Below are 112,635 nucleotides of genomic sequence, written 5' to 3' on the forward strand. Positions count from 1 at the left end.
TCTTTACCTTCGCCTTCTTCGGCCTGCCCTATTCGGCACTGCTGGCCGTGCTGGTAGGGATCTCGGTGCTGGTGCCCTATATCGGTGCCGCCGTGGCCACCTTGCCGGTCGCCGCCGTGGCGGGGTTCCATTTCGGCATGAGCGAGCAGTTCCTCTATGTGCTGATCGCCTACGGCGTGATCCAGGCGCTGGACGGCAACGTGCTGGTGCCGATCCTGTTCTCCGAGGCGGTCAACCTGCATCCGGTGTCGATCATCGTGGCCGTGCTGTTCTTCGGTGGTATCTGGGGCTTCTGGGGCATCTTCTTTGCCATTCCGCTGGCGACGCTGCTCAAGGCGCTGGTGTATGCCTGGCCAAGGGGCATCCGGCAATACCACGACTCACAGCAGTCGGTGGAGCTGGAGCAATCCGCCGAGGAGTGATGGGCCAATGTCCGCCCGGCCACCGGCCGGGCGGAGCAAAACGCCCCTTGCGCTGTCTCACTTGCTGGCGTGGAGTTCCCGGGCGGCTTCCAGCACTTCCTGAGCGTGCCCATTGACCTTGACGCCGCGCCACTCGCGGGCGAGCTTGCCTTCGGCATCGATCAGGAAGGTGCTGCGTTCGATGCCGAGATGCTCCTTGCCGTAGAGCTTTTTCAGCTTGATGACGTCGAACAGCTTGCAGACTTCCTCGTCCTTGTCGGAAATCAGCTCGAAGTTGAAGGCCTGCTTGGTCTTGAAATTCTCCTGGGCGCGAATGCCATCCCGGGAAATGCCGAGGATGACCGTGTCGACGGCATCGAAGTCGGCCTTGCGGTCGCGAAAGTCGCCGCCCTCGGTGGTACAGCCGGGCGTGCTGGCCTTGGGGTAGAAGAAGATCACGACCTGACGCCCCTTGAACTGGCTGAGGGAGAGGGTGGTGTCGCCGGTGGCGGTGGCAGTGAAGTCGGGAACGGGCTGTCCGATGGCAAGCGTCATGACGCCTCCTGTGGTCGTTTGAAAGCGTTTCATTACACGCAGGTCGGCGTTCGCTGTCAAAGAGCCCGTCGGCGTGCTGTACAGGCCTGTGCGGCCTGAGTACCATTTACCCTTTGCTCGCGGCCGTGTCGAGCCATGGTCGTGGGTGCGGCAGAGCGCTATTGCGTGCTATTGCGTAGAGGAACGAGAGGATGATCACTGGCAGTATCGTCGCCCTGGCGACGCCGATGAAGGCCAATGGCGACATCGACTGGGAGGCGTTGCGCCGCTTGGTGAACTTCCACCTGGAGAACGGTACCGATGGCATCGTGGCAGCCGGCACCACCGGTGAGCCCACCACCATGTCGTTCGCCGAGCACTTCGACGTGATTCGCGCCGTGGTGGAAGAGGTCGACGGTCGCATTCCGGTGATCGCCGGCACCGGGGCCAACGCCACTTCCGAGGCCGTCGAGCTGGCTCGCTATGCCAGCGAAGTGGGTGCCGATTACTGCCTCTCGGTATGCCCCTACTACAACAAGCCAACCCAGGAAGGGCTCTATCGCCACTTCAAGGCCGTGGCGGAGGGCAGCCGCCTGCCGGTGATTCTCTACAACGTGCCCGGCCGCACCTGTTCCGATCTCTACAACGAGACCGTGATGCGCCTGGCCGAGGTCGACAACATCATCGGCCTCAAGGATGCCACCGGTAACCTGGAGCGCGCCGAGGACCTCATTTCACGGCTCAAGGGCAGCGGTTTCATGCTCTACTCCGGCGACGACAGCACCGCCTGCGAGTTCATGCTGATGGGCGGCAACGGTGACATCTCGGTCACTGCCAACGTGGCGCCCAAGGCCATGCATGAGCTGTGCGTGGCGGCGGTGGCCGGCGATGCCGACCGTGCGCACCAGATCAACACACGACTGATGCCGCTGCATACCAACCTGGGCATCGAGTCCAATCCGATACCGGTCAAATGGGCGCTGCACCGCATGGGGCTGATCGACCAGGGCATTCGTTTGCCGCTCACCTGGCTGTCCGGCAAATACCATGCGACGGTGGACGAGGCCCTGCAACTGGCCGGCGTGATCGACGATTGAGGCGAGTGGGAAGCCCCGCCGCCCTGAGAACCTGACTGCAAGGTGACTGCATGAATTCTGCGCTGAAATGGATGCCGCTGGTGGCCGTGGCCGCCCTGGCCACGGCCGGCTGCGCCCGCGAAGGCTTCTACGACGACCGCAACATCGACTACGTGAGCGCCCAGCGCAGCGCGCCTCTGGTATTGCCCGAAGGGCGTAACGAACAGCGCTATCGCGACGCCATGCCGGTGCCGCAAGCGCAGGGCAGCTTGCGCCCCAGCGACGATCGTTTCCGCGCCCCCAGCCCCACGCGCCTGGCTTCTGGCGGCGCGGTGGAGCGCGATTTCGTCGAGCGGCGTGAAATCGGTACCGACCAGTGGCTGGTGGTGGCGGCCGACCCGGGCATGGTGTGGCCGCAGCTGCAGGACTTCACCCGCGCTCGCGGGCTGCAGGTGCAGGCGAGCGACGATGCGCGCGGCGTACTGGAAACCGCCCAGGGCCGCCTGAGCGTACGTCAAGGGCTGCGCGCCGGTGACAGCGAAGTGCGCTGCGACCTGAACGGCCGTCCGGTGGCCGCCTGTCTGGATGCGCTGGAACAGCACTTCAGTGCCCGTAGCGCTACTGCCAGCGCCGCCTCCCTGGCCGGCCAGCAGATCGCCAGCGAAGACCGCCTGAGACTGGAGCAGCTTTCCAGCGGCGAGTGGGTGGTGCGCATTCCGCTCGACGTCGACCGCGTCTGGGCTGAACTGAACCACCAGTTGCAAGCCGACTTTGCCGTCGAGGGGCGGCGCGAGCTGCTCGAGCAGAACCCGCAGCAGCACGACTTCCTGGTCAACTACATGACCGTCTCGGAGCGTGGTCGTGGCTTCCTGCAGATCGCCTTGAGTCCCGACGTGCGCCAGATGCCCCAGGAGATCCGCCTTGTGCTCGAGGCCGAAGGTCCCGAACGCACCACCCTGCGGGCCGTCAACGAGAGCGAGCGACGCTTCAACGAAGAGGACGCCCGTGAGCTGCTCGAGCGGGTGTCGGGCCTGCTGCGCTGATGCCGAAAGGCAAGGGCGATACGCCGTTGTCGAGCGCTGGCAAGCTCAGCTTTGCCTCGCTCGGCAGCGGCAGCAAGGGCAACGCGACCCTGGTCAGCGACGGCGAGACCTCGGTGCTGGTGGATTGCGGTTTCGGCCTGCGCGAGACCGAGCGCCGGCTGGCACGTCTTGGTGTGCATCCGCGCCAGCTCGATGCGGTGCTGGTCACTCATGAGCACGGCGACCACCTGCGCGGCGTAGGGCCGCTGGCACGCCGCCATGGGGTGCCGGTCTACCTCACGCCGGGTACCTGGCTCTCCGGGCGTCTCGGCGAGGTGCCCCAGCGCCACTGGATCACGCCGCAGGCGCGCTTTGCCGTGAAGAGCCTGGTGATCGACCCGATCACGGTGCCCCACGACGCCCGTGAGCCGGTGCAGTTTCGCTTCGAATCCCGTGGCTGCCATCTGGGTGTATTGACCGATCTGGGCCATCCCAGCGAGCACGTCATCGAGGCATTCCGTGGTTGCGATGCCCTCATTCTCGAGTGCAACCACGATCGCCACATGCTCGAGATCGGCCCTTATCCGCCGCAGCTCAAGCGGCGCGTGGGCGGCAACTGGGGGCATCTGGCCAACATCCAGGCCGCGGCGCTGCTGCAGCATTTGGGGCTCGATCGCCTGCAGCGCATCGTCTGCTCGCATCTGTCCGAACACAACAACCGCCCCGAGCTGGCTCTCGAGGCACTCACGCCGCTGCTCGACGGCGACGCATCACGCCTGACGATTGCCGCCCAGGACAGCGGGCTGCAGTGGCAGGCGATCCGCTGAATTGCCACGCTAAGGTCATTGCCTTCACCTTCTGGAGACCCCCATGGAAAAGCGTCAAGAACTCTACGCCGGCAAGGCCAAATCGGTGTACGCCACCGACGACCCCGATCTGCTCGTCTTGCATTTCCGTGACGACACCAGCGCCTTCGACGGCGAGCGCATGGAGTCGCTGGCACGCAAGGGCATGGTCAACAACCGCTTCAACGCCTTCATCATGGAGAAGCTGGCCGCGGCGGGCATTCCCACCCACTTCAAGAAGCGTCTCTCCGACACCGAGAGCCTGGTCAAGAAGCTCGAGATGATTCCGGTGGAGTGCGTGGTGCGCAACATCGCCGCCGGCGGCCTGGTCAAGCGCCTCGGCGTGGAAGAGGGGCGCGAACTCACGCCGCCCACCTTCGAGCTGTTCCTCAAGAACGACGCGCTGCACGACCCGATGATCAACGAGTCGCTGGCCGAGACCTTCGGCTGGGCCACGCCCGCACAGCTCGCCGAGATGAAGTCGCTGACCTTCAAGGTCAACGAGGTGCTCAAGCAGCTGTTCGCCGACGGCGGCCTGCTGCTGGTGGACTACAAGCTGGAGTTCGGGCTGTTCAAGGGCCAGATCGTGCTGGGCGACGAGTTCTCGCCGGACGGCTGCCGCCTGTGGGACGCCGAGACCCGCAACAAGATGGACAAGGACCGTTTCCGTCAGGGCCTCGGCGGTGTGATCGAGGCCTACGAAGAGGTGGGGCGTCGTATCGGCGTCGAGTTCGACTGAGCCACTGCTGACGAGGGACTCCAGCATCGTGACAGGAAGGCGGCCCAAGGGCCGCCTTCCTGCGTTCGAAAGCCGTGTGTGTGCACTGGCGACGGCTCCTTATCCTTTAGTTGCAATTCAGACTCTCGGGTAAAAGTGCCGATGATGGGGCCAAACTCCATCCCGCCGAGCAAGGCCGATCGGCGAGCGACTCCATAGACTTCTCTCCAGATGGCAACCGATTCCGACACGGCCATCGCGGAGGAGTGAATGAACGCTTTCGAGCCAGCCTTGCGGGAGGGGCAGTCGGGCCAAATTGGCCGCCGGCAGCCGCGCATCGAGGACGATGCCCTGCTGCAGGGGCGTGGTCGCTATGCCGACGACCTGGCGGTGGCGCCAGGCACCCTGCATGCCGCCGTGCTGCGTTCACCCCATGCCCATGCCCGGCTGGTCGGCCTGGACGCCTCGCCGGCGCTGGCCATGCCTGGCGTGCATGCCGTCCTGACCGGCGAGGACGTCAAGCGCTGGGCGCGGCCCTTTCCGGTCGGCGTGCGCCAGCCCATGGAGCACTGGTGTCTGGCCGTCGACAAGGTGCGCTACGTCGGCGAACCGCTCGCCGTGGTGATGGCCGAGAGTCGCTACCTCGCCGAGGACGCCCTCGACGCCATCCGCGTCGACTACCAGACGCTGCCCGTCGCGGTGGATACCGAGGCGGCCATCGCAGCCGACGCCCCGCTGCTCCATGAGGCAGTCGGCAGCAATGTGGTCAGCGAGCGCCACTTTCGCTATGGCGACCCCGAGCAGGCCTTCGCCGAGGCCGAGCATCGCGTCGCGCTCAAGGTGCGCGTGCCGCGCAGCTCCTGTACGCCGATGGAGTGCTACGTGGTGCTCGCCGAGTATGACCCAGCCAGTGCCAGCTATGATGTACTCGCCAACTTCCAGGGCCCCTATGCGCTGCATACGGTGATGGCTCGTGCCCTCAAGGTACCCGGCAACCGCTTTCGGCTGCGTACCCCGCCGGACTCCGGTGGCAGCTTCGGCATCAAGCAGGGGGTCTTTCCCTATGTGGTGATGATGGGGTTGGCCGCCCGCAAGGCCGGCGCTCCGGTGAAATGGGTGGAGGATCGCCTCGAGCACCTTCAGGGGGCTTCCTCGGCTACCAATCGGATGACCGAGATAGAGGCTGCAGTGACCCGCGATGGGCGTGTCACCGCCCTGTACTGGGATCAGGTCGACGACTGCGGCGCTTACCTGCGTGCGCCGGAACCGGCCACTTTCTACCGCATGCACGGCAACCTGACCGGTGCCTATGCGATCCGGCATCTTGTCGTGCGCAACCGCGTCGCGCTGACCAACAAGACGCCCACTGGACTCAACCGCGGCTTCGGCGGGCCTCAAATCTATTTCGCCCTCGAGCGGTTGATGCAGCGCATCGCCGTGGAACTCGACCTCGATCCTCTCGAGGTGATCCGTCGCAACCTGGTGCCGTCCGGCAGCTTTCCCTATCGGGCCGCTGCCGGAGCATTGCTCGACTCTGGTGACTATCCCGCCGCTGTGGAACAGGGCATTCACGAAGGTGGGTTGGAGGAACTGCTGGCGCATCGTGAGACAGCCCGCCGCGAGGGACGGCTCTACGGCATCGGCTACACCGTGGCGGTGGAACCCTCGATCTCCAACATGGGCTATATCACCACCGCCATGACGCCCGAGGAGCGGCGTAAGGCCGGCCCCAAGAACGGGGCGGTGAGCACCGCCACGATCAGCGTCGGTCCGCTAGGCGACGTCAGCGCTCATGTCTCGTCGACGCCGCAAGGGCAAGGGCATCGCACGGTGGTCGCCCAGGTGATCGCCGAGGTGCTCGGGGTGCCGCTTGAGTCGATCAGCGTCAATGTCGAGCTCGATACCGGTAAGGACGCCTGGTCGATCGCCTCGGGCAACTACTCCAGCCGCTTCTCAGGCGCCGTGGCCGGGGCGGTCTACCAGGCGGCGGTGAAGGTGCGCGATCGCCTGGCCGGTATCGCCGCCGCTCAGTGGCAGGTGGAGGCCAGTCGCATCCGCTTCGCCGAGGGGCAGGTGATAGTGAACGACAGTGAGCTGTCGATGCCCTTTGGCCGCCTGGCCGGCGCCACCCACTGGGCGCCGGGCACACTGCCCGAGGACGAGCCGGGCGGGTTGCGCGAGACGGCGTTCTGGTCGCCGCCTCAGCTCGAGGCGCCGGACGATGACGATCGTATCAACAGCTCGCTCTGCTACGGCTTCATCTTCGACTACTGCGGGGTGGAGGTCGACCGCATCACCGGCCAGGTGAGACTCGACCGCTATGTCACCCTGCATGATGCTGGCCGCCTGCTCAATCCCGATCTGGTCGATGGACAGGTGCGTGGGGCCTTCGCCCAGGGGCTCGGTGCGGCACTGATGGAGGAATTTACCTACGGCGACGATGGCAGCTTCCAGTCCGGCACCTTCGCCGACTATCTGGTACCGACCAGCGTCGAGGTGCCTGAACCACTGATCCTGCACAGGGAGACGCCGTCGCCGTTCACCCCGCTGGGTGCCAAGGGGGTGGGTGAGGGCAACAACATGAGCACCCCGGTGTGCATCGCCAATGCCGTGGCCGACGCCTTGGGCATCGCGGACATCGAGTTGCCGCTGACGCCGTCCAAGGTGCGCACGCTGATCGGCATCGAGGAACCTGCGCGGCCCCAGGGAGTGGGCGAGGATCAGACGGCTCCCGCAGCAGGTGGCGGCTCGCGGCTCACCGCCAGCGACTCGGTGACGCTGCCGGGCAGCCCCCAGGCGGTCTTCGACACCCTGCTCGATCCCGAGACCCTGCAGGCGATCATCCCTGGCTGCCATGCCCTGGAGCTTACCGGCGAGAACGCCTACCGAGCCGATGTCACCGTCGGCGTGGGGATGATCCGCGCGCGCTTCGATGCGCAGGTGGCACTCTCCGACCTCGACCCCCCGCACGGTCTGCGGCTTTCCGGGGCCGGCACCAGTGCCATGGGCTCGGCGGAGGGCAGTGCGCAAATTCGGCTGACCGAGGTCGAGGGCGGCCAGACGCGACTCGACTACGACTACGACGCCGCCGTGGGCGGCAAGGTCGCCTCGGTGGGCGGGCGCATGCTGCAAAGCGCCTCGCGGATGATCATCGGCCAGATTTTTGCGCGCCTGGCCCAGCGCATGGGCGGCGCCGCACCACGGCTGTCACTGTGGCAGCGCCTCAAGGGCCTGTTCGCCGGCCGGGGAGGTCGCTCATGAAACCTGCTGCATTCGATTACTGGCGGCCGAGCAGCCGTCGCGAGGCCTGTGAGTTGCTTCACGAACATGGAGATGAGGCGCGACTGATCGCGGGTGGGCAGTCGCTGATGGCGGTGCTCAACATGCGCCTGGCCCAGCCCAAGCACCTGCTCGATATCGCCGGTATAGAGGATCTGCACTACATCGAGCGGCGTGACGATCACCTGGCGGTGGGTGCCGGGGTGACCCAAGCCGAATTGCTGCAGTATCCCGGTCTCGCCGAGGCGGTCCCGTTGCTGGCCCTGGCGATGCCCTGGATTGGCCATTGGCAGACCCGTAACCGCGGCACGGTATGCGGTTCGATCGCGCATGCCGATCCCAGCGCCGAGCTGCCGCTGTGTCTGGCCACCCTGGGAGGGCAGGTGGTACTCGAGAACCGCCGCGGCAAGTCGCGCCGGGTCATGGCGGAGGACTTCTTCCAGGGGGTACTGACTACCGACCGCCGTCAGGACGAGCTGATCACCGAAGTGCGCTTTCCCCTGGCGAGGCCGGGCGCGGAGTACCGATTCCGCGAAGTGGCCATGCGCCACGGTGACTTCGCCATTGTCGCGCTGGCGGCGGTGGTCGACAGCAACCGCGTCACCCTCGGCGTGGGTGGCGTCGCCGACCGCCCAGTGAGTCGCGAACTCGCCCGCCACGCTGACCCGAGCGAGGCCCTTAACGCCCTCGCCTGGTCCTTGGGCGCCGAGGATGATGCCCATGCCACGGCGGCCTATCGCCGCCAGTTGATCCGCGAGCTCGGCCGGGAGTTGATCGCCGGCGGGCCAAGAGACGAGGAGAACGCCCATGCACGCCAGGGCTGACCAGCGCATTCGCGTGACCCTGACCCTCAATGGTCGCGAGCGCAGCGGCTACGCCGAGCCCCGCACCCAGCTGTGTGACTTCCTGCGCCACGAGCTGGGGGCCACCGGCACGCACGTGGGCTGTGAGCATGGCGTGTGCGGTGCCTGCACGGTGCGCGTCGACGGTCGTGCCAGCCGCAGCTGCCTGATGCTCGCGGTACAGGCCGAGGGTCGGCGGCTCGACACCGTCGAGTCGCTGGCAGAAGAGGAGGGCCTTTCCGATCTGCAACAGGCTTTCCGGCGTCATCACGCCCTGCAGTGCGGCTTCTGCACCGCAGGCATTCTGATGTCCTGCGAGGAGTTCCTGGACCGTGTGGCCGACCCCAGCGAGGCCCAGGTGCGCGACATGTTGTCGGGTCATCTGTGCCGTTGCACCGGCTATACCGGCATGGTCCAGGCGGTACTCGACGTGGCCCGGACGCGCCGCGAGGCGACCGTGCCTGACAGTCAACAGGAGAACAACGATGTTTGATCTTGGTCGCAGTTTTCTTGCCTCGGTGGAGCGTCGCCCCCGGGCGATTGCCATTTCCGATGGCGAGCTACGCAAGACCTATGCCGAATGGTTCGCCGATATCCAGAGCGTGGCCAGGAGCCTCGAAGCGATGGGCCTGGCCAAGGGGGACCGTCTGCTGGTGGTGATGCAGAACCGCTGGCAGATGGCGACCCTGCACTGGGCCTGCCAATTCGCCGGGATCGTGGTCACCCCCCTCAACTGGCGATCCACGGCCCGGGATCTGAGTTACTGCATCGAGGATGCCGAGGTCAAGGCGCTCGCCTATGACACTTCGGTGACCGAAGCGGTGAACGGCTGTCCCGAGGCACAGCGGCTACCACGCATCACTGCCGGAGGGGTCGAGGACATCGGTGCCCATGACTTCGACGCCCTGCTCGGTGTGGACGGTGAGCTGGTATTGCGTGCCGACGCCGAGGATGTCTCGTTGATGCTCTACACCTCGGGTACCAGCGGCAAGCCCAAGGGTGTGCCACGCCTGCATCGCGCCGAGCGTGCCGCAGCGCTGGCCCATGTGGCACAGAACCTCTATCGCCACGACGAGTGCACCCTCGGCGTGATGCCGCTCTATCACACCATGGGCGTGCGCTCGCTGCTGTCGATGGCGCTGATCGACGGCCACTTCGTCTGCGTGCCGAAGTTCGATCCCGCGGCGACGCTGGACGCCATTGAGCGTGAGGGCGTCACCAACCTCTACCTGGTGCCGACCCTCTACCACATGCTCATCGAGCACCCCGAGTTCTCACCGCCGCGGGTAGCCGGCGTCGACAAGCTGGGCTTCGCCGGCGCGCCGATGAGTGCGGGGCTGATGGCACGGGTTCAGGAGGCCTTCCAGCCCAGCCTGTTCGTCAACCACTACGGCAGCTCCGAGATCTATACCTTCACCATCGACCAACGGGCCAGTGACAAGCCGGGCTCATCGGGTCGGCCTGCGCTCAACCAACGCATCCGGGTGGTCAGGGTGGGCGCCGAGTCGCCGGACGAGATCCTGGGCGTGGGGGAAGAGGGCGAGATCATCGCCGACATGGCCGGCGACGAGGCCTTCCAGGGCTACTGGCACCGCCCCGATGCCGACCGCAAGGCGCTCAAGGAGGGCTGGTACTTCACCAGCGATACCGGCTACTTCGACGCCGACGGCGACCTGTTCGTCACCGGCCGTGTCGACGACCTGATCATCACCGGTGGCGAGAACGTCAGCCCGGTGGAGATCGAGAATGTGCTCTCGGTGCACCCCCAGGTGGAAGAGGTCGTGGTGGTGGGGCTGGCCGATGAGCAGTGGGGCGAGGTGGTCACCGCCTTCGTCAAGGCCCGACAGGCCCTCGACGAGGGCGCACTCGATCGGCACTGCGTCGATTCTGGCCTGGCCCGCTTCAAGCGCCCGCGGCGCTACGTCTTCGTCGACGAGATTCCCAAGTCCCCCGTGGGCAAGATCCTGCGCCGCGTGCTGCGCGAACAGGGAAGCCCCAGCACACGACCTCACTGACAACCGAACAACCGAACCGATAAAGGAACCATGACATGACCAGTACCGACGTGAACACCATTCTGGCCAGCGACTTCGACGGTTTCAGGGTCCAGGTCGATGCCGAGGCCGAGCGTGCCGACATCATCCTCGACCGTCCGCCGCTCAACGTGATCTCGATGCCCCAACGCGACGAGCTGCGTCGCGTGTTCGAGGCGCTGGACGCCCATGACGGCGTGCGCGTCATCGTGCTGCGTGCCGAGGGCGAACACTTCTCCAGTGGTGGCGACATCAAGGGGTTCCTCGAGGCATCACCCGAACATGTCTCGAAGCTCGCCGACAACGTGGCCGCCCCGGCGCGTTGCTCGAAGCCGGTGATCGCCGTCAACCGTGGCTATACCTTCGGCGTCGGCTTCGAGCTGTCATTGGCCTGCGATTTCCGCATCGCCTCCGAGACGACTCTCTATGCTCTGCCGGAGCAGAAATTGGGGCAAATCCCGGGGTCCGGAGGCTCTGCCCGCCTGCAGAAGATCATCGGCATCGCCCGGACCAAGCACATGGTGATGCGTGCCAAGCGCATCGGCGGTGCACAGGCGCTGGCGTGGGGTATCGCCAGCGAGTGCGTGCCCGATGACCAGCTGGAGAGCGCTACCCAGGCCTTGGTGGACGAACTGCGCGGCTTTTCACCGCTCGCTCAGCGCACCGCCAAGCGCCTGATCAACGACAACGAGGATGCTCCGCTGTCGGTGGCCATCGAAATGGAAGGCCACTGCTACAGCCGGCTGCGAACCTCCAGCGACTTCCGCGAGGGTGTCGAGGCCTTCCATGGCAAACGTCGAGCCGTCTTCACCGGTGAATGACCCGTACCCCAATGACATAACAACAACCCCCGGAGAGATACCATGCAAGCACACGACAATAACGGGGTCAGCCCCACGCCAGCTGCGGTAGTGGACGCCAAGCGTCCGCTGCTCAAAGACCTGACCCGGGTCTTCACGGCCAAGTCGATCAGTGCAGGCACCGTCGCCGCACTGTTCGGTTGCTCGGGGCCGGCGCTGATCGTGATCAGTGCCGCCGAGGCAGGCAATCTGTCCAATGGCCAGACCGTGGCCTGGCTGTTTGCCATCTATTTCCTGGGCGGTCTGATCAGTCTGATCATGGCCTCGCGCTACCGTATGCCGATCACCGGGGCCTACTCGATCCCGGGGGCGGCAATCATGATCGCCGCCCTGTCGACCATTCCCTTCAACGAGGCGGTCGGCGCCTTCATCATGAGCGGCGCTATCGTTCTCCTGCTGGGTGTCAGCGGAGTAGTAGGGCGTATCATGCGTTGGCTACCGATGCCGATCGTCATGGCGATGATCGCCGGCGCCTTGATCCGCTTCGGCATCGGTGCGGTGAACGCGGTGGGGGCCGCACCCTGGATCGCCGGCACGGCAGTGGTGGCCTTCTTCCTCAGCTCACGCTTCATCAAGACGGTGCCGCCGGTACTGGTGGCCGCGTTGGTGGGGCTCATCGTGGCCTTCGCCATGGGGGCCGTTCAGCCCGCCGAGGTGGACATCGCCTTCGTCGCACCGCAGTTCACCGCACCGAGCTTCACCCTGGGGGCCTTCCTGGCCATCTCCGTGCCGCTGGCGGCACTGGTGATCGGGGCCGAGAATGCCCAGGCCACCGGGGTGCTGCTGGCCGAGGAGTACCGCCCCCCGGTCAATGCCATGACCATCATCAGCGGCATCGGTGGCATGCTCGCTGGCCTCCTCGGCGGCCACAACGCCAACATCGCCGGGCCGATGACCGCCATCTGCTCCTCCGAGCAGGCAGGCGACGACAAGAGCACCCGCTATGGTGCCACCCTGGTGAATGGCGTGCTGTTCTGTGCCTTCGGGCTCTTTGCCGGTGCGGCGGTGCCCTTCATCCTGGCGTTGCCCAGCGCCCTGATCGGCAGCGTGGCCGGTCTGGCAATGATCGGCGTGCTGTTGGCAGCCTTCCAGCATGCCTTCTCCCGCCATCGTGGCCACCAGATCGGTGCCTTCGTGGCGCTAGTGGTGGCGATGAGCAACATCAGCCTGCTGGGGATCAGCGCTCCGTTCTGGGCACTGGTCTGCGGTATCGCGGTCTCCCTGCTGCTGGGTGAGAAGACGCTGGATCCCGACACCGAGACAACCAAAGTGGCCGATTGAACGCGGCTGCACCATCGGTGGCCATGAGAGGGTGGAGCGATGCGTGACCTCGATCATCAGGTAATCACCCAGGCGCTGGCCTGGGTCCGCGACGGCCACCCCATCTGGTTGTGCACCGTGCTGTCGACCTATGGCTCGGCGCCCCGTGGACCGGGCGCCATGCTGGTGGCGCGTCGCGACGGTCAGTATGTCGGCTCGCTATCCGGCGGCTGTGTCGAAGAAGCCTTTCTCGAGGAACTCATCGTTGGCGACTTCGACCGAATGGTGACCTTGCGTCGCTACGGTGAAAGTCGTGAGGAGAGCCGGCGTCTCGCCCTGCCCTGTGGCGGCGTGCTCGAAGTATTGATCGAGCACCGTGCCCCCGACGCCGCCTGGCTGGTGCACCTTGAGGTGCTGTACCAGGCCCTGCAGGGGCAGTGCCGCCTGGTACGGTGTGTCGATGTCGAAGCCGGCTCCTTTCAGGCTCGCGAGGATGACGTTGCCGAGGGGCCATGCGTGGTGCGCCGTCCCGCGTCCGTCGACATTCGTATCGGGCCCGTGCTGCGCCTGCTGCTGGCCGGCCTCTCGCCGGTGGCCGAAGCCTGTGCTCGCTTCGCCCAGGCGTTGGGCCACGAAGTGATCGTCTGTGACCCTCGACCGGAGATGTGCGAAGGGTTCAGTGTCGACGGGGTGACGGTGGTGCCGCAGTTACCGTCAGTCTTCATCGCCGCCGGGGGCTGCCATGCGGCAACCGCGGTGGTGGCCTTGACGCATGATCCGCGCATCGATGATCTGGCCATGATCGAGGCAGTGCGTACCGAGGCCTTCTATATCGGCGTGATGGGCTCGCGCCGGACCTCGGATGCCCGCGCCACACGGCTGCTGCGTTCCGGGGGGCTGTCCCAGGCCGATGTCGATCGCATCCAGATGCCGATCGGCCTCGATCTCGGCAGCAAGACCCCAGCCGAGATCGCCCTGGCCGTGGTAGCCGATATCGTACGGGTCTACCACGGGAAAGCCCGCGATGCCCTCTGACACCGTCGCTGCTCTGGTATTGGCAGCCGGTCGGGCGCGCCGCTTCGGCTGCGACAAGCGCCTGGCGCACCTGCCACAGCGTGGGCCGCTGCTGGCCGCCACGCTGGCGACCCTCCGGCCTCATTTCGGCGAGATTCGGGTAGTGGTGGGCATCGAGGATGATCCCGTCCATCTGGGCATTGCCAAGGATATTGGCACCATTGTTGCCGAGACGGCAGAACAGGGTATGGGAGCTAGCCTCGCCGCCGGTATCCGCATGCTTAGGGACGAGACTCAGGCTGCGGCAGTGGCGGTGATGCTGGGAGATATGCCTTGGTTGAGCGAGGCCACCTTTGCTCTATTGTGCTCAAGAGCTAGTGATCGGGCGATCGTGCGGCCCTTCTATCGGGGGCAGGGTGGGCACCCGGTGCTGTTCGGCCGCTGTTTCTGGGGCGCGCTCGAGCAGCTGACCGGCGACGAGGGAGCTCGCAGCGTGGTACGGCGGCATCGGGATGTCTGTATCGAGATCGAGGTTCAGGACCCGGGCGTCGTGCAGGATGTGGACCGGCCATTGGATCTTGCCTGGACAAGACATAATGGCCGCTGAGTGGCTTGCCATGCGACTTTGGTCTGGCTATGGCCGGGGCGCGAGTAAGAGATGGTACGCTGGCTTGTATCAGCATGCCTTACACTTCCACTGACGAGGACGTCATGTCGAGTGCACACCGCATCTTGCATGGCGAGTTTGGTCGCGTTGCCCTGCTGGACATGGATGAGTCGCTGGTGCCCCACGCCCATTCCGAATGCCATGTGCTGCTTAAGGTTTCCGGGGAGGATACCTATTTCTCGGTGCGTGATCGCCGGCTGCCGCTAACCGACAGGACGGCGGTGCTCATCAACGCCTGGGAACCGCACTTCTACGATCACCAGAGCGGTGCCGCCGACACTCTGATCCTGGCCCTCTACATCGAGCCGAGCTGGTTGGCGGCCTTGCAGCGTGGACTGGCGTTGAGCGGTCGCCCCGACTTCTTTTCCAACCCCTGCATCGAACTTACGTCCCGCATGCGGGATCATGCGGACCTGCTGATCGATGCCATGTTCTCTTTCGGCTTTGTGCCTCAGGGCAGGCTGGAAGAGCTGCTTTTCGATTTGCTGATCGGGATCACCGAGAAACATTCCGAATTGCGCCACCTTTCCAGGCTGCGAGTGGGCGTTGCCAGCGACTTCTACGATGCTCGAATTCGTCAGGCGAGCCAGTTCATTCTCGACCATCCCCAGGGGGAACTGGATATGGAAGGCATCGCCCGTCATTGCGGTCTTTCGCGGGCGCATTTCTTTACCCTGTTCAAGAAAAACACCGGCATGACACCGCAGATGTTTGCCAATATCGGCAAAATGCAGTTTGCGTTTCGCTGCCTATCGGAGAATCGCTCTGGCACCTTGGGTAACTTGTCGGAATCCTTGGGTTTCTCTGAGCAGGGGCACTTTACACGCTTCTTTCGCCGCCATATCGGGGCTTCGCCGAGTCAATACCGTAAGGTTGTCGACAATTATCTTTCCTAGAGCAATAGTAGTCGCGGTATTTAAATTACCGTCAAATTTCTAATTCCCGATGTCGATTTCGATCACGTGAATCCCTGACCTTCCAGTCAATGCTGTGCTTTCTACTTGGAAGCGCACATCGACGTCGCGCAAGCGTACGCCGTAGAGTCGCTCCTCGGCGCTCTTGCGGTAGGCGGGGCGAGGGTCCTGGGCCAACACCTGGCGGATGAGCTCGCGCAGCGAGGCGGCATCCGCGCGCGTGGCCAGCGTCGCTTCGGCTGCAGCGCTGAAACGCACCGCCAGCTGCGGAGGCGGGGCGGGGGCGTAGCCGGCTCGGGCATCGGGCAGTGCCTCCGCCCAGGGCAGGTAGGGTTTGATATCGAGCACCGGCGTGCCGCTGATCAGATCGCAGCCCGTCAGTGCTAGACGTACTCTCGCTCGATCGTCGTTTCCACCTATGTCGACCCCACCTATGTCGATCCTACTTAGTTTCACCAGCGACTGTCCCAGACGGTTTGGCCGATGGGTGCTGCGGCTGGCGAAGACGCCGACCTTGGCATTGCCACCGAGCCGCGGCGGTCGCACCAGGGGTGTCCAGCGCGCTGGGCTGTGATGAAAGACGAAGGTCAGCCACAGATGGCTGAAGGCCTCCAGGCCGCGTACGGCAAGCGGGTCGTCATAGGGCGGGACGAGGATCAGGCTGGCGCGTGCCGCCACGGCCAGGCCGGGTTGGCGCGGCACGCCGAACTTGTCGGGAAAGTCGCTTTCGATGTAGCCGATGGGCTGAACCGAATGGCTTTCCATGGGGAGATGTGGGTTGGTCATGAGCGGGATTATGCCTACCATTGGCCATAGCGGCGAGCTTGTGTACTCTGCTTGCCGTGACAGCCATGTGAGACGCGAGTAGATGATGGAAACGACGACCCCGAACGATTCGCCGTCCGCGGCGACCCGCTCGCCGCGGATCCTCTATCGTCAGGCCAAGGCCCGTGATGGGGCCGATCAGGCCGAAGTCTTCCATCATGCCGTGATGCAGGGAGCGGCCACGCACTACAGCGTGGCGGAGCGTGAAGCGTGGGCGGCGACAATGCCGCGAGAGAGCAGCGTATGGGCCGCCCGCCAGGCGCTTTACACCACGCTGGTGGCGACCTGCGACGGGCGCTGCGTGGGATTCCTGGAACTCGACGTGCCCGGCGGCCATATCCATACCCTGTATGTCTGGCCTTCACTGGCGCGGCGTGGCATCGGCTCGACGCTGCTGCTATATGCCGAGCGGATGCTGCTGGAGCACGGCCACGGCCGTGCCACCATCGATGCCAGCCGTATGCTGGCCGAGAGCCTGCTGCGGCGCGGCTGGCGGGACCTCGGCGTCGAGTGGGTGACGAGGGATGGTGTGAGGCTCGAGCGGCGGCGGTTGGAGAAGCCGCTCGCCGCCATCGAAACCTAGGCCTCGCCCGAAAACTGGCTGCGCTCGCCGACTTTTCAGGCGAAGCCTAAGCTGCTCGCAGTTCGACGATACGCATCGACAGGTCGATCGCCTTGACGTCCTTGGTCAGGGCGCCGCTGGAGAGGCAGTCGACGCCGGTAGCGGCGATCTCGCGCAGGGTGGTCTCATCGACGTTGCCTGACGCTTCCAGGGTCGCCCGGCCGGCGTTACGCTTTACCGCCTCGCGCATGTCGTCCAGCGTGAAATTGTCGAGCATGACGATATCGGCTCCGGCCGCCAGCGCCTGGTCGAGCTCATCGAAATTCTCCACCTCCACCTCAACCGGCAGATCGCGGGCGATGCTGCGCGCTTCCTTGACGGCGGCGGCGATACTGCCGCAGGCGGCGATATGGTTTTCCTTGATCAGGAAGGCGTCGTACAGCCCGATACGGTGGTTGTGCCCGCCGCCGCAGGTCACCGCGTACTTCTGTGCCAGGCGCAGACCGGGCAGGGTCTTGCGGGTGTCGAGCAGGCGCACGCCGGTGCCCTCGAGCAGATCGACGTAGCGCCGGGTGCGGGTGGCGGTGGCGGAGAGCGTCTGCAACAGGTTGAGCGCCGCGCGTTCCCCGGTCAGCACCCGGCGGGCGGGCCCTTCGATCTCGAGGAAGCACTGGTCGGCTTCGAGGCGGTCGCCGTCCGCGGCGCTCCAGCGTAGCTGAATGGTGGGATCGAGGCGGCGATAGATCTCCTCGACCCAGGCCACACCGCACAGAATGGCCGGCTCGCGGGTGATGACCCGGGCCTTCGCCCACTGCGACTCGGGGATCAACTGCGCGGTGATGTCGGCGGGGCCCACGTCCTCGGCCAGCAGGTGAGCGGCGGCTTCGCGAATCGCTTCGACTAGGGCGTCCTGGTAATGCATGGCGGGCCTTTTCATGTTCATGGAGCGTCGGGACCGTCATTATAGGGAATCCATGTCCGCGACGTCAGGGGAGCGAGATGAGAATCGAGAAAGGCTGGCTTGAGAGTGTCCGGCGCGTGGCGTCGCCCAATCAGGACGCGCGACCGGAGGGCGAGGTGTCGGCAGTGGTGCTGCACTCGATAAGCCTGCCGCCCGGTGAATTCGGCGGCGAGTACATCGAGCAGCTATTCACCAACACGCTGGATGCCGCTGCCCACCCCTTCTTTCCCAGCATCGCGCAGCTGCGGGTTTCCGCCCACCTGTTGATTCGGCGCGACGGCGAGTGCGTGCAGTTCGTGCCTTTCGATCGGCGTGCCTGGCATGCCGGTCGTTCCTGCTGGATCGAAGAGGGACGGATACGGCGAGCGCTGAACGACTTCACCGTGGGCATCGAGCTGGAGGGTGACGAGGTTCATGCCTATCGTGACAGCCAGTATCGAACGCTTGCCGCGGTCACGCAGGCTCTCAAGCTAAACTACCCTGACATGAACTACGCACGCATCACCAGCCATGCAAGAGTCGCTCCGCTGCGCAAGAGCGATCCCGGCCCGGCTTTCGATTGGGCCTATTTCCGCCAGTGTCTCAAAGCGTTGGGTTGATCGATACGTCGAGGGGCAAAACCGGGCATAGAGTGATCATACGGTAGTTTTATTACATCCAAGACATTTTCGATTGAAACTATCGGCGAGGCACGTAACAGCTTGTGTTGCAATGCAATAGTCAGATTGTGGAAAAAAATTCCATTCCGTTTCGATTGGCAGGAAGGCCACTTTACGGTATGTTCTACGCCATTCGTTGTATGCGCTTCTGTAAAATGACTACAACAGCCGCATCGCGGCATGACATTCCCCTGATCGTCAGTAGTGCGACCCGTCCCGGCGTTCTTCCGCCAGGGGCTATCTGACATCACATTGTCACTCGGAGAGACGTCTATGAGTCTGGAGGCAAGAGAAGATTTCGATCCGGTCGAAACCACGGAATGGCTGGATTCCCTGGAGTCGGTCCTGGATCGTGAGGGCGAGGAACGCGCTCGGTTTCTGCTGACACGCCTGGCCGACCGGCTGCGTCGTGATGGCATGCAGGCACCCTTCTCGATTAAGACGCCGCATCGCAACACCATCCCGGTGCATCGCGAAGCGCCGATGCCGGGCGACCTGTTCATGGAGCGTCGCATTCGCTCACTGATCCGCTACAACGCCATTGCTCAGGTCATCCGCAACAATCGTGCCCACCCGGGCCTGGGCGGCCATATCGCGAGCTTCATGTCGGCCGCCACGCTCTATGACGTCGGCTTCAACCACTTCTTCCGTGCGCCCAACGGCGACTTCGAGGGCGACCTGGTCTACATCCAGGGCCACGTGGCGCCGGGCGTCTATGCCCGCGCCTACCTGGAGGGGCGTCTCACCGAGGCGCAGATGGACAAGTATCGCCAGGAGGTCGATGGCGACGGTCTCTCGTCCTACCCGCACCCGTGGCTGATGCCGGACTTCTGGCAGTTCCCCACCGTTTCCATGGGTCTGGGGCCGATCCAGGCGATCTACCAGGCCCACGTGATGAAGTACCTCGACTCCCGCGAGCTGCGTGACATGCATGATCGCAAGATCTGGTGCTTCATGGGCGACGGCGAGTGCGACGAGCCGGAATCCCTCGGCGCCATTCACCTGGCCAGCCGCGAGAAGCTCGACAACCTGATCTTCGTCATCAACTGCAACCTGCAGCGCCTGGATGGCCCGGTGCGCGGCAACGGCCGCATCATCGATGAGCTCGAGGGTGTCTTCCGCGGCGCCGGCTGGAACGTGCTCAAGGTGGTTTGGGGCCGGCTGTGGGATCCGCTGTTCGAGAAGGACAAGAAGGGTATCCTGCAGAAGCGCATGGACGAGGCGGTCGATGGCGAGTACCAGAACTACAAGGCACTCGGCGGCGCCTATACCCGCGAGCACTTCTTCGGCAAGTACCCGGAAACCGCCGAGATGGTCAAGGATCTCTCGGACGAGGACATCTGGAAGCTCAACCGCGGCGGCCACGATCCGTTCAAGGTCTATGCGGCCTACCACGAGGCAGTGAACAACGCCAACGGCCGTCCCACCGTGATCCTTGCGCACACCGTCAAGGGTTACGGCATGGGCAGCGGCGAGGGCGAAGCCGCCATGGAAGCCCACCAGGTCAAGACCATGGAATACGAGGCGCTGCGGAAATTCCGCGATCGCTTCGGCATTCCGCTCTCCGACGAGCAGCTCAAGGAGGTGCCGTACTACAAGCCGGCGGACGACTCGCCCGAGCTGAAGTACATGCACCTGCAGCGCGAGCGCCTGGGCGGCTACCTGCCGCAGCGGCGCAACGACTTCGAGGCGCTGACGATCCCGTCGCTCGAGGACAAGACCTTCGCCACCCAACTGGTCGGCTCCAAGGGGCGTGAGATCTCCACTACCATGGCCTTCGTGAGGATTCTCAACGGCCTGGTGAAGGACAAGAAGATCGGCCAGCAGGTGGTGCCGATCGTGCCCGACGAGGCGCGCACCTTCGGCATGGAGGGGATGTTCCGCCAGCTCGGCATCTATACCTCCGAAGGCCAGAAGTACGAGCCCGTCGACAAGGGCCAGATCATGTTCTACCGCGAGGACAAGAAGGGTCAGATCCTCGAGGAAGGCATCACCGAGGCTGGGGCGATGTCGGCGTGGATCGCCGCGGCGACCTCCTACAGCAACCACAATCTGCCGCTGCTGCCGTTCTATATCTACTACTCGATGTTCGGCTTCCAGCGCATCGGCGATCTGGCCTGGGCGGCCGGCGACCTGCAGGCGCGCGGCTTCCTGGTCGGCGGCACTGCCGGGCGCACCACGCTCAACGGCGAGGGGCTGCAGCACCAGGACGGCCACAGCCATCTGCAGGCGGCCACCATTCCCAACTGCCGCAGCTACGACCCGACCTACGCCCATGAGGTGGCGGTCATCGTCCAGGACGGCCTGAAGCGCATGTTCGCCGACAAGGAGAACTGCTTCTACTACCTGACGGTGATGAACGAGAACTACGAGCACCCCGAGCTCGAGGAGGTGCCCGCCGACGACATCATCAAGGGCATGTACCTGCTGCGCGAGCACAAGGGCGACAAGGGCCACGTGCAGCTGCTCGGCTCCGGCACCATCCTGCGTGAGGTGGAAGAGGCGGCGCGGATGCTGGCCGAGGAGTGGGGCGTGGGCTCCGACATCTGGAGCGTGACCAGCTTCAACGAGCTGCGCCGCGAGGCCCTGCTGCTCGAGCGCGAGGCGTTCATCAACGCCGCCGACGAGCCGGTCAAGCCCCACGTCACCCGCTGCCTGGAAGGGCGCAATGGGCCGGTCATCGCCTCCACCGATTACATGCGTCTGTTCGCCGACCAGGTACGTGCCTGGGTGCCGACCGACTACCATGTACTGGGGACAGACGGCTACGGCCGCTCCGACACCCGCGAGAAGCTGCGCCATTTCTTCGAGGTCGATCGCTACTTCGTCACCGTGGCATCGCTGAAGGCGCTGGCCGATCGTGGCGAGCTGGATCGCAAGGTCGTCGCCGAGGCGATCAAGAAGTACGGCATCGATCCCAACAAGCCCAATCCGCTGACGAGCTGATCCGGTGGCAAGGCGGGCAGGTGCCCGCCTGTTCCAGGCACGATTTGGAAGGAGCGCGACCTTGAGTAGCGAAATCATCAAAGTTCCAGACATCGGCGGCAGCGAAGACGTCGAGATCATCGAAATCGCCGTATCCGAAGGGGACGTCATCCAGCCCGAGGACACGCTGATCACCCTGGAGTCCGACAAGGCCAGCATGGATGTACCCTCGCCCAAGGGCGGCAAGGTCGTCCGCGTGCTGGTGAAGGAGGGCGACACCGTCTCCGAGGGCGACGACATCGTCGAGCTCGAGGTGGAGGGTGGTGGCAGCAGCGACGCCGGCAGTGAAGAGAAGGCCGAGCCCGCCGAGCCCAAGCGCGAGCAGGCATCCAGTCAGGCCACCCAAGCCGCGGCGGAGAAGCCGGCGGCCAAGAAGGCCAGCGGCGGCGGCAAGCGCACCGTCGAGATCAAGGTGCCCGACCTGGGCGGCTCCGAGAACGTCGAGATCATCGAAGTGGCGGTCGCCGAAGGTGACGAGGTGGCGGAAGAGGACACCCTGATCACCCTCGAGTCGGACAAGGCCTCGATGGACGTGCCGAGCCCCTACGGCGGCAAGCTGGTCAGCCTCACCGTCAAGGAGGGCGATACCGTCTCCGAGGGCGACGTGATCGGCACCATGGAGATTGCCGGCGAGGGCGGCGATGACTCGGGAGAGCACGAGCCCGAGCCCGAAGCCGTCGAGACCACCGCGGAGCCCGCCGAGCAGGCCGAAGCGCCGGCCGAGGAAGAGGCCGTGAGCGGCGAACCCGAGCGCCGCGAGATCCGCGTTCCTGACCTCTCCGGCTCCAGCGACGTGCCGATCATCGAGATCGCCGTGAGCGCCGGCGACGAGGTGAACGAGGAAGATCCGCTGATCACCCTGGAGTCCGACAAGGCCTCCATGGATGTGCCGAGCCCCTACAAGGGCAAACTGATCGAGCTCACCGTCAAAGAGGGCGATACCGTCTCCGAAGGCGATCTGATCGGCTACATCGAGGTGGCCGGCAGCAAGCCAGCCTCCAAGAAGGCCGACAAGCCGACCGAGCAGAAAGCCGCGGCGCCGTCATCGGCCAAGGCCGACAAGCCGGCTTCGACCCCGGCCGGCACGCCGAGCCCGGAAGCGCAGATGGCGGCCCACAAGCCCCGCGACGGCAAGCTGGTCCACGCCGGCCCCGCCGTTCGCATGCTGGCCCGCGAGCTCGGCGTCGACCTGGGCCTGGTCAAGCCGAGCGGACCGAAGGACCGGGTGCTGAAGGAGGACATCCACGCCTACGTCAAGCAGGTCATGGCCGGGCAGGCCCAGGCGCCTGCTGCTGCGCCGGCGGCGACTGGCGGCGCCGGCATTCCGCCGGTACCGGATCAGGACTTCAGTCAGTTCGGCGAAGTGGAAGAGAAGGCGATGGGACGCCTGCTCAAGATGGGCGCCACCAACCTGCACCGCAGCTGGCTCAACGTGCCCCACGTCACCCAGTTCGACGAGGCCGACATCACCGAGCTCGAGACCTTCCGCAAGGCGATGAAGGCCGAAGCCGAGGCCCAGGGTGCCAAGCTCACGCCGCTGCCGTTCCTGATCAAGGCGTGTGCCTTCGCCCTGCGCAAGTTCCCGCAGTTCAACGTCAGCCTGAAGAGCGACGGCGAGACCATCGTGTGGAAGAAGTACGTCCACATCGGTATCGCGGTCGACACACCCGATGGGCTGATGGTGCCGGTGATCCGCGACGCCGACAAGAAGTCGCTGATCGATCTGGCCAAGGAGAGCGTGGAGCTGGCCGGCAAGGCGCAGTCGAAGAAGCTCAAGCGCGAGGAGATGACCGGTGGCTGTTTCACCATCTCCAGCCTGGGCTCCATCGGCGGTACCGCCTTCACGCCGATCGTCAACGCCCCGGAAGTCGCCATTCTCGGCGTCTCCAAGGCGCAGATGAAACCGGTGTGGAACGGCGCCGATTTCGAGCCGCGCCTGATGATGCCGCTGTCGCTCTCCTACGATCACCGCGCCGTGAACGGTGCCGATGCCGCGCGTTTCACCGCCTTCCTGGCGGCGGCGCTGAGCGACATCCGCCGTATGCTGCTGTGAATGTGATCTGAGATGACACCGACGGCGCCCTACGGGGCGCCGTCGGTGTTTGGGCTCCACTTTCGGGTGGGAATACCAAAGTGCAACCCGCCCATAATTGGCTGATAATGCAGCGGCTTTGGTGCTCGGGCGGGGCTTGCCCGATAGCCTGCGGTTGTCTGGTGCCGTCGCCGCGGTTATCGTTCATGACATTCCACTTACTCACAAGAATTTCCACTCTCTCAAGGAGCAGCTAGATGCGTTTGATCCTGTTGGGCGCCCCGGGGGCCGGCAAGGGTACCCAGGCCCAGTTCATCTGCGAACGCTACAAGATTCCGCAGATTTCCACCGGCGATATGCTTCGCGCGGCGGTCAAGGAAGGCAGCGAGCTGGGTCTCAAGGTCAAGGAGATCATGACCAGCGGTGGCTTGGTGTCCGACGATCTGATCATCTCACTGGTCAAGGAGCGCATCGCGCAGCCCGACTGCGAGAACGGTTTCCTGTTCGACGGCTTCCCGCGCACCATCCCTCAGGCCGACGCCATGAAGGAAGCCGGGGTCAAGATCGACCACGTGCTCGAGATCGCCGTGGAAGACGAAGAGATCGTCAAGCGTCTGGCCGGGCGCCGGGTGCACCCGGGGTCGGGTCGGGTCTACCACGTCGAATACAATCCTCCCAAGGAAGAGGGCAAGGACGACGTCACCGGCGAAGCGCTGATCCAGCGCGACGACGACCGCGAGTCCACCGTGCGCAATCGTCTGGCTGTCTACCACGAGCAGACCGCCCCGCTGGTCGACTACTACCAGCAGTGGGCCGAGGAAGCGCCCGAGGCGGCCCCGGCCTACCACCGTGTGGAAGGCGTGGGCAGCGTCGACGAAATCACCCGCAAGGTGGTCGAGGCGCTGGACGCCTGAGTCGACTCGGTGTGAATCGGTATGAAAGGCCCGCCTTGGCGGGCCTTTCGCGTTGTGGCCCATCGTCCCGCATCCGCCGGCAGCGTATAATGTCGCCTTTATGCTTCGAAGCGAAATGTCCCTTATGCCGATTCTGCTGGCCCTCGATGCCTCCTCCAGTGCTTGCTCCGTTGCCCTGTCGATCCAGCGTGGCGCCGACGAGCCGAGGCTGATATCCCGCTTTGCCATGACCCCCCGCGAGCATACCCGTCGGCTGCTGCCGATGGTCGACGAGGTGCTGGCCGAGGCGGGCGTGACGCCTGGCGAGCTGGACGCCGTGGCCTACGGCCGTGGCCCGGGCTCCTTCACCGGCTTGCGTATCGCCGCCGGCGCGGCTCAGGGGCTGGCCTACGGGCTTGAGTGCCCCTTGCTGGGTGTCTCCACCCTCGAAGCGCTGGCGCTGGCGGCGCATCGCCGACACGGCGTGGAGTACGTCGCCACTGCGCTGGATGCGCGCATGAGCGAGATCTATGCCGCTGCCTGGCGCTGTCGGGACGGCAACGTCGAGGCGCTGCTCGGGGAGGCGGTGATTGCACCGCAGCGGTTGCGACTGCCAGCAGTAGCGGGGCCGGACGGCTGGTACGGCATCGGCTCCGGCTGGACGCTGTGGGAGTCGATGCCGGTCGAGGTGCAGGCCGCGGTGAGCCAGCGTGATAGCGACACCGAGCCGGCCGCGGAAGAGATGGTTCTGCTGGCGGCTCGCCAATACACCGCCGGCGAACGTACGGCCCCCCACGAGGCGCAGCCGATCTATCTGCGTGACCAGGTGGCGTGGCAGAAGGGCGGATGAGCGACGTGGATGGTGCGGCGCTCGAGCTGCGGCGTGAGGCGGGCGCGCTGGTACTGGCTGGCGATCCGGCGCGTTACGGCAAGCCCCTGCGCATCGATTTCGCCGAGGGGCGTGCGGCCCACCGGCGTCGCTTCGGCGGCGGCCGCGGTCAGCTGATCGCCCGGGCCTGTGGCCTTGCCGCCGGGATCACTCCCAGCGTGGTCGATGCCACCGCCGGCCTTGGCCGCGATGCCTTCGTGCTGGCCAGTCTCGGCGCCGAGGTGCTGCTCGTGGAGCGTGTGGCCCAGATCCATGCGCTGCTGGAAGACGGCCTGGCGCGTGCCGCCAGTGATACCAACACGGCCGAGATCGTCGCCCGCATGCGCCTGGCCCATGGCGACGCCACCCGCGAACTCGCGGCGCTGGTGGCCGCCAGCGGTGTCGCACCCCAGGTGGTTCACCTCGATCCTATGTTCCCGCATCGCGAGAAGTCGGCGCTGGTGAAGAAGGAGATGCGGCTGTTTCGCGAGCTGGCCGGCGACGACGACGATGCGCCGCGGCTGCTGGAGGCGGCGCTGGATGTCGCCACCCACCGGGTGGTTGTCAAGCGTCCGCGCAAGGCACCGCCCATCGTGGGGCCGGCGCCGCACCACGTCATCGAAGGCAAGACCAGCCGATACGACCTCTACGTCCACCGCTCACTCAAGGGCTGACTCAAGGGCCGACTCGGCATCGATCAGTTATGACTGACCAGCTGTAACCGGTGCCTTAGTGCCGGATCGTACAGCTCGCCGGTTCGCTGTGCAGCGCTGCGCAGGCGCTCGTCGAACCACAGCCGATCCTCCCGCTCCCAGATCCACCCTTCGGCTTCCAGGCTCACGATCAGACTGGCGAACAGGGTGCGGTCAAAGAACTCCGGTGCGTCTCGACCCGACAGCAGTGCCAGTCGCTCGGTCAATTGCTGGCTGCGCTCGGCCAGGGCGTCTCGTCCCAGGGTGCCGGGGGCCTGGGCCAGTAGAATAGTCAGCAGCAAATAGCCGCGCTCCAGCGAGGGCTGCATCAGTCGCGCCAACAGCCGTAGCTGCTCGCCGGCCTCCAGCGAGGCGGGGCGCTGCCAGCCGTCGTCGGTTCGCTCCAGCAAGCCTTCCCGGCACAGCGCTTCCAGCATCACCGGCAGTGCCTCGCTGAGTGTTACCGGGGTGAGAAACAGCTCGCGCGAGAGGATCGGCCAGGGTGGCCCGAGCTGGGCCTCGAGGCTCTCCAGGTCGTGACGCGGAGCGTGGCGAAAGGCGAAGGCGGTCAGGCCGGCCAGGGCGAAGAGGTGCAGCACGTTGTTGCGATACCACACCAGCAGGTTGGCCTGCTCGGTGGTCGCGACCAGGATATCGCCCAGCGCATGCGGCCGACGCTCGATCATGCCCAGCGCCACGACCTGGTCGATCCATTCGTCGGGTTCGCCTCGGGGCAGGCTGGCATGCTGGCCGCCTCGGCAGTGACGCTGCAGCGCCGTCAGCAGCGCGAGCTGGCGCGACATCAGGCTGGCCTCGATGGCGTGGTGGGGCGTGGCCAGCAGCACCAGGGCCACCAGATTGACCGGATTGAGCGCTGCCGCGGCGTTGATGCGCCGGGCCAGCTCGTCACCGAGTCGGGGGACTGCCTGGTTGAGCCAGGGCGGCTTTGCCTCGACGAGATCGTCGCGCCATGCCGGCACGGCCTCATCGAGGAAGGCGCCGAGCGGCAGTGGTTCGCCGACGTTGACCGTGACCTTGCCGAACGGCTGGCGCAGTTGGCCAATGACCCGCAGCAGAGCCCAGGGACTCTCCTTGCGCTTCTTGCCGCCGCGCATCTCGCGCTGGTAGCTGGCGTTCTCGATGATGCGCTCATAGCCGATGTAGACCGGAATGAAGGCGAGTCGAGGTGGTGTGGTTCCTGCTGCACTACGGAGGTATGAGCGCATCGTCATCGACAACATGCCGGGTCTTGCCGGGAGCATACGCCCGCTACGCGAACGACCGCCTTCGATGAAATACTCCAGCGGGTGGCCGCGCTCCAGCAGGCGGTGCAGGTATTCATTGAAGACCGCCGCGTAGAGCGGCTTGTCGCGAAAACTGCGGCGCATGAAGAAGGCGCCGCCACGGCGCAGCAGCGGGCCGATCAGCAGCATGTTGAGGTTGCGTCCGGCAGCGACATGGGGTGGCATCAGGCCGTCGCGATAGAGCACGTAGGAGAGCAGCAGATAGTCGATGTGGCTGCGGTGGCAGGGCACGTAGACCAGCGTATGATCGCCCGCCAGCGCCTTGACCCGGTCGAGACCGCGGACTTCGACACCGTCGTACAGGCGGTTCCACAGGCGCCGCAGCAGGCCGTCCATGAAGCGCAGCACCGGGTAGGTCATGTTCGAGGCGATCTCGCGGCCATAGCGCAGGGCACGCCGCTGCAGGCGTTCGGGCGAGCGCTTCTCGCTTACCGCCAACTCGTCGATCACCTGGCGTACCTCGGGGCTGGATGCCACGCCCTCGATCAGAGTGCGGCGGTGCGAGAGGTCGGGGCCGAGCACCCGCGTGCGCATGCGCCGGAAATGGATGCGCAGCAGTCGCGCGCTCTTGCGATTGGCCACCGCCGGGCCGCGTTCGTCGAGCAGATCGCGCAGGTCGAGGGGAGCGCCAAAGTGCACCTCCACGCTCTTGCCGTTGATCACTACCGACAGCGCCCGGCGCAGCCGGCCGGTGAGCTGCCAACTGTCAGCCGCCAGCAGCCGCCAAAAGCCGAAGCGCTTGCCTGGGGCGCGGCCCCAGAACACGCTCACCGGGACCAGTTGGATCTCGGCGTCGGCATGTTCGGCAAGGTATTCCAGCGCCTGACGAAAAGGGGCCTCGAAGGCGCGACCGCGCCGCCACAGGCGGGGCCTGACGGGCAGCGCCATACTGGCCGGTAGCTCCAGTCCCGGCAGGTGGACCTTGCCCTTGGGCGACGGCAGGCCATGGCGCTGGCACAGTACCTCCAGCAACAGGTCATCGGAGAGTGCCGGATGTGGCAGTACGTAGAGAGTGGGCCGTGACGGGTCGAGTCCCAGGTCGGTCGGGTCGGGCTCGATGAGCCGGGTGTCGACCCAGGCCTTGATGATGCCCTTGAGCGGGGCGCGGAGCAGTGTGAGCAGCGAGTCGGCCAGGGCCATTCCATTGCCTCGATAGTGTAGCAAGGCCCCAGTATAGCCATGCTTGTCTGCCCCGGTCAGGTGCCGCTTTCCCTGGCGCGGCAAACGTGCGTCAATCGAGCCAGACAAGGAGAGGGAGACGGCCATGCACGGCGTATGGCGGGATGGCAATCGGTTCGAGCTGCTGGCGGAGTCGTCGCGCTTCCTGCCGGCGATGTTCACTGCCATCGAGGAAGCGCACCGCTCGATACTGATCGAGCTCTACCTGATGGAGTCGGGGCATCTGGCCACGGCACTGATCGAGGCCCTGTGTCGCGCTGCACAGCGCGGCGTGGCGGTGGCCTTGATGCTCGATGCCTACGGTGCCATGGGGCTTTCGGGAGAGGACCGACGGCGCCTGGAGCAGGCCGGTGTGGCGCTGCGCCTGTTCAATCCGCTGGGCATGCGCTCGCTGACCCGCAACCTGATGCGAGATCACCGCAAGCTCGTCGTCGTCGATGGCAGCGTGGCTTTCACGGGGGGCTTCGGCGCGGTCGATGAGTTCCTCGAGGCCTGGTACGAGGTGGCGGTGCGCATCGAAGGTCCCGTGGTGGCCGACTGGGTGCGGCTGTTCTCGCGACTGTGGGATTCGCCGTTGACCCGAGGAGCCGGAGAGGCGTCCCTGGTGCGCCATCTGACGCTCGAGCTGGCGCCTCGCGAGGATTACCAGGGCATGCGCGGCCGCGTGGTGTGGGGGCAGGGTTACCGCTACCAGGCCATTCGCCACTCGCTCTACGGCCGGGTGTCGTCGGCACAGCGCCGCATCTGGCTGTGCACGCCCTATTTCGTGCCAACCTTCAGCCTGCGCATGCGATTGGCTCGGGCTGCCCGCCGCGGCGTCGACGTGCGGCTCCTGCTGCCCGGACGCGACCACGACCACCCATGGGTGCGCTACGCCGGCCAGCGCTTCTATCGGCGGCTGCTGCGTGCCGGGGTACGCATCTTCGAGTTCCAACCCACCTTCATCCATGCCAAGTTCTCACTGGTCGATCAGTGGTCGAGCCTTGGCTCGTGCAACTTCGATCACTGGAGCCTGCACTGGAACCTGGAGGCCAATCAGGAGGTGGATGACGTGCGCTTCGCCAGCGAAGTGGCGGCCCTGTTCGAGCGTAACTTCGCCGCCAGCCGCGAGATCACCTACCGCGAGTGGTTGCAGCGTCCGCGCTGGCAGCGTTTCAAGGAGTGGCTATTCGGCAGCTTCGATGCATGGCTGACGCGGCTGCGGTGACGGGTACCTGAGTTTGGCCAGGCAACCCTACCGCTTGCCGCCGGGCTTGCCCTTGCCGGGGCCCCGGCCGGCGGGCTTCTTCTTGCGCGGCATGGGCTTGGGCGTCTCCGGTGGCACACGGTAGTGCAGGTAGAGATCCAGTACCAGGTCCGGCAACTGGCCGACCAGCGACTCCAGGCGCGCGCTGTCCGCTGCCATCTCGGCCATGTCGGGCTCGTCATCGAACAGGCCCGACAGCGCCATAAACGGCAACAGTAGGGTGGCGACGCTCTCCTCTTCCTGTTCGAACCAGGCCGCTTCGTCGAGGAATACACCCTCCATGAAGCCGGCGCACCAGTCGCCGACGGGCGTCTCTTCGGGCGGCAGGCCGTCCAGAGTCAGATCGAAAGGCAGCTCGGGAAGCCCACCCTGTTCCAGGGTATCGATGGCATTACCGTGCAGCTTTTCCAGCAGGCCCAGAATCTCGCTGCGCTCCTCGGAATCGGCGAATGCCGGCTCGCCGTGGAACAGTTCGGCCACCCAGGTGGCGGATTCCACCTCGCGAGGCGCCACGGCAAGCGCGACGAGAAAGCCATGGGCGGAGATCAGGTCCAGCGCATCGGGGTCGACGCTTTCGGAATCGAGAAACTCGTCGAGGCGTTCGAGCTCTTCGTCCTCGAGCAGGGGCTGGGGCAGGGGCGTGTCGGACATCGGGCCTCTCGCATGGCATCGTGAAGGCGGTGTGGCCAAGGGGCTGGACACTGCCGTGGCGGAACGTCATTTTAGCACCCATGAGACGATCTGCGCTTCCCGATCATTGCCCCGAGTGGCTGGCCAGCCTTGACGACAAAGCCCTTCACCGAGCCCTGTTGGAGCGGGTGGAGGCTGCCTGGCAGCTGTGCCGTGGCTATCATCCCGAGCTGCCCCGGCCCAAGGTGTGGTTCGATCTGCGCGGCAAGTGCGCTGGACAGGCCCACTATGGCCGTGGCGGGCTGCGCTTCAACCCGGTGCTCTATCGTGAGAACCGTCATGCCTTCCTGCGCGACGTGGTGCCTCACGAAATGGCCCACTGGCTAGTGCGTCATCTGAGCGATGGCCACCGGGCGAGGCCCCATGGGCGCGAATGGCGTACCGTGATGGAGCGGCTGTTCGGGCTCGAGGCGAAGGTGACCCACACCTTCGATACCGGGCGAGCCAGCCCGACGCCCCATCGCTATCACTGTGGCTGTCAGGTCCACTATTTCACTTCGCAGCGTCACTCGCTGGCGCGCAAGGGGCGCCGTTATCGCTGCCTCTCGTGTGCTGAGACCTTGGTCTATCAGCCCTTTGTAGAGCATGGAAAAATTACTACAAACGCATGATTCGTAAAGAAAAAATCCTGATACCAAGGTCTAAGAGTTAGGCCCGCTTCGAGGGTATATGCTGTTGGGCGAATCTGATGCCGGCGCATTCGATAACAAGGCAGCCGGTAACATCCACCGAGAGGGTGCATCTCCTGGAAGAGGCTAGCCAATGACCGATCAGCAGAAAGTCTATCCGGTACGCGACGACATCGCCGCCAACGCCTGGATCGATCGCGAGAAGTATCAGGCCATGTATCAGCAGTCCGTCGACGACCCCGAGGGCTTCTGGGCTGAGCAGGCCAAGCGTATCGACTGGTTCAAGGCGCCGACCAAGATCAAGCATACGACCTTCGACCCGCACAACGTCGACATTCGCTGGTTCGAAGACGGTACCCTGAACGCCAGCGTCAGCTGCCTCGACCGTCATCTGGAGAAGCGCGGCGACCAGACCGCCATCATCTGGGAAGGCGACGACCCCACGGATTCCAAGCACGTCAGCTACCGTGAGCTGCATGCCAAGACCTGTCAGCTGGCCAACGCGCTCAAGGAGCTCGGTGTCGGCAAGGGCGACGTGGTCACCCTCTACATGCCGATGATTCCCGAAGCGGCCGTGGCCATGCTGGCCTGTGCCCGCATCGGTGCGGTGCACTCGGTGGTGTTCGGCGGCTTCTCGCCCGACGCCCTGGCCCAGCGTATCATCGGTGCCGACTCCAAGCTGGTGATCACCGCCGACGAGTCCGTACGCGGCGGCAAGCACGTACCGCTCAAGGACAACGTCGACGCCGCCCTGACCCGCAAGGGCACCGAGGTGTGCGAGAACGTGCTGGTAGTCAAGCGCACCGGCGGCGAGATCGAGTGGAAGGAAGGTCGTGACGTCTGGTACCACGACCTGGTCGACAAGCAGGCCACCGACTGCCCGGCCGAGGAGATGAACGCCGAGGATCCACTGTTCATCCTCTACACTTCCGGCTCTACCGGCGCGCCCAAGGGGCTCAAGCACACCACCGGCGGTTATCTGGTCTACGCCAGCCTGACCCACCAGTACATCTTCGACTATCAGGACGGCGAGGTTTACTGGTGTACCGCCGACGTGGGCTGGGTCACCGGTCACAGCTACATCGTCTACGGTCCGCTGGCCAACGGCGCTACCACGCTGATGTTCGAAGGCGTGCCGAGCTACCCGAGCCACGGTCGCATGGGCGAGGTCGTCGACAAGCACAACGTTGCCATCCTCTACACCGCACCGACCGCCATCCGCGCGCTGATGGCCCACGGCGACGGCGTGATGGACTCCAGCAAGCGCGACAGCCTGCGCCTGCTCGGCTCGGTGGGCGAGCCGATCAACCCCGAGGCGTGGGAGTGGTACCACCGCGTGATCGGCAATTCCAAGTGCCCGATCGTCGATACCTGGTGGCAGACCGAAACCGGCGGCATCATGATCGCGCCGCTGCCGGGCGCCATGGATCTCAAGCCGGGTTCCGCCACGCTGCCGTTCTTCGGCGTGCAGCCGGCCCTGCTCGATAGCGAGGGCAACGAACTCCAGGGCGCCGTGGATGGCAACCTGGTGATCAGCGATTCCTGGCCCGGCCAGGCACGCTCGATCTGGGGCGACCACGACCGCTTCATCCAGACCTACTTCTCCACCTACAAGGGTTACTACTTCACCGGTGACGGCTGCCGCCGCGACGAGGACGGCTATTACTGGATCACCGGCCGCGTCGACGACGTACTCAACGTCTCCGGCCACCGTATGGGAACCGCCGAGATCGAATCCTCGCTGGTGGCCCACGAGGCCGTGGCCGAGGCCGCCGTGGTGGGCTTCCCCCACGACATCAAGGGCCAGGGCATCTACATCTACGTGACCCTGGGCGATGGTGTCGAGCCGACCGACGAGCTCAAGAAGGAGCTGACCCAGTGGGTGCGCAAGGACATCGGGCCGATCGCCTCGCCGGACGTCATCCAGTGGGCGCCGGGCCTGCCCAAGACCCGCTCGGGCAAGATCATGCGCCGCATCCTGCGCAAGATCGCCGCCAACGAGACCGATGGCCTGGGCGATACCAGCACCCTGGCCGATCCGAGCGTCGTCGACGATCTGATCGAGAATCGCGCTATCAAGTGATAGCACGCGCTATCAACTTCCTAGCCGGCCCCTCGGGCCGGCTTTTTCATCTCAGCCGGCGGCGGCGATGGCCTTGACCAGCTCGGCCTTGCTCATGCGGCTGCGGCCGGGCAGGTTGAGCTGCTGGGCGCGTTCGTAGAGCTCGTCACGGGAGAGATTTTGCAACTCGGCCGACTCGGCGCTGCGGCGCTTGCCTTTGCCGCGCTGGCCCGTCGGTCGTTTCTTCGCCTCACTGCGCCTGGCTGTCGGCTTGGCGCGTTTTTCCGTCTTGCTCTTGCCGGCGTCGTTGCGTGCCGCCTGCCCGGGCGGGCGACCTTCGGCCAGGCTCTGCTTGAGCACCTGCATCAGGTCGACCACTTCGCCTCCCTGCTCCGGCTCGAACTCGGGGGCATCTTCCTCGCCCAGCGCGATTACATCCTCGCCACGTGCGAGTTTCTCCTCGGCGCGGGCGACGATACGCTGGCTCTGCAGGTCCTGAAGCTCCTCGCGTTCGAAATCCTTCGCCGTCAGGGCCTCGATGGCCTGCTGCATGGCCTTGGCCCGCTGCTTGTCGGGCCGGATGGCCTTAGGCAGGGCGATATCCTCAGGGGCGCGCACCTCCTCGGCGAAGCGTAGCGTCTCGGCGCGCAGGATTCCTTTCTCTGCGATGATCGCCACCAGGTACTCCTTGCCACGCATGACGAAGGTGGCGATGCCGGCACGCCCGGTGGCCTCCATGCTTGCGGCCAGCAGGCGGTAGGCCTTGGTCACGCCTTTGTCGGGGGTCATGAAGTAGGCGCGCTGGAAATACATCGGGTCGATCTCGTCGAGGCCGACGAAGCGCTTGAGGTCGATCTCCTGGGACTTCTCCGGGGCCAGCGAATCGAGCTCGCGATCTTCCACCACCACGAACTCATTCTTCTCCACCTCGTAGCCGCGGATCAGCTCGTCATAGTCGAGCACGCGCTCCTCCTTCTCACAGAAGTAGCGCCTTGCCAGCGGTGTGCCATGCGCGTCGACCATGCGCAACGACACCGGCTTGGGCCGGTTGGCCGGGTAGAGGTTGACCGGCAGGCTGACCAGGCCGAAGGTGATGGTGCCCGACCACAGCGGTCGCGGGCCGCTGGAGTGGAAGCGTTTCTTCTCCTCGCCCTGGGCCGATTCGTTCTTCTCTTTCGTCTTGCGCTTCTTCTTTGGAGTCTTGTCCTTGGGCTTGGCTTTGGATTTTTGGCTAGGCACGTTTGCGCTCCTTCTTCAGGCTGGCCTCGAGCGCCTGGGAGAGGTCGTCGGAAGCTTCGCGGCGGCGAATCGGCGTGACCTTGACGCTCTTGCCGCGCCGCTTGGCCTCGATCAGCTCCAGTACCCGCTCGCGGTACTCGTCATGGTATTCGTCGGGGGCGAACTCGGCCTCCAGCATGCCAATCAGCTGGCGGGCCATGTCGAGCTCCTTGGCGTCCAGCGGCTTGCCCTTGGGCGGTTCCAGGGCGTCCACCGGCACTACCTGCTCCTCGTGGCGCAGCGACATCAGCATCGGCACGCCGCGATGCAAGCGCAGGGCGCCGACGTAGCTCTTCTTGCGCATGACCCATCGTGCCAACCCCTCCTTGCCGCTGTTTGCCAGCGCCTCTGCGAGGGCGAAATAGAGCGACTCGCTGCCATCCGGGCCCAGGTAGTAGGGGCGGTCGTACCAGCGATGATCGATCACCTGCGGCGGCATGAAGCGGATCACCTCGATGTCGCGGCCCGAATCCGGCTCCAGCGCCTCGAGCTCCTGTTTGTCGAACACCACCAGGCTGCCCTCATCGGTGCGATAAGCGCGGCGTGTCTCGGCGTGGGGGACGATCTCGTCGGTATCGGGGTTGACCATGGCCTGCTTGACCGGCGAGCGGTCCTTCTCGTGCAGCAGGCGGAAGTGCACGCTGCGGTCCTGTACCGCGGAGTAGAGCTTCACCGGCACCTCCACTTCAGCGAAGCGGATCACGCCCTTCCACATCGCCCGTGCCGCCATCACGCCTTTCCTCCTTGGCACTTCTCTTCTTCGTGGCACTTTTCTTCTTCGTGACATTCGGGGCACAGCGTGTCACGAGTGTCGAAGCGTGCCGCGACGCAGGCCGGGCAGATCGGCCGGTCGCAGTAGATGCAGTGGTAGCCTGCCTCGTAGTGGAAGGTGCGCAGGCAGAACTGGCAGGTCTCGGGGCCGCTCTCCATCCACCAGGGCGCTTCGCTCATGTCATTCCCTCCGGTACAAGACCAGTGTTCATTTCACTCCCACGGCCTTGAGCAGCTTGGCATCCAGCGGGCGTGCCGCCTCACTGAAGCCTGCCCAGGGGTCCTCGCGCAGGGCCGAGAGCCGCCGGCGCAGGTTCTGCACGTTGTAGCGGTCGGCGCGCAGTGCGGCGTTGAGTTCGTCCCAGCGAATCGGCACCGCTACCGGGGCATTCTGGCGGGCGCGCACCGTGTAGGAGGCCACCGCCGTGGCGCCGCGGCCGTTGCGCAGGTAGTCGATGAAGATGCGCCCCTCGCGTTTGGCCTTGGACATGTTGGTGGTGAGCCGCTGCGGATCGTCCTTGGCGTGAGCCTCGGCAACCCCCTTGGCGAAGGCCTTGGCCCGGTCCCACTCGGCGCCGGGTTCGATCGGCACCACCAGGTGCAGCCCCTTGCCGCCGGTGGTGCGCAGGAAGGGGGTGAGTCCCAGCGACTCCAGCCGCTCGCGCAGGGTGCCGGCGACCCGCAGGATTTCCTTCCAGGCGATGCCTTCGTCCGGGTCGAGATCGAACACTAGATTGTCGGGCTGTTCGAGGTGGTCGATGCGGCTACCCCAAGGATGGATCTCCAGCGCGCCAGCCTGCACCAGGCCGATCAGATCGGCGGCGGACTCGACATAGACGTACTCGGCGCTGCCTTTCTTCTCCGGCACGTCGATGCGCGGCACGCTGTCGGGAATGGCGCTGCGTGGGTGCTTCTGGAAGAAGCACTCGTCGTTGCGCCCCTGGGGGCAGCGCACCAATGACAGCGGCCGCCTGGCCAGGTGGGGCAGCACCCACTCCTGGATCTGCTCATAGAAACGCGCCAAGTCGAGCTTGGTCAGCCCCTGCTCGGGAAACAGCACCCGGTCGGGGCTGGTCAGGCGCACGCCAAGCAGCGAGGTTTCGTCCTTGCGCTTGCGCGTGGCCGGCTTGTCCGGCTTGGCGTCCTTTGTCGAAGTGCCTTCGGCAGCCATCTCCTTGGTCGGGGTCATGCGAATTTCCTCCGGATTGCGATCCTCACGCAGGCCGCGAAAGGCCGGGTGACGCAGGCGGCCGTCGCGGGTGCGTTCGGTGAACTCCACCTCGATCACCAGCTCGGGGCGCACCCAGTGCACGGCGCGGCTGTCCGGCACGCTGCCGTGAAAGGGGGAGCGTTTCACTTCGAGCTCCTGCAGGGTGGCGCTCAGTCGTTCGAGCAGACGATGGCTGAAACCGGTGCCAACGCGCCCGGCGTATATCAAACCCTGCTTGCCGTAGGCGCCCATCAGCAGCGAGCCGAATCCGCTGCGTGAGCCGCCGGGCTCGGTGTAGCCGCCGACGATGAACTCCTCGTGGCTGACGCACTTCACCTTCAGCCAGTCGCGGCTGCGCTTCTGCTGGTAGCGGCTGTCGGCGCGCTTGCAGATGATGCCCTCTAGCCCCATCTGGCAGGCGCGCTCGTGGAAGGCCTCGCCCTGAGCGTCGAGATGGTCGGAGTAGCGGATGGTGCCGTTTGCCGAGGCCATGTCCGCCGCCTCGAGCAGTGCCGCGAGTGTGCGCTTGCGCTCCAGCAGAGGCACCTTGGCCAGGTCGTATCCCTCCAGGTAGAGCAGGTCGAAGAGCTGGTAGACCAGGGCAGATGTGCGGCCGCTGGAGAGCGCCTCCTGCAGCTCGTCGAAGCGGCTGATGCCATCCTTGCCCATGGCCACCACCTCACCGTCGAGCAGCGCCGAGTCCACCGGCAGCGGTTCGAGCGCCCGGGCGATCCCGGCAAAGCGCTGGGTCCAGTCCTTGCCATTGCGGGTGATCAGGCGCACGTCGCCCTTTTCGATGCGGGCCAGCAGGCGATAGCCGTCGAGCTTGATCTCATGGATCCACTCGCCCTGGGTTGGCACCTCGCGGGCCAGAGTGGCCAACTGCGGCTTCACTTCTCTTGGCAGCCTGGCCTTGCGTGCACCGTCGAGACGGCTTGGATCGGGAAGTTCGGTCGTGTCGGCGCCCCAGGTATCGTCACGCTCCTCGGCGATTTCGCCCATGCTGCGACCGCTGACGATGCTTTCGTCCAGATCTACCGTCAGCGATGCGTCCATGCGCGGCTTGTCGTCGTGGCGCTTGATGAGCAGCCAGTTGCGAGCGTGCTTGTCCTGACGTTTTCCGCTCATGCGGGTCAGGGTCCAACTGCCCTTGAGCCTTTCGCCGTCGAGCTCGATATCGATTCGGTCCGGCTTGGGCTTGCCCTTGAGCTGCCAGGTGCCGCGGTCCCACAGCATCACGGTGCCGCCGCCGTAGGATTTTTCCGGAATCACGCCTTCGAACCCGCCGTACTCCAGCGGGTGATTCTCCACTTCCACGGCCAGACGCTTCTCGCCGGGTTCGAGGCTCGGCCCCTTGGGCAGCGCCCAGCTTCTGAGCACGCCGTTCTGCTCCAGGCGCAGGTCGAAGTGGTCGTGGCTCGCCGCGTGCTTGTGCATCACGTAAAGGTTGCCCGTTGCCGATCCCTTGTCGGTTCCACCGGCAGGCTCGCGGGTGCGCTCGAAATCGCGCTTGCGGCGATACTCCTCGAGTTTCTCCATCGGCTCCATCCTTGGCCGCTGATTGCGGTACACAGCCACACCTTCAGCCTAGCTGCGCTTGTTCCTGGCGCAAATACCAACGCTATCCGTCATCTTGGGTTCCGTTGTGTTTCCTCAGAGTGCCCATGGGTAAAGAATCGTCTTGGCCGTGGAACCTTTGGCGCCGGCTCCTTATCTTGTGAAGGGTAAGGAAGCAGGAAGTCCCGGGATTGGGGTTTCCAAAAAAGTACCGTCATGGAGACAGATGGATGAAGCGGAACATTTTCGTCGTGGCGCTGGAGGAAATTCAGCGCGAGGAGCTGGAAACCTTGCGCCACTCCGACCAGTTCGAAGTGCACAGCTTGCTGTCGGTCAAGACAGCCGTCGAGTCACCCCAATTTTCCTTTGACGAACTGTTGGACCAGGCGCGCCAGAAGCTCGCAGCGTTCGACGGTTCCGTCGATGCCATCGTGGCCCAATGGGATTTTCCCACCAGCGTGATGGTCCCCATTCTGTGCCGGGAGTACGACATACCCTCGCCTTCGGTGGAAAGCGTACTCAAGTGCGAGCACAAATACTGGAGCAGGCTCGAGCAGCAGAAGGTCATTCCCGAAGTCGTACCGGAATTCTGCGCCGTCGACCCCTTCGTCGAGAATCCGCTTTCCCAGGTAACACTCGACTATCCCTTCTGGATCAAGCCGGTCAAGGCGTTCTCCTCGCACCTGGGCTTTAGGATCGAGAACGACGAGCAGTTTCATGCTGCCATCGAGGAGATTCGCCAGGGTATCCGTCAGCTCGGCGACCCGTTCAACGAGGCGCTGCGCCATGCCGAACTGCCATCGCACATACAGGAAATGGACGGCAATTCCTGCATTGCCGAGCAGATCGTTTCCGGGGTGCAAGGCGCACCTGAAGGCACGGTATATCGCGGTGAGTTCAACGTCCACGGCATCATTGCCCAGCCCAACTCGGTCAACAAGGAGATCCCCTACGACCGGCTGGAGTACCCGAGCAATCTGCCCGAGCGCATCCATCGTGAAATGATCGATGTCTCGCGTCGCTTCCTCGAGCACATCGGCTACGACAACGGCTGCTTCAACGCCGAGTTCATGTGGGACGAGGCTCAGGACAAGCTGTGGCTGATCGAGGTGAATACCCGAATCTCACAGTCTCATAGCGAGATATTCATCATGGTCGACGGCATGTCCAACCATGAGGTGGCGGTCGACATCGCTTTCGGCGAGCGTCCTTCGCTGGCCAATCGGCAGGGCGTGGCAGCGGTGGCTGCCAAGTGCTACATCCCCTACGAACATCGCGATGGCATCGTCAAGCGGGTGCCGAGCGAAGCGCAGATCGAGGCGCTCACCCAGCGCTTTCCGGGCACCAAGGTGAGGATCGACGTGGAGCCCGGCACTCGCCTGGGCGAACTGATGCATCAGGACAATTTCTGCTATCGCCTGGGCACTCTTTACGTGGCAGGCGAGGATCATGATCAGATCGAGGAGCGCTACAGAGCCTGTCTGGAGGCCCTCGAGTTCGAGATCGAACCCATCGAATGAACCCGCAAGGAGGAACCATGAGCATCATGGATTCGTTTCCCTACCAGGTTCGCGAGATAGAGAACGTCTTCATACCGATGCGCGACGGGGCTCAGCTGGCAGCCAGGATCTGGCTGCCGGAGGGAGCCGAGGGAACGCCCATGCCGGCGATACTGGAGTATATCCCTTACCGCAAGCGTGACATCACCCGCGCGCGCGACAACGCCAACCACGCCTACATGGCCGGGCATGGCTATGTCTGCGTGCGGGTGGACATGCGTGGCAGCGGCGACTCCGACGGCGTGGTCACGGATGAGTACACCCAGCAGGAGCAGGAGGATGCCGTCGATGCCATCGCCTGGCTCGCCGAGCAGTCCTGGTGCGATGGCAACGTCGGCATGATGGGTATCTCCTGGGGTGGCTTCAACAGCCTGCAGGTAGCCGCCCGGCGGCCACCCGAGCTGAAGGCGATCATCAGCATCTGCTCGAGCGACGATCTCTACGCCGACAACATGCACTACATGGGCGGCTGCCTGCTCGGCGACAACCTCTCCGAAGCCACGGTCATGTTCGCCTTCAACAGCCTGCCGCCGGATCCGCAGATCGTCGGCAACCGCTGGCGCGACATGTGGTTCGACCGCATGGAGAACAGCGGCCTGTGGCTCGAGCCCTGGCTCGAGCATCAGCGCCGCAGTGCCTACTGGACGACCAGTTCGGTGAACGAGCACTATGCGGCGATCCAGTGCCCGGTATATGCCATCGGCGGCTGGGCGGATGGCTTCACCAACACCGTGCTGCGCCTGATGCAACACCTCGAGGTGCCGCGTAAGGGGTTGATCGGACCCTGGGGCCACAAGTATCCGCACCAGGGGCTGCCGGGGCCGGCCATCGGCTTTCTGCAGGAGGCGCTGCGCTGGTGGGATCATTGGCTGAAGGGCCGGGACACGGGCATCATGGACGAACCCATGCTGCGTGCCTGGCAGCAGGACAGCGTGCCGCCCGATACCTCCTATGAAGAGCGGCCCGGGCGCTGGATCGGTGAGTCTGCCTGGCCTTCGGCCAACATCAGCGAGCGGCGCTATGAGCTTGGCCCTTATACCATCCACATGGGTGAAGGCCACGGCGGGCCTCACCAGCGCAACGCTCAGGAGAGCGCCCTGGCATTGCAATCGCCGCTGAGTGTGGGTCTGGCGGCGGGCAAGTGGTGCTCTTATGCCGCAACGCCGGACCTGCCCGGCGACCAGCGCGAAGAGGATGGCGGCTCGCTGATCTTCAGCAGCCGAGAGCTGGCCGAGCCTGTGGATATCTTCGGCATGCCTGAGATCGAACTCGAGATCTCCAGTCACAAGCCCCAGGCGATGCTCGCCGTGCGTCTCTCGGACGTGGCGCCCGACGGCAAGGCGACCCGAGTCACCTATGGCTTGCTCAACCTTTCTCATCGTGACAGCGACGCCGACCCCGAGCCGCTGGTACCGCATCGCCGCTATCGGGTGCGTATCCCGATGAACGGTATCGCTCAGCGCTTTCCGGCAGGACATCAGCTGCGCCTGTCGGTCTCGACCTCCTATTGGCCCCTGGCCTGGCTGCCGCCGGAGCCGGCTCAGGTCGACATCTACCCTGAAGGCAGCGCGCTGATACTGCCCGAGCGAACCCCGGGGGAAGAGGATCGGCGCCTGCCGGAGTTCAACGAGCCCGAAGAAGCGCCCCCGCTCAACGTGCACACCTATGCGGCCAGCGAGCACAACTGGCTGCTGCATCGCGACTTGGCGACCAAGGAGTCCACCCTCGAAGTGATCAACGATCAGGGTCATTTCCGTATCGAGGACATCGGTACCGAGGTGAGGCGCAGCACCCGCGAGTGGTATAGCACCTTCAACGACGATTTCACCTCGGCGCGCGGTGAGACCTATACCGAGCGTGCGTTCAAGCGCGACGACTGGAACGTCGAGGTTTACACGCGCACGGTGCTGAGCTGTGACGAGAGCAACTTCTACATCCACGCCCAGCTCGATGGCTATGAGGACGAGTACCGCGTCTTCTCCAAGAACTGGGAGAAGGTGATACCGCGCGACCATATGTGATCGATCCACCTCGCTCGGATGCAATAGCGCCGTGCCTCTGGGCACGGCGCTATTGTCTTCATATGGCTCACGTCTGGGCATGGCGCGTGAGAGTCGGACGGGTGAGAGGTGGGGCCGTGAGGCTACGCTGCAAGACAGTGCACGACGGAAAAAACCCCGGCGGGGAGCCGGGGAGGCGGGGGCCTACGGAAATGCACTGGGTCTATCAAGAAACGGCGCTCTTGGGAAACGGTGCGCTCAGGTCTTGGCGCGCAGGTCGCTATCCTCAGAACGCTCCAGGAACTGCTGCGTGATCTCGTCGAGGTGATTACCGAGCCACTCTGCCATGGCCTCCTCCTCCTTGAGAATCTCTTCGCAGATCCGGGCGATCTCGGGCTTGCCCACCTTGTTGGCCGCCTGGATCAGAACCTTGTAGCTGGAGATCTCGAAGTGCTCGAAGGCGTAGCTGGCCATGGCGCCCTTGACCACTTCGTCGCCTGCCATCATGCCGCTCATGCCCTGCCCGAAAGCGGCAAGCTTGCCGCCCAGGTCCTTGACGGCCGATAGGTCGGTGCCGAGCAGCGCGATACACTGCTCGATTTTCTCCGTCTGACCGCGCGTCTCGGTCAGGTGCTGCTCGATGCGCGACTTGAGCTGCGGATAATGCTCCAGGCGGCTGGCCTGGGCTTCGAGCATCTTTTCCGCCTGCTTCTCCATGGCATGCGCATCGCGCAGCCAATCTTCCAGATGTTTGGGGCTTTGCGGTTCGGTACCCATTGGTTCTCTCCTTAGGTGTCGTCCATGATGATTCCACCGGATTCACTGCGGCGGGTTGATCTGCTCTTCCTGAGCGCCGGAGTGGGGCTTGGCCGGGCCCAGCTTGGGCTCCTGGCCCTCCGGTGCCGGCTGGTTCCGCACCGAGAATTCGCCGCGACCGTCGAACGACGGGCCTTCGCTCCAGCGACCCTTGGGCGCTTCCTTGTCCAGCAGAGTGTTGAGGTAGTAGTAAGAGTGCTCCGTCGCCTCGTGTGCCTCGGGCGTGGCGTTGGGAATCGGCAGTTGGGCCTCAAGGCCGCCCATCTCCTCTATCACGGCCAGCCACTGCTGCTGATGGGCCGTATCGCGGGCGATCAGGAAGGCGAGGAAATCCTTCATGCCATGATCGTCGGTCCAGTTGTAGAGACGCGATGCCAGCACGCGACCGCCTGCCTCGGCGGTGACGTTGGCCAGCATGTCCGCACCGACGTTACCGGTGGCGTAAATGTGGCTCATGTCGAACGGCACGCCATTGGCATTTTCCGGCAGTGCGGCAAGGCCGGAGGAGAGTAGATGGCGTGGGTTGGTGCCACCCAGAATGGCGCGTACCACCGGGTCCTTGGCCGAGGCTTCCTGATAGGAGACCGGAGCACCCTCCAGGTTGAGGGCGACGGCATGGCCGAGCATCTCGATATGCGAGAGCTCCTCGGTGGCCGTCGAGATCAACATGTCGCGAATGCGGTCGTCGCCGCGAGCCCCCATGGCCTGGAAGAAGTACTGCATGGCAACCCGGATCTCGCCCTCGACGCCGCCGATCGCCTGTTGCAGCAGCATGGCGAATTCAGGGTTCGGCTTGTCGACCTTGACCGGGTATTGCAACTTCGACGAGTGATGAAACATGGTGCCTCCTGCTGCTCGACACTATGACCACCTCCAGCACGGCAGTCCCTGCCCAGACAAAGCCGGGTACGGCTTGCCTGTGAGCTGAAGGAGATGGCCGAGAGGCACAGCCTGTCGGAGCGGAACTCCGACAGGCTGTGCTCGACAAGGCGCTCAGTGGCCTTGGCTCTTGCCGCCTTTGCGGCCGGCTTCGGAGGCTTTCTGACGGTCGTTGGCAAAATTGCCCCCGCTGTTCTGACCGCCCTTCTGGCCGGCCTGAGACGCTTTCTGCGGATCGTTGGCGAAGTTACCGCCACTGCGCTGGCCGCCTTTCTGGCCCGCTGCAGAGGCCTTCTGCGGGTCGTTGGCGAAGTTGCCGCTGCTGCGCTGGCCGCCCTTCTGGCCGGCTGCGGAGGCCTTCTTCGGGTCATTGGCAAAATTGCCGGGGTTCTGGTTACGCTGTGCCATGGTCTACTCCTTGAGGTTCCGTTCGTACACGTAGTCGTGTACTGAGTACTTCCATTTACCGGGGATCCGGCACTGCTGGCGTCTGCCATCGTCTTTGAAGATAGGAGCCGGGTTTCTCCGCTATCAAGGACGTTGCTGTATCCATGTGAAACGGATGTTGTCCCATTCACGCAGCGTTGTATTGGCATGGAAGGGCGCAAGACGAATGAATGGTCGACAGCGGCTTCCATGCGCTTGGGAAGCGCCCAAGCATGGGGTAACATGCGGTGAACAATCGAATTGCCCCATGTGTGGCGGCCGTAGGCCCCGTGCTCGAGGAACCGGAGGAGAATCCATGGCCTTTGCCCAGAAATTCATCGTTGCCGATGACCATCCGCTGTTCCGCGCAGCGCTGACTCAAGCGTTGCGCCAACTGGCACCCCAGGCCGAGATCGTTGAAGCCGATACCATGGAGGCGACCAGCGAGGTGGTGACGCGTCATCCCGATGCCGATCTGATCCTGCTCGACCTGCACATGCCGGGGGCTCACGGTTTTTCCGGCCTGATTCAACTGCGCGGTCAGACACCCGACATTCCGGTGGCGGTGGTCTCCGGCAGCGACGAGCCGCACGTGGTGCGACGCGCCATCGATTATGGCGCCTCCGGCTTCATCCCCAAGTCCTCATCCCTGCAGCTGATCGCCGAGGCGGTCGGCGAAATCCTCGACGGCGAGGTGTGGCTGCCCAAGGAGCTGGCCGACAGCCTGGGCGATGCCAACGAGGAGGAGACCCGCTTCGCCGAGGCCATCGCATCGCTGACCCCGCAGCAGTTCCGCGTGCTCAACATGCTCACCGAAGGGCTGCTCAACAAGCAGATCGCCTACGAGCTGAACGTCTCCGAGGCCACCATCAAGGCCCACGTGACCGCCATCCTGCGCAAGTTGGGGGTGCACTCCCGCACCCAGGCTGTGATTGCAGCCCAGAAACTCGAGGTCGAGCCGCCCAAGGTCGAGTCCTGACCGACCAGCGACAGGCAGCCCCAAGCGCAACGACCGCCGGATGACAGCATCCGGCGGTCGTTGCGTTTGGGGCGTTGCGTTTTGAGCATTACGGTTGGGTAGGATCAACCTTCCTGTCGGGCTGCCCGGCTGGCCTGCAGCGTGCGGGTCAGCAGGGCGCGCAGAGCGGCGGGGCGCACCGGCTTCTGCAGCAAGTGGTAGCCGCTGCGGCGAATCACCTCGGCTACCTCTTCCGTGCGGTCGGCGGTGATCACGATGCCCGGCACGGCGCTCTCCAGTCTCTCGCTCAATGCCTCGAGCGCCATCAGGCCGGTCACTTCGTTGTCGAGGTGGTAGTCGGCCAGGATGGCGTCCGGCTCGCCGTCGAGGTTGCGCAGCACCGACTTGGCGCCGCCGATTGTGGTAGCGGTATAGACCTCGCAGCCCCAGCCGGAGAGCATCGCCTTCATGCCTTCGAGAATCAGCGTCTCGTTGTCGATGCACAGCACCCGGGTGCCAACCAGCTTGTTGCCCACACGGCGCGACGAGGCGGCCTCCTCTGCGCGCTCGGTATCGCTGCGTGGCGCCACCACCGGCACGCTGACGGAGAACATGGTGCCGATGCCTTCGCGGGAGAAGACCCTGATCGGATGGTCGAGTACCCGGCTCATGCGGTCGGCGATGGAGAGGCCCAGCCCCAACCCCTTTTCGCTCTCCTTGTGCCGCGATGCCTGATCCAGGCGGCGGAACTCCTGGAAGATCTCCGCCTGCTTGGATTCGGGAATGCCCGGGCCGGAGTCCCACACCTCGATGGTCAGGCGTGATCCACGGCGCCGGCAGCCCAGCAGCACGCGACCCTCCTGGGTATAGCGCAGCGCGTTCGAGAGGAAGTTCTGAACGATTCGGCGCAGCATCTGCGGGTCGCTGTCGACCCAGATTCGCGTCGGCACCACCACCAGGTCGAGGCCGCGCTCTTCGGCCATCACCTCGAACTCGGCGCGCAGCGGCCGGAAGATGTCCGCCAGGGCAAAGTGGCTGCGCCGCGGCGTCAGAGCGCCGGCATCGAGCTTGGAGATGTCGAGCAGGGTGCCGAGCAGCTCCTCGGCGGCCTGCAGCGAGTTGTCGATATGGCCGATGGTACGCTTCATGTCCACCGCGTCCATCTCGTTGGAGAGGGCCGAGGTGAACAGGCGCGCGGCGTTAAGTGGCTGCAGCAGGTCGTGGCTGGCAGCGGCCAGGAAACGGGTCTTGGAAGCGTTGGCATCCTCGGCCACCTGCTTGGCCTGACGCAGCGCCTGCTCGGCCTCGGCCCGCACCCGGTTCTCCTGGCGCAGCGCTGTGTTGGCTTCCGACAGCGCCTGAGTACGCTCGCGTACCCGCTCCTCCAGGGTCTCGTTGGTCTCCTTGAGCGCGATCTCGGCCAGGCGCCGCTCGGTGATGTCCTGGTAGAGCGAGAAGAAGCCGAGGATGGCGCCGCTGTCGCCGAAGTGCGGGGTATAGGTCACCAGCATGTAGCGCAGGTCGTCGCCGAGGTGCATCGACACTTCGAAGCTGACCCGCTCGCCGGCCAGGGCCCGGTGTATCCAGGGCTCGCGCTCCTGCGCCATCTCGTCGCTGATGACGGCGTTGACGTGCTTGCCGATGACCTCGTTGCGGTCGATGCCGAAGGCCTGCTCGTAGGCACGGTTGGTAAAGAGGTAGCGGCACTCCTTGTCGAAGTAGGCGATCAGCGCCGGCACGTTGTCGGTGTAGATACGGATGTTGTTCTCGGAGCGAATCAGCGCTTCCTCGATGCGCTTCTGCTGGGTGATGTCCTGATAGGTATAGACGAAGCCGCCGCCCGGCATGGGGTTGCCCTGCACCTCGAGGACACTGCCGTCCTGGCGGTAGCGCACGTAGCGATGGGGCTGGCCGTCGCGGATATTGTCGATCAGCAACTGCACGTGCTCTTCCGGATCGCCGGGGCCGTATTCGCCGTTGTGGGCGTTGTAACGGAAGATCTTGTCGATCGGCGCACCCACGCGGATCAGATGGTCGGGGAAACGGAACAGCTCCAGATAGCGCTGGTTCCACACCACCAGGCGCATGTTCTGATCGACCACGCTGATACCCTGGTTGATGTTCTCGATGGTGGCCTGCAGCAGGGCCCGGTTGAACTCCAGCACCTGCGAGGCTTCGTCGACGATGGAGATCACGTCGGAGATGCCGATGCCGCGGCCCTGCAGCGCCGAGTTGACCACGATGCGCGCCGAGGAGGCGCCAAGTACCGAAGCCAGGAAGCGCTCGGTGAACTGGATCACGTCGATGGAGGCACGGTTGCCGTCTTCCAGCGGCTTGCCGGTGCGCCGGGCGTAGTCGTCGAAAGCACGGGCCACCTGACCGGCACCAAGGAAGCGCTCGCACAGCACCTTGAGATCGCCCACCGTAGTGGCGCCGGTCCAGGGGCGGTTGACCGAGGTCTGGCGGGTCTCGACGCTGTCGACGAACAGCGAGGCCTGAATACGCTCGACCACCCGCTGCGAGGTGATCTGGGAGACGAAGATGTAGCAGAACAGGTTGATGCCGAGCGAGAGCATCACGCCGTGAGTGAAGGCGTCGCCGAAATTGAGCCCGAACAGCGCGGTGGGTGTCAGCCAGGGGTGGCCGAAGGGGCCGCCACTCAGCCACTGGGCAGGCAGCACGCCGCCCTGGATCATCGCCGGCATCAGGAGGCTGTAGGCCCAGATGGCAAAGCCGGCGTTCATGCCCACGATCACGCCCAGACGGTTGCCGCGCTTCCAGTAGAGCCCGCCGATCAGGGCCGGGGCGAATTGGGCCGCGGCGGCGAAGGAGAGCATGCCGATCGACGCCAGCGAGGTGAATTCGCCGATCAGCTGATAGAAGCCATAGGCCAGGGCCAGAATGACGCAGATAGTGATGCGGCGGGCCTTGAGTACCAACCGACCGTAGTCGCGCGGTCTGGCATCGAGCCAGCGCATACGGAACAGCAGCGGTATCACGATCTCGTTGGAGATCATGATCGACACCGCCACCGTGGCCACGATCACCATGCCGGTGGCTGCCGAGAAACCGCCGATGTAGGTGAGCAGGGTCAGCCACTGCTGCTCGGCGGCCATGGGCAGCGCCAGCACGAAGGTATCGGGTTCCACCGAGCCGTCGGGGAACAGGGCCAGGCCGGCGGCGGCGATGGGCAAAATGAAGAAGGCAAACGCCACCAGATAGAGCGGAAACAGCCAGCGCGCCTTGGCGGCATCGCTGGGGTGCGTGTTCTCCACCACGGCGACGTGGAACTGGCGCGGCAAACAGAAGATCGCCAGCATGGCCAACAGCGTCTGGGCCCAGAAGCCGCGGCCGAAGTTCTGGTCGGCCAATTGGCGCTGCAGTTCCAACTGGGTATCGGCCAGCGCCATCAGCTCGCCGAGCCCGCCGAACATGCCCCAGGTGACGTAGGCGCCCAGGATCAGGAAGGCCAGCAGCTTGACCATCGACTCGAAGGCGACGGCGTGGATCAGGCCCTCATGGTGCTCGGTAGCGTCGGTGTGGCGGGTACCGAACAGAATGGCGAAAGCGGCCATGACCAGGGCGACGAAGAACGCCGTATCGGCGAAAACCGGCGTATGGGTGATGTCGGCCGCATCCGTCAGTACGGCGAAGGAGGTCGCCACGGCTTTCAGCTGCAAGGCGATGTAGGGCAGCGTGCCGATCAGTGCCACCAGACTGGCGAAGGCGGCCAGCGACTGCGTCTTGCCGTAACGCGAGGCGATGAAGTCGGCGATCGAGGTGATGTTCTGGCGCTTGGCCACGCGAATCATCTTGGCCAGGATCGGCCAGAACAGCAGGAAGGTGAGGATCGGACCCACGTAGATGCTGGCGAACGACCAGCCGGCGGTGGCTGCCTGGCCCACCGCGCCGTAGAAGCTCCAGGAGGTGCAGTAGATGGCCAGCGCCAGTATGTAGATAGCCGGACGTTTGCGGCTCGAGCCGCGCTGGCGTGCGTTACGGTCGCCCAGCCAGGCGATGCCGAACAGAACGGCGATATAGAGCAGCGAAACGGCGATCAGCAGCCAGCCGGCAAACATTCTATCTCCCCCCGGTAACTGCTCACCATTCTAAAGCGATATCGACCCGAGAACACTCGGGCCGACAGGACAGCGCAAGACGCCCTGCCGACGGTTCGACGCTACCAGGGGGAGCAGACTGCCTCGAGCAGGCGTGAACCCTCGTTGAGCCGGCGCATGTCCTCGGTGCGGGGCTGGCGGCTCTCTTCGCTCAGCGGCACCATTTCGGCCGTGGTGCAGTTCATCAGATAGGGCTGATGAGTCAGGCGGTCGACGTACTCCTTCTCGAAGCGATAGAGGATGAATTCGACCAACTGCTGGTCGTTCGCCTCGCGCGGCACCATGCTGCTCTGGTCGACCACACTGAAGGCCACCGTGAGCGGATACAGGTAGGTCCAGGGACGCCACGGCATGCTGTCCTGCTCGGTGTGGACCACCCGGGCCGTGGGTGGCAGCTGCTCCAGCTTGTGGTCGAGCCAGGAGTATTCGTAGTGGATCTGGTAGCCCAGCATGCCCAGCCCGGCAAACACTGGGATGATCCACTTTGGCAGCCGTTTGCCGCTGGCCACGCGCAGTATCAGGCCAATTCCCGCCGCCCCCAAGGCGGCGAAGATCGCCGCGATCAAGTGCCATATCATGACGCCACCTTTATCAATGCAATCGGGCTTCCCGGTGGGAAGCCCGATCTGGTTCGGTTCCCGGCCCTGGGGCAGGGCCGGGGGGTGATTATGGCTTAGTGGCCGGTGGCTGCGCCAGCGCCTTTCGGATAGCGCACGCTTTCGACCAGTTCCTGGATCTCCTGCGGCGGCTCCTCGGTGGCGCTGGATACCGCGTAGGCCACGGCGAAGTTGATCATCGCACCCACTGCACCGAAGGAGAGCGGTGAGATGCCGAACAGCCAGTTGGATTCGACGTTCGCCAGCATGTTGGTGCCGGGAATGAAGAACCAGCCCAGGTAGGTGAAGATGTACAGCAGGGTGGAAAGCAGGCCGGCCAGCATGCCGCAGATGGCGCCCTTGCTGTTCATCCGGGTGGAGAAGATACCCATCATCAGCACCGGGAACAGCGAGGCGGCGGCGATGCCGAAGGCGAGTGCTACCACCTGGGCCGCGAATCCTGGCGGATTGAGGCCGAGGTAGGTCGCCAGCAGGATGGCGCCGGCCATGGAGATCCGTGCCGCCAGCATTTCGCCTTTCTCGGAGATGCTCGGGTTGATGGTGTTCTTGATCAGGTCATGACTGATGGCGGAAGAGATCGCCAGCAGCAGGCCTGCCGCGGTGGAGAGTGCCGCCGCGATACCGCCCGCTGCGATCAGGCCGATGACCCAGCCCGGCAGGTTGGCGATTTCCGGGTTGGCCAGTACCAGGATGTCGTTGTTCACCGTCAGTTCGTTGCCTTCCCAGCCAAGCTCGCTGGCGATGGGCTGGAAGCCCGGGTTGGCATCGTTGTACATCTGGATGCGGCCGTCGTTGTTGTGATCGGTGAAGGTGATCAGGCCGGTGTCTTCCCAGGTGCGGATCCAGTCAGGACGCTCCTCGTAGAGGATCGGGTTGGCCAGCGCCTCCTGGTAGTCTTCCACCTGTCCGGCCATTTCCGGGAAGATGGTGGTGGCCAGGTTGAGGCGCGCCATGGAGCCCACGGCCGGTGCGGTCAGGTAGAGCAGGGCGATGAACACCAGTGCCCAACCGGCGGACCAGCGTGCATCGGCCACCTTCGGTACGGTGAAGAAGCGGATGATGACGTGGGGCAGACCGGCGGTACCGATCATCAGCGACAGGGTGAACAGCACCATGTTGAGCTTGTTGTCGACGTCGGCAGTGTAGTCGCGGAAGCCCAGCGCCGTTACCACCTCGTCGAGCTTGGCCAGCAGCGGCACGCCGGATTCGGTGTGGGTGCTGAACATGCCGAACATCGGGATGGGGTTGCCGGTCAGCTGCATGGCGATGAACACGGCAGGGATGGTATAGGCGATGATCAGTACGATGTACTGGGCCACCTGAGTGTAGGTGATACCCTTCATGCCGCCGAATACCGCATACAGGAAGACGATGCCTGCCGCGATCCAGATACCGGTGCTGCTGGGTACTTCGAGGAAGCGCGAGAAGGCCACGCCGGCGCCGGTCATCTGACCGATAACGTAGGTCACCGAGGCCACGATCAAGCAGATTACCGCGACCACGCGAGCAGTCTTGCTGTAGAAGCGGTCGCCGATGAAGTCGGGCACGGTGAACTTGCCGAACTTACGCAGGTAAGGGGCAAGCAGCATGGCCAGGATGACGTAGCCGCCGGTCCAGCCCATGAGGAAGGTAGAGTTGGCGTAGCCGCCGGAAGCCAGCAGACCGGCCATGGAGATGAAGGAAGCCGCTGACATCCAGTCGGCCGCCGTGGCCATGCCGTTGGTGACCGGATGGACGCCGCCGCCGGCGACGTAGAAGTCCTTGGTGGAGCCGGCTCGTGCCCAGATGGCGATGCCGATATAGAGAGCGAACGAGCCGCCCACGAAGAGCAGGTTGATGGCAAACTGACTCATGCTGGTTTACTCCCCCAGGCCGAACTTCTGGTCGAGCTTGTTCATCTTCCAGGCATAGAAGAAGATCAGGCCGATAAAGGTGAGAATGGATCCCTGCTGAGCGAACCAGAACCCGAGGTCGGTGCCGCCGATCGGTATCCCCGAGAGCAGGGGCCGAAACAGCATGGCGCAGCCGTAGGAAACGAACGCCCAGACGATCATGCATCCGGTTATGAGGCGTACGTTTGCCTTCCAGTATTCAGCAGCATTGATCTTGTCATCTGCCATAGTGATGCTCTCCACTTGTTGTTAAAGGTTGGGGAAGTCGCACAGAGAGATGCCATATTTCATCAGGGGGTTGCACTGAGCGAGTCGAATCGGGTGCATGAACGAAGACCTGTCGGCGCCCGAGGATCCCTTGCTCCCTGCGTACATCCGCGCTTCCCGCTACGACCGGTTATCCATTAGTCGAGTCGCGTTATCCAGGTGCGATCACCCTGTATGACTCATGAGCAATACTGGTCAATAAACTCAAAAAATAAAATCCCAGACTTTGGTATCATGAGTAAATTGTAATAGAAGGGTGCTTGTGATTTTTCTTTTTTTTCAGTGCTTTGTGTTTGTCTGTTGTCATGTTTTCAGGTGGCTGAGGAGTCAGTGATAGGACGATTGTCTAGCATTGGACTTTTGTCTATTAGCTGTTTGGTTTAGAGCATGTCTTCCTCTTCAAGTGGTGCAGACGTTCTGGAAAAGAGTTCTTTGGACGTTGGTCTAGGTTATCTCCTAAATCTTGGGGCTGTTATCCTGCCTCGAGGATGCAAACAGTGCTTCTGCCAAGGCTTCGAAGGAAAGCAGCGCTGCTATTGTTGTTGGAAGCGACAGGGACGTGTAGGAAAAAGTCCGGGAGTATCTCGTAAAACGACCGGGCTGACAGATTTCCCTGCGGGCTCGCTCGGCTGCCGGTGTCGCTGCCCGGCGCTCCCGGTATTCGCGATGAACCGAGGCATGGTGGCCGCACCACGGGGGTAACGAGATGGTCGATGTCGATCTTTCCCAACCACCTTTCTCCTTTCTTGATGAGGAGGGGCGGGAGCGCATCCGTCATGGCATCGACCTGGCCTATTTCGACCGCGACGAGATCATTCTCGAGACCGGCCAGCCGGGAGAGTACGTCTTCCTCATTCACAAGGGGGAAGTGGCGGAGCTGGATACCACCCAGCCCGGCGCGCGTGAGCGCATCGGCCACTACACGGCGGGCGATCTTTTCGGTGCCATCAGCATTCTCAACGGCAAGAGCCGCTATCGTTTTCGCGCCGAGCAGGAGAGTCTCTGCTATCTGCTGCCCAAGGCGCTGTTCCTGCAGCTGTGCGACGACTGCCCGGCCTTTGCCGAATTCTTCCGCCAGACCCTGGCACACAAGGCCCGGCTGCTGACCGAGCAGCGCGCCGAAGGCGGTGTGACCATGGCCGGCTTCATGCTGGCCCGAGTCAGCGAGTGCATGCGCCCGCCGCTGTGCATGTCTGCCGAGACCACCATCGCCGAGGCGGTGTCGAGACTGCATGAGAGCCATGCCGACAGCCTGTTGGTGGAAGGCCCCGGCGGTGCCGGCATGGTGACCAAGACCGATCTGCTCAATGCGCTCGTCTTGAAGGGCCTGGAGAAGGAGAGCCCGCTGCAGGCCATTGCCAACTTCGAGCTGGTGACGGTGAACCCCGGCCAGTACCTGTTCGAGGTGCTGGTCATGATGACCCGCTTCAAGGTGGAGCGGGTCGTGGTCATGGAGCAGGCAAATCCCATCGGCGTGGTCGAGCTCACCGACGTGCTCAGCTATTTCTCCAGCCGCAGCTACGTGGTGAGCCTGCAGGTGGAACAGGCGGACAGTCTCGATGCCCTGTATCGTGCCAGCCGGCGTACTCCCGAGCTGGTCAAGGCGCTGATGGCCCAGGGCGTCAAGCTGCGCTTTGCCATGGGACTGCTGGCGGCGCTCAATGGGCGCATCATGTCCAAGGCGTGGGGCTTTCTCATCGACGAGCGCTATCACCGTGACAGCTGCCTGATGGTGATGGGCAGCGAGGGTCGCGGTGAGCAGATCCTCAAGACCGATCAGGACAACGGCCTGATTCTCGCCGACGGGCTCGAGTGGCCGGATGTTGGTGATCAGATGCAGCGTCTCACCGAGACCTTGATCGAGCTCGGCTACCCGCCTTGCCCCGGCAACATCATGGTCAACAATCCGGAGTGGGTGGGTAGCGTCTCACAGTGGCGCGAACGCATCGCGCGCTGGGCCGAGAAGCGCGATGGCGACAGCTTGATGAAGCTGGCCATCATGCTCGACTCCCACTCGGTGGCCGGCAACCCGGCGCTGCTCGACCGCGTGCGCCAGTCGCTGTTCGAGCAGTGTTCTCGCGATGAGCTGCTGCTCTCCTACTTTGCGCGTACGGCGCTGCGTTTCTCCACCCCGTTGACCCTGTTCGGCTCGCTGAAGAAGCCGCAGCACGGGATCGACATCAAGAAGGGCGGCATCTTTCCTATCGTTCACGGCGTACGCACCATGGCGCTGGAGCGACGCATCCAGCCGACCTCGACGCTCGAGCGGCTCGAGGCCCTGGCCGCGGACGGACGGCTGGAGGCGCGGGTCGCCGAGGATCTCGCCGAGGCGCTGTCGCTGTTCACCGAGCTGCGCCTGAAGCAGCAGCTCGAGCGCCTCGATGGCGAACCCAATGGCAAGAGCCCCGACCGCGTGGTGGTCCAGCAGCTGTCGTCGCTGGAGCGTGACCTGCTGCGTGAGGCATTACATATCGTCAAGGACTTCAAACAGAGCCTGTCGCAACGCTATCACCTCGAATACACCTGAGGACGTTGCACAGCGAGGACAACAGGAGGTTTGCCATGTTTCGCGCCCTGCGCCGTGCCAACGACCGCCGCCGTCATGCCGACGGCGAGTACGGCTGGCTCTTCCACCCCTACACCGGGGACGAACTGGTGGCCATCGACTGCGAAACCACCGGCGTCGATACGCGTACCTCCGAGCCTGTCTCCATCGGGGCGGTCAAGGTACGCGGTGACAGAGTGCTCACCAGCGAGTCCCTCGACCTGCGCCTGAAACGCCCGGCCACGCTGACCGGCGACTCCATTCGCGTGCATGGCCTGCGCGGAGTCGATCTCGACGATGGCGAGAGCCTCGATGAGGCCCTGGTGAAATTGCTCGACTTCATCGGCAACCGGCCGCTGTTGGGGTGGCGGCTCGACTTCGACCTGGCTATCCTCAACCGTCAGATTCGCCCCCGCTTCGGCTTCGACCTGCCCAATACCTGTATCGACGTGGCGCAGCTGTATCATCGCCAACTGCGTCGCAGTGTCATGGAGCCCGAGCCTCGCGCCCAGCGTTTCGAGACGGTGGCAGCAGCGCTGGACGTGCCGGTGATGGGGCGCAATACCGCACTCGGCGATGCCGTGACCACGGCGCTGATGTACCTACGCCTGGAGCGGACCGGAATGCCCGAACGACAAGAGGCATGAGCCGCTGAATCGCTGCTGCGGCGTCGCCTTCGGACGGTGTCGATGGTAGGATTGCCACCCATCCTTCACCATGCCCTGGCAGCCCGTGACCATGCAAGACGCCGTGACTTTCGATCCCACCACCGTCGATGACGACACCCGTCAACAGCGCGACGAGGTGAGCGAGGCGAGTTCGCCGCTGGCTGCACTCGACGCCAAGCAGCGCCGCGAGTTCAACAAGCTGCAGAAGCGTCTGCGGCGTCAGGTGGGCAACGCGATCATCGATTACGGCATGATCCACGAAGGCGACCGGGTCATGGTCTGCCTGTCGGGGGGCAAGGACAGCTATACGCTGCTCGAGATTCTGCGCAACCTGCAGCGCAATGCGCCGGTGAACTTCTCGCTGGTGGCGGTGAATCTCGACCAGAAGCAGCCCGGCTTTCCCGAGCACGTGTTGCCCGAGTATCTTGAGGGCACCGGCGTCGAGTACTACATCCTCGAGCGAGATACCTATTCGGTGGTCAAGGAGAAGACGCCGGAGGGCAAGACCACCTGTGCGCTCTGTTCGCGCCTGCGGCGTGGCTCGCTGTATGGCTTCGCCGAGGAAATCGGCGCGACCAAGGTGGCGCTTGGCCATCATCGCGAGGACATCCTCGAGACGTTGTTCCTCAACATGTTCTATGGCGGCAGCCTCAAGGCCATGCCGCCCAAGCTGCTCTCCGACGATGGCAAGAACATCGTCATCCGCCCGCTGGCCTACTGCCGTGAGGCGGACATCGCCGAGTTCGCAAGGCTGATGGAGTTCCCCATCATCCCCTGCAACCTGTGCGGCTCCCAGCCCAACCTGCAACGCCAGGTGGTCAAGGAGATGCTGGCCGAGTGGGAGCGCAAGAACCCCGGGCGCCTCGAGACCATGTTCAAGGCGGTGACCAACGTGGCGCCGTCGCAGCTGGCCGACCGTGAGCTGTTCGACTTCGAAGGGCTCGAGGCCAAGCAGGCCAGGATGCAGGAGCGGCGCATCGATGCTCTGAACGTGTCGAACGACAGCTGATCTCCGCGCCGCCCGAATCGAAGAGGCCCGCCTGGCTGAGCCAGGCGGGCCTCTTGTTTGCTAGTTGCAGACATGTATTGGCAAAGCCTAGTGGTCGTCCTGGGCCTGGGCCACCAAGGCCTCGAGATTGAGAATGTTCACTTCGCGCCCCGACACCTCGACCAGCCCCTGCTGCTGGAAGCGGCCGAGAATGCGGCTCACGGTTTCCACGGCCAGCCCCAGGTAGTTGCCGATATCGGCCCGTGACATGGAGAGGCGGAAGCTGTAGGGCGAGTAGCCGCGGCGACGGAAGCGGTCCGACAGGCTGGTGAAGAAGCTGGCCAGACGCTGGTCGGCGGTCTTGCGCGACAGCAGGCGCATCATCTTGCGGTCGTCGCGCAGCTCCTTGCTCATGCTGCGATAGAGCTGGCCACGCAGCTCCGGCAGCTGTTCGGAGAGATGGTCGAGCCGGTCGAAGGGAATCTCGCATACCGTGGTGGTCTCGAGCGCGATCACGCTGCCGGGATAGGTCTGTTCGTCGATGCCGTCGAGACCGACCAGCTCGCTGGGCAGATAGAAGTTGGTGACCTGATCCTCACCGGAGCCCTCGGTGGTGATCTGCTTGAGACTGCCGGAGCGAACGGCGAAGACGCTGCTGAAGGCGCTGCCCTGACGGAACAGGGATTCCCCCTTCTTCAGTGGAGAGCGACGCCGAATGATGGCATCGAACTGCTCCATGTCCTCGAGTTCCAGAGCGAGAGGCAGGCACAGTGAACTCAGGCTGCAGTTCTGGCAGCGAGTTTCATGCAGCAGTGAACGCCGCTTGCCGAGCGCATTGGCCGCGTTTACCGGCATGCTCCACCTCCTTGATCATTGTCATTAAGGCATTATGGAACATTATTGGTGCAGGTAAAATGCCCCTTGCGACCTTTGGCCGCAACACCTTGCGGAACCTTTAGAAATGATCTTCTGACTTAAACGATTCGGGAGTGCTGAGAGTCGGGCTGCCGTGGCAGCCTGGCATCGAAGGCCATGGCAAGGTGCCGAATCAGCAAGCGGCCCAAGGGGGTGGCAATCAGGCGAGGCCCATCCCAGACGACCAGTCCGTCACGCTGGGGCATCTCGAGGCGAGCCAGAGCGTCCGTCAGATAGCGCGGCGCGTCGATGCCGAAGGTCTCGCTCAGCTCGTCGAAGTCGAGTTCCATGTCGCACATCAGTCGTTCGATGGCGTGCCGCCTGACCCGATCGTCGAAGGAGAGACGAATGCCACGCGCCGTGGGCAGATGACTGGCGTCCAGCGCTTGCTCGTAGGCAGCGAGAGTGACGTGATTCTGCGAATAGACGTCGTCGATGCAGGAGATCGCCGACACGCCAAGCCCGATCAGGTCACACTGCGCATGGCTGGAGTAGCCCTGGAAGTTGCGCTGCAGGGTGCCTTCACGCTGCGCAATGGCAAGACTGTCGCTGGCTCTGGCGAAGTGGTCCATGCCGATGTGCACATAGCCTGCTTCGGTCAGCATGGCGATGGTGATGCGCAGCATGGCCAGTTTTTCCTCGGGCGCGGGCAGGTCCCCTGCGTTGATGTGACGCTGGGCCGCGAAGCGCTCCGGCATGTGGGCATAGTTGAAGATCGATAGCCGTGCCGGGGCCATGGCGATCACCTGCTCCAGCGTGGCGGCAAAGCTGTCGCGGGTCTGCAAGGGCAGGCCGTAGATGAGATCCAGATTGAGCGAACGAAAACCGAGGCGGTCGGCTTCATCGATCAACGCCTCGGTCAGGATGCGTGGCTGGACCCGATTGATGGCCCGTTGCACCCGGGGATCGAGATCCTGCACGCCGAGACTTAGGCGGTTGAAGCCCAGGGCCTGTAGATGGCGCAGGGTGAAGACGTCGGCCTCGCGAGGGTCGATCTCGATGGCATAGTCGCGGTCGCGGGCGTTGGAAAGGCCGAAGCGGGCGTCGAGGCGGTCGATAAGATCGCTCATCTGATCGAGGCTCAGGAAGGTTGGCGTCCCGCCGCCCCAGTGCAGCTGAGCCACTTCCCTCCGCGTATCCACATGCGGCTTGATCAGCACCATCTCGCGGTCCAGGCGAGAGATGTAGGGCTCCGCCACCTTGGTGGTCTTGGTCGCGACCTTGTGACAGCCGCAGTAGTGGCAGGCCTTGCGACAGAACGGGATATGCACGTAGATCGACAGCGGCCTGCCGTCGGCGTTGCTGCGCGCCAGCGCTGCCTGATAGTCCGGCTCGGTGAAGTCCGAGCCGAACGACAGGGCGGTGGGATACGAGGTATAGCGAGGCCCGTGGGTGTCGTAGCGCCGCAGCAGGGCCGCGTCCCAGATGAAGGGATCGGCCATCGTTCGAGTCATGGATGGCGCGGGGACGGACATGAAGGCACTCCCAAGACGAACTGTAGGGACAATGCTAGCCGTACCCTCTCACTGCCGGGTTGAGCTGCGTCAAAATGGCGTGAGAATGGCGTGTCGGAGGAGCTGCTTCAGTGGCCTGGCGCACCCAGCGGCAGCAGCATGGTGAGCTGCCACACGGCAAAGCCGATGATGGTCAGCGCGGCCAGGGCGCGGGTTGCCGGGTGCCGGATCAGGGCGCCCAACTGACGCGCGGCGAAGCCGGTCACCAGCAGCGAGGGCAGGGTGCCGAGACCGAAGGCCGCCATCAGCGAGGCGCCGAACAGCGGATCGGCCGTGGCCAGACTCCAGGCGAGCATGGAATAGACCAGCCCGCACGGCAGCCAGCCCCAGACGGCACCGAGCGCGATGGCCTGTGGTACCTTCACTACGGGCATCAGGCGCTTGCCGAAGGGCTCCAGGTAGCGCCAGAGATGGCGGCCGAGCGCCTCCACCCTGAGCAGACCCTTCCACCAGTTGGCGATGTAGAGCGCCATCAGAATCAGCATGATGGCGGCGAATGCCTGCAGGCCCGCGCGGGCTGCCGGCGTCAGCGCCACCAGGGTGCCGAGCGAGGCGACCAGGGCACCGGCGACCATGTAGCTCAGGATGCGGCCCAGGTTGTAGCCGAGCAGCAACCCCGAGAGCCGGGCGGGGCTGCGCATGCTGGGAGGCACGGCGAAGGTCAGCGCGCTCATGATGCCGCCGCACATGCCGATGCAGTGCGCGCCACCGAGCAGGCCGAAGACGAAGGCCGCCAGCAGTGGCGGCAGTCCGAGTCCCGTCGGGTCCATCAGCGTTTCGCTGGTCCGTTGTCATCCTTTTCGGATGGCTTGCGACGCGCGGCCTGGCGGCGCTTCTCGCGCTCCTCCGCGGTCAGGTCGTTCTCGTCCTCGTCGAAGAGGATGCGGTGGGCGGGGCCTTCCAGGTCCTCGAACTGATCGTTCTTCACCGCCCAGAAGAAGGCCCACACGGCCAGGCCGAGCAGAACCAGCGAGAGTGGAATGAGCAGGTACAGAATGGTCATGCGTTCACCAGTCGTGCTTCGGAAGCCGGCAACGGAGCAGGGCGCAGCCGGAAGCGGTTGAGCCGCAGCGCATTGCCCACCACCACCAGCGAGCTGCCCGACATGCCCAGCGCCGCGACCCAGGGCGGCACGATACCGATGGCGGCCAGCGGCAGCGCCGAGAAGTTGTAGCACACCGACCAGATCATGTTTTGGCGCATGATGCGCCGGGTGGCGCGGGCGATCTCGATGGCTTCGACGATACGCAACAGACGCGGGCTCAGCAACACGGCGTCGGCGCTGGTGCGGGCCAGATCGGTAGCGCCGTTCATGGCGATCGACACGTCGGCGCCGGCCAGCACCGGGACGTCGTTGATACCGTCGCCGATCATGGCGACCTTCTCGCCGGCCGCCTGGCACTCGCGAATGCGCGCCAGCTTGCCCTCCGGACTGGCGCCGGCCTGCCAGGTCTCGATGCCCAGCTGCTCGGCCATGCCGCGCACGGCCTCAGTGGTATCGCCGGAGAGCAGCTCGACCTGGATGCCGCGGGATTTCAGCTCGGCGACGGTTTCCGCCGCGTCTTCACGCAGCCTGTCGCGTAGGGCGAACCAGACGCGGGGCTCGCCCTCTTCGCCGAGCAGCAGCCACTGGCCTTCCCCCGGTGGCGTCAGGGCACGGTCCGGCGCAACGAAGTCGGCGCGTCCCAGGCGCCAACGCTTGCCGTCTATCACGCCCTCGACCCCCTGACCGGTGCGGCTGGCTCTGTCGCTGGCATCCACCGTGGCCTGGCGCCAGGGACGGAAAGCGCGGGCGATGGGGTGCTCCGAATGGGCTTCCAGGGCGGCGGCGACGGTACGTGCCCGCTCGGCTGTGATGCCGTCGAGGGGGCGGGTGTCGATGAGCTGCATTTCGCCGCAGGTGAGGGTGCCGGTCTTGTCGAAGATCACCCGGTCGACCTGGGACAGCGACTCGATGGCGTCGGCACGGGTGATCAGTATGCCTCGACGGCGCAGCTGACCGTGCCCCGCGGTGAGTGCGGTGGGCGTGGCCAGCGCCAGAGCGCAGGGGCAGGTCACCACCAGTACCGAGAGCATCACCCACAGCATGCGGCTGGGGTCGATGAACCACCAAGCGGTGGTCACGCAGACGGTCACCACCAGCAGACGCAGCACGAACAGGTGCGACATGCGGGCGGCGAGCTGGGCCAGGCGCGGGCGGCTGGCGAAAGCGCGGTCGGTTAGGTCGACGATGCTGGCCACCCGCGCGTCCTTGCCGGCGTGGGTCACGCGAATCACCAGCGGGCTCTCGATGTTCTGACTGCCGCCGGTGACGCTGTCGCCGACGCGCCGGACCACTGGCAGGTACTCACCGGTGAGCATCGACTCATCGAGGCTCGACTCGCCCTCTTCGATGAGGCCGTCGGCGGGGACCCCGTGGCCGGGCTTGACGATCACCCGGTCGCCGGCGACGAGCTCGCTGGCCGGCAGGATACGCTCCTCGCCGTTGGCCTCCAGACGCACCGCCGAGAGCGGCAGGGCACCGGCCATGACGTTGCCCGTATGGCCGCTGCGGCGCCGCGCGCGGGCTTCCACATAGCGTCCGAACAGCAGGAAGAAAGTGAACATCGCCACCGAGTCGAAGTACACCTCGCCGGTGTCGGCGATCACCGCATAGCCGCTGGCCAGGTAGGCTCCACCGATGGCGATGGAAACGGGGACGTCCATGCCCAGCACGCGGGTGCGCAGATCGCGCACGGCGTTGCGGAAGAAGGGCATGGCCGAGAAGAACACCACCGGTGTGGCCAGGGCGAACGACAGCCAGTGGAAGAGAGCGTAGAAGTCTGCGCTGATCTCGCCAGGCGCGGCCATGTAGATGGGGATGGAGAACATCATCACCTGGGCCATGCCCACCGCCGCCACGATCAGCCGGCGGATGTTCATGCGCTCCTCGAACTGCAGCCGCTGCTGAGCGGCATCCGGCTCGTAGGGTTGGGCGCTGTAGCCGATGGCGGCCATTTCGGCGAGGATGCGCGAGAGCTTGAGGCGTGCCGGGTCCCAGGCCACGCGGACGCGATGGTGGCTCAGATTGACGGCGCTGGAGGTGACACCCTCCAGATCGTTGAGGCGGTGCTCGATCAGCCAGGCGCAGGCGGCACAGGTAATGCCATCCACCGCCAGGGTGGCATACACGCGTTCGCCGTCGTCCTCGGCGTGGACGAACTGGCGCTGCAGGCCCGGGTCGTCGAATACCGCCCAGGTCTCGGCCTTGACCGCCTGGCGCTCGTCGGGACGCTCGGGCAGCTCGGTGCGAAAGCGGTAGTAGCTGCCAAGCCCGCCGTCGACGATGGCGTGGGCCACCGCCTCGCAGCCGGGGCAGCACAGCGGGTGTTCACGTTCATCGAGCACGATCGACCAGGGCGCCCCGGCGGGCACCAGGCTGCCGCAGTGGTAGCAGTTGTCGACGGCGGCTTCGGCCGTGCTGGCTGGGTGGCTCATATCGGCTCTTGGCAAGGCGAGATAAGGCGATCAACCACGCGACGGCAACCCGGGCGTCAGCGCGAACTCCTCGTCGCTGGGGAAGCTGCCTTCACCGACCAGGCGCCATTCGGGCTGCTCCGCGCTGGGGTGCAGCTGCAGATACCAGCGATAGCGCAGGTTGTCCGGCGCTTGGCCCAGGTAGCGGCCATCGCGCACGTGCTCCAGCACGATTTCCTGGTCGCGGTCGCCCACGGTGGGGAAGAGCAGCTTCAGGTAGAGTCGCTCGGGGCGCTCTGCACCGTCGAGCTGAACGATGATGTCGCTGGTCATGGGATCGATACGCAGGTTGGCAACCAGGTCGAGCTCCTCGGCACGCTGCTGCTTGGCCAGCACCATGTTGATGGCGCGGCCGTGCTCGTAGTAATCCTCCTGCACCAGGCCGTCGGCGGTGCGAATCGCCATCACGGCCAGGGTCGAGCTGCCGAAGATCGAGGTGAACAGCAGACCGAGCAGGAACCACGGCCAGAACTGCTTGTACCAGGGGGAAGGGGTCGTCATGGTCATCTCCGTGCTTCACCGATGAAGCGGGTATCGCGTTCGAGCGTAATGCGCTCGTCGTCAAGGGATCGAAGGTTGAGCTGAATGGGGTGGCTGGGCAGTGTCAGCACCTCCGGGGCGGCGGTGATCTGTACCGCAAACAGCCGCGTGGTGCCGGCCGCTACCCGTAGCGTCTCGGTGTCGAGCTCCAGTCCGGGTAGACCGCTCACCTCCAGCTGGTAGGTGTGGTCACGGTCGTCGAGGTTGCGTACCGTCAAGGTATAGACATTGCTGATGCGCCCGTCACGGGTCATCTGGTAGAGCTGGCCACGCTCGCGCTCCACCTCGACATTGAGCGGCATGCGGTCGCCCAGTGCCCACACGAACAGCCCGATCATCACCGTCAGGGCGGCGAAGTAACCCAGCAGGCGGGGACGCAGGATATGGGAGCGCTTGCCTTCCAGAGCGTTCTCGGTGGTATAGCGAATCAGCCCGCGCGGGTAGTTCATGCGGTCCATCACGCTGTCGCAGGCATCGATACAGGCGGCACAGGTAATGCATTCGTATTGCAGCCCCTTGCGGATGTCGATGCCGGTGGGGCAGACCTGCACGCACAGATCGCAGTCGATGCAGTCGCCGTGGCCGGCCGCGCGCGCCTCGGCATGGCTCAGGCTCTTCTTGCGCGAGCCCCTGGGTTCGCCGCGGGATGCGTCGTAGGAAACGATCAGCGTGTCGTTGTCGAACATCACCGACTGGAAGCGGGCATAGGGGCACATATAAATGCATACCTGTTCGCGCAGCCAGCCGGCATTGAGATAGGTGAAGACCAGAAAGAAGCCGACCCAGAAATAGGACCAGCCGTGAGCCTCGAGGGTGGGCAGCTCGATCACCAGTTCACGGATGGGCGTGAAGTAGCCGACGAAGGTGGCGCCGGTGGCCAGGGCGATGGCCAGCCAGACGACGTGCTTGGCGCTCTTGCGCCACGCCTTGTCGAAGCTCATCGCCTGGTTGTCGAGCTTGATGCGCCGGTTGCGCGAACCCTCCAGGCGATGCTCCACCCAGATGTAGAGAAAGGTCCACACGCTCTGCGGGCAGGTGTAACCGCACCACACGCGACCGGCGAATACGGTGATGAAGAACAGGCCGAAGGCGCAGATGATCAGCAGCCACGACAGCAGGATGAACTCCTGCGGGTAGAAGGTGGCGGCGAAGATGTGGAATTCTCGCCCGGGCAGATCGAACCAGATCAGCGGGCGATCGCCCCAGGTGAGCCAGGGCAGGCCGAAGAAAGCCAGCATCAACAGCCAGTTGGCGATACGGCGCACGCGCTGGAACAGCCCCTTGATCTCGCGCACGTAGATATGGCGCCGCTTGGCGTACATCTCCTGTTGTACTGCGGCATGTTGTACCGTGGCATGGGGCGTATGATGCCCCACCGGATCCGGGGTCACGTCACGCGTGGGAATCTTATCGCTCATTTCGGACTCACGACGGGCAACGGCGGCCCGTATGGGGAAGGCAATGAAGTGGCTTCATTGTATCGAGAGCCCGTCACGAGGCGGGGCAGTGCGACGGTGGGTCGCACTGCCCGCCCGGGCGGGGGACGTCAGTCGCGGAAGCGCAGACTATAAACGTAAGCCGCCACCAGATGGACACGCTCTTCGCCGATGTAGGCTTCCTGAGCCGGCATGTGGCCATTGCGGCCATTGCGCAGCGTCTGGCGGATCGAGTCGGCCACGCTCTGACCGGGCGCCTGATAGAGCCAGATGTCGTTGGTCAGGTTGGGCGCGCCCAGGGCCGTGTTGCCGGTGCCTTCCTGGCCATGACAGGCGGCACACACCGAGGCGTAGACCGCAGCACCCTGCTCGGCCTGCTCGGCATCGTGCTCGAGGCCCGAGAGCGACAGCACGTGCTGAGCGACTCGCTCGATGTTGCGCTCGCCCAGGCTCTGGAACGAGGGCATCAGACCGTTACGACCGCGAATCAGGGTGGTCATGATCTGCTCGGGTTCGCCACCGTAGAGCCAATCGTCGTTGGTCAGGTTGGGGAAACCGTAGCCGCCGCGGGCGTTGGCGCCGTGACACACCGCGCAGTTGTTCTGGTAGATGCGCTCGGCGACCTGCATCGCTTCGGCGTCCTGCGCCAGCTCGGGGATCGGAATCTCCTGGTACTGGGCGAAGATCGGCGTGAAGCGCTCCTCGGCGCGGGCCACTTCCTGCTCCCACTGGCCTTCCTGGGTCCAGCCCAGCAGGCCGGTGAAGTTGCCAAGGCCGGGGTAGAGCAGCAGATAGCCCAGGGCGAAGATCACCGTGGCCACGTAGAGCTGGAACCACCAGCGCGGCAGCGGATTGTCGTACTCCTCGATCTCGTCGGCGGCATGACCGGTGGTTTCCACGTTGCCGTCGGCATCCGGCACCTTGTCGGTCTTGCGGTTGGCGTACAGGATCCAGAAAGCGAAGGCGATGGAGCCCAGCGTGATGATGATGATCCAGGCACTCCAGAACTCGGAGAGGGAGTCACCCCAGAAGTTGCTCATGTGTCTTTGTCTCCCCTGTCGTGGCGGGAATCGGCTTCGCTTGCCTGCTCGCGCTTGGAGCGCTGCTGCGAGGCGCTGCTGTCACGGTTGCTTTGTTCGTCGTCCTCGGCGAAGGGCAGGTTGGCCGCCTCGTCGAAATCCGGCTTGCGTCGCCGGGAGTATGCCCACCAGGTAATGCCCAGGAAGGCGATGATCAGCAGGCCGGTGATGATGCCGCGAAAGGTACCGGTATCCATGATCAGCGCGTGCCCTCGAGCACGGTCCCCAGCTGTTGCAGATAGGCCACCAGCGCGGTGATCTCCTGCTGGCCACGGACTTCACGCGTGGCGTTGGCGATATCTTCATCGGTGTAGGGTACGCCCAGGCGGCGCAGCGCCTCCATCTTGCGCGGCGTGTCACGGCCGTCGAGGGTGCGTTCGAACAGCCACGGATAGGCCGGCATGATCGAACCGGGTACCACGTCGCGCGGGTTGTACATGTGGGCACGGTGCCAGTCGTCGCTGTAGCGGCCGCCGACGCGAGCCAGATCCGGGCCGGTACGCTTGGAGCCCCACAGGAAGTTGTGCTCGTAGATGAACTCGCCAGCCACGCTGTAGTGGCCGTAGCGCTCGGTCTCGGCGCGGAACGGGCGGATCATCTGCGAGTGACAGCCGACGCAGCCCTCACGCCGGTAGATGTCGCGACCCTCCAGCTCCAGGGCAGACAGCGGGCGCAGCCCGTCCACTGGCTCCGTAGTCTGCTTCTGAAAGAACAGCGGCACGATCTCGGCCAGGCCGCCGAAGCTGATCACCACCAGGATCAACACGGCGAGCAGGCCTACGTTCTTTTCGACAATCTCGTGTTTCATTGGTGTCGGTATCCCCGGTTGCTCAGGCGGACTGCGGAAGCGGCTGCTGGGCGGCTTCGCTGCGCTTGACGGTCATGAAGACGTTGTAAGCCATGATCAACATGCCCACGACCCAGAACAGGCCGCCGATCAGGCGTACGACGTAGCCGGGACCGCTGGCCTCGACCGACTCCATGAAGGTGTACATCAAGGTGCCGTCGGGGTTGATGGCGCGCCACATCAGGCCCTGCAGGATGCCATTGACCCACATGGCGGCGATGTAGAGTACGGTGCCGATGGTGGAGAGCCAGAAGTGCACGGCGATCAGACCGACCGAGTACATCTCAGTGCGGCCGAACAGGCGCGGAATCAGGTGATACATGGAGCCGATGGTGATCATCGCCACCCAGCCCAGGGCGCCGGCGTGCACGTGTCCGATGGTCCAGTCGGTGTAGTGGGACAGGGCGTTGACCGTCTTGATGGCCATCATCGGCCCTTCGAAGGTGGACATGCCGTAGAAGGCCAGGGCAACGACCAGGAAGCGCAGGGTCGGATCGGTGCGCAGCTTATGCCAGGCGCCGGAGAGGGTCATCATGCCGTTGATCATGCCGCCCCAGGAGGGCGCCAGCAGGATGATCGACATCACCATGCCCAGCGACTGAGCCCAGTCGGGCAGCGCGGTGTAGTGCAGGTGGTGCGGGCCGGCCCACATGTAGATCATGATCAGGGCCCAGAAGTGCACGATCGACAGGCGATAGGAGTAGATGGGGCGCTCGGCCTGCTTGGGCACGAAGTAGTACATCATGCCGAGGAAGCCGGCGGTCAGGAAGAAGCCCACCGCGTTGTGGCCGTACCACCACTGCACCATGGCGTCGATGGCGCCGGAGTAGAGCGAGATGGAGTACATCATGGTGACCGGGATCGCCGCGTTGTTGACGATGTGCAGCACCGCCACGGTCAGGATGAAGGCGGCGAAGAACCAGTTGGCCACGTAGATGTGGGAGGTGCGTCGCTGCTTGACGGTCATCAGGAAGACGATGGCGTAGCTGACCCAGACCACGGCGATCAGGATGTTGATCGGCCACTCGAGCTCGGCGTACTCCTTGGTGGTGGTGTAGCCCAGCGGCAGCGTGACCACCGCCGACAGAATCACCGCCTGCCAGCCCCAGAAGGTGAAGGCCGCCAGCTTGTCGGAAAACAGCCGCGTCTGGCAGGTACGCTGCACCACGTAATACGAGGTTGCCATCAGGGCGGAGCCACCGAAGGCGAAGATGACGGCGTTGGTGTGCAGCGGGCGCAGACGGCCGAAGCTGGTCCAAGGCAGATCGAGGTTGAGTTGCGGCCATACCAGCTGTGCGGCGAGGATGACACCGAGGAGCATGCCCACGATGCCCCACACCACTGTCATGATCGCGAACTGCCGAACTACCTTGTAGTTGTAGGTCGGGTGCTCTAATGCTGTGCTCATGTCAGGTTCCCATCGAACGCGTGTCGAGAACTCGTGGTGGCGGCTGCCACTCGGCGCTCCCGGTTGGGTGATGCAGGTCAGAAAGCAGAGCGGATTCTAGCGCAGCCGCCTGACAGACTGAAACAAGGATACAGGTGAAACTGGTATAGGAATTTGACGCGTGTCGGACTTTTCGTCGAAAGCTGCGCTGAGCATCGATCCCGCCCGACTGGGCGAATGGGAGCCGAAAGAGCGGCCCGGAAACTGGTTCGTGGAAGGGCTGGGGCCACTCGAAGTGAAGGGCGACGGCAGCAGCGGTTGCCTGCTGATCGCCCATGGTGCGGGGGCTGGCCAGCAGTCGGCCTATATGAGTCATTTGCGTGATGCGCTGGCCCGCGAGGGGGTTCAGACCCTGGCCGTCGAGTTCGCCTACATGCAGCACATGCAGCGAGAAGGCAGGCGAAGGCCGCCTCCTCGTATCGACCGCTTGGTAGAAGAGTTGTCACAGTGGTGCGACATTCTGACACGGCCCCAAGGGGGTAACCTGTGGCTCGGGGGCAAGTCGATGGGTGGGCGCGCGGCCAGTCTGCTGGCAGCGAACGAGGCGGTGACCGGTCTGGTTCTGTGCGGCTATCCCTTTCATCCACCCGGCAAGCCTGAGCGTTTACGGCTGTCGCACTGGCCGTCGATCGAGTGTCCCACCCTGGTGGTGCAGGGCAGTCGCGATCCGTTTGGCACTCGGGAGGAAGTCGCGGGCTACGAACTGCCGGAGCATGTGCGAGTGCATTGGCTCGCCGATGGCGACCATGACTGGAAGCCACGACGCTCATCGGGCCGCGATCAGGCGGAGTTGATCGAAGAGGGGGCGGCCGTGATCGCCGCTTTCATGGGCTCCCATCGATAGACGCGGTGATCAAGTTCAAGGCTGGTGCGGCCTGTGGCCGGTTTCGCCGTGGAATGCGTGTTCGTGGCCACTCTCGAACTCGTCGCTGAAGTCGCAAAGGCGTTGACAAGGAAAAGGAACTCTGTAGAATTCAGCGCCACGTGACCAGGGGTGGTTAGCTCAGCTGGGAGAGCACCAGCCTTACAAGCTGGGGGTCACAGGTTCGAACCCTGTACCACCCACCATCGCGTCCGAACAGAGGCGATGGCAAGAACCTGGGCACGTAGGAAGCAAGCAGCGGACCGGTAGTTCAGTCGGTTAGAATGCCGGCCTGTCACGCCGGAGGTCGCGGGTTCGAGTCCCGTCCGGTCCGCCATCGTTTCCAAGCAGTTCATCAGCTGTGGACCGGTAGTTCAGTCGGTTAGAATGCCGGCCTGTCACGCCGGAGGTCGCGGGTTCGAGTCCCGTCCGGTCCGCCACGATGTCTGTTCTGCAGTTTTCGCTAGTTGCGATATGCGTGGGTGATTAGCTCAGTTGGTTAGAGCACCAGCCTCACATGCTGGGGGTCACTGGTTCGAGTCCGGTATCACCCACCACGCGGACCGGTAGTTCAGTCGGTTAGAATGCCGGCCTGTCACGCCGGAGGTCGCGGGTTCGAGTCCCGTCCGGTCCGCCATTCGATTTCAGGCCCCGAGCCCACGGCTCGGGGCCTTTTCGTATCGACTATACTCCCTCCGCCGGCCCGCGCAGGCCTTCGTGCGCTGCGGATTTCGCTTGCAGCGTGTCAGGCTCGCTTCGCCCTTCGGCATATGTACCGCTTTTTCTTTTGCGCCTGTCGTTCAGCTATCATACAGTTGTTTGAAATTGACCGTGACTCGACCCAAGGAGGAGTTCGGCGTGCGCTATCCTCATCTTTTTCGTCCGCTCGAGGTGGGCCATCTGACACTGCCCAACCGCGTGCTGATGGGCTCCATGCATACCAACCTGGAAGAGGCGCCGAACGGCTTCGCCCGCCTGGCAGCGTTCTATGCCGAACGTGCCCGTGCCGGCGTCGGCTTGATCGTCACCGGCGGCATCGCGCCCAACCCCGAAGGGGCGGTATTCCAGGGGGCAGCCACGCTGGAGCGCGCCGAGCAGGTGGCCGATCATCGCGGCGTGGTCGAGGCCGTGCACGCCGAGGGCGGGCGCATCTGCATGCAGATTCTGCATGCCGGACGCTACGCCTACTCTCCCGAGCTGGTCGCGCCTTCGCCGCTCCAGGCGCCGATCAACCCCTTCGTGCCGCATGAGCTCAGCGACGCTGAGGTAGAGCGTCAGATCGAGGCCTACGTGCGCTGCGCCTCGCTGGCACGGGAGGCCGGTTATGACGGTGTCGAGGTGATGGGCTCCGAGGGCTATCTGATCAACCAGTTTTTGTGCCTGCGCACCAACCAACGTGACGACCGCTGGGGCGGGGCATTCGACAACCGCATGCGTTTCGCCGTCGAGATCGTGTCGCGCATTCGCCAGGCGGTGGGCGACGACTTCCTGATCATCTTCCGCCTGTCGATGATCGACCTGGTGGAAGAGGGCAGCACCTGGGAAGAGGTGGTGACCCTGGGGCGTGCCATCGAGACTGCCGGCGCCAGCCTGATCAATACCGGCATCGGCTGGCACGAGGCGCGCGTGCCCACCATCGTCACCAGCGTGCCACGGGCGGCCTTCACCGAGGTCACCCGGCGCATGAAGGCCGAGCTCTCCATACCGCTGATCACCACCAACCGCATCAACATGCCCGAGGTGGCCGAGCGCGTGCTGGCCGATGGTCATGCCGACATGGTCTCCATGGCACGCCCCTTCCTCGCCGACCCGGCCTGGGTCGCCAAGGCGGCCGAAGGGCGCGACGACGAGATCAATACCTGTATCGCCTGCAACCAGGCGTGCCTGGATCATACCTTCCAGGGCAAGCTCACCACCTGCCTGGTCAATCCGCAGGCCTGCCACGAGACCGAGCTCGTCATCGAGACGGCCGAGACACCGCGCGACGTTGCCGTGGTCGGCGGCGGTCCGGCGGGGCTGGCGGCGGCACTCACTGCGGCCCGCCGCGGCCACAGCGTGGTGCTGTTCGAGCGCACCGGGGAGCTGGGCGGTCAGTTCAACCTGGCGCGCAGGATTCCCGGCAAAGAGGAGTTCGACGAGACGCTGCGCTACTTCAAGGTCATGCTCGACAAGCTGGGTGTCACGGTGAAGCTCGGCGTCGAGGCCGACGTGCAGACGCTGCGCGATTTCGACGCGGTGATTCTGGCCAGCGGGGTGCGCCCGCGGCGGCTCGAGCTGCCGGGCATCGACCATCCCAAGGTGATGAGCTATCCCATGGCGATCCAGCACCCGGAACGGGTCGGGCGGCGGGTGGCGATCATCGGTGCCGGCGGCATCGGCTTCGACGTGGCCGAGCTACTGACCCACGTAGGGCATCCCTCGCTGGATCGTGACGCCTGGTGCGCCGAGTGGGGCGTCGACCTCGGTGTCGCCCAACGCGGCGGCCTGCGCCCGCCCGAGCGCCCTGACACGCCGCGTCAGGTCTTTCTGCTGCAGCGCAAGGCCTCCAAACCTGGCAAGGGACTGGGCAAGTCCACCGGCTGGGTGCACCGCATGTCGCTGCGCCACCGCAACGTGGAGACGCTGGCGGGCTGCGAATACATGGGCATCGACGACGACGGCCTGCATATCCGCCTGGGCGGGGAGCCGCGCCTGCTCGAGGTCGACAGCGTGGTGATCTGCGCCGGTCAGGATCCGGTGCGCGAGCTCCTCGAGCCGCTCAAGGAGGCTGGCGTGGCGGTGCATCTGATCGGTGGCGCCGACGAGGCTGCCGAGCTCGACGCCAAGCGTGCCATCGATCAGGGCACCCGTGTGGCGGCGGGGCTGTAGCAAGTGGGCCGGAGCGCCACGACTACTCCGGCGTGGCGCCGTGACGATAGCATTGTAAAAGCGGGTTACACTGGTCGAGGTGCATCTTCGAACTGTGTCACCCGCCTGGTTCTTTGAAGCGCGAGAAAAACAACAACCGGAGAGAATCGATGCGAGCCATGAGGAAACCTGTTGGAACGGCGTTGCTGGGTCTGGCCCTGGCGCTCCCTGTTACCGCTTCCGCCCAGGCCGATGAGGTCGTCGAGCAGATCGAGCTGGGTCTCGAACTCTATCAGGAAGGAGAATATGGTGCGGCGCTGACCGAGCTTGAGTTCGCCATCAATGACATTCGCAAGCTGATGTCGGGGCGCCTTGCCAATACTTTTCCCGAGGCGCCTGCCGGCTGGAGTGTCGAGGAGGTGGAGTCCGGAGGCGGTGGGGCGGCAGCCCTGATGGGCGGCGGCGCCATGCTGCAAAGAAACTACCGAGAAGAGGGCGGCGATGGCCGTCTGGAGGCGTCGATGATGGTCGACAACCCCATGGTCCAAGGCATGGCCGCGCTCTTCAACAATCCAGCCATGATAGCCTCGCAGCCCAACATGGAGCGGGTACGCATGGGGCGTGAGTCGGCTATCGTCAAGTGGGAAGCCGAGCGTGGGCGGGTCGAGGCTACCATGCTGCTCGATGGGCGCATCCTGCTGCAGGTGGAGGGACAGGGCCTCGACTCTCCCGATCTGGCCGTTGAGCTTCTCCGGGACTGGGACTTGGCCGAGGTACGCGAGCAAGCTACTCGCTGAATCGCGGCAGCGGGTGATGGTGACGTCATCCGGCGCAGGGCCTGCGTTTATTGCCTGACGAGTCTATACGTCTACACTAATAGACCCACATCTCCATTAGCTGCCAGTCGTGCTCCCTGTTGCACCGACTGGCAGCCTGCTTCGCTAGTATCGCCTGTCTTCGTGCTTCAACCTCCTTCCTTCGGCCTGCTCGTGGTGCCCCTGTGTCATGGGCGGCCCGCGCATGGTGTCCTCTTTGCCCTACGGTCGGCATGACTTTTCCATGCCTTCGCGGATGGCGGTACGGGCGTTCGTCAGCTGCGTCCTAATAGCGTTTACGCATCTTTCGATCCATCATCGAACCCTTGGCATGCCCTGCGTTCTCATGGTTATCCTACCCTTGCGTTGATTATTTGCCGCCCACTGCGCCCCGAAGTGACTAGGCTGATGAGTAACCCGCGGCGGCCATCCGGTTCGATGGCCAGGGGGGGTAAGGCAAACAGGAGGCTTCGATGAGCATCTTCGACCATGTGCAGAACCGCTTCTCTCGTGTCCAGCAGGAGGAAATGACCCTGCAGGAATATTTGGAGCTGTGTCGTGAGGACCCCATGGCCTACGCCAGCGCCGCCGAGCGGATGCTGAAGGCCATTGGCGAACCCGAGGTGATCGACACCGCCAAGGATGCGCGGCTCTCCCGAATCTTTTCCAACAAGGTGATCCGCCGCTACCCGGCCTTTTCCGAGTTCTACGGCATGGAAGAGGCGATCGAGCAGATCGTGGCTTACTTCCGCCACGCCGCCCAGGGGCTCGAGGAGCGCAAGCAGATCCTCTATCTGCTCGGTCCGGTGGGTGGCGGCAAGTCGTCGCTGGCGGAGCGGCTCAAGCTGCTGATGGAGCATATTCCGTTCTATGCCATCAAGGGCTCGCCGGTCTACGAATCGCCGCTAGGGCTGTTCTCGCCCGAGGAGGACGGCGAACTGCTGGAGAAGGAGTACGGCATCCCGCGGCGCTACGTGAAGAGTGTGATGTCGCCCTGGGCGGCCAAGCGCCTCAAGGAGTACGGCGGCGATATTTCCCAATTCAAGGTGGTGCGTCTGTACCCCTCGCGGCTCAATCAGATCGCCATCTCCAAGACCGAGCCGGGCGACGAGAACAACCAGGACATCTCCTCGCTGGTGGGTAAGGTCGACATCCGCCAGCTCGAACTCTACTCCCAGGACGACCCGGACGCTTACAGTTTCTCCGGTGGCCTGTGCAAGGCCAACCAGGGCCTGATGGAGTTCATCGAGATGTTCAAGGCGCCGATCAAGGTGCTGCATCCGCTGCTGACGGCGACTCAGGAGGGCAACTACAACCCCACCGAGGGCATGGGGGCCATCCCCTTCGAAGGCATCGTTCTGGCTCACTCCAACGAGAGCGAGTGGCAGGCGTTTCGCAACAACCGCAACAACGAGGCCTTCCTCGACCGTGTCTACATCGTCAAGGTGCCGTACTGCCTGCGGGTGACCGAAGAGATCAACATCTACAAGAAGCTGCTCGAGCACTCCTCGCTCGATCAGGCCCCCTGCGCCCCCGATACCCTGCGCATGCTGGCGCAGTTCTCGGTGCTCTCGCGGCTCAAGGAGACGGAGAACTCCAGTATCTACTCCAAGATGCGGGTCTACGACGGCGAGAACCTCAAGGACACCGATCCCAAGGCCAAGTCGATCCAGGAGTATCGCGACGCCGCAGGGGTCGACGAGGGTATGGATGGGCTCTCCACCCGCTTCGCCTTCAAGATCCTGTCGAAGGTGTTCAACTTCGACAACCACGAGATCGCCGCCAACCCGGTGCACCTGCTTTACGTACTAGAGCAGCGCCTCGAACAGGAGCATCTGCCCAAGGAGACCTTCGAGCGCTACCTGCGCTACATCAAGGAGTTCCTGGCACCGCGCTATGTCGACTTCATCGGCAAGGAGATCCAGACCGCCTATCTCGAGTCCTACTCCGAGTACGGCCAGAACATCTTCGACCGCTACGTCACCTACGCCGACTTCTGGATTCAGGACCAGGAGTACCGCGACCCCGAGACCGGCGAGCTGTTCAACCGTCAGTCGCTCAACGAGGAGCTGGAGAAGATCGAGAAGCCGGCCGGCATCTCCAATCCCAAGGACTTCCGTCACGAGGTGGTCAACTTCGTGCTGCGGGCGCGTGCGCAGAACAACGGCATGAACCCCAGTTGGCAGTCCTACGAGAAGCTGCGCGGCGTGATCGAGCACAAGATGTTCGCCAACACCGAGGAGCTGCTGCCGGTGATCTCCTTCAACGCCAAGGCATCCACCGCGGATCAGAAGAAACACGAAGACTTCGTGGCGCGCATGAAGGAGCGTGGCTATACCGAGAAGCAGGTACGGCTGCTCTCGGAGTGGTACCTGCGGGTGCGTAAATCGCAATAAGCGGCGCGAGCCAGGAGGTCAGCATGACCTATTTCATCGACCGACGCGCCAACGCCAAGAACAAGAGCGCCGTAAACCGTCAGCGCTTTCTCGACCGCTACCGGACGCATATCAAGCGTTCGGTGGAGGAGGCCGTCAACCGACGCTCCATCACCGACATGGAGCGGGGCGAGAAGGTCTCGATTCCCACCCGCGATATCTCGGAACCGGTGTTCCAGCACGGGCCGGGAGGCAAGCGCACCATCGTCAGCCCCGGCAACAAGGAGTTCGTCGAAGGTGACAAGCTGCGCCGTCCCGGTGGGGGCGGTGGTGGGGGTGGCGCCGGCGAGGGCAACGCCTCCAACCAGGGCGAGGGCATGGACGAGTTCGCCTTCAGCCTGACCCGCGAGGAGTTTCTCGACTTCGTCTTCGACGGTCTGGAACTGCCGCATCTGGAGCGCAAGGCGCTCAAGGATCTCGATGAGGTGAAGCCGGTGCGCGCCGGGGTCACCCGCGACGGGGTGCCGGCGCGGATCAATATCGTGCGCTCCATGCGCGAGGCGTATGCCCGGCGCATCGCCATGCGGGCGCCGATCCGGCGTGCCCTGCGCGAGGCGCAGGAGGCCCTGGAGGAGGAGGAGGGCAAGGACCCGGTGCTGCGCAACCCGTCGCGGATTGCCGAACTCAAGGCGGAGATCGAGCGTCTCGAGAAGCGCCTCGAGGCGGTGCCCTACATCGACACCTACGACCTGCGCTACAACAATCTGGTCAATCAGCCCCAACCGTCGAGCAAGGCGGTGATGTTCTGCGTGATGGACGTGTCCGGCTCCATGACCCAGGCCCACAAGGACATCGCCAAGCGCTTCTTCCTGCTGCTCTATCTGTTTCTCGAGCGCAACTACGAGAAAGTCGAACTGGTCTTCGTGCGTCACCACACCGCGGCCAAAGAGGTCGATGAGGAGGAGTTCTTCTACTCGCGGGAGACCGGCGGCACCATCGTCTCCAGCGCCCTGACCCTGGTCGACGAGATCATCACCCGGCGCTACTCGCCAGCGCAGTGGAATCTCTACGTGGCCCAGGCCTCGGACGGTGACAACTGGGACGACGACTCGGTGAACTGCCGTGAGCTGTTGATGAAGAAGCTGATGCCGCGTCTGCAGTACTACACCTACGTGGAGATCACTCCCCATGCCCACCAGGCGCTGTGGGAGGAGTACGAAACGGTGGCCGCCGGGCATCCCGACCGTTTCGCCATGCGCCAGATCGTCGAGGCGGGCGATATCTACCCGGTGTTCCGTGAGCTGTTCAAGCGCCGCGCCGCCCATTGACGTGGATGAGGAGGCCTCATGACCCGACGCAAGCCGATCGCCACCGGTTCCGACTGGAACTTCGAGACCCTCAAGGAGTATGAGCAGGAGTTGGCCAGGCTGGCCGATGAGTATCGGCTGGACACTTACCCCAACCAGATCGAGATCATCACCACCGAGCAGATGATGGACGCCTATGCCAGCGTGGGGATGCCGGTGGGCTACCATCACTGGTCGTTCGGCAAGCAGTTCCTGGCCGTGGAGCAGGCCTACCGGCGTGGCCAGATGGGACTGGCCTACGAGCTGGTGATCAACTCCGACCCCTGCATCGCCTACCTGATGGAGGAGAACACCCTGATGATGCAGGTGCTGGTCATGGCCCACGCCTGCTATGGCCACAACTCCTTCTTCAAGGGCAATTACCTGTTTCGTACCTGGACGGATGCCAGTTCGATCGTCGACTACCTGGTATTCGCGCGCAAGTACGTGGCGGAATGCGAGCAGCGCCACGGGGTGACGGCCGTAGAGCAGCTCCTCGATGCCTGCCACGCGCTGCAGAACTACGGTGTCGATCGCTACAAGCGGCCGTCACCCATCTCCGCCGAGGAGGAGGTCCGCCGCCAGGCAGAGCGCGAGGCCTACCTGCAGACCCAGGTCAACACCCTCTGGCGCACCATTCCGGGGCGTCAGGCGGCGGATGCGCTACCCGGCAGCCTGGCCAGCGACGAGGATCCGCTGGGCCTGCACGGGGGCGGACGCTATCCACCCGAGCCCCAGGAGAACCTGCTCTATTTCATCGAAAAGAACGCGCCGCTGTTGGCGCCGTGGCAGCGCGAGATCGTGCGCATCGTGCGCAAGCTGGCGCAGTACTTCTACCCCCAGCGCCAGACTCAGGTGATGAACGAAGGCTGGGCGTCGTTCTGGCACTATACCCTGATGAATCGGCTCTATGACGAGGGGCTGGTGGACGAGGGGCTGATGCTGGAGTTCCTGCAGTCGCATACCGCCGTGGTGAGTCAGCCCGGTTTCGACAGCCCATACTACAGTGGCATCAACCCCTACGCGCTGGGGTTCGCCATGTTCAGCGACATCAAGCGCATGTGCGAAAACCCCACCGCCGAGGACCGTGAGTGGTTCCCCGACACGGCGGGTGGCGACTGGCTGGAGGCGGTGCATTTCGCCATGCGCAACTTCAAGGATGAATCCTTCATCCAGCAGTTCCTCTCGCCCAAGGTCATGCGCGACCTCAAGCTGTTCAGCATCGTCGACGACGATCAGGAGGAGATGCTGGAGGTGGCGGCCATTCACGACGAGCGTGGCTATCGTCGTATCCGGGAGGCGCTGGCCGCGCAGTACGCCCTGTCGCTGCGGGAGCCCAATATACAGGTGTACGAAGCCGATATCCGCGGCAACCGCTCATTGACCCTGCATCACGTGCAGGATAGCCGGCGACCGCTGGGCCGTAGCGTCTACCCGGTGATTCGTCATCTGCACCAGCTGTGGGGTTTTCCGGTGCGGCTGGAGTCGATTGCGGCGGATGGCAGCGTCGGCAGGCGCTATCAATGGCCGCTGCCGGACGAAGAAGGCAAGGAGTAGCGTCCGACGCGCCGTCAGGTAGCATGGGCCGGGCCGGCAGCCGCGCGCTTCGCTGGTTCGGCCCATGGTTGGCTCAGTCGGCGGTGACCCAGGACTGGCACCAGCCGCCTGGTTCGACGCTATTCTGTGGAAAGAGCTGGCAGCCTTCGCTGCGACGTTCGAAGAACATGCAGTTGCTGCAGGTTTCGCCTCGCTCGTACGCGGGGTGATCGCTGGCTCGCTCGGCCACTTCCACGTAGTTCAGTGCCTGGGCCTGCTCGTCGTTGGGGTTGAGCCTTGGCAGGGTCTGGGCGAATGCATGGCGCGAGACAATGCCGGCTCCCAGGGGTAGAGCGGCGATGCCCAGCAGGCTGTTGCGTAAGAAGTCACGTCGGCTCTGATGGGCCGGGGAGCGATGCTTCTTGGCCATGGGATGCTTCTTGGCCATTGAGATATCTCCTGCTTCGACACGGTCAAGTCGTTATGGAACGAACCCCATTGCGCCGGGCAGCTGCCGAGAGCACAGGCGACGTACCGGCTCGATTATCAGACTCGGCAAGGGGGTGTGAAGTTCTCGAGTGTTAAGCGGAGGAAACACTCTTTCGAGCCGAGGCGCAATTGCTGAATTTTGCCTTGCGTTTCAGTTCGGTGTCATGCGGTTTCGGCGGGCGAGGCGACGTAAGGGAATGCGAATGAATGAGGCGTGAAGCGCCGGCCAACGGAGCCGATGGCGCTGGCACCGCTAAGGTAGATTCGATAGGGTGTGTGAACACTGCTGCTGCAAGGATGCTGTTATGCCGTGGTTAAAGGTTCTGCACATCGCCACGCTGTTGTGCTGGTGTGCTTCGCTGCTGTATCTGCCGGCCATGCTGATGGTCAGTGCCCGGGCCCGGACGGGCAGCTCTTTCGAGGTGTCCGCCCCGGCACTGTTGCGTTTCGTTTTCACTCACATCGCCACTCCCTTCGCCCTGCTGGCGATCATGAGCGGCACCCTGCTGTTCGTCGTGGCGCAGCTCGTCGGCGGCTGGCTTGTGCTGAAGCTGGCGGCCGTGAGCGGCATGGTGCTATGCCATGTATTGTGCGGCGCGCTGATCGTGAGCCTGGAGCGTGACCGACGCCGCTTCCTGGTGCCGGCAAGCGCGCTGGTGGCCGCCATCGCCGCCACGCTCATGCTTGCCGTTCTCGTGCTGGTACTCAGTAAGCCATTCGATTGAGGCATGACAAGGAGAGTCACATGCGCCACTCGACCCGCCATGCTCGGTCAACGTTACTTGTCGTCGATCTCGACGCCGACCGCCTCGTCGTAGACGAGCATGCCACCGAGGATACCGGCCAGCACGATCAACCCCGCCGTCATCAGCGTCAGGCCAACGGCCCAAGGCAGCAGGTCGGTGGGGTAGAGGTAACGCCACAGCCAGTTGAGGGATGCCAGCGACAACATCATCACCGCCAGGATGGCGTGACACCAGCCCAGGATCATGTCGCGGATTCGCTTGACCGTGATCAGATCGGTGAGGCCGGCGATGCTGGCGACCCAGCCGCCCAGAGCGCCGATGCCGGCCAGCCACAGGCTGGTGCGTGCCCAGAACGGGTCGCCGATGAACAGGAAGAGGGCGTCGCTGCCCACCACCAGCATCAGGCAGGCAATGGGAAAGTGCACCATGGTGGGGTGAAGGGGGTGCCCGCCAATGGCAGCACGGCTTTTGATCGAGCGTCTCGGTTGTTCAGCCATGTTCGCGTCCTTTGCGATCGGTTCAGAGGTCTCTCTGGCATTCAACGCCCTGTCCAGCAATGGGTCAACCGCTGGCGGCGCTTGGTGGCATGGGCAGCGCTACCGCTGACGGCACTGCTGGCCGGCTGCGCCGGGGAAATGTCGATCCTCGATCCGTCCGGTCCCGCTGCTCGCCATCAGTTCTGGGTGTGGTGGGCCATGCTTGGTTTCAGTGCGGTCGTGGCGCTGGTTCTCTTCACGCTCTGGCTGTATACCTTTCGCCGCGGCGAGCGGCCCCAGCGAACGCCGCGGGAGGAGCAGCGCATCATGCTGCGCTGGGTGCTTGGCGGCGGGATCGCGTTGCCGCTTGTCAGCATCATTGCGCTGCTGGTCTTCGCCGCCCCGACCGGTCGCAGCATGCTTCCCCTGCCATTGCCGGAGGGTGAGGCCGAGCTCATCGAAGTGGTGGGGCACCAGTGGTGGTGGGAGATCCGCTATCCCGGCGAGAACGGCGAACCCGACGTGATCACCGCCAACCGGCTGGTGATGCCGGCCGGGGAGCCGGTCGACTTCCGCCTGGTCAGTGCGGACGTGATCCACGCCTTCTGGATCCCGCGCCTCGGTGGCAAGCGCGACATGGTGCCGGGACGGCATTCGATCATTCGTCTCGAAGCCGACGTGCCCGGCGTCTTCGGTGCCCAGTGCGCCGAGTACTGCGGTGCCCAGCACACCAACATGCTGCTGCACGTCGAGGCGATGCCGCGGGCGGAGTACGATGCCTGGCTGGCCGAGCGCCGTGCTCCTCCCGAGCCGCGCGCAGGCTTCGACGAGGCGCGGCAGGCCTTCGGCGAGCACTGCGCGGCCTGCCACACCGTCGACGGCTTTCCGCAGGAGCTCATCGCCGACGATGTCACTTACGACATGGTCGGCCCCAACCTGACCGACATCGGCTCCCGCCCCACTCTCGGGGCCGGAGTGCTGCCCATGGAAGAGGGCGCCATCGCCTACTGGCTCGAGCACCACCAGTTGCTCAAGCCCGGCAACAGGATGCCGCCGCATAACCATATCGACACCGAGACGCTGCAGGATATCGGAGCCTGGCTGGAGACGATGGAACCATGAGCGAGATCAAGGACGCGACGCTGACGCCCGAGGTTCGGCGACTGCACAAGGGATTGGACGAGGTGTGGGGCAATCCCACCGGCTGGCGGGCCTTGACCGTGGTGAACCATACCACCGTCGGTCTGCGCTTCATGGTCACCGGGGCGATCTTCTTTCTGATCGGTGGCCTGCTGGCGATGCTGATCCGCACTCAGCTGGCCTTCCCCGACAACGATTTCATGTCCCACGAGATCTACAACCAGGTCTTCACCATGCATGGCACGGTGATGATGTTCCTGTTCGCCATCCCCATTCTCGAGGGGTTGGCGATCTACATGATACCCAAGATGATCGGGGCTCGCGACCTGGTGTGTCCTCGGCTGACCGCCTTTGGCTACTTCTGTTACCTGTTCGGCGGCATCATTCTGTTTTCCAGTATGATCCTGGAGATCGCTCCGGCCAGCGGCTGGTTCATGTACACCCCGCTCAGCAGCGGCGAGTACTCGCCCGGGCCGGGCTCCGATTTCTGGCTGCTGGGCATCACCTTCGTCGAGATATCGGCGCTCTCCGCTGGCGTCGAGCTGGTGGTGTCGATCCTGCGCACTCGTACCCAGGGCATGGCGCTGCACAAGATGCCGCTGTTCGCCTGGTACATCCTGGCCATGGCGCTGATGATCGTGGTCGGCTTTCCGCCGCTGATCCTCGGCAGCATTCTGCTCGAGCTGGAGCGAGCCGCCGGAATGCCTTTCTTCGAAGTGGCCGGCGGCGGTGACCCGGTGCTGTGGGCGCACCTGTTCTGGTTGTTCGGTCACCCCGAGGTCTACATCATCTTCCTGCCGGGGGCGGGTATCGTCTCGACTCTGATTCCGGTCTTCGCCGGGCGCCCCATCGTCGGCTACGGCTGGGTGGTGGCGGCGATCATCATCATGGGCTTCGTCAGCTTCGGGCTCTGGGTGCACCACATGTTCACCCTGGGCATACCGCAGCTGGCGCTGGCCTTCTTCTCGGCGGCGAGCATGCTGGTGGCGATTCCCACCGCCATCCAGATATTCGTCTGGCTCTCCACGCTGTGGCTGGGCCGGCCCAGGATGACGCTGCCGATGCTGTGGATCGTCGGTTTCCTGATCATTTTCGTACTCGGGGGGCTGACCGGGGTGATGCTGGCCCTGGTGCCGTTCAACTGGCAGGTGCACGACACCCATTTCGTGGTCGCCCACATGCACTACGTGCTGGTGGGGGGCATGCTGTTCCCGCTGATGGCCGGGCTCTACTACTGGTTGCCTCAGGTATCGGGGCGCATGCCATCCGAGCGTCTGGGCAAGTGGAGCTTCTGGCTGATCTTCCTCGGCTTCAACGTCACCTTCCTGGTCATGCACTGGACCGGGCTGCTGGGTATGCGCCGGCGGGTGTTCACTTACGATACCGCCATGGGCTGGGACATCTACAACCTGATCTCCTCGGTGGGCGGCTTCATGATGTCCGCCGGCGTGGCGCTGCTGATTCTCGATATCGTGCTGCACTTCCGCTTCGGCAAGAAGGCGCCGCAGAATCCGTGGGGCGCCGATACCCTGGAGTGGGCCATGCCCAAGCCCCCCACGGCCTACAATTTCGTCAGTCTGCCCGCAGTGGAGACACGCCACCCGCTGTGGGAGAAGCCAGAGCTCTCGCGAACCATCTACGAAGGGCAGCACGGTCTCGCCACCATCGACCATGGCCGGCGTGAGACCTGGGGCAGCGATGCGCTGACCGGCAAGCTGCGCGAAACCATTCATCTGCCCAGTAACTCCTGGTGGCCGCTGTTCTCCTCGCTGGCTCTGGCGGTGGTATGCATCAGTCTGCTGGTGCGAGTCTACTGGCTGGCCGCCGTGGCGGTGCTGGTCGGTGTGGTACTGCTGCTGCGCTGGTCGTGGGAGAACGGCGCGCATCCCGGCAAGGCGCCCGAGGCGTCGATGGCGCCTACCGATCCGCCGCTGCACTACCACACCATGAACGGCCCCGGCGTCTGGTGCATGTCGGTCTCCCATCTGGCCAACGGCTCGCTCTATCTGTCGCTGCTGTTCGGCTGGTTCTATTTGTGGGTGGTGGCGCCTGAGTGGCAGATGCCGGAGAGCTCTCCGCTTTCGCCGCTGCTGCTGGTGGCGGCAGGCGTGGCGTTGACCCTGGGCACGCTGCTGCTGGCCAAGGTGGTGCGTCGCCTGCGCCGCCGCGAGGGGGGCGGGCTCGGCCTGATGATGTATCTCGCGGGCGGCCTGGGAAGCCTGCAGACGCTGCTGATCGTTGCGGTGATGTGGCTCGCGGGGCTGGCGCCTACCGAGACGGCGCATGATGCCACACTGTTCGTGGCGCTGTGCTACGTGCTCATTCTGGCGTCGTTGGGGGCGATACTGTGCCTTCTCCAGGGGCTGCGCGTCGGCTACGGTTACGTCAGCGTCGAGACGCCGCTGGAGCCGGTGGTGGTGCTGCGTCTGTGGTACTACCACCTGGTGGTCTACTGGAGCCTGTTCGTGGCCATCTGGGTCCTGCCGACCGTGCTGGGAGGTGGTGCATGAGGCGTCTGCTGAAACTCACCCATCCAATTCATCTGGTCAGCGGGCTGACGATCTGGGGCATCTGGTTCGTGGCGATCTATGCCGGGCTCTCGGTGGCCTGTTCGGTGGCGCCCCCCGAGCCCGAGAGCGACATGCTCACCGGCATCAACCTGGGCGTCGGCGTGGCCACCCTGGTCACCACCGCGCTGCTGCTGTGGCTGACTTGGGCCAGCGTTGCGGCGGGCCGCAGGGCGGAGGTGCGCCGCGAGTGCTACTTCGCCTATATTTCGGCCGGGATGTTCCTGTTCTCCGCGGGCAGTACCCTGTTCGTCGGCTATCCCATCGTGTTCCTGCCGCCTTGCCTGTAAGAGGTGGCATTCTCGGGCGTAGGCGAGCGGCCCGGACAGAGCGCGGCGATTCAGCCGCCGGGGTGGGCCTGCTATACTCGCGCCAGCGCGGCGATGCCTGGCCGCAGGACTTTATCAACGGGGAGGGTGCCCGATGCAGAACGCCGTGATTCTGATCAACACCGAGAAGGGGCAGGTCAAGGCGGTGGCCGAGCGGCTCGCCGACGTCGAAGGCATCAGCGAGGTCTACTCCACCTGCGGTCGCTACGATCTGGTGGCGATCGCCCGCACGCGGGACTTCGAAAGCCTGGCCGAGCTGGTCACCGAGCGCCTCAATGCCGTGGAAGGCATTCGCGATACCGAGACCCTCAACGCCATGCAGGTGCACTCCAAGCACGATCTCGAGACCATGTTCTCGCTCGGCTGGTAGGAATTCGCTAGCGACTGCCACCCACTCATGACCGTATCGAGCCGGTACCCGGATGTACCGGCAGTGGCTCCCCTGCGGATGACTTCATGGCCTTGACACGTACCCGTGGCCGGCGGCGTCGCGCCGTACTGCCACGCTGGCGCTCCCGCGTTCGCCAATTCGGCATCACTCTCGTCTTCGTGCTGGTCGGCAGCGGCCTGTGGTACACCCAGGAGCAGGAGTACCGCGACCAGCTGAGCTGGATGGGTGTGCCCACCTGGGACACCCTGACCCCGCTGACCGTGCACCGCGTGCTGCGCAACGACGGCTTCCTGGTGGGCTGGTCGGACGTGCGGGTCAATCCGCTATGGGTGAGCTATCTGCTGCACGACGTGGAGGAGCGCCGGGCGGCGCCCAGGCCAGACTTTCGCCGCGACTGGCGCACCCTGTGGCCGATTGCCGCCGACAGCTACTTCGGCAGCGGCTACGACCGCGGCCACCTGGCGCCCAACTACGCCATTGCCGTGGTGCACGGGCGTCAGGCCCAGGAGCAGTCGTTCCTGATGAGCAACATCTCGCCCCAGCGTCCCGACCTCAACCGCCGCCTGTGGCAGCGCCTGGAAGAGGCGGTGATCGACCACTTCGTGCCGCGCTTCGGCGTGGTCCAGGTGATCACCGGTCCGGTCTTCCCCGAGCGCTTCCTCGACAACGTGACCAACCGGGTCGGGCTGGTCGAGATCCCCGAGGCGTTCTACAAGATCGTCGTGGTGCCGGCCGAGGAGCCCATGGCACTGGCCTTCATCATGCCCCAGGAAGTGCGCGGCGACGAACCGCTGGACGACTACCTGGTGACCATCGATGAGGTGGAAGCGCGTACCGGGCTCAACTTCTTCCCGCGGCTGCCCGAGGAAGTGGCCGAGGTGTTGGAGGGAGAGGTGGTGGCGTCGGGGTGGGCGCTCGAAGAGGTGGCGCGGCTTCCCTCCAGATATTGAGGTGGGCCAGATACTGAGTCAGGGAGGCATTCGGGCACAAAAAACCGCGATCAGTCGCGGTTCTCTTTATTCGCTCTGGCGATGTTTCTAATTCACTCTGGCGATGTTTCAACTTGCATGACGCGGTCTGCTCGTAGAGCAGTGGTGCCCAGGAGAGGACTTGAACCTCCACATCCGTAAGGATACTAGCACCTGAAGCTAGCGCGTCTACCAATTCCGCCACCTGGGCGCATCATGCCTGTCGTGCTTTCGCTATTTTCGTACTCTGCCGTTGTCGCCGTCGTGTTCGCGCCTCTGGGATGGTGCCCAGGAGAGGACTTGAACCTCCACATCCGTAAGGATACTAGCACCTGAAGCTAGCGCGTCTACCAATTCCGCCACCTGGGCGAACACGAGCGATTCGAGCTGAATAAAGAGCGATGGTGCCCAGAAGAGGACTTGAACCTCCACGTCCGTAAGGACACTAGCACCTGAAGCTAGCGCGTCTACCAATTCCGCCATCTGGGCAGGCGACGCGTATCTTACCCAATTTGTGGGCCAATGCAAGAGTCGGGGCGGTAAAAGAGTCGAATGCGGGGCTCAATTCATGTCGGGTTGAGCCGTCATGGTTGGGAACCGCCACTACCGGCGCTATAATGCGGGCATGACAAATGACTCTATTAGCAATACCCCACGTATGCGGCAACTTGCCGACTCTCTTCCCCGAATGCTGCTCCCGTTGCCAAGGATGCCCCTCGCATGACTCATTGGACGCTCAGCAACGACCCCCATGCCAGCCGTGAAGCCCACAAGTATGACAAGCCGGCGCCTAGCCGCGAGTACCTGCTGGCGCGTCTGGAGGAGTATGGCAAGCCGATCACCCATGAATCCATGAGCCGCATGCTGGGTCTGGAGGACGATGAGCTGCAGGAGGCGGTGCGCCGCCGGCTGGCTGCCATGGAACGCGACGGCCAGGTGCTGCGCAACCGCGCCGGCGCCTACGCGCTGATCGACAAGCTCGACCTGATCAAGGGCAAGGTGCTTGGCCACCGCGACGGCTTCGGCTTCGTGCTGCGCGACGACGGCAAGAAACCCGACCTGGTGCTGCCGCCGCGGCAGATGCGCCGGGTCTTCCACGGCGACTACGTGCTGGTGCGCGTCAGCGGTCGCGACCGCCGCGGCCGCGACGAGGCCACCATTGCCGAAGTGCTGTCGCGCAATACCCAGACCATCGTCGGCGTCTATCGCGAGAATACCTCCGAATTCGGCGTGCTGATCCCCGAGAACCCGCGCATCACCCAGGAGGTGATCATTCCTCATAGCGCCTGTGGCGGTGCCCGCGACGGCCAGGTGGTATCGGCCCGGATCGTGCAGCAGCCCGATACCCGGGTGCAGCCGGTGGGCGAGGTGGTCGAGGTGCTCGGTGAGCGTATGGATCCGGGCATGGAGATCGACATCGCCATCCGCAGCTACGAGATTCCTGCCGAGTTTCCGCCCGAGGTGCACGATCAGATCGCCGGGATGTCCGCCGAGGTGGCCGAGCAGGACAAGCAGCATCGTATCGATCTGCGCGACATCCCGCTGGTGACCATCGACGGCGAGGACGCTAAGGATTTCGATGACGCCGTGTGCGCCTGGAAGACGAAGTCCGGCAGCTGGAAGCTGATCGTCGCCATCGCCGACGTCTCGCATTACGTGCGTCCCGGCACGCCGCTCGACGAGGAGGCGATTCGGCGCGGCAACTCGGTCTACTTCCCCGGGCAGGTGGTACCGATGCTGCCCGAGCTGCTCTCCAACGGTTTGTGCTCGCTCAACCCGGACGTCGATCGCCTGGCCATGGTCTGCGAGATGAATATCTCGAAGCAGGGGGTGATCAGCCGCTATCGCTTCTACGAGGCGGTGTTCCGTTCCCATGCGCGACTGACCTACAACAAGGTGGCGGCGATCCTCGACGAGGACGACCCCGAGGGCGACGCGCTGCGCGAGGAGTATCGCGCCCTGGTCAAGCCGCTCAAGGGGCTGCACGAACTCTACAAGGTGCTGCGTCAGGCCCGCGAGGAGCGCGGCGCCATCGACTTCGAGACCACCGAGACGGCGATCCTCTTCAACGAGGAGCGCAAGATCGAGAAGATCGTGCCGCGCACCCGCAACGATGCCCACAAGCTGATCGAGGAGTGCATGCTGGCGGCCAACGTGGCCACCGCGCGCTTCCTCGACAAGCACGACCTGCCGGCGCTCTATCGCATTCACGAGCGCCCCTCGCCGGAGCGTCTCGACAAGCTGCGCCTGTTCCTCAACGAACTGGGGCTCTCGGTGGGCGGCGGCGACGAACCCACGCCCCAGGACTATCAGGCCCTGGCCGAGGCGATTCGCGGCCGCCCCGATGCCGACGTGATCCAGACCGTGATGCTGCGCTCCATGAGCCAGGCGGTCTACTCACCTCAGAACGAGGGCCATTTCGGCCTGGCCTACCCGGCCTACGCTCACTTCACCTCGCCGATTCGTCGCTACCCGGATCTGCTGGTGCATCGCGCCATTCGCTCGGTGGTGCGTGGGCCGCGCCAGACCAATACGGTGCTGCGTGCCGAAGGGGCCAAGGTGGATCCACCAAGCAAGTGGTGCCCCTACACCTTCGAACAGATGCTCGAGCTCGGCGAGCACTGCTCGATGACCGAGCGCCGCGCCGACGACGCCACCCGTGACGTCGAGGACTGGCTCAAGTGCGAGTTCATGTCGGACAAGCTCGGTGAGGTGTATGAAGGAACCATCGCCTCGGTGACCCAGTTCGGTATCTTCGTACGCCTCGACGAGGTCTACGTCGAGGGGCTGGTGCACGTTACTTCGCTGCCCTCGGACTACTACCACTACGAGCCCGAGAAACATCGCCTCAAGGGCGAACGTACCGGCATGAGCTACCGCCTGGGCGATGGCGTCACCGTGCAGGTGGCCCGTGTGGACCTGAACGATCGCAAGATCGACTTCGCCCTCGAGGACGAGAAGCCGCGGCCCAAACGTCAGCCGCGCAAACGGAGCGGTGAGGCAGAGGCGACTTTCACGCCAAAGCCGGCCGCCGGTAAGGCGGAAGACAAGGGTGAGCGAGGCAAGGGCGGCAAGCGTCGTCGCGGCCCGCGCCGGTCGAGGTCGCGCGGCTGATGGCACAAGGCAGAAAAGGGCCGAAGCGAGATGCCGGCCGTAGATCGAGAGCGGGTGCTCCATCGGCTCCTGCGGCTACGCCGGGCGGGCTCGATGCCGTATTCGGCGTGCATGCGGTGCGTGCCCTGCTGGCGCGCGGCGAAACGCCCAGGGTGCTGTGGGTACAGGAGGGCGATGCCCAGCAGCGCCTGGTCGAGCTGATCGAGCAGGCCCGCCGTGGCGGCGCGCGAGTCGAGCAGCATCCACGTGACGAACTCGACCGTCTGGCCAGGGAGGCCTCGCATCAGGGCGTCGTCGCCTTTGCCGCGCCGCTGGCCTTCGAGAGCGAGGCGTCGCTGTGGTTCAAGCTGGAGGCCTGGCCCCACGCTACGCCGCCGCTGCTGCTGGTACTCGACGGCGTTACCGACGTGCACAACTTCGGCGCCTGCCTGCGCAGCGCTGATGCTGCCGGCGTGCACGGCGTGATCGTGCCCAAGGACAAGTCGGCGCCGCTCAATGCCACGGTGCGCAAGGTGGCCTGCGGTGCCGCCGAGAGCGTGCCGGTCTATCAGGTGACCAATCTGGCCCGCGCGCTGGCCCGGCTCAAGGAGCTCGGCATCTGGATCACCGGCACCGCCGGCGAGGCCGAGGCGATGCTCTTCGAGGCCGAGTTCACCGGCCCCACGGCGCTGGTGATGGGTGCCGAGGGCAAGGGCATGCGGCGGCTGACCCGCGAGGCCTGCGATGGTCTGGTCAAGTTGCCCATGGCCGGCAGCGTAACCAGCCTCAACGTCTCGGTAGCCACCGGCATCTGTCTATTCGAGGCGGTGCGCCAGCGCTGCGGTGCATGAGCCGCCAGCGCAGCGCCAGCTTGCAACCGGCGGTGCAGATCACTAGAATACAGGCGCCCGTTCCTGCGTGAGCGGGCGTTGTCATTTCGACTATCACCTCCTTGCTTCTCCTGAGAGCCGGCCCACCATGGCACAGGTCTCACGCGGAAGCTGCCAACCCGAAAGGAGATCCCATGCGTCATTACGAAATCGTGTTCATGGTCCACCCGGACCAGAGCGAGCAAGTACCGTCCATGGTCGAGCGTTACTCCAGCATCGTCACCGAGAGCGGTGGCACCGTGCATCGTCTGGAGGACTGGGGCCGTCGTCACCTGGCCTACCCGATCAACAAGATCCACAAGGCTCACTACGTGCTGATGAACGTCGAGTGCAGCGGCGAGACCCTCGAGGAAATCGAGAACATCTTCCGCTTCAACGACGCCATCATTCGCAGCCTGGTGGTGCGCTGCAAGGAAGCCATCACCGAAGCTTCGCCGATGATGAAGCCGGCAGACGACAAGCGTGCGCGTCGCGAAGAGAAGCCGCGCGCCGAAGAAGAAACTGCCGAAGCCCACTGATCGCACGTACCGAGGAGTCTCTACATGGCACGCTTTTTCCGCCGCCGTAAGTTCTGCCGTTTCACCGCTGAAGGCGTGAAGCAGATCGATTACAAGGATCTGGACACGCTGAAGGCCTACATTACCGAAACCGGCAAGATCGTACCCAGCCGCATCACCGGTACCAAGGCCCGTTATCAGCGTCAGCTGGCAACCGCCATCAAGCGCGCGCGCTACCTGGCCCTGCTGCCCTACACCGACAGCCACCAGTAAGCCGCCGGTTCGATGTTGCCGATCGCCCGATGGTTGATGCGCGGCACGCCCTACGCCGTAGGCGGGGCGGCGCTGGCCGCGGTGATACCCTGGCTGTTCTGGCTCAGTGGCGCCATCGTGGCCTTGGTCACGCTGCGTCGCGGTCTGTCGCCGGCGCTGCCGGTGCTGGTAGCAGCCGCCATCCCTGCCGGCTGGTGGTGGGCTCAGGGCGACGCTCTGCCGCTGGCCAGCGTACTGCTGGTCACGCTGATGGCGGTGGTGCTGCGCTCCCGCATGCGCTGGAGCGAGGCGCTGGTCGTCGGCACGCTGGCTGCGGCGGTGATGATCCAGCTCGGTGTCTTCGTGCCGCCGGGCGGTGCCGGGCCGCTGCTGGAGCAGCTGCGTCAGGGCTCGGCCGAGATCGACCGCATGCTGACCGAGATGGCCAACCAGGGCTTCGACACCGAGGAGCTGGCCACGCTGCTGATCGGTGGCATCACCGGCCTGGTGGTGTTGATCGCTGCGGTGGGCTGTCTGGCGCTGGCGCGGGCCTGGCAGGCGGGGCTCTACAACCCCGGTGGCTTTCGCGAGGAGTTCCATGCGCTGCGCCTGATGCCGCGCGAACTCGGCCTGCTGGTGGTGCTCGGCGTGGTGGGCATGGTGCTGGGATTGCCGTCGCTCTCCATGCTGGTGTGGGTGCCGTTGCTGGTGGCCGGTATCGCTCTGGTGCACGGCTACGTCGGATTGAAAGGTATGAACGGGCTGTGGCTGATCGCTTTCTACGTACTGCTGATCACCACCTGGCCCATGATTCTGATAGTGCTGCTGGTGGCCTTCATCGATGTGTTCGCGGATTTTCGCGGCCGTCTGGCCTCTCGCAGCGACTGACAAGAGGTTAACGAGATGGAAGTCATTCTGCTCGACAACATTGGCAAGCTGGGCGGCCTGGGCGACAAGGTCACCGTGAAGCCCGGCTACGGCCGTAACTACCTGGTGCCCTACGGCCTCGCCGTGCCGGCCACCAAGGACAACGTAGAAGCTTTCGAGGCGCAGCGCGCCGAGCTCGAGGCCCAGGCCGCCGAGCGCAAGGCGATTGCCGAATCCCGTGCCGCTCAGCTGGCCGAGATCGAGCTGTCGCTGGTGGCCAAGGCCGGCGACGAAGGCAAGCTGTTCGGCTCCATCGGCCCGCGTGACCTGGCCGAGGCGCTGGGTCAGGCCGGCATCGAAGTCGCCAAAAGCGAAGTTCGCATGCCCGAAGGTCCGATCCGCCAGACCGGTGAATACGACATCGACCTGCATCTGCATGCCGAAGTCGATGCCACCGTTCGCGTGGTCGTCGTCGCCGAGTAAGCCTTACCGCACTCGAACGACCCCAAGGGGCGCAGGAGAGATCCTGCGCCCTTTTCGTGTGCTGTATTGGGCAGGCGTGTGGGTGCTTAGACATTGGTAGTAATATTACATTTTGTCTTTGCATTGTAACTCTTAAACGATTAAGTTTTTTCTGCCTGGCTCCGCTGCGTTTCAGGCCAGGGCAGCAGGACGAGACATAAGAGACAAGAGTATCCCGTGATACCGCTCTTAAACGATACAGCGCCATGCTTCCCACCGTTCTCCTTGCGTAAACAATCCAATAAACACAAAGGAACAACTGCGATGAAGACTGCCTTGCCAAGAACTCCGCTGGTTGCCGCCGTGGCCCTGGCCAGTTTCGGCATGATCGGGCACGCCGCCGCCGATACCAGCGCCCTGGAGCAGCGTCTGCTCGAACTGGAGAGCCGCATCGCCGCCGCCGAACAGCGCGCCAGCGCCGCCGAGCAGCGCGCCGAACTCGCCGAGGCCCAGGCCGCGGGAAGCCCGGCCCCCGCTGACGTGGAAGAGCGCCTGGCCCGTGTCGAGCGTCAGGCCAGCGGCGAAGAGGGCTTCTCGTTCAACGTCTACGCCCGCTCCGGGCTGCTGCTGGGTGAAGACCGCAAGAGCATCGACGGTGGCCCCTACGTGACGCCGGCCGGTGGGCTGGGTGGTGCCGTGGGGCGTCTGGGCAACGAGCCGGATACCTACGCCGAGGCGATTCTCAACTACCGCATGCAGTTCGACAACGGCGCCAAGGCGCATTACCGCACCATGCTGGCCAGCAGCACTGAGACCAGCAACGACTGGGATGGCGACTCCAACCTCAACGTGCGTCAGGTCTATGCCGAGTTCAGCGACCTGCCAAGCTTCACCGGCGCCTTCGAGAACGCCTCGATCTGGGCCGGCAAGCGCTTCGACCGCGACAACTTCGACATCCACTGGCTCGACAGTGATTTCATCTTCCTCGCCGGTACCGGCGCCGGTATCTACGACGTGCAGCTGGCCGACAACTGGCGCTCCAACTTCTCGCTCTACGGGCGCAGTTTCAGCGACTATCCGGTGCGCCCCGAGCGTCCGGGGGACGAGGGCAGTACCGATAGCTTGATCCTCACCGCCAACAACTACTTCGGTAACTGGCAGTGGATGGTGAGTGGACTGTCCGCGGCCGACAACGATGAGCGCGACATCGGGGAGGGCCAGTCTGCTGCCGACAGTGGCTTCCACACCATGGTGGCCTACCACGGCGACAGCTTCTTCGGCCTGAGCGAGGGCAACTTCAAGGTGGCGCTGATGCACGGCCAGGGCCTGGGCGCCGAGGTCAAGGGGCTCGGCAGCGATGGCAACCTGACCGACGATGCCCAGGCCACTCGTCTCGGCATCTACGGCACCACCTACGTAGCGCCGAATTGGCGTCTGGCTCCGGTGCTGCTCGGCGAGGTGAGCAAGGACCGCTACGTCGATGGCGACGACTACAAGTGGCTGACTCTCAACGCACGCCTGGTCAACGAGCTCACCCAGAACTTCGAGATGCAGTACGAAGCCAGCTACCAGTACATGGACCTCGACCCCAACGGCTTCGATGGCCGCAACGCGGTGAGCGGCGACTTTGGCAAGTTCACCATCGCGCCGACCTTCAAGCCCCAGGTGGGTGGCTTCTGGCAGCGGCCGGAGATTCGCGCCTTCGCCTCCTACACCGACTGGTCGAGCGATCTCAACAACTACGGTACTGGCTCCTTCGGCAACGAAGGCTTCACCGGCGGCCAGTGGAGCTTCGGCGTTCAGACCGAGGTGTGGTTCTAGGCCGGCTCCCGCAATCCCGTTGCTCGCACGCTGTTTCGAACCCTTGCCGCGACCGTTATCGGTCGCGGTTTTTGTCATTTCGAAAGGTGGGGTGGGCAACGGGCATCGGGTAGAATGGCACGGCCCGTTCCCCTCAAGGTTGCCGCACCATGAACGACACGCTCGAGCTCGATCAGGAAACCGCTGCGCTCAAGGTGCCGCCGCACTCGCTCGAAGCGGAGCAGTCGGTGCTGGGCGGCCTGATGCTCGACAACCAGGCCTGGGACAACGTCGCCGACCGTCTGGTGGCCGACGACTTCTACCGCTATGAGCACCGCCTGATCTTCAATGCCATGACCGGGCTTGCCGAGGCATCCAAGCCGTTGGACGTGGTCACGCTCTCCGAGGCGCTGGAGGGGCGCGACCAGCTCGATACCGTGGGCGGGCTCGCCTATCTCGCCGAGCTGGCGCGCAACACCCCCTCGGCGAGCAACATCCGCGCCTATGCCGACATCGTTCGCGAGCGGGCCACGCTGCGCAAGCTGATTCGTGCCGCCAGCCAGATCGCCGACGGCGCCTTTAGCCCCCAGGGGCGTCCCGCCGACGAGCTGCTCGACGAGGCCGAGCGGCTGGTGTTCCAGATCAGCGAGGAGCGCCCCAAGTCGGGCGGCCCCATCGGCATGAGCGAGCTGTTGGCCAAGGCGGTGGATCGCATCGACGAGCTGTTCAACATGAAGGGCGAGATGACCGGTCTCTCCACCGGTTTCCGCGATCTCGACGAGATGACCTCGGGCCTGCAGCCCTCCGACCTGGTGATCATCGCGGGCCGCCCCTCCATGGGTAAGACCACCTTCGCCATGAACCTGGTCGAACACGCCGTGATCGCCAGCGACCGCCCGGTGATGGTGTTCTCCATGGAGATGCCCGCCGAATCGCTGATGCTGCGTATGCTGTCGTCGCTGGGACGCATCGACCAGACCCGGGTGCGTACCGGTCAGCTCGAGGACGAGGACTGGCCGCGGCTGACCTCGGCGGTCAACCTGCTCAAGGACAAGCAGCTGTTCATCGACGATACCGCGGCGCTGTCGCCCAACGAGATGCGCTCGCGCATCCGCCGGGTGGTGCGCGAGCACGGCAACCTGGCCCTGGTCATGATCGACTACCTGCAGCTGATGCAGATCCCCGGCTTCTCCGAGAACCGCACTGGCGAGATCTCAGAGATCTCTCGCTCGCTCAAGGGCATGGCCAAGGAGTTCGGCTGCCCGGTGGTGGCGCTCTCCCAGCTCAACCGCTCGCTGGAGCAGCGTCCCAACAAGCGTCCGGTGATGTCGGACCTGCGCGAGTCCGGCGCCATCGAGCAGGATGCCGACGTGATCGCCTTCGTCTATCGTGACGAAGTCTACAATCCGGATAACCCCGACAACCAGGGCCTGGCTGAGCTGATCATCGGCAAGCAGCGTAACGGTCCCATCGGCACGGTGCACATGGCCTTCATCGGCAGGTACACCCGCTTCGAGGATCTGGCGCCGGATAGCTACGGCGACGCTTTCGGCGAGTGAAGCGCAGCAGCGCTTGAGCCAGCGGCGCGGCCCCGTATAATGCCGAGCCCCCGACAGTCGTTTTCGAGGAGTGACCCATGGCAGGCGGATTTCGACGCGGCAAGCGTCAGCGCCCCCCCAAGCTGGAAGCCCGCGGTATCATCGAGTCGCTGGAGCGCGAGGGGCCGTTCAAGGAGTGGCTCGGCATGCCGGATCTCTATCGCTTTCATCTGGTCGTCGACGGTGAGGCCTACAGCTACCAGACCGAGGATGCCGAACTCACCGTCGCGGTAGGTGACCGCGTGGTGTTTCGCTACAAGGAGACCAAGGCGGGCAAATGGGTCGACCGCAACTCCCTGGCCAAGGCCATCGATCCTTCGGAGTACCAGTAGCCGCCTCGCGCAGGTGAGCGCCTGTGGAACCTGGCCACGGCTTCACTGTCATAATTTCGATACGTTAGCGTCATGCGATTGATATCGGGCACAGTCATGCTGTGCCCGATGTCTATCCAGCGACCCCAACGGAACGAAACAGGACATGGAGGGAGCCATGGAATTCGAACAACTGAAGCAATTCGTCGCGCGCCATGACAATTTCGAAGTGCGCGTCATCACCCATTCCGGCAGCCACTGCTACCAGGTGGAACTCGAGGACGTGGAGGGCGTACGCCACATGCTGACACGGCGTGGCAAGCCCATGGTATTCCGTTCTCTCGAGGACGTTTACCTGGAGCTGCAGCGTGCCGGCATCCACCGGGCCTTCCTGGTCCAGCATGTGCCGCAAGACGAAGTCATCGGTCGCGAGGCGCACTATCACGACCCGCTGACGTCGCGCATGCCGCTGGTCTTCTAGGCCTGGCCTGAGTAAGTCTGGTCGAGCAATAACCTTGATCCAAGTTATACAAATCGACTTCATAGTATAACTCGATGCCCCTGACAAACCTTGCCTGATACAATGGCGCTCCTTGAACTTACGTCACGAGGAGCGCAGCGCATGGTCGCATCGCAAGAGGTATCGGGCTCGCCGGAGCGTCAACGTCCGACTCATGCTCCGGCGGATCATCCCGCGGTGGCCCGGCCCAGGGTAGGTGTGGTGCTGGTCAACCTGGGCACGCCGGATGCCACCGATTACTGGTCGATGCGGCGCTATCTGAGTGAGTTTCTCTCCGACAAACGAGTAGTCGACTATCCCAGTTGGAAGTGGCAGCCGCTGCTGCAGCTGATCATTCTTTCGCGCCGGCCATTCAAGTCGGGCGAGGCCTATCGCGGCATCTGGAACACCGAGAAGAACGAGAGTCCGCTGCTGACCATCACCCGTGACCAGACGCGCAAGGTGGCCGAGGGGCTGAAGGCGCGGCATGGCGAGCAGGTGCTGGTGGACTTCTGCATGCGCTACGGTAACCCTTCCACGGACAGCGTGCTGCGGCGCCTGCAGGCCGAGGGCTGCGAGCGCATCCTGTTCTTTCCGCTCTATCCGCAATACGCCTCGCCGACCACGGCCACGGCCAACGACCACGCCTTCCGCACCCTGATGAAGCTCAAGTGGCAGCCGGCGATTCGTACCGTGCCGGCCTACTTCGAGCACCCGGCCTATCTCGAGGCGCTGAGCAACTCGGTGCGTGAGGCCTACGCCGCGGCCGAGTCGGCACCGGAAGTGCTGGTGGCCTCGTACCACGGCGTGCCCAAGCGCTTTCTGCTCGAGGGCGACCCCTACCACTGCCAGTGCCAGAAGACCACGCGACTGCTGCGCGAACGGCTTGGCTGGGCGGAGGGCGAGATTCAGACCGCCTTTCAGTCGCAGTTCGGCCCCGAGGAGTGGGTCGGCCCGCAGACCGTCGACCACGTGGCCGAGCTGGCGCGCCAGGGCAGGAAACACATTGCGGTGATTTCCCCGGCCTTCTCCGCCGACTGTGTCGAGACCCTGGAGGAGATCAACGAGGAGATTCGCGACAGCTTCCTCGCCGCGGGGGGAGAGCGTTTCACCTACATTCCCTGTCTCAACGACCGCGACGATCATATCCAGGCGTTGCTGGCGATCATCGACAACGAGCTGGGCGGCTGGGCGTGAAGCGGGAGAGAGCCGATCAGGCCACCTGATCGGCTCTCGTTTCAGCGGAACAGGCGCGAACGCTTCTGCTTGCGATACTTCCAGGGATGTTTGGCGCGGGCCGGACGCGCCACCCGGCTCTGGCCCACGTCCTCGTCGCGGAACTCCGGCACCGAGCCGCGGGTGCCGGTGGTGAAGCGCAGGTGCATGTGCAGCCCGGTCTTGGCCAGCATGTGCCCCGTCACCGGGGCGGTGATGAACAGAAACAGGGTGATCAGCAGCTCCTGCACGTGCAGCTCGCGCTGGGTGATGGTGAAGTAGATCATCGAGGCGATCAGCACACAGCCGATGCCCAGCGTGGTGCCCTTGGTGGGGCCGTGCAGGCGCATGAAAAAGTCCTTGAACTGCAGCATCCCCAGCGAGCCGGTGAAAGCGAACACCCCGCCGGCTATCAGCAGGAAGGCGATCACACCTTCGGCAATGACGTAGAAGGTCATGTGGTGTCCCCTATTCGATGATGTCGCCGCGCAGCAGATAGCGGCAAACGGCCATGGTGCCGATGAACCCAAGCATGGCGATCAGGATCGCCGCCTCGAAGTAGGTCTTGGTGTTGAGCCACAGCCCCAGCAGCACGATCAGGGCGATCGAGTTGACGTAGAGCGTATCGAGGGCCAGCAGACGGTCGGGTACGTCCGGGCCGATGGCCAGGCGATAGACGTTCATGGCCATGGCCAGCACGATGAGCGTCAGGCTGATCAGCAAGGCTGTGTCTAGCATTCGAAGATCTCCTTGAGCGGGCGCTCGTAGCGATCGCGGATCTCGCGGATCAGGGCCTGTTCGTCGTCGAGGTCGAGGACATGGATCAGCAGCGAAGAGCCGTCGAGACGGATGTTGGTCGATACCGTGCCCGGCGTCATGGTGATGGTGTTGGCCAGCAGGGTGATGGCCAGGCGGTCCTTCACCTCCAGCGGGTACTCGACGAAGCCCGGGTGCGGTTCGCGCCGCGGCAGCAGGATCAGCAGGCTGACATGCACGTTGGCCTTGACGATGTCCCACATCACCACGAGCACGAACCAGACCAGTTTGAGCGGATGCTTGACCCGCGGCAGCGGCTCCCAGAAACCCTGCGTCAACAGCGGAATGCCCACGGCCAGCACCGTGCCGAGCAGCAGCTGGCCGGGTGCGATGCTGCGCACCATCAACAGCCATACCACCAGCAGCACCAGCGACAGGGTGGGGGTGGGCAGGAAACGTCCCATGGCCTTCATAGCGTGTCTCCCTGCGTCTCGTCATGGAGCGGCTGGCGAGACTGCACCAGATCCCGGGTCGGTTCGTCGCTCAGCAACTGCTGAATCACGACCTGGGGCATGGCCAGCTGCTCCGCGGTGGCTTGGGCGTAGTGGCTGATGGGCCCGGCGAAGACGACCAGCAGGGGAGCGCTGGCCAGCAGCCAGATCACGCCGACGAGCTGGGGGCGGGTGACCTTGCCGGAGGCCACCTCGCCTTTGTAGCTGGCCCAGAAGAATACCGACCCCGCCCGCGACATGGCGATCAGGGCGCTCAGGCCGGCCAGCAGCAGCAGCGGCCACAGCCATAGCCGGGCGCTGCCCTCTGCGGCCTGCATCAGCAGCAGCTTAGCCAGGGAGCCGGCCAGCGGGGGCAGACCGACCACGCCGACCGCTGCGGCCAGGAACAGACCGCCGAGCAGGTAGCGCTGGTGCAACCGGCGGGCGCGCACCAGACGCGTACCGGCCTTGCCGCGCTGCTGACCGATCAGCTCGGCGATCAAGAACAGCACGCCGCAGATCAGCGTGGTGTGGGGCAGGTAGTAGAGCAGGGCGGTTGTGGCAGCGGTGGTACCCAGGCTGGCGGCCGCCAGCAGGGTGCCTACCGAGATCAGCACCAGGTAGGCCACCAGGGGGCGCAGGTCGCGGGCCGCCAGTACACCGATGGCGGCCAGCAGGATGGTGGCCAGCCCCGACCACCACAGCCAGCCCTGTATGGCGGATTCGGCGTCGCTGTCGGCAAAGATCAGGCTGTGCACGCGGAGAATGGCGTAGAGGCCGAGCTTTGTCATGATGGCGAACAGCGCCGCCACCGGTGCGGGTGCCGAGGAGTAGGTGCGCGGCAGCCAGAAGTAGAGCGGCAGCAGGGCGGCCTTGAGGCTGAACACCACGATCAGCAGCAGGGCGCCGGCAGTGACCAGGGCGGCCTGGTCGCCGGACATGGTGGCGACCCGACGTCCCATGTCCGCCATGTTGAGGGTACCGGTCGCTCCATACAGCACGCCCAGTGCGATCAGGAACAGCGCCGAGCCGGCCACGTTGAGGATCACGTAGTGCAGCCCGGCGCCGACCCGCTCCTTGCCGCCGCCGTGCATCAGCAGGGCATAGGAGGCGAGCAGCGTGATCTCGAAGAAGACGAACAGGTTGAAGATGTCGCCGGTGAGAAAGGCGCCGTTCAACCCCATCAGCTGCAGTTGGAAGAGGCCGTGGAAGTTGCTGCCGCGGACGTCGTCACCGGCGCTGGCGAAGATCACGCAGCCCAGCGCCAGCACGGCGGTCAGGCCCAGCATGAGCGCCGAGAGGCGGTCGAGCATCAGCACGATGCCGAAGGGGGCCTGCCAGTTGCCCAGTGCGTAGAAGGTCAGTTCGCCGCTGGCCGCCTGCTGCAACAGCAGCAGGGTGACGATGACCAGCAGGGTGGTGAAGGCGATGCTCAGGCGACGGTGAGTCCGGTCGCTGGCCTTGCCCGACAGCAGCAGCACCAGGGCGCTGAACATCGGCAGCAGGATGGGCAGAGAAATCAGATGCTGGTTCATCGTGGGGCGTCTCCATCCTCGCCTTGCTGGCCGTCGACATGGTCGGAGCCGAGGTCGCCGCGGGCGCGGATCGCCAGGATCACGACGAAAGCGGTCATGGCGAAGCCGATCACGATGGCGGTGAGCACCAGGGCCTGGGGTAGCGGGTCGGTGGGGGTGATCGAGTCGCCGATCACCGCCGCTGCGTGAGTATTGAGCCCGCCGGTGGAGAACAGGAACAGGTTCACCGCGTAGCCGAGCAGTGCCAGGCCGACGATGACAGGGAAGGTGCGCCCGCGCAGCAGCAGATAGATGCCACTCGCCGTGAGCACGCCGACGACGAGGGAGAACAGGGCTTCCATCAGCGTTCCTCCAGCGTTGGGCGATTGACCGTGGTGACGCGGCCCAGGTTGATCAGGATCATCAGCACGGCACCCACCACGGCGAGATAGACGCCGACGTCGAACAGCATCGCCGTGGCCAGCTCGAACTCTCCTACCACGGGCAGGTGGAAATGGCCGAAGGCCGAGGTCAGGAAGGGGAAGCCGAACAGCCAACTGCCCAGGCCCGTGGCCAGCGCCACGGCCAGCCCCGATACGGCAACGATCGGATAGGAGATCGGCAGTCGCTCGCGGGTCCAGTCGTGGCCGCGTGCCATGTACTGCAGGATCAGCGCGGTGGCGGTGATCAACCCGGCGATGAAGCCGCCGCCCGGCTGGTTGTGGCCACGCAGGAAGATGTACACCGACACCAGCAACGCCAGCGGCAGCAGGATCTGGGCCACCACCGACAGGATCAGCGGATAGCGATGCCGCGACCAGCGGATACCCTCGATGTTGCCCGAGGGCATGAACAGGCGCAGACGGTTGAGCAGCTTGAAGGTGGCGAGGCCGGCCAGGGTGAGCACGGTGATCTCGCCCAGGGTATCGAAGCCGCGGAAGTCGACCAGGATGACGTTGACCACGTTGGTGCCGCCGCCGCCGGGCACGCTCTCGCGCAGGAAGTAGTCGGCGATGGTCAGGGTCTCTCGGGTCAACAGGGCGTAGTTGAGCATGGCCACCACCAGACCCAGCGAGGTGGCGAGTATCAGGTCACGTAGAATGCGTCGGCTCGAGACCAGCAGCGGTGGGCGCTGAGGCAGGAAGAACAGCGCCAGGATCATCAGGATCATCGAGGCGACCTCCACCGACAGTTGGGTCAGGGCCAGGTCGGGAGCGGAGAAGCGCACGAAGGTCAGCGAGACCGACAGTCCCACCACCGAGAGCATCAGCAGCGACACCAGCCGCCAGCGATGACTCAGGGCGCTACCGATGGCGCCGAACACCATCAGGCCGGCGCCGAGGAACAGCATGCCGTCGAGCGGCTGCTGGCCGCGCTCGCCGGTCAGCGACTCCAGTTGGGTCAGGCCGATGGCGGCCATGGCCAGGGCGCTCAGGATCAGCAGCGCCTGGTAACGCTGCAGGGAGCCGTTCTCCAGGCGCAGGGTCAGCCACAGGGTCGCCTTGATCAGCCGCTGCACCGCTGCCTCGAAGATCAGCCCGGCGTTGCGCTCATGGAACAGGGCGGCGATGCCGGCCAGACGCCGATGCTGGCGCAGCACCAGCACGCCGCCGGCCACTGCAGCCACGCTCATCAGTAGCGGCAGGTTGAGGCCGTGCCACAGGGCCAGGCTGACCACCGGGGTGGTCTCGCCCTGCACGGCGAGGCTCGCCGCGTGCAGCAGCGGGGCCGCCAGGGTCATCGGGAACAGTCCCACCAGCAGGCTCATGGCGGCCAGGAACAGCCCGGGGGCCAGCATGCCCCGCGACGGGTCGTGCACCTTCATCGGTGGCAGCGCTTTCTGCTCGCGGGTCAGTTTGGGCTCGGCGAAGAACAGGCTCCAGATCAACCGCAGCGAGTAGGCCACCGAGAGCATGGCAGCCACCACCACCAGCAGCGGGATGACGATGCTCAGTGCGCCGAGCAGGTTGTTGAGCAGGCTCTCTTCGAACAGCATCTCCTTCGACAGGAAGCCGTTGAACGGCGGGAAACCGGCCATGGCGGAGCCGGCCAGAATGGTCATGGTGCCGGTCAGCGGCATCATCGACCACAGCGCGCCGAGCCGGTCGATGTCGCGGGTGCCGGTTTCATGGTCGATGATGCCGACCATCATGAACAGCGCCGCCTTGAAGGTGGCATGATTGAGGATGTGAAACACGGCGGCAACGATGGCCAGCGGACTGCCGAGCCCCAGCAGCAGCGTGATCAGGCCCAGGTGGCTGACGGTGGAGAAGGCCAGAATGCCCTTGAGGTCGCGCTCGAGCAGGGCGAACCAGGCGGCGTAGAGCATAGTGGCCAGACCCACCAGCGACAGGCTGACCGCCCACAGCGCGGTGTCGCCCAGCGCCGGGTTGAGACGCGCCATCAGCAGCACGCCTGCCTTGACCATGGTGGCCGAGTGCAGGAACGCCGATACGGGCGTAGGGGCGGCCATGGCGTGGGGCAGCCAGAAGTGGAATGGGAACTGCGCCGACTTGGTGAAGGCGCCCAGCAGCACCAGGGCCACGATCAGCGGATAGTGCTCCGAGGCGCGGATAAGATCGCCAGCCGCCAGCACGTCACCCATGGCGAAGCTGCCCACCGCCTGGCCGATCAGCAGGATGCCGGCCAGCAGGGCGAGGCCGCCGGCACCGGTGACGGTCAACGCCATGCGTGCGCCACGCCGGGCATCGCTGCGGTGGCCCCAGAAGCCGATCAGCAGGAACGAGGAGATGCTGGTGAGCTCCCAGAACAGCCACAGCAGGATCAGGTTGTCGGCCATGGCGATGCCGAGCATGGCGGTCATGAACAGCATCATGTAGGCGAGGAAACGGCCGTCGTCCTCCTCGGCCGAGAGATAGAAGCCGGCGTACAGCAGGATCAGGCTACCGATACCCAGGATGAGCAGGGAGAAGAGCAGTGTGAGGCCGTCGATCCGCAGCGCGAGATCCAGGCCCAGCAGGGGCATCCAGGGTATGCGTAGGCTGACCACGTCGCCGCCGAGCACGGCCGGGGCGTGCAGCAGCACCAGGCCGAGGGCGAGCAGCGGGGCGATCAGCGTGGCGGTGACGCAGGCTTTGCGGCCGTGGCGCGAGGTCATCACCGGCACGAAGATACCGGCAATGGTAAGCAGGGGGATCCACAGCAACGACATGGCGGTTCGTCCATTCTGGCGGCGGTCGATGCGTCGCACCACAGCACAGAGAGATCCGTCGTGGCGTAATCTGCCCGAGCACCGCGCACACAGGCTAATGGTATCGATCGAGGAGCGCAGGGCCGGGTCGTTGGGAACGGTGTAATGAAGAAACGTTTTGAAATCGCTATACTAGCAAGCCGTTTCGTCGTGAAATCAACGCTCACCGTAGCCAGCCGCGGCGCAAAGTCTAATCCTTTTGCGCTGCAATATACAGGTTTGGCCCGGCTGCCGACGCTCATCCTTTGGGCGTATTTTTTCGGCCGCAGCACGGATTTCTTTAATCGCGACGTCACGCTGTGCGGGGGATACCCGGACGTCCCGGCAGGCTCTGCCGTCGATGTCGGCGCTGCGAGGTGGCGAGGCGCCATGTCCGGACGATGAACTGAACAGAAGGGAACTGCATGATGCAACTAGCCGTGCTATCGGGATTCGTGCTGGCCGCCTTTGCGCCGTTGCTGCACCGCTGGTTCGGTGGGCGTGCCAGCTTCGTGCTGGCCGCGTTTCCGGCCGCGCTGGCACTCTGGTTCCTGGGCCAGGTGCCGACGGTGATGCGCGGCGAAGTACTCTTTCTCGAACTCGACTGGGTGCCGTCGCTGGGCATGAGCCTGAGCTTCGTCATCGATGGCCTGGCGCTGTTGTTCGCGCTGCTGATCACCGTGATCGGCACCTTCGTGCTGATCTATGCGGGCGGCTATCTCAAGGGGCATCGCGATCTGGTGCGCTTCCACATCGTCATCCTGGCCTTCATGGTGTCGATGCTGGGCCTGGTGTTGGCCGATGGCCTGCTGACCCTGTTCGTGTTCTGGGAACTGACCAGCATCACCTCTTACCTGCTGATCGGCTTCAGCCATGCCGACATCGAGGCGCGCAAGTCGGCGCGTCAGGGGCTGTTCGTCACCTTCGCCGGCGGGCTGGCGCTGATGGCGGGGCTGGTGCTGTTGGGCAACGCCAGTGGCAGCTGGTCGCTGGCCGAGATCAGCGCCGGCGGCATCGACCTGCGCGAGCACGATCTCTACCTGCCGATGCTGCTGTGCCTGCTGCTGGCGGCCTTCACCAAGTCGGCGCAGTTCCCGTTCCACTTCTGGTTGCCCAATGCCATGGCCGCCCCCACGCCGGTGTCGGCCTATCTGCACTCGGCCACCATGGTCAAGGCGGGCATCTACCTGCTGGCCCGCCTGCATCCGAGCCTCGGCGGCACCGAGGCGTGGGTCGGCATTCTGTCGGTGGTCGGTGCCCTGACCATGTTCACCGGCGCCTTCCTGGCCATCCGTCACACCAACATCAAGAAGATGCTGGCCTACTCCACGGTGATGGCGCTCGGCACCCTGACGATGCTGCTCGGTATCGGCACCGAGGGGGCGTTGATCACCTTCGTCACCTTCCTGCTCGCCCACTCGCTGTACAAGGGCGCGCTGTTCATGGTGGCCGGTATCCTCGATCACGAGACCGGCACCAAGGACATCACCGCCATGGGCGGCTTGCGACCGCTGATGCCGGTGACGGCGGTGGTTGCCGTCATCGCCGCGCTGTCGCTGGCCGGGGCGCCACCGCTGTTCGGCTTCATCGCCAAGGAGATGATGTTCGAGGCGGCCCTCGATGCGCAGACCTTCGGCTGGCTGGTGCTGCTGCTGGCCTTCGTCTCGGCGTTTTTGACCATCGCCGTGGCTGCGATCATCGCGCTGCGGCCGTTCTTCGGCGAGCGTCGGGCGACGCCGCGGGTGGCGCACGAGGCGCCGCTGTCGATGCTGCTGGGCCCGGCCTGTCTGGCGGCGCTGTCGCTGCTGCTCGGCGTGGTGCCGGTGATCGCCGGCATGGGGGTGCTCACGGCAGCCGCCTCGGCGGTCATGGGCGAGCCGGTGACCGTCTACCTCTCCTTGTGGCACGGCATCAATCTGCCGCTGGTCATGTCGATCGTGACCCTGGCGCTGGGCTACCTGCTGTTCAAGCGCTGGGACCGCGTGCGCGCTCATCTGGCACGGCTCGATCCGGTCATGGCGCGCGGCCCGGAAGCGGGCTACGAGGCGTTCATGCACTGGATCACGGTGGTGTCCGAGTGGCAGACCCGTATTCTGCAGAACGGCTACATGCGCAATTACATCCTGGTGATGGTGCTGGTGCTGATCGCGCTGCTGGGCAACTCGCTGCTGCTCAGGCATCCGCTGGAGATCGCCTTCGAACTCGACGTGCGCTTCCACGAAGTGGTGGTGGTCGCCATGATGGTGCTCGGCGCATTGTTCGCCGCCGTCGCCCGCTCGCGGCTCAGCGCGGTGGTGTCGGTGGGCATCATGGGCTTCTCCATCGCGCTCACCTTCATCCTGTTCAGCGCTCCGGACCTGGGTATCACTCAGCTGCTGGTGGAAACCCTGACGGTCATCCTGCTGGTGCTGGTGCTGTTCCGCCTGCCGCGCTTCGCCAGCCTGTCGACGCCGCTGGAGCGGGTGCGTGACGTGCTGGTGGCGGGCAGCGTGGGCGTGCTGGTCACGCTGTTGATCCTTACCGCCTGGGGCATCGACCAGTTCGTGCCGATCTCCGAGTACATGATCGAGAACAGCGTGCCGCTGGCCCACGGGCGCAACATCGTCAACGTGATCCTGGTCGATTACCGCTCGCTGGATACCTTGGGCGAGATCTTCGTGCTGGCCCTGGCCGCCATCGGGGTCATCGCCATGCTCAAGCTGAGGGCGCCGGTGAAGCCGGCCAAGCCGACGGCGCAGGAGAAGGAGTCGAGCCATGGTTAAGTCCGGTACGCTGATACTGCACACGGCGGCGCGTATCCTGATGCCGCTGCAGCTGCTGTTCTCCGTGTTCCTGCTGCTGCGTGGCCACGACGAGCCCGGCGGCGGTTTCATCGCCGGGCTGGTGGCGGCGGGGGCCTTCACGCTCTACCTGTTCGCCTTCGGCGTCAGCGCCACCCGCGAGGTGCTGCGCATGGTCGACCCCCGCGATCTGATCGGCATGGGGTTGCTGCTCGGCATGATCTCGGTGTTCCCCGCCTGGTTCGTCGATCAGCCCTTCCTCACCGCCCAGTGGTGGACGATCCCGGGCGTCGATTTCTACGCCTCGACCCCGCTGATCTTCGACATCGGGGTCTATCTCGCCGTGCTGGGCTCGGTACTGGCCATGGTCATGACGCTGATGGAGGTGGACAAGGATGAACCTTGAGCACGTGGGCGCTGCGGGTGCCTCATCCACGACTTCGGAGGGAGGAACGCGATGGAACCGGTAATGGCCGTGGCCGTTGGCCTGCTCTATGCGGCCGCCATCTTTCTCATGTTGCGGCGTTCGATCGTCAAGCTGGTGATCGGGCTGATGCTGCTCTCCAACGCCGCCAATCTGCTGATCTTCACCACTGCCGGCATGACCCGCGGCGCGCCGCCGCTGATCCCCGAGGGGCTCGCGGCGCCGTTGGGCCCGGTGGCCGACCCCTTGCCCCAGGCCGTGGTATTGACCGCCATCGTGATCGCCTTCGGCGTGTTGGCGTTCGCCGTGGTGCTGATTCGCCGGGCCTACGAAATCGTCAAGGCCGATGACCTGGACAAGATGAAGGAAACCGATACGTGAGGCCCGAAGTCGCCCTTCCCGTTCTTCTGCCGCTGCTGTCGGGGGCCATTTCGCTGCTGTTCTGGCGCTCTCGTCCCATGCAGCGTTTCACTGCCGTGGCCGGTAACCTCGCACTGCTCGGCGTGTCGCTGTGGCTGCTGGTGTCCGTAACCCAGGAGGGTTACGTGGTGATCCAGATGGGGGGTTGGCAGGCTCCCTTCGGCATCACCCTGGTAGCTGACATGCTCAGCGCGGTGATGATCGTGCTCACCGGTATCATGGGACTGGTACTGTCGATCTATTCGCTGGCTTCGACCGGCCCCGGCCACGAGCGCTTCGGCTACTACCCGCTGATGCACCTGCTGCTGGCCGGCGTCGCCGGCGCCTTTCTCACCGGCGACGTGTTCAACCTCTATGTCTGGTTCGAAGTGATGCTGGTGGCCTCCTTCGCGCTGCTGATTCTCGGCGGCGAGAAGGCGCAGATGGAGGGGGCGATCAAGTACGTCACCCTCAATCTGCTGGCCTCGGTGATCTTTCTCTCCGCGGTGGGGCTACTCTACGGCATGGTCGGTACGCTCAACATGGCGGATGCCGCCCAGCGCCTGGCCGTGGCCGAACACCAGGGCATGGTCGAGGTACTGGCGGTGATGTTCATGGTCGCCTTCGGCATCAAGGCGGCGGCGTTCCCGTTGTTCTTCTGGCTGCCGGCTTCCTACCACACGCCGCCCGTGGCGGTGTCGGCGCTGTTCGCCGGGCTGCTGACCAAGGTCGGCGTCTACGCCCTGTTCCGCTTCTTCACCCTGCTGTTCGACCAGACCCTCGGCTACACCCAGGAGCTGCTGATCTGGGGCGCCGCCCTGACCATGGTCACCGGTGTGCTGGGGGCTGCGGCGCAGTTCGAATTCCGCCGCATCCTGTCGTTCCACATCGTCAGCCAGATCGGCTACATGATTCTCGGTCTGGCACTGTATACCCCGCTGGCCATCGCCGGGGGCATCTTCGCCGTGATGCACAATATGGTGGTCAAGACCAACCTGTTCCTCATCAGCGGCATTACCCGGCGCTTGCAGGGTACCTACGAGCTGAAGAAGATGGGCGGACTCTATCGCGAGCGTCCCTGGCTGGCGGTGGCCTTCTTCCTCTCCGCCTTCTCGCTGGCCGGGGTGCCGCCGCTGTCGGGCTTCTTCGCCAAGTTCGTCATCGTGCGCGCGGGCATCGAGGCGGAAGCCTATGTGGTGACCGCGGTGGCGCTGCTGGTGGGGCTGATGACCCTCTATTCCATGGTCAAGATCTGGAACGAGGTATTCTGGAAGTCCCTGCCAGAGGACAACCTGGTACCCCCCGAAGAGGTGGTGGTGGGTGACGACAGCCGCATGGTGCCGCCGAGTCTGTGGCTGATGTATCTGCCGGTGGCGGTGCTGGCCCTGTTTGCGCTGCTGATCGGCGTGCTCGCCGAGCCGCTGATGGCGATGATGAATCAGATCGGCGATCAGCTGATGAACCCGCAGGGGTATATCGAAGCGGTGCTGGGTGCCGAGGTCGGGGTCGAGGACGCTCTGATCGAAGCGCCGGATGAGGAGGTGTCGCCATGACGGGAGCTATCTGGAACCTGCTGCTGGCGATGGCCTGGGTCATCCTTTCCGGCGACTTCTCGGGGCTCAACCTGGTGGTCGGGCTGGTCTTCGGCTACATCACCCTGGTACTGATCGAACCGCAGGTCGACGCCCTGACCGGCTATCCGGCGCGGGTGCCGCGGATCCTCAGATTCCTCGGCTTCTTCATCAAGGAGCTGGTGCAGGCCAACCTGCGGGTCGGGTTCGATATCCTGACTCCGCCCTGGCACATGAAGCCGGGGGTGATCGCCATGCCCCTCGAGGCGCGCACCGAGCTGGAGATCACCATGGTCGCCAACCTGATCTCGCTGACCCCGGGCACCTTGAGCCTGGACGTTTCCGACGACCGCAAGGTGCTCTACATCCACGCCATGTTCCTCGACGATGAAGAGGAGCTGCGCCGCAACCTCAAGGAAATGGAATACCGTGCACTGGAGCTGTTCCGTTGAGTACGCCAAGGCCGAGTGGGGAGTGATATGGCTACAGTGATTCTGATAAGCCAGGTGCTGATGGGCATCGCTCTGATCCTGGCCTTCGTGCGTGTCGTGAGAGGTCCCAGCCTGCCCGACCGAGTGGTGGCGCTGGAGCTGTTCGCCAGCATCGTGGTGGGGTTGGTGGGCGTCTATGCCATTCGCACCGACGTCTCCAGCTTTCTGGATGCCGCCATCGTGATCGCGCTGATGGGCTTTCTGGCCGCCATCGGCTTTGCCCGTTTCCTGGAGCGTGGAGGACCGCGGGATGATTGAGACCATCAAGGGCTTTCTGATCCTCACCGGTGCCATCTTCATGCTGCTGGCAGCGCTGGGTATTCTGCGTCTGCCCGATCTGCTCACTCGCATGCATGCCACCACCAAGGCGGCGGCGCTGGGAGTGATCCTGATCATGCTGGCGGTGGCCGTGCATTTCGGAGAGGTGGCGGTGGTGGCGCGGGCCTTCGCCATCATCGTCTTCGTGTTGATGACCGCGCCGGTGGCGGCTCACGTGATCGGCCGGGCGGGCTACTTCGTCGGCTCCAAGCTGTGGAGCGGTACGGTGAAGGACGAGCTCAGACCCAACTACGACCCGCTCACTCACGAACTCAAGAGCGGTCTGGAAACGGATAGCAACGCGGTGCATCAGCCGCGCGAGAACGACCCCAAGTGAGGTAAGGCACGCGGTTACACAAAGCGACGCTTTCCGCGTGCGGCAGGGCTGGTCTGAAGACCGCTTCTGCGCCATTATCGGTGGCCTTCGACGTGAAAGGAATACCGCGCCATGATTCGTCCTCTGTTCCCAGTCGCTCTACTCACCCTGGCTCTTGCCGGGTGTCAATCCGGCTCCATCACGCCCGTGCAGGAGGCGGCGGCCGACGAGCGCCCGCCGAGCGCTGCCGATTCGAGTGCCGCTTCGGCATCCAGCAATGCCACCGCACCTGCCCGCAGCGAGGCGGAGCCCGCCCCACCTGCCGACTTCCAGGCCTGGCTGCGCGACTTCCGTCGTCAGGCTCGGGCGGAGGGCATCAGCGAGGCGACCCTGTCGCGGGCGCTGGATGGTGTGCGTTACCGGCCGCGTGTCATCGAACTCGACCGTTCCCAGCCAGAGTTCGTACGTCCCATCTGGCAGTATCTCGAGACGGCCGTTTCCCAGGCGCGTGTGAGCCAGGGGCGGGCCAAGCTGGCCGAGCATCGCGACACGGCTCGGCGCATGGAGCAGCGTTACGGCGTGCCGGCCGAAATCATCGTGGCGATCTGGGGCATCGAGAGCAACTACGGCGGCAATTTTGGCGATTTTTCTACCCTGGAAGCGCTGGCGACCCTGGCCTTCGACGGCCGGCGCAGCGATTTCGCTCGCGGTGAATTGCTGGCCGCGCTGCGCATCATCGAGGCCGGCGACATTGCACCCGAGCGCATGGTCGGCTCCTGGGCCGGCGCCATGGGCCACACCCAGTTCATTCCTTCCAGCTTCGAGGCTTACGCGGTGGATGGTGACGGCGACGGTCGCCGTGATATCTGGGGCAGCATCCCGGACGTGATGGCTTCTACCGCCAACTACCTGGCGCGGGCGGGTTGGCAGCCCGGCCAGCCCTGGTTCGTCGAGGTGCGGCTGCCGAGTGATTTCGACTATGCCCAGACCGAACTTACCACGCGGCGTTCGAGCCAGGAGTGGGCGGCACAGGGGGTAAGCCGTCTCGGCGGTGGCAGCCTGCCGGCCTTCGACCAGGCCTCAGTGCTGGCCCCGGCGGGCGCCCAAGGGCCGGCCTTCCTGGTGGGTCCCAACTACCGTGCCATCCTGCGCTACAACAACGCCACCAGCTATGCCTTGGCAGTGGGCACCCTGGCCGACAGGATCGCGGAACGAGATGGTATCCGCAGTGACTGGCCGCGCGACGAGCAGCCGCTCTCGCGCAGTCAGGTACGTGAGATGCAGCAGGCGCTCAATGCCCGTGGCTTCGATGTCGGTGCGCCTGATGGTGTGATGGGGCCGAATACCCGGCGCGGCCTGCGCGATTACCAGCGCAGCATCGGCGTCACGCCGGACGGCTTCGCGACCTTGAGCTTGCTGCAGCGGCTGCAGCGTTGAACCGGTGACCCCGCTCTGACCGGTGAGCCAGAGCGGGGCGCCAGTTATGGCAAGATGAGGCGCTTAACAAGCTGCGGGCTTCAGGAAACGCTGAACAAATCGGCGAGCGAGATGAAGCGCAAGGCGCACGGAGCACAGGAACCGGAGCCTATGGGGTATAGGTGAGGATTCCGCGCACCGCGCAACGCAGCGATTCGCTCGCGCAGGCATTTGTGCAGTGTTTTCCTTAGTTGTTGGTCCAGCGATCCAGGGTTTCACTGATAGTACGTCCAGCCCGTTCGGCGCCTTCCTGGGTGCGCTCCCAGGCCTGTTCGGCTCCTTCGCCGACGCGATCGGCGCCGCGACGGGTCTGCTGCCAGGCGCTGTCGGCGCCTTCTCCGGCGCTATGCCACGCCTCGCGGGTGCGCTCGCGCGCCATGTCCCACCACTCCTGGTCGTAGCGCGGCATGGCCTCCAGCGACTCCGGATCGGCATCGACGATGATGTCATGGACCGTTTCGCCATCATCCTCGTAGTTGATCAGCCGGTAGTGGGCGTTGGTGATCACCAGGTAGTCGCCATTCTCTACCAGGTTGGCGTCAGGGCGAACGACGATGGCATGTACCTGCCGATCATCGCCGAGCAGAATATCGACCACCTCGCCCGGCTGGCTGTCCGGTGCCGCCTCGAAATGCACCTCGGCATCGAAGAGCGCCCGGGAGGAGTAGAGCCCCTGAGGCTCGAACTGCGCCTGTACGCCAGTGGCAAGGCCGGTAAGCAGCAGGCCGGCCGAGGCGGAAATGAGCATCCTTTTCATGCGGGGGTATGTCATCGTTTCGCTCTCCTTATCCTTGGTGACACGAATAGTGTAGTAAATGTAACAATGTTCGGGCGGCTGTGACATGCCGCGGCAGACTGAGCATCGACGACAAAGGAGCTATCGTCATGAAGAGAGTGTACCGGAAAGATTCGGCTCGAAAGTTGCGTAACCGGCTATTGGCAACGGTGGGCGCGCTGTTGCTGGCGGGGCCGGCCATGGCAGAGGAGCCGGTCGTGTACGGCTGGGTCGAGAAGAGTACGCTCGAACCCTGGGGGGTCGAAGTCAAGGCCAAGCTGGACAGCGGCGCCCTGACCTCTTCTCTGGATGCCCGCGATATCGAGACCTTCGACAAGAACGGCGAGGAGTGGGTGCGCTTTCGCCTGGAATTGACCGATGAGGCCAGCGGCGAGCCGTTCGAGGAGAGCCTGGAGCTGCCGCTCTACCGCGACATTCGCGTGCGCGGGGCCGGCGGTCGCGACGAGCGTCCGGTGGTGCTGATGAAGATCTGCATGGGCGATACCATCCACGAGGAGCAGTTTAGCCTGCGTGACCGGGAAGAGATGCACTACCCGCTGCTGCTGGGTAGGCGCACCATCGGCCATCTGGGCCTGCTCGACGTCACTCGCACCTTCCTCAATTCGCCCGACTGCGGCGACGATGCTGAGGTGATGCGCTACGAGGGCGAGGACGAGGGCGACATCGAGGACGACGATGTCGAGGACGACGAGGCCTGATTCTGCCTGCCAGGCATCAGAACAGCCGGGCGAGCAGGGCGACCACGGCGGTTTCCACCCGCAGGATGCGGGGGCCAAGATGGATGCCCTCGCAGCCCGCCTCGAGCAGCCGCTCCACCTCATACGGGATGAAACCGCCCTCGGGCCCGATGAGCAGCACGCAGGGCTCGCTCAGGCCGGTGGGGCAGGGATTGGGCATGCCCGGGTGGGCGACGAGCCCGCGGCGGCCGTCGAGCAGCAGCGGTAGCCGCTCCTCGACGAAGGGGCGAAAGCCCTTGGCCACGCTGACGTCGGGCAGTACCGTGTCCCGCGCCTGCTCGAGGCCCAGCACCAGGTGCTCGTGAATCTTCGCCGGCTCGAGCTCCGGCGACTGCCAGTAGCTCTTCTCCACCCGACGGGTATGCAGCAGGGTGATCCGTTTCACCCCCATGGCGGTGACATGCTCGAGGCTTCTGGCCAGCATGCGCGGGCGCGGCAGGGCCAGCACCAGGTGCACCGGCAGCGCCGGCGGCGGGGGCGTGTCGAGCGCCTCGAGCGTAAAGCGGGCTTCATCGTCGGAGAGCAGCGTGAGCTCACCGCGACCGATGCCGCCGCCCTGTATGCCCAGGGCCAGGACGTCGCCGACCCGGGCGCGATGCACTTCCTTCAGGTGACGCAGGCGGCGCGGGTCGCGCAAGCACGCCAGGCGGTCGTGCCGGATATCTTCCGGAGCCAGCAGAATCAGGTTCATCGGGCCTCGTTTGTCGCTTCGATTTGCAAGGGCGGTAGCGCGGTGCACAATAGCAGCCAAGGGCAAACCTGCCTTTCCCATAAGGAGTGCCGTCGTGCGCGTGATTCGCAAGTATGCCAACCGCAGGCTCTATGATACCCAACAGAGCCGCTATGTAACGCTGGAAGATCTGCGGCGCCTGATTCTCGACGAGGAGCCGTTCCGCGTCGAGGATGCAAAGTCCGGTGAGGACCTGACCCGTACCATTCTGCTGTCGATCATCATCGAGCAGGAGCAGGCTGACGGTGAGGCCGAGGTCTTTTCCAACGATCTGCTGGCCCAGTTTATCCGTGTCTATGACATGGCACAGCCGCTGCCGCTGGCCCGTTATCTGGAGCAGGGCACCCAACTGATGCTCGAGCAGCAGAAGCGCATGCAGGATCAGTGGCAGCAGGCGATGCGCCACTCGCCCATGGAGCTAATGCGCGAAATGGCCGAGGAGAACATGCGCTTCTGGCAGCAGGCGATCGGCCAGGGACAGCCGGGCAAGCCGGAGCCGAAGGACAGCTCGGACAAGGAAGACGACAAGTAGGCAGGCTGCGCGGGGCGGCGTCCGGGGCCGCTTTCTGCCATAATGCCGCGACGTCTTATAGCCGAATGCCAGGTTCGCCGCATGGTCGGGCCTGATCGGTACGAAACAGGAAAAGCAAGCGGATGAAGGTTTTGATCATCGGCGGCGGTGGCCGCGAACATGCCCTGGCCTGGAAAATCGGCCAGTCGCCCCTTGTCGAGCGGGTATTCGTGGCTCCCGGCAATGCCGGTACCGCCCACGAGCCCGGGCTGATCAACGTTGCCATCGAGGCGACCGAGCTGGAGCGCCTGTTGGCCTTTGCCCGCGACGAGGGCGTGGAGCTGACCATCGTCGGTCCCGAGGCTCCGCTGGTCGAAGGCGTGGTGGATCGCTTCCGCGAAGCCGGGCTGGCCATCTTCGGGCCGACCCAGGGGGCTGCTCAGTTGGAGGGCTCGAAGTCCTTCACCAAGGATTTCCTCGCCCGCCACGCCATTCCCACCGCGGCCTATCGCACCTTCACCGAGGTCGAGCCGGCGCTCGTCTACCTGGCCGAGCAGGGCGCACCGATCGTGATCAAGGCCGACGGCCTGGCCGCAGGCAAGGGCGTGATCGTGGCCATGACCCTGGCCGAGGCCGAGGCGGCGGTACGCGACATGCTCGAGGCCAATGCCTTCGGCGATGCCGGTGCGCGGGTGGTGATCGAGGAGTTCCTCGAAGGTGAAGAGGCGAGCTTCATCGTCATGGTCGATGGCACTACCGTGCTGCCCATGGCCACCAGCCAGGACCACAAGCGCGCCCTGGATGGCGATGCCGGCCCCAACACCGGCGGCATGGGCGCCTATTCGCCAGCGCCGGTGGTAACCGAGAGC

Annotated in this window: 102 protein-coding genes and 8 tRNA genes (2 of these 110 cut by a window edge); 70 read left to right on the top strand and 40 right to left on the bottom strand. The window is 64.5% G+C overall.

Annotation, left to right across the window (positions count from 1 at the left end; all coding sequences use genetic code 11):
- Window positions 1-422, top strand: partial view of an AI-2E family transporter gene (locus HOP59_RS02430; protein ID WP_010629734.1) — the 3' end only. Its footprint begins 688 nt before the window's first position; 422 of the gene's 1,110 nt are visible here — the last part of the coding sequence; its start codon lies beyond the left edge, outside the window; it ends in the stop codon at window positions 420-422.
- Between the two features lie 57 nt (window positions 423-479).
- Here the strand turns inward: HOP59_RS02430 and HOP59_RS02435 are convergent, their stop codons facing one another.
- On the bottom strand, window positions 480-956 hold the full coding sequence (locus HOP59_RS02435) for a peroxiredoxin (protein ID WP_010629733.1): 477 nt from the start codon (window positions 954-956) through the stop codon (window positions 480-482).
- A 191-nt stretch (window positions 957-1,147) separates the two neighbouring features.
- On the opposite strand from HOP59_RS02435, the gene dapA reads away from it, so the two are divergent.
- From dapA to HOP59_RS02500, 13 genes are all read left to right on the top strand, one after another.
- On the top strand, window positions 1,148-2,032 hold the full coding sequence (gene dapA, locus HOP59_RS02440) for a 4-hydroxy-tetrahydrodipicolinate synthase (protein WP_010629732.1): 885 nt from the start codon (window positions 1,148-1,150) through the stop codon (window positions 2,030-2,032).
- Between the two features lie 50 nt (window positions 2,033-2,082).
- Window positions 2,083-3,054: a hypothetical protein gene (locus HOP59_RS02445; RefSeq protein ID WP_026038272.1), complete on the top strand. Its 972-nt coding sequence runs from the start codon at window positions 2,083-2,085 to the stop codon at window positions 3,052-3,054.
- Complete coding sequence (locus HOP59_RS02450) at window positions 3,054-3,860, top strand: MBL fold metallo-hydrolase (RefSeq protein WP_234252693.1); 807 nt, start codon at window positions 3,054-3,056, stop codon at window positions 3,858-3,860. The genes HOP59_RS02445 and HOP59_RS02450 overlap by 1 nt, the downstream gene beginning before the upstream one ends.
- Window positions 3,861-3,903: 43 nt before the next feature.
- Window positions 3,904-4,617, top strand: a complete 714-nt coding sequence (purC, locus tag HOP59_RS02455; RefSeq protein ID WP_234252694.1) for a phosphoribosylaminoimidazolesuccinocarboxamide synthase — start codon at window positions 3,904-3,906, stop codon at window positions 4,615-4,617.
- Window positions 4,618-4,866: 249 nt separating this feature from the next.
- A complete protein-coding gene (locus HOP59_RS02460; protein WP_234252695.1) occupies window positions 4,867-7,857 on the top strand; it encodes a xanthine dehydrogenase family protein molybdopterin-binding subunit in 2,991 nt (996 codons plus the stop codon).
- The gene (locus HOP59_RS02465; protein WP_234252696.1) at window positions 7,854-8,699 is read left to right on the top strand and encodes an FAD binding domain-containing protein; all 846 of its coding nucleotides are present in this window, start codon (window positions 7,854-7,856) and stop codon (window positions 8,697-8,699) included. Before HOP59_RS02460 ends, HOP59_RS02465 begins: the two co-directional genes overlap by 4 nt.
- Window positions 8,683-9,210, top strand: a complete 528-nt coding sequence (locus HOP59_RS02470) for a (2Fe-2S)-binding protein (protein WP_234252697.1) — start codon at window positions 8,683-8,685, stop codon at window positions 9,208-9,210. Before HOP59_RS02465 ends, HOP59_RS02470 begins: the two co-directional genes overlap by 17 nt.
- The gene (locus tag HOP59_RS02475; protein WP_234252698.1) at window positions 9,203-10,732 is read left to right on the top strand and encodes an AMP-binding protein; all 1,530 of its coding nucleotides are present in this window, start codon (window positions 9,203-9,205) and stop codon (window positions 10,730-10,732) included. Before HOP59_RS02470 ends, HOP59_RS02475 begins: the two co-directional genes overlap by 8 nt.
- Window positions 10,733-10,767: 35 nt before the next feature.
- Window positions 10,768-11,571 (top strand): enoyl-CoA hydratase/isomerase family protein, encoded by an 804-nt coding sequence (locus tag HOP59_RS02480; RefSeq protein ID WP_234252699.1) that lies wholly within the window; start codon window positions 10,768-10,770, stop codon window positions 11,569-11,571.
- Window positions 11,572-11,613: 42 nt separating this feature from the next.
- Window positions 11,614-12,891, top strand: coding sequence for a benzoate/H(+) symporter BenE family transporter (locus tag HOP59_RS02485; RefSeq protein WP_234252700.1), 1,278 nt, complete (start codon window positions 11,614-11,616; stop codon window positions 12,889-12,891).
- A 39-nt stretch (window positions 12,892-12,930) separates the two neighbouring features.
- Window positions 12,931-13,905 carry an XdhC family protein gene (locus tag HOP59_RS02490; RefSeq protein ID WP_234252701.1) on the top strand — a complete coding sequence of 325 codons (975 nt, stop codon included), beginning with the start codon at window positions 12,931-12,933 and terminating at the stop codon, window positions 13,903-13,905.
- The gene (locus HOP59_RS02495; protein WP_234252702.1) at window positions 13,895-14,491 is read left to right on the top strand and encodes a nucleotidyltransferase family protein; all 597 of its coding nucleotides are present in this window, start codon (window positions 13,895-13,897) and stop codon (window positions 14,489-14,491) included. Before HOP59_RS02490 ends, HOP59_RS02495 begins: the two co-directional genes overlap by 11 nt.
- A 104-nt stretch (window positions 14,492-14,595) precedes the next feature.
- The gene (locus HOP59_RS02500) at window positions 14,596-15,447 is read left to right on the top strand and encodes a helix-turn-helix transcriptional regulator (RefSeq protein WP_234252703.1); all 852 of its coding nucleotides are present in this window, start codon (window positions 14,596-14,598) and stop codon (window positions 15,445-15,447) included.
- Window positions 15,448-15,486: 39 nt separating this feature from the next.
- On the opposite strand, the gene tsaA is transcribed toward HOP59_RS02500, so the two are convergent.
- Window positions 15,487-16,251, bottom strand: a complete 765-nt coding sequence (tsaA, locus tag HOP59_RS02505) for a tRNA (N6-threonylcarbamoyladenosine(37)-N6)-methyltransferase TrmO (protein ID WP_234252704.1) — start codon at window positions 16,249-16,251, stop codon at window positions 15,487-15,489.
- Window positions 16,252-16,336: 85 nt separating this feature from the next.
- Here tsaA and HOP59_RS02510 point away from each other — a divergent pair, with 85 nt between their 5' ends.
- Window positions 16,337-16,873, top strand: a complete 537-nt coding sequence (locus HOP59_RS02510; RefSeq protein WP_010629718.1) for a GNAT family N-acetyltransferase — start codon at window positions 16,337-16,339, stop codon at window positions 16,871-16,873.
- A 46-nt stretch (window positions 16,874-16,919) separates the two neighbouring features.
- Here the strand turns inward: HOP59_RS02510 and nadC are convergent, their stop codons facing one another.
- A complete protein-coding gene (nadC, locus tag HOP59_RS02515; RefSeq protein ID WP_234252796.1) occupies window positions 16,920-17,774 on the bottom strand; it encodes a carboxylating nicotinate-nucleotide diphosphorylase in 855 nt (284 codons plus the stop codon).
- Window positions 17,775-17,851: 77 nt separating this feature from the next.
- Between nadC and ampD the strand changes: the two genes are divergently transcribed.
- From ampD to HOP59_RS02545, 6 genes are all read left to right on the top strand, one after another.
- Window positions 17,852-18,412: a 1,6-anhydro-N-acetylmuramyl-L-alanine amidase AmpD gene (gene ampD, locus HOP59_RS02520; RefSeq protein WP_010629716.1), complete on the top strand. Its 561-nt coding sequence runs from the start codon at window positions 17,852-17,854 to the stop codon at window positions 18,410-18,412.
- Between the two features lie 333 nt (window positions 18,413-18,745).
- On the top strand, window positions 18,746-21,418 hold the full coding sequence (gene aceE, locus HOP59_RS02525; protein WP_010629715.1) for a pyruvate dehydrogenase (acetyl-transferring), homodimeric type: 2,673 nt from the start codon (window positions 18,746-18,748) through the stop codon (window positions 21,416-21,418).
- A 61-nt stretch (window positions 21,419-21,479) separates the two neighbouring features.
- A complete protein-coding gene (aceF, locus tag HOP59_RS02530; RefSeq protein WP_234252705.1) occupies window positions 21,480-23,510 on the top strand; it encodes a dihydrolipoyllysine-residue acetyltransferase in 2,031 nt (676 codons plus the stop codon).
- A 236-nt stretch (window positions 23,511-23,746) separates the two neighbouring features.
- Window positions 23,747-24,403, top strand: a complete 657-nt coding sequence (gene adk / locus HOP59_RS02535) for an adenylate kinase (protein WP_010629712.1) — start codon at window positions 23,747-23,749, stop codon at window positions 24,401-24,403.
- 124 nt (window positions 24,404-24,527) lie between these two features.
- Entirely contained in the window at window positions 24,528-25,232 is a 705-nt protein-coding gene (gene tsaB, locus HOP59_RS02540) for a tRNA (adenosine(37)-N6)-threonylcarbamoyltransferase complex dimerization subunit type 1 TsaB (RefSeq protein WP_234252797.1), read from the top strand.
- The gene (locus tag HOP59_RS02545; RefSeq protein WP_234252706.1) at window positions 25,229-25,924 is read left to right on the top strand and encodes a class I SAM-dependent methyltransferase; all 696 of its coding nucleotides are present in this window, start codon (window positions 25,229-25,231) and stop codon (window positions 25,922-25,924) included. Before tsaB ends, HOP59_RS02545 begins: the two co-directional genes overlap by 4 nt.
- A gap of 23 nt (window positions 25,925-25,947) precedes the next feature.
- On the opposite strand, the gene plsB is transcribed toward HOP59_RS02545, so the two are convergent.
- Window positions 25,948-28,386 carry a glycerol-3-phosphate 1-O-acyltransferase PlsB gene (gene plsB, locus HOP59_RS02550; RefSeq protein WP_234252707.1) on the bottom strand — a complete coding sequence of 813 codons (2,439 nt, stop codon included), beginning with the start codon at window positions 28,384-28,386 and terminating at the stop codon, window positions 25,948-25,950.
- Between the two features lie 124 nt (window positions 28,387-28,510).
- Between plsB and HOP59_RS02555 the strand changes: the two genes are divergently transcribed.
- Complete coding sequence (locus tag HOP59_RS02555) at window positions 28,511-29,632, top strand: phospholipase D-like domain-containing protein (protein ID WP_234252708.1); 1,122 nt, start codon at window positions 28,511-28,513, stop codon at window positions 29,630-29,632.
- A 27-nt stretch (window positions 29,633-29,659) separates the two neighbouring features.
- Here HOP59_RS02555 and HOP59_RS02560 read toward each other — a convergent pair whose 3' ends face one another.
- The gene (locus HOP59_RS02560) at window positions 29,660-30,322 is read right to left on the bottom strand and encodes a YecA/YgfB family protein (RefSeq protein WP_234252709.1); all 663 of its coding nucleotides are present in this window, start codon (window positions 30,320-30,322) and stop codon (window positions 29,660-29,662) included.
- Window positions 30,323-30,402: 80 nt separating this feature from the next.
- On the opposite strand from HOP59_RS02560, the gene HOP59_RS02565 reads away from it, so the two are divergent.
- Together HOP59_RS02565 and acs are read left to right on the top strand one after the other, a co-directional pair.
- The gene (locus tag HOP59_RS02565) at window positions 30,403-30,972 is read left to right on the top strand and encodes a SprT family zinc-dependent metalloprotease (RefSeq protein ID WP_234252710.1); all 570 of its coding nucleotides are present in this window, start codon (window positions 30,403-30,405) and stop codon (window positions 30,970-30,972) included.
- A 151-nt stretch (window positions 30,973-31,123) separates the two neighbouring features.
- Window positions 31,124-33,073, top strand: coding sequence for an acetate--CoA ligase (gene acs, locus HOP59_RS02570; RefSeq protein WP_234252711.1), 1,950 nt, complete (start codon window positions 31,124-31,126; stop codon window positions 33,071-33,073).
- A 51-nt stretch (window positions 33,074-33,124) separates the two neighbouring features.
- On the opposite strand, the gene ku (HOP59_RS02575) is transcribed toward acs, so the two are convergent.
- From ku (HOP59_RS02575) to ligD, 4 genes are read right to left on the bottom strand one after another with little or no spacing between them, the layout of a single operon-like run.
- The gene (gene ku, locus HOP59_RS02575) at window positions 33,125-34,291 is read right to left on the bottom strand and encodes a non-homologous end joining protein Ku (RefSeq protein WP_234252712.1); all 1,167 of its coding nucleotides are present in this window, start codon (window positions 34,289-34,291) and stop codon (window positions 33,125-33,127) included.
- On the bottom strand, window positions 34,284-35,060 hold the full coding sequence (gene ku, locus HOP59_RS02580; RefSeq protein WP_234252713.1) for a non-homologous end joining protein Ku: 777 nt from the start codon (window positions 35,058-35,060) through the stop codon (window positions 34,284-34,286). The genes ku (HOP59_RS02575) and ku (HOP59_RS02580) overlap by 8 nt, the downstream gene beginning before the upstream one ends.
- Window positions 35,060-35,281 (bottom strand): hypothetical protein, encoded by a 222-nt coding sequence (locus HOP59_RS02585; protein ID WP_234252714.1) that lies wholly within the window; start codon window positions 35,279-35,281, stop codon window positions 35,060-35,062. Before HOP59_RS02585 ends, ku (HOP59_RS02580) begins: the two co-directional genes overlap by 1 nt.
- Window positions 35,282-35,309: 28 nt before the next feature.
- Window positions 35,310-37,850 carry a DNA ligase D gene (gene ligD / locus HOP59_RS02590; RefSeq protein WP_234252715.1) on the bottom strand — a complete coding sequence of 847 codons (2,541 nt, stop codon included), beginning with the start codon at window positions 37,848-37,850 and terminating at the stop codon, window positions 35,310-35,312.
- A 248-nt stretch (window positions 37,851-38,098) separates the two neighbouring features.
- Here ligD and HOP59_RS02595 point away from each other — a divergent pair, with 248 nt between their 5' ends.
- The gene (locus HOP59_RS02595) at window positions 38,099-39,388 is read left to right on the top strand and encodes an ATP-grasp domain-containing protein (RefSeq protein WP_010629699.1); all 1,290 of its coding nucleotides are present in this window, start codon (window positions 38,099-38,101) and stop codon (window positions 39,386-39,388) included.
- A 17-nt stretch (window positions 39,389-39,405) separates the two neighbouring features.
- A complete protein-coding gene (locus tag HOP59_RS02600; protein WP_234252716.1) occupies window positions 39,406-41,448 on the top strand; it encodes a CocE/NonD family hydrolase in 2,043 nt (680 codons plus the stop codon).
- A gap of 237 nt (window positions 41,449-41,685) precedes the next feature.
- Here the strand turns inward: HOP59_RS02600 and HOP59_RS02605 are convergent, their stop codons facing one another.
- The 3 genes from HOP59_RS02605 to HOP59_RS23645 form a co-directional block, all read right to left on the bottom strand.
- Window positions 41,686-42,204: a ferritin-like domain-containing protein gene (locus HOP59_RS02605; RefSeq protein ID WP_010629697.1), complete on the bottom strand. Its 519-nt coding sequence runs from the start codon at window positions 42,202-42,204 to the stop codon at window positions 41,686-41,688.
- Window positions 42,205-42,246: 42 nt separating this feature from the next.
- Window positions 42,247-43,083 carry a manganese catalase family protein gene (locus HOP59_RS02610; protein WP_234252717.1) on the bottom strand — a complete coding sequence of 279 codons (837 nt, stop codon included), beginning with the start codon at window positions 43,081-43,083 and terminating at the stop codon, window positions 42,247-42,249.
- A gap of 153 nt (window positions 43,084-43,236) precedes the next feature.
- Window positions 43,237-43,530, bottom strand: a complete 294-nt coding sequence (locus HOP59_RS23645; RefSeq protein WP_010629695.1) for a con-10 family general stress protein — start codon at window positions 43,528-43,530, stop codon at window positions 43,237-43,239.
- A 334-nt stretch (window positions 43,531-43,864) separates the two neighbouring features.
- On the opposite strand from HOP59_RS23645, the gene HOP59_RS02625 reads away from it, so the two are divergent.
- Window positions 43,865-44,527, top strand: a complete 663-nt coding sequence (locus HOP59_RS02625) for a response regulator (RefSeq protein ID WP_010629694.1) — start codon at window positions 43,865-43,867, stop codon at window positions 44,525-44,527.
- Between the two features lie 104 nt (window positions 44,528-44,631).
- Here the strand turns inward: HOP59_RS02625 and HOP59_RS02630 are convergent, their stop codons facing one another.
- The 4 genes from HOP59_RS02630 to HOP59_RS02645 all read right to left on the bottom strand — a co-directional run bounded on the left by HOP59_RS02630 (window position 44,632) and on the right by HOP59_RS02645 (window position 51,361).
- Window positions 44,632-48,585 (bottom strand): hybrid sensor histidine kinase/response regulator, encoded by a 3,954-nt coding sequence (locus tag HOP59_RS02630; protein WP_234252718.1) that lies wholly within the window; start codon window positions 48,583-48,585, stop codon window positions 44,632-44,634.
- 101 nt (window positions 48,586-48,686) lie between these two features.
- Window positions 48,687-49,202: a hypothetical protein gene (locus tag HOP59_RS02635; protein WP_234252719.1), complete on the bottom strand. Its 516-nt coding sequence runs from the start codon at window positions 49,200-49,202 to the stop codon at window positions 48,687-48,689.
- A gap of 95 nt (window positions 49,203-49,297) precedes the next feature.
- Window positions 49,298-51,094 carry a sodium:solute symporter family protein gene (locus HOP59_RS02640; RefSeq protein ID WP_010629691.1) on the bottom strand — a complete coding sequence of 599 codons (1,797 nt, stop codon included), beginning with the start codon at window positions 51,092-51,094 and terminating at the stop codon, window positions 49,298-49,300.
- A gap of 6 nt (window positions 51,095-51,100) precedes the next feature.
- On the bottom strand, window positions 51,101-51,361 hold the full coding sequence (locus HOP59_RS02645; protein ID WP_010629690.1) for a DUF4212 domain-containing protein: 261 nt from the start codon (window positions 51,359-51,361) through the stop codon (window positions 51,101-51,103).
- 745 nt (window positions 51,362-52,106) lie between these two features.
- On the opposite strand from HOP59_RS02645, the gene HOP59_RS02650 reads away from it, so the two are divergent.
- The 3 genes from HOP59_RS02650 (at window position 52,107) to ttcA (ending at window position 55,622) form a co-directional block, all read left to right on the top strand.
- Window positions 52,107-53,927 (top strand): putative nucleotidyltransferase substrate binding domain-containing protein, encoded by a 1,821-nt coding sequence (locus tag HOP59_RS02650; RefSeq protein WP_234252720.1) that lies wholly within the window; start codon window positions 52,107-52,109, stop codon window positions 53,925-53,927.
- 35 nt (window positions 53,928-53,962) lie between these two features.
- A complete protein-coding gene (locus HOP59_RS02655; RefSeq protein ID WP_234252721.1) occupies window positions 53,963-54,592 on the top strand; it encodes a 3'-5' exonuclease in 630 nt (209 codons plus the stop codon).
- A gap of 91 nt (window positions 54,593-54,683) precedes the next feature.
- The gene (gene ttcA / locus HOP59_RS02660) at window positions 54,684-55,622 is read left to right on the top strand and encodes a tRNA 2-thiocytidine(32) synthetase TtcA (protein WP_234252722.1); all 939 of its coding nucleotides are present in this window, start codon (window positions 54,684-54,686) and stop codon (window positions 55,620-55,622) included.
- Window positions 55,623-55,709: 87 nt separating this feature from the next.
- Here the strand turns inward: ttcA and fnr are convergent, their stop codons facing one another.
- The 11 genes from fnr to ccoN form a co-directional block, all read right to left on the bottom strand.
- Complete coding sequence (fnr, locus tag HOP59_RS02665) at window positions 55,710-56,456, bottom strand: fumarate/nitrate reduction transcriptional regulator Fnr (RefSeq protein WP_234252723.1); 747 nt, start codon at window positions 56,454-56,456, stop codon at window positions 55,710-55,712.
- Window positions 56,457-56,575: 119 nt separating this feature from the next.
- Window positions 56,576-57,958, bottom strand: coding sequence for an oxygen-independent coproporphyrinogen III oxidase (hemN, locus tag HOP59_RS02670; protein WP_234252724.1), 1,383 nt, complete (start codon window positions 57,956-57,958; stop codon window positions 56,576-56,578).
- Window positions 57,959-58,098: 140 nt separating this feature from the next.
- Entirely contained in the window at window positions 58,099-58,800 is a 702-nt protein-coding gene (locus HOP59_RS02675; RefSeq protein WP_010629684.1) for a sulfite exporter TauE/SafE family protein, read from the bottom strand.
- Entirely contained in the window at window positions 58,800-59,033 is a 234-nt protein-coding gene (gene ccoS, locus HOP59_RS02680) for a cbb3-type cytochrome oxidase assembly protein CcoS (protein WP_234252725.1), read from the bottom strand. Before ccoS ends, HOP59_RS02675 begins: the two co-directional genes overlap by 1 nt.
- Complete coding sequence (locus HOP59_RS02685) at window positions 59,030-61,507, bottom strand: heavy metal translocating P-type ATPase (RefSeq protein WP_234252726.1); 2,478 nt, start codon at window positions 61,505-61,507, stop codon at window positions 59,030-59,032. Before HOP59_RS02685 ends, ccoS begins: the two co-directional genes overlap by 4 nt.
- 30 nt (window positions 61,508-61,537) lie before the next feature.
- Window positions 61,538-62,053 carry a FixH family protein gene (locus tag HOP59_RS02690; protein WP_234252727.1) on the bottom strand — a complete coding sequence of 172 codons (516 nt, stop codon included), beginning with the start codon at window positions 62,051-62,053 and terminating at the stop codon, window positions 61,538-61,540.
- Window positions 62,050-63,504 carry a cytochrome c oxidase accessory protein CcoG gene (gene ccoG / locus HOP59_RS02695; protein WP_234252728.1) on the bottom strand — a complete coding sequence of 485 codons (1,455 nt, stop codon included), beginning with the start codon at window positions 63,502-63,504 and terminating at the stop codon, window positions 62,050-62,052. Before ccoG ends, HOP59_RS02690 begins: the two co-directional genes overlap by 4 nt.
- Window positions 63,505-63,632: 128 nt before the next feature.
- Entirely contained in the window at window positions 63,633-64,562 is a 930-nt protein-coding gene (gene ccoP, locus HOP59_RS02700) for a cytochrome-c oxidase, cbb3-type subunit III (RefSeq protein ID WP_010629679.1), read from the bottom strand.
- Window positions 64,559-64,798: a CcoQ/FixQ family Cbb3-type cytochrome c oxidase assembly chaperone gene (locus tag HOP59_RS02705; RefSeq protein ID WP_010629678.1), complete on the bottom strand. Its 240-nt coding sequence runs from the start codon at window positions 64,796-64,798 to the stop codon at window positions 64,559-64,561. The genes ccoP and HOP59_RS02705 overlap by 4 nt, the downstream gene beginning before the upstream one ends.
- 2 nt (window positions 64,799-64,800) lie before the next feature.
- Window positions 64,801-65,409, bottom strand: a complete 609-nt coding sequence (gene ccoO, locus HOP59_RS02710) for a cytochrome-c oxidase, cbb3-type subunit II (RefSeq protein WP_010629677.1) — start codon at window positions 65,407-65,409, stop codon at window positions 64,801-64,803.
- Window positions 65,410-65,431: 22 nt separating this feature from the next.
- On the bottom strand, window positions 65,432-66,856 hold the full coding sequence (gene ccoN, locus HOP59_RS02715; protein WP_010629676.1) for a cytochrome-c oxidase, cbb3-type subunit I: 1,425 nt from the start codon (window positions 66,854-66,856) through the stop codon (window positions 65,432-65,434).
- 160 nt (window positions 66,857-67,016) lie between these two features.
- On the opposite strand from ccoN, the gene HOP59_RS02720 reads away from it, so the two are divergent.
- From HOP59_RS02720 to HOP59_RS02770, 11 genes are all read left to right on the top strand, one after another.
- Window positions 67,017-67,739 (top strand): alpha/beta family hydrolase, encoded by a 723-nt coding sequence (locus HOP59_RS02720; protein WP_010629675.1) that lies wholly within the window; start codon window positions 67,017-67,019, stop codon window positions 67,737-67,739.
- Between the two features lie 148 nt (window positions 67,740-67,887).
- Window positions 67,888-67,963: transfer RNA gene (locus tag HOP59_RS02725), tRNA-Val, on the top strand.
- Window positions 67,964-68,017: 54 nt separating this feature from the next.
- Window positions 68,018-68,094, top strand: a tRNA-Asp gene (locus tag HOP59_RS02730).
- 26 nt (window positions 68,095-68,120) lie between these two features.
- A tRNA-Asp gene (locus HOP59_RS02735) sits at window positions 68,121-68,197 on the top strand.
- A 40-nt stretch (window positions 68,198-68,237) separates the two neighbouring features.
- Window positions 68,238-68,314: transfer RNA gene (locus HOP59_RS02740), tRNA-Val, on the top strand.
- A 3-nt stretch (window positions 68,315-68,317) separates the two neighbouring features.
- Window positions 68,318-68,394 (top strand) — tRNA-Asp (locus tag HOP59_RS02745).
- Between the two features lie 287 nt (window positions 68,395-68,681).
- The gene (locus tag HOP59_RS02750) at window positions 68,682-70,625 is read left to right on the top strand and encodes an FAD-dependent oxidoreductase (protein WP_479688656.1); all 1,944 of its coding nucleotides are present in this window, start codon (window positions 68,682-68,684) and stop codon (window positions 70,623-70,625) included.
- Window positions 70,626-70,774: 149 nt separating this feature from the next.
- Entirely contained in the window at window positions 70,775-71,401 is a 627-nt protein-coding gene (locus tag HOP59_RS02755; protein ID WP_234252729.1) for a hypothetical protein, read from the top strand.
- A 491-nt stretch (window positions 71,402-71,892) separates the two neighbouring features.
- Window positions 71,893-73,815: a PrkA family serine protein kinase gene (locus tag HOP59_RS02760; protein ID WP_234252730.1), complete on the top strand. Its 1,923-nt coding sequence runs from the start codon at window positions 71,893-71,895 to the stop codon at window positions 73,813-73,815.
- Window positions 73,816-73,838: 23 nt separating this feature from the next.
- Window positions 73,839-75,122: a YeaH/YhbH family protein gene (locus tag HOP59_RS02765; protein WP_010629671.1), complete on the top strand. Its 1,284-nt coding sequence runs from the start codon at window positions 73,839-73,841 to the stop codon at window positions 75,120-75,122.
- Window positions 75,123-75,140: 18 nt separating this feature from the next.
- Window positions 75,141-76,697 carry a SpoVR family protein gene (locus HOP59_RS02770; protein WP_010629670.1) on the top strand — a complete coding sequence of 519 codons (1,557 nt, stop codon included), beginning with the start codon at window positions 75,141-75,143 and terminating at the stop codon, window positions 76,695-76,697.
- A gap of 73 nt (window positions 76,698-76,770) precedes the next feature.
- Here HOP59_RS02770 and HOP59_RS02775 read toward each other — a convergent pair whose 3' ends face one another.
- Window positions 76,771-77,124 (bottom strand): high-potential iron-sulfur protein, encoded by a 354-nt coding sequence (locus HOP59_RS02775; protein ID WP_234252731.1) that lies wholly within the window; start codon window positions 77,122-77,124, stop codon window positions 76,771-76,773.
- A 346-nt stretch (window positions 77,125-77,470) separates the two neighbouring features.
- Between HOP59_RS02775 and HOP59_RS02780 the strand changes: the two genes are divergently transcribed.
- Window positions 77,471-77,890: a CopD family protein gene (locus HOP59_RS02780; protein WP_010629668.1), complete on the top strand. Its 420-nt coding sequence runs from the start codon at window positions 77,471-77,473 to the stop codon at window positions 77,888-77,890.
- 53 nt (window positions 77,891-77,943) lie between these two features.
- Here HOP59_RS02780 and HOP59_RS02785 read toward each other — a convergent pair whose 3' ends face one another.
- A complete protein-coding gene (locus tag HOP59_RS02785; protein ID WP_010629667.1) occupies window positions 77,944-78,408 on the bottom strand; it encodes a DUF2231 domain-containing protein in 465 nt (154 codons plus the stop codon).
- 84 nt (window positions 78,409-78,492) lie between these two features.
- Between HOP59_RS02785 and coxB the strand changes: the two genes are divergently transcribed.
- The 5 genes from coxB to HOP59_RS02810 all read left to right on the top strand — a co-directional run bounded on the left by coxB (window position 78,493) and on the right by HOP59_RS02810 (window position 83,764).
- Complete coding sequence (gene coxB, locus HOP59_RS02790; RefSeq protein ID WP_010629666.1) at window positions 78,493-79,509, top strand: cytochrome c oxidase subunit II; 1,017 nt, start codon at window positions 78,493-78,495, stop codon at window positions 79,507-79,509.
- Entirely contained in the window at window positions 79,506-82,037 is a 2,532-nt protein-coding gene (gene ctaD / locus HOP59_RS02795; protein ID WP_234252732.1) for a cytochrome c oxidase subunit I, read from the top strand. Before coxB ends, ctaD begins: the two co-directional genes overlap by 4 nt.
- Window positions 82,034-82,384 (top strand): hypothetical protein, encoded by a 351-nt coding sequence (locus HOP59_RS02800; RefSeq protein ID WP_234252733.1) that lies wholly within the window; start codon window positions 82,034-82,036, stop codon window positions 82,382-82,384. The genes ctaD and HOP59_RS02800 overlap by 4 nt, the downstream gene beginning before the upstream one ends.
- Window positions 82,385-82,517: 133 nt before the next feature.
- On the top strand, window positions 82,518-82,793 hold the full coding sequence (locus HOP59_RS02805; protein WP_010629663.1) for an Lrp/AsnC family transcriptional regulator: 276 nt from the start codon (window positions 82,518-82,520) through the stop codon (window positions 82,791-82,793).
- A gap of 86 nt (window positions 82,794-82,879) precedes the next feature.
- Entirely contained in the window at window positions 82,880-83,764 is an 885-nt protein-coding gene (locus tag HOP59_RS02810; RefSeq protein ID WP_234252734.1) for a DNA/RNA non-specific endonuclease, read from the top strand.
- A 142-nt stretch (window positions 83,765-83,906) separates the two neighbouring features.
- Here the strand turns inward: HOP59_RS02810 and HOP59_RS02815 are convergent.
- The 3 genes from HOP59_RS02815 to HOP59_RS02825 all read right to left on the bottom strand — a co-directional run bounded on the left by HOP59_RS02815 (window position 83,907) and on the right by HOP59_RS02825 (window position 84,271).
- Window positions 83,907-83,993 (bottom strand) — tRNA-Leu (locus tag HOP59_RS02815).
- A 71-nt stretch (window positions 83,994-84,064) separates the two neighbouring features.
- Window positions 84,065-84,151: transfer RNA gene (locus HOP59_RS02820), tRNA-Leu, on the bottom strand.
- A gap of 33 nt (window positions 84,152-84,184) precedes the next feature.
- Window positions 84,185-84,271 (bottom strand) — tRNA-Leu (locus HOP59_RS02825).
- Between the two features lie 231 nt (window positions 84,272-84,502).
- Between HOP59_RS02825 and rnr the strand changes: the two genes are divergently transcribed.
- From rnr to hemH, 11 genes are all read left to right on the top strand, one after another.
- Entirely contained in the window at window positions 84,503-86,896 is a 2,394-nt protein-coding gene (gene rnr / locus HOP59_RS02830) for a ribonuclease R (RefSeq protein ID WP_234252735.1), read from the top strand.
- The gene (rlmB, locus tag HOP59_RS02835; RefSeq protein ID WP_267965820.1) at window positions 86,896-87,726 is read left to right on the top strand and encodes a 23S rRNA (guanosine(2251)-2'-O)-methyltransferase RlmB; all 831 of its coding nucleotides are present in this window, start codon (window positions 86,896-86,898) and stop codon (window positions 87,724-87,726) included. Before rnr ends, rlmB begins: the two co-directional genes overlap by 1 nt.
- 173 nt (window positions 87,727-87,899) lie before the next feature.
- Complete coding sequence (rpsF, locus tag HOP59_RS02840) at window positions 87,900-88,283, top strand: 30S ribosomal protein S6 (protein WP_010629659.1); 384 nt, start codon at window positions 87,900-87,902, stop codon at window positions 88,281-88,283.
- Window positions 88,284-88,307: 24 nt separating this feature from the next.
- Window positions 88,308-88,535: a 30S ribosomal protein S18 gene (gene rpsR, locus HOP59_RS02845; protein ID WP_010629658.1), complete on the top strand. Its 228-nt coding sequence runs from the start codon at window positions 88,308-88,310 to the stop codon at window positions 88,533-88,535.
- A gap of 12 nt (window positions 88,536-88,547) precedes the next feature.
- Entirely contained in the window at window positions 88,548-89,402 is an 855-nt protein-coding gene (locus HOP59_RS02850; RefSeq protein WP_234252737.1) for a YybS family protein, read from the top strand.
- A gap of 15 nt (window positions 89,403-89,417) precedes the next feature.
- Window positions 89,418-89,864 carry a 50S ribosomal protein L9 gene (rplI, locus tag HOP59_RS02855; RefSeq protein ID WP_010629656.1) on the top strand — a complete coding sequence of 149 codons (447 nt, stop codon included), beginning with the start codon at window positions 89,418-89,420 and terminating at the stop codon, window positions 89,862-89,864.
- A gap of 303 nt (window positions 89,865-90,167) precedes the next feature.
- The gene (locus tag HOP59_RS02860) at window positions 90,168-91,664 is read left to right on the top strand and encodes a carbohydrate porin (protein WP_010629655.1); all 1,497 of its coding nucleotides are present in this window, start codon (window positions 90,168-90,170) and stop codon (window positions 91,662-91,664) included.
- 149 nt (window positions 91,665-91,813) lie between these two features.
- A complete protein-coding gene (gene dnaB / locus HOP59_RS02865; RefSeq protein WP_010629654.1) occupies window positions 91,814-93,202 on the top strand; it encodes a replicative DNA helicase in 1,389 nt (462 codons plus the stop codon).
- A gap of 77 nt (window positions 93,203-93,279) precedes the next feature.
- Entirely contained in the window at window positions 93,280-93,573 is a 294-nt protein-coding gene (locus HOP59_RS02870) for a hypothetical protein (RefSeq protein ID WP_010629653.1), read from the top strand.
- Between the two features lie 157 nt (window positions 93,574-93,730).
- Window positions 93,731-94,033, top strand: a complete 303-nt coding sequence (locus tag HOP59_RS02875) for a DUF6482 family protein (protein ID WP_026038265.1) — start codon at window positions 93,731-93,733, stop codon at window positions 94,031-94,033.
- A 141-nt stretch (window positions 94,034-94,174) separates the two neighbouring features.
- Window positions 94,175-95,248: a ferrochelatase gene (gene hemH, locus HOP59_RS02880; RefSeq protein ID WP_010629651.1), complete on the top strand. Its 1,074-nt coding sequence runs from the start codon at window positions 94,175-94,177 to the stop codon at window positions 95,246-95,248.
- 41 nt (window positions 95,249-95,289) lie between these two features.
- Here the strand turns inward: hemH and HOP59_RS02885 are convergent, their stop codons facing one another.
- The 6 genes from HOP59_RS02885 to HOP59_RS02910 are packed head-to-tail and all read right to left on the bottom strand — an operon-like array spanning window position 95,290 to window position 101,199.
- A complete protein-coding gene (locus tag HOP59_RS02885; RefSeq protein WP_010629650.1) occupies window positions 95,290-95,724 on the bottom strand; it encodes a Na+/H+ antiporter subunit G in 435 nt (144 codons plus the stop codon).
- A 10-nt stretch (window positions 95,725-95,734) separates the two neighbouring features.
- On the bottom strand, window positions 95,735-96,004 hold the full coding sequence (locus HOP59_RS02890; protein ID WP_010629649.1) for a K+/H+ antiporter subunit F: 270 nt from the start codon (window positions 96,002-96,004) through the stop codon (window positions 95,735-95,737).
- A complete protein-coding gene (locus tag HOP59_RS02895) occupies window positions 95,998-96,495 on the bottom strand; it encodes a Na+/H+ antiporter subunit E (RefSeq protein ID WP_010629648.1) in 498 nt (165 codons plus the stop codon). Before HOP59_RS02895 ends, HOP59_RS02890 begins: the two co-directional genes overlap by 7 nt.
- The gene (locus tag HOP59_RS02900; protein ID WP_010629647.1) at window positions 96,492-98,048 is read right to left on the bottom strand and encodes a monovalent cation/H+ antiporter subunit D; all 1,557 of its coding nucleotides are present in this window, start codon (window positions 98,046-98,048) and stop codon (window positions 96,492-96,494) included. Before HOP59_RS02900 ends, HOP59_RS02895 begins: the two co-directional genes overlap by 4 nt.
- Entirely contained in the window at window positions 98,045-98,389 is a 345-nt protein-coding gene (locus HOP59_RS02905; protein WP_010629646.1) for a Na+/H+ antiporter subunit C, read from the bottom strand. The genes HOP59_RS02900 and HOP59_RS02905 overlap by 4 nt, the downstream gene beginning before the upstream one ends.
- Window positions 98,389-101,199: a monovalent cation/H+ antiporter subunit A gene (locus HOP59_RS02910; protein ID WP_234252738.1), complete on the bottom strand. Its 2,811-nt coding sequence runs from the start codon at window positions 101,197-101,199 to the stop codon at window positions 98,389-98,391. Before HOP59_RS02910 ends, HOP59_RS02905 begins: the two co-directional genes overlap by 1 nt.
- A gap of 144 nt (window positions 101,200-101,343) precedes the next feature.
- Between HOP59_RS02910 and HOP59_RS02915 the strand changes: the two genes are divergently transcribed.
- From HOP59_RS02915 to HOP59_RS02955, 9 genes are all read left to right on the top strand, one after another.
- On the top strand, window positions 101,344-101,622 hold the full coding sequence (locus HOP59_RS02915; protein ID WP_141638676.1) for a hypothetical protein: 279 nt from the start codon (window positions 101,344-101,346) through the stop codon (window positions 101,620-101,622).
- Between the two features lie 23 nt (window positions 101,623-101,645).
- Entirely contained in the window at window positions 101,646-103,979 is a 2,334-nt protein-coding gene (locus HOP59_RS02920) for a putative monovalent cation/H+ antiporter subunit A (protein WP_010629644.1), read from the top strand.
- The gene (locus HOP59_RS02925) at window positions 103,972-104,403 is read left to right on the top strand and encodes a Na+/H+ antiporter subunit B (RefSeq protein ID WP_010629643.1); all 432 of its coding nucleotides are present in this window, start codon (window positions 103,972-103,974) and stop codon (window positions 104,401-104,403) included. Before HOP59_RS02920 ends, HOP59_RS02925 begins: the two co-directional genes overlap by 8 nt.
- 51 nt (window positions 104,404-104,454) lie before the next feature.
- A complete protein-coding gene (locus HOP59_RS02930) occupies window positions 104,455-104,802 on the top strand; it encodes a Na+/H+ antiporter subunit C (RefSeq protein WP_010629642.1) in 348 nt (115 codons plus the stop codon).
- The gene (locus HOP59_RS02935) at window positions 104,799-106,373 is read left to right on the top strand and encodes a Na+/H+ antiporter subunit D (protein WP_010629641.1); all 1,575 of its coding nucleotides are present in this window, start codon (window positions 104,799-104,801) and stop codon (window positions 106,371-106,373) included. Before HOP59_RS02930 ends, HOP59_RS02935 begins: the two co-directional genes overlap by 4 nt.
- Window positions 106,370-106,843: a Na+/H+ antiporter subunit E gene (locus HOP59_RS02940; protein WP_010629640.1), complete on the top strand. Its 474-nt coding sequence runs from the start codon at window positions 106,370-106,372 to the stop codon at window positions 106,841-106,843. Before HOP59_RS02935 ends, HOP59_RS02940 begins: the two co-directional genes overlap by 4 nt.
- A gap of 27 nt (window positions 106,844-106,870) precedes the next feature.
- Window positions 106,871-107,140 carry an MrpF/PhaF family protein gene (locus HOP59_RS02945; RefSeq protein ID WP_010629639.1) on the top strand — a complete coding sequence of 90 codons (270 nt, stop codon included), beginning with the start codon at window positions 106,871-106,873 and terminating at the stop codon, window positions 107,138-107,140.
- Window positions 107,133-107,537, top strand: coding sequence for a monovalent cation/H(+) antiporter subunit G (mnhG, locus tag HOP59_RS02950; protein WP_010629638.1), 405 nt, complete (start codon window positions 107,133-107,135; stop codon window positions 107,535-107,537). Before HOP59_RS02945 ends, mnhG begins: the two co-directional genes overlap by 8 nt.
- A gap of 111 nt (window positions 107,538-107,648) precedes the next feature.
- On the top strand, window positions 107,649-108,953 hold the full coding sequence (locus HOP59_RS02955; RefSeq protein ID WP_010629637.1) for a lytic murein transglycosylase: 1,305 nt from the start codon (window positions 107,649-107,651) through the stop codon (window positions 108,951-108,953).
- Between the two features lie 226 nt (window positions 108,954-109,179).
- On the opposite strand, the gene HOP59_RS02960 is transcribed toward HOP59_RS02955, so the two are convergent.
- Window positions 109,180-109,764 (bottom strand): PRC-barrel domain containing protein, encoded by a 585-nt coding sequence (locus HOP59_RS02960; RefSeq protein ID WP_141638675.1) that lies wholly within the window; start codon window positions 109,762-109,764, stop codon window positions 109,180-109,182.
- 113 nt (window positions 109,765-109,877) lie between these two features.
- Between HOP59_RS02960 and rloA3 the strand changes: the two genes are divergently transcribed.
- On the top strand, window positions 109,878-110,486 hold the full coding sequence (gene rloA3, locus HOP59_RS02965) for a retropepsin-like aspartic peptidase RloA3 (RefSeq protein ID WP_010629635.1): 609 nt from the start codon (window positions 109,878-109,880) through the stop codon (window positions 110,484-110,486).
- A 16-nt stretch (window positions 110,487-110,502) separates the two neighbouring features.
- Here the strand turns inward: rloA3 and HOP59_RS02970 are convergent, their stop codons facing one another.
- Window positions 110,503-111,216, bottom strand: a complete 714-nt coding sequence (locus tag HOP59_RS02970) for a 16S rRNA (uracil(1498)-N(3))-methyltransferase (protein ID WP_234252739.1) — start codon at window positions 111,214-111,216, stop codon at window positions 110,503-110,505.
- A gap of 94 nt (window positions 111,217-111,310) precedes the next feature.
- Here HOP59_RS02970 and phaR point away from each other — a divergent pair, with 94 nt between their 5' ends.
- A complete protein-coding gene (gene phaR, locus HOP59_RS02975; protein WP_010629633.1) occupies window positions 111,311-111,787 on the top strand; it encodes a polyhydroxyalkanoate synthesis repressor PhaR in 477 nt (158 codons plus the stop codon).
- 122 nt (window positions 111,788-111,909) lie between these two features.
- On the top strand, window positions 111,910-112,635 hold the 5' portion of the coding sequence (gene purD / locus HOP59_RS02980; RefSeq protein ID WP_234252740.1) for a phosphoribosylamine--glycine ligase. Its footprint extends 570 nt past the window's final position; only the first 726 of its 1,296 coding nucleotides appear in the window; the start codon lies at window positions 111,910-111,912; the stop codon falls past the right edge of the window.

It is taken from the genome of Billgrantia aerodenitrificans (genome assembly GCF_021404405.1).
Taxonomy (GTDB): Bacteria; Pseudomonadota; Gammaproteobacteria; order Pseudomonadales; family Halomonadaceae; genus Halomonas; species Halomonas aerodenitrificans.

Excerpts from the sequence above, each read along its gene's own strand:
- HOP59_RS02450 (WP_234252693.1), top strand. The coding sequence starts at position 3,054 with ATGCCGAAAGGCAAGGGCGATACGCCGTTGTCGAGCGCTGGCAAGCTC.
- HOP59_RS02900 (WP_010629647.1), bottom strand. The coding sequence starts at position 98,048 with ATGAACCAGCATCTGATTTCTCTGCCCATCCTGCTGCCGATGTTCAGC.
- dnaB (WP_010629654.1), top strand. The coding sequence starts at position 91,814 with ATGAACGACACGCTCGAGCTCGATCAGGAAACCGCTGCGCTCAAGGTG.
- HOP59_RS02465 (WP_234252696.1), top strand. The coding sequence starts at position 7,854 with ATGAAACCTGCTGCATTCGATTACTGGCGGCCGAGCAGCCGTCGCGAG.
- HOP59_RS02780 (WP_010629668.1), top strand. The coding sequence starts at position 77,471 with ATGCCGTGGTTAAAGGTTCTGCACATCGCCACGCTGTTGTGCTGGTGT.
- ccoG (WP_234252728.1), bottom strand. The coding sequence starts at position 63,504 with ATGAGCGATAAGATTCCCACGCGTGACGTGACCCCGGATCCGGTGGGG.
- HOP59_RS02930 (WP_010629642.1), top strand. The coding sequence starts at position 104,455 with ATGGAACCGGTAATGGCCGTGGCCGTTGGCCTGCTCTATGCGGCCGCC.
- hemH (WP_010629651.1), top strand. The coding sequence starts at position 94,175 with ATGGTCGCATCGCAAGAGGTATCGGGCTCGCCGGAGCGTCAACGTCCG.
- nadC (WP_234252796.1), bottom strand. The coding sequence starts at position 17,774 with ATGCATTACCAGGACGCCCTAGTCGAAGCGATTCGCGAAGCCGCCGCT.
- ccoO (WP_010629677.1), bottom strand. The coding sequence starts at position 65,409 with ATGAAACACGAGATTGTCGAAAAGAACGTAGGCCTGCTCGCCGTGTTG.
- HOP59_RS02885 (WP_010629650.1), bottom strand. The coding sequence starts at position 95,724 with ATGACCTTCTACGTCATTGCCGAAGGTGTGATCGCCTTCCTGCTGATA.
- HOP59_RS02890 (WP_010629649.1), bottom strand. The coding sequence starts at position 96,004 with ATGCTAGACACAGCCTTGCTGATCAGCCTGACGCTCATCGTGCTGGCC.
- dapA (WP_010629732.1), top strand. The coding sequence starts at position 1,148 with ATGATCACTGGCAGTATCGTCGCCCTGGCGACGCCGATGAAGGCCAAT.
- HOP59_RS02860 (WP_010629655.1), top strand. The coding sequence starts at position 90,168 with ATGAAGACTGCCTTGCCAAGAACTCCGCTGGTTGCCGCCGTGGCCCTG.
- adk (WP_010629712.1), top strand. The coding sequence starts at position 23,747 with ATGCGTTTGATCCTGTTGGGCGCCCCGGGGGCCGGCAAGGGTACCCAG.
- ttcA (WP_234252722.1), top strand. The coding sequence starts at position 54,684 with ATGCAAGACGCCGTGACTTTCGATCCCACCACCGTCGATGACGACACC.
- mnhG (WP_010629638.1), top strand. The coding sequence starts at position 107,133 with ATGATTGAGACCATCAAGGGCTTTCTGATCCTCACCGGTGCCATCTTC.
- HOP59_RS02635 (WP_234252719.1), bottom strand. The coding sequence starts at position 49,202 with ATGATATGGCACTTGATCGCGGCGATCTTCGCCGCCTTGGGGGCGGCG.
- tsaA (WP_234252704.1), bottom strand. The coding sequence starts at position 16,251 with ATGACCAACCCACATCTCCCCATGGAAAGCCATTCGGTTCAGCCCATC.
- HOP59_RS02475 (WP_234252698.1), top strand. The coding sequence starts at position 9,203 with ATGTTTGATCTTGGTCGCAGTTTTCTTGCCTCGGTGGAGCGTCGCCCC.
- HOP59_RS02500 (WP_234252703.1), top strand. The coding sequence starts at position 14,596 with ATGTCGAGTGCACACCGCATCTTGCATGGCGAGTTTGGTCGCGTTGCC.
- HOP59_RS02565 (WP_234252710.1), top strand. The coding sequence starts at position 30,403 with ATGAGACGATCTGCGCTTCCCGATCATTGCCCCGAGTGGCTGGCCAGC.
- rnr (WP_234252735.1), top strand. The coding sequence starts at position 84,503 with ATGACTCATTGGACGCTCAGCAACGACCCCCATGCCAGCCGTGAAGCC.
- HOP59_RS02760 (WP_234252730.1), top strand. The coding sequence starts at position 71,893 with ATGAGCATCTTCGACCATGTGCAGAACCGCTTCTCTCGTGTCCAGCAG.
- plsB (WP_234252707.1), bottom strand. The coding sequence starts at position 28,386 with ATGGCCCTGGCCGACTCGCTGCTCACACTGCTCCGCGCCCCGCTCAAG.
- HOP59_RS02445 (WP_026038272.1), top strand. The coding sequence starts at position 2,083 with ATGAATTCTGCGCTGAAATGGATGCCGCTGGTGGCCGTGGCCGCCCTG.
- HOP59_RS02560 (WP_234252709.1), bottom strand. The coding sequence starts at position 30,322 with ATGTCCGACACGCCCCTGCCCCAGCCCCTGCTCGAGGACGAAGAGCTC.
- ampD (WP_010629716.1), top strand. The coding sequence starts at position 17,852 with ATGAGAATCGAGAAAGGCTGGCTTGAGAGTGTCCGGCGCGTGGCGTCG.
- HOP59_RS02485 (WP_234252700.1), top strand. The coding sequence starts at position 11,614 with ATGCAAGCACACGACAATAACGGGGTCAGCCCCACGCCAGCTGCGGTA.
- HOP59_RS02470 (WP_234252697.1), top strand. The coding sequence starts at position 8,683 with ATGCACGCCAGGGCTGACCAGCGCATTCGCGTGACCCTGACCCTCAAT.
- ku (WP_234252713.1), bottom strand. The coding sequence starts at position 35,060 with ATGGCGGCACGGGCGATGTGGAAGGGCGTGATCCGCTTCGCTGAAGTG.
- HOP59_RS02805 (WP_010629663.1), top strand. The coding sequence starts at position 82,518 with ATGCAGAACGCCGTGATTCTGATCAACACCGAGAAGGGGCAGGTCAAG.
- HOP59_RS02495 (WP_234252702.1), top strand. The coding sequence starts at position 13,895 with ATGCCCTCTGACACCGTCGCTGCTCTGGTATTGGCAGCCGGTCGGGCG.
- HOP59_RS02690 (WP_234252727.1), bottom strand. The coding sequence starts at position 62,053 with ATGACCATGACGACCCCTTCCCCCTGGTACAAGCAGTTCTGGCCGTGG.
- HOP59_RS02925 (WP_010629643.1), top strand. The coding sequence starts at position 103,972 with ATGGTTAAGTCCGGTACGCTGATACTGCACACGGCGGCGCGTATCCTG.
- ccoS (WP_234252725.1), bottom strand. The coding sequence starts at position 59,033 with ATGACCATTCTGTACCTGCTCATTCCACTCTCGCTGGTTCTGCTCGGC.
- HOP59_RS02460 (WP_234252695.1), top strand. The coding sequence starts at position 4,867 with ATGAACGCTTTCGAGCCAGCCTTGCGGGAGGGGCAGTCGGGCCAAATT.
- HOP59_RS02435 (WP_010629733.1), bottom strand. The coding sequence starts at position 956 with ATGACGCTTGCCATCGGACAGCCCGTTCCCGACTTCACTGCCACCGCC.
- HOP59_RS02970 (WP_234252739.1), bottom strand. The coding sequence starts at position 111,216 with ATGAACCTGATTCTGCTGGCTCCGGAAGATATCCGGCACGACCGCCTG.
- ccoP (WP_010629679.1), bottom strand. The coding sequence starts at position 64,562 with ATGAGCAACTTCTGGGGTGACTCCCTCTCCGAGTTCTGGAGTGCCTGG.
- rloA3 (WP_010629635.1), top strand. The coding sequence starts at position 109,878 with ATGAAGAGAGTGTACCGGAAAGATTCGGCTCGAAAGTTGCGTAACCGG.
- HOP59_RS02770 (WP_010629670.1), top strand. The coding sequence starts at position 75,141 with ATGACCCGACGCAAGCCGATCGCCACCGGTTCCGACTGGAACTTCGAG.
- HOP59_RS02605 (WP_010629697.1), bottom strand. The coding sequence starts at position 42,204 with ATGGGTACCGAACCGCAAAGCCCCAAACATCTGGAAGATTGGCTGCGC.
- HOP59_RS02600 (WP_234252716.1), top strand. The coding sequence starts at position 39,406 with ATGAGCATCATGGATTCGTTTCCCTACCAGGTTCGCGAGATAGAGAAC.
- HOP59_RS02810 (WP_234252734.1), top strand. The coding sequence starts at position 82,880 with ATGGCCTTGACACGTACCCGTGGCCGGCGGCGTCGCGCCGTACTGCCA.
- HOP59_RS02895 (WP_010629648.1), bottom strand. The coding sequence starts at position 96,495 with ATGAAGGCCATGGGACGTTTCCTGCCCACCCCCACCCTGTCGCTGGTG.
- HOP59_RS02490 (WP_234252701.1), top strand. The coding sequence starts at position 12,931 with ATGCGTGACCTCGATCATCAGGTAATCACCCAGGCGCTGGCCTGGGTC.
- HOP59_RS02945 (WP_010629639.1), top strand. The coding sequence starts at position 106,871 with ATGGCTACAGTGATTCTGATAAGCCAGGTGCTGATGGGCATCGCTCTG.
- rlmB (WP_267965820.1), top strand. The coding sequence starts at position 86,896 with ATGGCACAAGGCAGAAAAGGGCCGAAGCGAGATGCCGGCCGTAGATCG.
- HOP59_RS02955 (WP_010629637.1), top strand. The coding sequence starts at position 107,649 with ATGATTCGTCCTCTGTTCCCAGTCGCTCTACTCACCCTGGCTCTTGCC.
- HOP59_RS02910 (WP_234252738.1), bottom strand. The coding sequence starts at position 101,199 with ATGTCGTTGCTGTGGATCCCCCTGCTTACCATTGCCGGTATCTTCGTG.
- HOP59_RS02545 (WP_234252706.1), top strand. The coding sequence starts at position 25,229 with ATGAGCGACGTGGATGGTGCGGCGCTCGAGCTGCGGCGTGAGGCGGGC.
- HOP59_RS02775 (WP_234252731.1), bottom strand. The coding sequence starts at position 77,124 with ATGGCCAAGAAGCATCCCATGGCCAAGAAGCATCGCTCCCCGGCCCAT.
- purC (WP_234252694.1), top strand. The coding sequence starts at position 3,904 with ATGGAAAAGCGTCAAGAACTCTACGCCGGCAAGGCCAAATCGGTGTAC.
- HOP59_RS02625 (WP_010629694.1), top strand. The coding sequence starts at position 43,865 with ATGGCCTTTGCCCAGAAATTCATCGTTGCCGATGACCATCCGCTGTTC.
- HOP59_RS02610 (WP_234252717.1), bottom strand. The coding sequence starts at position 43,083 with ATGTTTCATCACTCGTCGAAGTTGCAATACCCGGTCAAGGTCGACAAG.
- HOP59_RS02510 (WP_010629718.1), top strand. The coding sequence starts at position 16,337 with ATGGAAACGACGACCCCGAACGATTCGCCGTCCGCGGCGACCCGCTCG.
- HOP59_RS02875 (WP_026038265.1), top strand. The coding sequence starts at position 93,731 with ATGGAATTCGAACAACTGAAGCAATTCGTCGCGCGCCATGACAATTTC.
- rpsR (WP_010629658.1), top strand. The coding sequence starts at position 88,308 with ATGGCACGCTTTTTCCGCCGCCGTAAGTTCTGCCGTTTCACCGCTGAA.
- aceE (WP_010629715.1), top strand. The coding sequence starts at position 18,746 with ATGAGTCTGGAGGCAAGAGAAGATTTCGATCCGGTCGAAACCACGGAA.
- ctaD (WP_234252732.1), top strand. The coding sequence starts at position 79,506 with ATGAGCGAGATCAAGGACGCGACGCTGACGCCCGAGGTTCGGCGACTG.
- HOP59_RS02940 (WP_010629640.1), top strand. The coding sequence starts at position 106,370 with ATGACGGGAGCTATCTGGAACCTGCTGCTGGCGATGGCCTGGGTCATC.
- rplI (WP_010629656.1), top strand. The coding sequence starts at position 89,418 with ATGGAAGTCATTCTGCTCGACAACATTGGCAAGCTGGGCGGCCTGGGC.
- HOP59_RS02905 (WP_010629646.1), bottom strand. The coding sequence starts at position 98,389 with ATGGAAGCCCTGTTCTCCCTCGTCGTCGGCGTGCTCACGGCGAGTGGC.
- HOP59_RS02850 (WP_234252737.1), top strand. The coding sequence starts at position 88,548 with ATGTTGCCGATCGCCCGATGGTTGATGCGCGGCACGCCCTACGCCGTA.
- HOP59_RS02915 (WP_141638676.1), top strand. The coding sequence starts at position 101,344 with ATGAAGAAACGTTTTGAAATCGCTATACTAGCAAGCCGTTTCGTCGTG.
- HOP59_RS02585 (WP_234252714.1), bottom strand. The coding sequence starts at position 35,281 with ATGAGCGAAGCGCCCTGGTGGATGGAGAGCGGCCCCGAGACCTGCCAG.
- ccoN (WP_010629676.1), bottom strand. The coding sequence starts at position 66,856 with ATGAGCACAGCATTAGAGCACCCGACCTACAACTACAAGGTAGTTCGG.
- tsaB (WP_234252797.1), top strand. The coding sequence starts at position 24,528 with ATGCCGATTCTGCTGGCCCTCGATGCCTCCTCCAGTGCTTGCTCCGTT.
- acs (WP_234252711.1), top strand. The coding sequence starts at position 31,124 with ATGACCGATCAGCAGAAAGTCTATCCGGTACGCGACGACATCGCCGCC.
- HOP59_RS02705 (WP_010629678.1), bottom strand. The coding sequence starts at position 64,798 with ATGGATACCGGTACCTTTCGCGGCATCATCACCGGCCTGCTGATCATC.
- HOP59_RS02785 (WP_010629667.1), bottom strand. The coding sequence starts at position 78,408 with ATGGCTGAACAACCGAGACGCTCGATCAAAAGCCGTGCTGCCATTGGC.
- HOP59_RS02630 (WP_234252718.1), bottom strand. The coding sequence starts at position 48,585 with ATGTTTGCCGGCTGGCTGCTGATCGCCGTTTCGCTGCTCTATATCGCC.
- HOP59_RS02650 (WP_234252720.1), top strand. The coding sequence starts at position 52,107 with ATGGTCGATGTCGATCTTTCCCAACCACCTTTCTCCTTTCTTGATGAG.
- HOP59_RS02595 (WP_010629699.1), top strand. The coding sequence starts at position 38,099 with ATGAAGCGGAACATTTTCGTCGTGGCGCTGGAGGAAATTCAGCGCGAG.
- hemN (WP_234252724.1), bottom strand. The coding sequence starts at position 57,958 with ATGGCCGATCCCTTCATCTGGGACGCGGCCCTGCTGCGGCGCTACGAC.
- HOP59_RS02480 (WP_234252699.1), top strand. The coding sequence starts at position 10,768 with ATGACCAGTACCGACGTGAACACCATTCTGGCCAGCGACTTCGACGGT.
- HOP59_RS02765 (WP_010629671.1), top strand. The coding sequence starts at position 73,839 with ATGACCTATTTCATCGACCGACGCGCCAACGCCAAGAACAAGAGCGCC.
- HOP59_RS02750 (WP_479688656.1), top strand. The coding sequence starts at position 68,682 with ATGGGCTCCATGCATACCAACCTGGAAGAGGCGCCGAACGGCTTCGCC.
- HOP59_RS23645 (WP_010629695.1), bottom strand. The coding sequence starts at position 43,530 with ATGGCACAGCGTAACCAGAACCCCGGCAATTTTGCCAATGACCCGAAG.
- HOP59_RS02645 (WP_010629690.1), bottom strand. The coding sequence starts at position 51,361 with ATGGCAGATGACAAGATCAATGCTGCTGAATACTGGAAGGCAAACGTA.
- HOP59_RS02870 (WP_010629653.1), top strand. The coding sequence starts at position 93,280 with ATGGCAGGCGGATTTCGACGCGGCAAGCGTCAGCGCCCCCCCAAGCTG.
- HOP59_RS02640 (WP_010629691.1), bottom strand. The coding sequence starts at position 51,094 with ATGAGTCAGTTTGCCATCAACCTGCTCTTCGTGGGCGGCTCGTTCGCT.
- HOP59_RS02655 (WP_234252721.1), top strand. The coding sequence starts at position 53,963 with ATGTTTCGCGCCCTGCGCCGTGCCAACGACCGCCGCCGTCATGCCGAC.
- ligD (WP_234252715.1), bottom strand. The coding sequence starts at position 37,850 with ATGGAGAAACTCGAGGAGTATCGCCGCAAGCGCGATTTCGAGCGCACC.
- HOP59_RS02755 (WP_234252729.1), top strand. The coding sequence starts at position 70,775 with ATGCGAGCCATGAGGAAACCTGTTGGAACGGCGTTGCTGGGTCTGGCC.
- HOP59_RS02960 (WP_141638675.1), bottom strand. The coding sequence starts at position 109,764 with ATGACATACCCCCGCATGAAAAGGATGCTCATTTCCGCCTCGGCCGGC.
- rpsF (WP_010629659.1), top strand. The coding sequence starts at position 87,900 with ATGCGTCATTACGAAATCGTGTTCATGGTCCACCCGGACCAGAGCGAG.
- HOP59_RS02800 (WP_234252733.1), top strand. The coding sequence starts at position 82,034 with ATGAGGCGTCTGCTGAAACTCACCCATCCAATTCATCTGGTCAGCGGG.
- HOP59_RS02555 (WP_234252708.1), top strand. The coding sequence starts at position 28,511 with ATGCACGGCGTATGGCGGGATGGCAATCGGTTCGAGCTGCTGGCGGAG.
- HOP59_RS02675 (WP_010629684.1), bottom strand. The coding sequence starts at position 58,800 with ATGGACCCGACGGGACTCGGACTGCCGCCACTGCTGGCGGCCTTCGTC.
- fnr (WP_234252723.1), bottom strand. The coding sequence starts at position 56,456 with ATGCCGGTAAACGCGGCCAATGCGCTCGGCAAGCGGCGTTCACTGCTG.
- HOP59_RS02685 (WP_234252726.1), bottom strand. The coding sequence starts at position 61,507 with ATGAGCCACCCAGCCAGCACGGCCGAAGCCGCCGTCGACAACTGCTAC.
- HOP59_RS02920 (WP_010629644.1), top strand. The coding sequence starts at position 101,646 with ATGCAACTAGCCGTGCTATCGGGATTCGTGCTGGCCGCCTTTGCGCCG.